Source organism: Bradyrhizobium sp. 44, assembly GCF_023073095.1.
In the GTDB taxonomy this organism is placed as follows: domain Bacteria; phylum Pseudomonadota; class Alphaproteobacteria; order Rhizobiales; family Xanthobacteraceae; genus Bradyrhizobium.
This window is the reverse complement of the sequence record NZ_JADPIY010000020.1, coordinates 282800-396619: the sequence shown is the minus strand read 5'-3', so window position 1 is coordinate 396619 and position 113820 is coordinate 282800. Positions and strand designations below refer to the sequence as shown.

109 protein-coding genes (2 of these 109 only partly in view) are annotated in these 113820 nt (G+C 64.5%); 40 read left to right on the top strand and 69 right to left on the bottom strand.

Translation table 11 applies throughout. From position 1 onward, the window contains the following. Together IVB41_RS24055 and IVB41_RS24050 are read left to right on the top strand one after the other, a co-directional pair. Positions 1 to 308 carry the 3' portion of a DUF2189 domain-containing protein gene (locus IVB41_RS24055; RefSeq protein WP_027567067.1) on the top strand. Its footprint begins 601 nt before the window's first position, so only the last 308 of its 909 coding nucleotides appear in the window; its start codon lies beyond the left edge, outside the window; the stop codon is at positions 306 to 308. A gap of 130 nt (positions 309 to 438) precedes the next feature. After that, a complete protein-coding gene (locus IVB41_RS24050) occupies positions 439 to 1263 on the top strand; it encodes a lytic murein transglycosylase (protein ID WP_247397691.1) in 825 nt (274 codons plus the stop codon). 67 nt (positions 1264 to 1330) lie between these two features. Here IVB41_RS24050 and IVB41_RS24045 read toward each other — a convergent pair whose 3' ends face one another. Further along, entirely contained in the window at positions 1331 to 1594 is a 264-nt protein-coding gene (locus IVB41_RS24045; protein WP_247435540.1) for a hypothetical protein, read from the bottom strand. Positions 1595 to 2288: 694 nt separating this feature from the next. Here IVB41_RS24045 and IVB41_RS24040 point away from each other — a divergent pair. The 6 genes from IVB41_RS24040 (at position 2289) to IVB41_RS24015 (ending at position 7456) form a co-directional block, all read left to right on the top strand. Beyond that, positions 2289 to 2441, top strand: a complete 153-nt coding sequence (locus tag IVB41_RS24040) for a DUF1127 domain-containing protein (protein ID WP_007590701.1) — start codon at positions 2289 to 2291, stop codon at positions 2439 to 2441. Between the two features lie 126 nt (positions 2442 to 2567). Beyond that, positions 2568 to 3995, top strand: coding sequence for a methylenetetrahydrofolate--tRNA-(uracil(54)-C(5))-methyltransferase (FADH(2)-oxidizing) TrmFO (gene trmFO / locus IVB41_RS24035; protein WP_247435537.1), 1428 nt, complete (start codon positions 2568 to 2570; stop codon positions 3993 to 3995). A gap of 7 nt (positions 3996 to 4002) precedes the next feature. After that, entirely contained in the window at positions 4003 to 5097 is a 1095-nt protein-coding gene (locus tag IVB41_RS24030; protein WP_027567071.1) for a serine/threonine protein kinase, read from the top strand. A 105-nt stretch (positions 5098 to 5202) separates the two neighbouring features. Next, on the top strand, positions 5203 to 5754 hold the full coding sequence (locus IVB41_RS24025) for a CAP domain-containing protein (RefSeq protein WP_035961291.1): 552 nt from the start codon (positions 5203 to 5205) through the stop codon (positions 5752 to 5754). A 92-nt stretch (positions 5755 to 5846) separates the two neighbouring features. Next, positions 5847 to 6260 carry a GFA family protein gene (locus IVB41_RS24020; protein WP_027567073.1) on the top strand — a complete coding sequence of 138 codons (414 nt, stop codon included), beginning with the start codon at positions 5847 to 5849 and terminating at the stop codon, positions 6258 to 6260. Between the two features lie 29 nt (positions 6261 to 6289). Further along, entirely contained in the window at positions 6290 to 7456 is a 1167-nt protein-coding gene (locus tag IVB41_RS24015) for an aminotransferase class V-fold PLP-dependent enzyme (protein ID WP_027567074.1), read from the top strand. Between the two features lie 30 nt (positions 7457 to 7486). On the opposite strand, the gene IVB41_RS24010 is transcribed toward IVB41_RS24015, so the two are convergent. From IVB41_RS24010 to yajC, 6 genes are read right to left on the bottom strand one after another with little or no spacing between them, the layout of a single operon-like run. Then, the gene (locus IVB41_RS24010) at positions 7487 to 8731 is read right to left on the bottom strand and encodes a threonine ammonia-lyase (protein ID WP_027567075.1); all 1245 of its coding nucleotides are present in this window, start codon (positions 8729 to 8731) and stop codon (positions 7487 to 7489) included. Between the two features lie 45 nt (positions 8732 to 8776). Then, complete coding sequence (locus IVB41_RS24005) at positions 8777 to 9640, bottom strand: phytoene/squalene synthase family protein (RefSeq protein WP_247435533.1); 864 nt, start codon at positions 9638 to 9640, stop codon at positions 8777 to 8779. Then, positions 9637 to 10020, bottom strand: coding sequence for an Mth938-like domain-containing protein (locus IVB41_RS24000; protein WP_007590678.1), 384 nt, complete (start codon positions 10018 to 10020; stop codon positions 9637 to 9639). Before IVB41_RS24000 ends, IVB41_RS24005 begins: the two co-directional genes overlap by 4 nt. A 60-nt stretch (positions 10021 to 10080) precedes the next feature. Further along, positions 10081 to 11100, bottom strand: coding sequence for a protein translocase subunit SecF (secF, locus tag IVB41_RS23995; protein WP_027567077.1), 1020 nt, complete (start codon positions 11098 to 11100; stop codon positions 10081 to 10083). A 10-nt stretch (positions 11101 to 11110) separates the two neighbouring features. Further along, positions 11111 to 12715: a protein translocase subunit SecD gene (gene secD, locus IVB41_RS23990; protein WP_247435530.1), complete on the bottom strand. Its 1605-nt coding sequence runs from the start codon at positions 12713 to 12715 to the stop codon at positions 11111 to 11113. Between the two features lie 47 nt (positions 12716 to 12762). After that, positions 12763 to 13143, bottom strand: coding sequence for a preprotein translocase subunit YajC (yajC, locus tag IVB41_RS23985; protein ID WP_247289738.1), 381 nt, complete (start codon positions 13141 to 13143; stop codon positions 12763 to 12765). A gap of 180 nt (positions 13144 to 13323) precedes the next feature. Here yajC and IVB41_RS23980 point away from each other — a divergent pair, with 180 nt between their 5' ends. Beyond that, entirely contained in the window at positions 13324 to 14364 is a 1041-nt protein-coding gene (locus IVB41_RS23980) for an ATP-binding protein (RefSeq protein WP_247435527.1), read from the top strand. A 162-nt stretch (positions 14365 to 14526) separates the two neighbouring features. Here the strand turns inward: IVB41_RS23980 and IVB41_RS23975 are convergent, their stop codons facing one another. Continuing rightward, positions 14527 to 15915: a LysM peptidoglycan-binding domain-containing M23 family metallopeptidase gene (locus IVB41_RS23975; protein ID WP_247435525.1), complete on the bottom strand. Its 1389-nt coding sequence runs from the start codon at positions 15913 to 15915 to the stop codon at positions 14527 to 14529. A gap of 109 nt (positions 15916 to 16024) precedes the next feature. Further along, positions 16025 to 16675: a protein-L-isoaspartate(D-aspartate) O-methyltransferase gene (locus IVB41_RS23970; RefSeq protein WP_247289723.1), complete on the bottom strand. Its 651-nt coding sequence runs from the start codon at positions 16673 to 16675 to the stop codon at positions 16025 to 16027. A gap of 225 nt (positions 16676 to 16900) precedes the next feature. Here IVB41_RS23970 and IVB41_RS23965 point away from each other — a divergent pair, with 225 nt between their 5' ends. Then, positions 16901 to 17272: a response regulator gene (locus IVB41_RS23965; protein ID WP_007590670.1), complete on the top strand. Its 372-nt coding sequence runs from the start codon at positions 16901 to 16903 to the stop codon at positions 17270 to 17272. Between the two features lie 24 nt (positions 17273 to 17296). On the opposite strand, the gene surE is transcribed toward IVB41_RS23965, so the two are convergent. From surE to IVB41_RS23905, 12 genes are all read right to left on the bottom strand, one after another. Then, positions 17297 to 18064: a 5'/3'-nucleotidase SurE gene (gene surE, locus IVB41_RS23960; protein WP_247435523.1), complete on the bottom strand. Its 768-nt coding sequence runs from the start codon at positions 18062 to 18064 to the stop codon at positions 17297 to 17299. A gap of 104 nt (positions 18065 to 18168) precedes the next feature. Beyond that, positions 18169 to 18531 (bottom strand): hypothetical protein, encoded by a 363-nt coding sequence (locus tag IVB41_RS23955; protein WP_247289719.1) that lies wholly within the window; start codon positions 18529 to 18531, stop codon positions 18169 to 18171. 93 nt (positions 18532 to 18624) lie between these two features. Then, entirely contained in the window at positions 18625 to 19956 is a 1332-nt protein-coding gene (serS, locus tag IVB41_RS23950; protein WP_027567084.1) for a serine--tRNA ligase, read from the bottom strand. A gap of 219 nt (positions 19957 to 20175) precedes the next feature. Then, positions 20176 to 20988 carry a twin-arginine translocase subunit TatC gene (tatC, locus tag IVB41_RS23945; RefSeq protein ID WP_247289717.1) on the bottom strand — a complete coding sequence of 271 codons (813 nt, stop codon included), beginning with the start codon at positions 20986 to 20988 and terminating at the stop codon, positions 20176 to 20178. After that, positions 20985 to 21554, bottom strand: a complete 570-nt coding sequence (gene tatB, locus IVB41_RS23940; RefSeq protein WP_027567086.1) for a Sec-independent protein translocase protein TatB — start codon at positions 21552 to 21554, stop codon at positions 20985 to 20987. The genes tatC and tatB overlap by 4 nt, the downstream gene beginning before the upstream one ends. A gap of 88 nt (positions 21555 to 21642) precedes the next feature. After that, on the bottom strand, positions 21643 to 21879 hold the full coding sequence (locus IVB41_RS23935) for a twin-arginine translocase TatA/TatE family subunit (RefSeq protein WP_007610722.1): 237 nt from the start codon (positions 21877 to 21879) through the stop codon (positions 21643 to 21645). 165 nt (positions 21880 to 22044) lie between these two features. Then, on the bottom strand, positions 22045 to 22797 hold the full coding sequence (gene scpB / locus IVB41_RS23930) for an SMC-Scp complex subunit ScpB (protein ID WP_027567087.1): 753 nt from the start codon (positions 22795 to 22797) through the stop codon (positions 22045 to 22047). Between the two features lie 21 nt (positions 22798 to 22818). Beyond that, positions 22819 to 23658 (bottom strand): ScpA family protein, encoded by an 840-nt coding sequence (locus IVB41_RS23925; RefSeq protein WP_007590654.1) that lies wholly within the window; start codon positions 23656 to 23658, stop codon positions 22819 to 22821. Continuing rightward, positions 23655 to 24683 (bottom strand): beta-N-acetylhexosaminidase, encoded by a 1029-nt coding sequence (gene nagZ, locus IVB41_RS23920; RefSeq protein WP_247289713.1) that lies wholly within the window; start codon positions 24681 to 24683, stop codon positions 23655 to 23657. Before nagZ ends, IVB41_RS23925 begins: the two co-directional genes overlap by 4 nt. Positions 24684 to 24728: 45 nt before the next feature. Next, positions 24729 to 26249: an SPOR domain-containing protein gene (locus IVB41_RS23915; protein WP_247435519.1), complete on the bottom strand. Its 1521-nt coding sequence runs from the start codon at positions 26247 to 26249 to the stop codon at positions 24729 to 24731. Positions 26250 to 26387: 138 nt separating this feature from the next. Further along, on the bottom strand, positions 26388 to 28178 hold the full coding sequence (gene argS / locus IVB41_RS23910; RefSeq protein WP_247435516.1) for an arginine--tRNA ligase: 1791 nt from the start codon (positions 28176 to 28178) through the stop codon (positions 26388 to 26390). A 9-nt stretch (positions 28179 to 28187) separates the two neighbouring features. Further along, positions 28188 to 29396: a deoxyguanosinetriphosphate triphosphohydrolase gene (locus IVB41_RS23905; RefSeq protein WP_247435514.1), complete on the bottom strand. Its 1209-nt coding sequence runs from the start codon at positions 29394 to 29396 to the stop codon at positions 28188 to 28190. A 134-nt stretch (positions 29397 to 29530) separates the two neighbouring features. On the opposite strand from IVB41_RS23905, the gene erpA reads away from it, so the two are divergent. Continuing rightward, positions 29531 to 29860 carry an iron-sulfur cluster insertion protein ErpA gene (gene erpA / locus IVB41_RS23900; protein ID WP_027567092.1) on the top strand — a complete coding sequence of 110 codons (330 nt, stop codon included), beginning with the start codon at positions 29531 to 29533 and terminating at the stop codon, positions 29858 to 29860. A gap of 9 nt (positions 29861 to 29869) precedes the next feature. Here erpA and IVB41_RS23895 read toward each other — a convergent pair whose 3' ends face one another. After that, positions 29870 to 32200 carry an ATP-binding protein gene (locus IVB41_RS23895; protein WP_247435513.1) on the bottom strand — a complete coding sequence of 777 codons (2331 nt, stop codon included), beginning with the start codon at positions 32198 to 32200 and terminating at the stop codon, positions 29870 to 29872. A gap of 132 nt (positions 32201 to 32332) precedes the next feature. Between IVB41_RS23895 and xth the strand changes: the two genes are divergently transcribed. Further along, positions 32333 to 33130, top strand: a complete 798-nt coding sequence (gene xth, locus IVB41_RS23890; protein ID WP_247289705.1) for an exodeoxyribonuclease III — start codon at positions 32333 to 32335, stop codon at positions 33128 to 33130. A gap of 15 nt (positions 33131 to 33145) precedes the next feature. Here the strand turns inward: xth and IVB41_RS23885 are convergent, their stop codons facing one another. The 6 genes from IVB41_RS23885 to IVB41_RS23860 form a co-directional block, all read right to left on the bottom strand. Continuing rightward, positions 33146 to 33970 (bottom strand): tetratricopeptide repeat protein, encoded by an 825-nt coding sequence (locus IVB41_RS23885; protein ID WP_027567095.1) that lies wholly within the window; start codon positions 33968 to 33970, stop codon positions 33146 to 33148. After that, a complete protein-coding gene (gene ilvD / locus IVB41_RS23880; protein ID WP_247289703.1) occupies positions 33957 to 35681 on the bottom strand; it encodes a dihydroxy-acid dehydratase in 1725 nt (574 codons plus the stop codon). The genes IVB41_RS23885 and ilvD overlap by 14 nt, the downstream gene beginning before the upstream one ends. Positions 35682 to 37111: 1430 nt before the next feature. Next, entirely contained in the window at positions 37112 to 37369 is a 258-nt protein-coding gene (locus IVB41_RS23875; protein WP_007590640.1) for a hypothetical protein, read from the bottom strand. 124 nt (positions 37370 to 37493) lie between these two features. Further along, entirely contained in the window at positions 37494 to 37685 is a 192-nt protein-coding gene (locus IVB41_RS23870; protein WP_247435510.1) for a hypothetical protein, read from the bottom strand. A gap of 170 nt (positions 37686 to 37855) precedes the next feature. Beyond that, positions 37856 to 38158 (bottom strand): hypothetical protein, encoded by a 303-nt coding sequence (locus IVB41_RS23865; RefSeq protein WP_247356404.1) that lies wholly within the window; start codon positions 38156 to 38158, stop codon positions 37856 to 37858. Continuing rightward, complete coding sequence (locus IVB41_RS23860; protein WP_247435509.1) at positions 38137 to 39873, bottom strand: adenylate/guanylate cyclase domain-containing protein; 1737 nt, start codon at positions 39871 to 39873, stop codon at positions 38137 to 38139. The genes IVB41_RS23865 and IVB41_RS23860 overlap by 22 nt, the downstream gene beginning before the upstream one ends. Positions 39874 to 40198: 325 nt before the next feature. On the opposite strand from IVB41_RS23860, the gene IVB41_RS23855 reads away from it, so the two are divergent. Next, a complete protein-coding gene (locus tag IVB41_RS23855; RefSeq protein ID WP_247435506.1) occupies positions 40199 to 42388 on the top strand; it encodes a lytic transglycosylase domain-containing protein in 2190 nt (729 codons plus the stop codon). 164 nt (positions 42389 to 42552) lie between these two features. On the opposite strand, the gene IVB41_RS23850 is transcribed toward IVB41_RS23855, so the two are convergent. From IVB41_RS23850 to eno, 16 genes are all read right to left on the bottom strand, one after another. Next, positions 42553 to 43521, bottom strand: coding sequence for a tripartite tricarboxylate transporter substrate binding protein BugD (locus IVB41_RS23850; RefSeq protein ID WP_027567100.1), 969 nt, complete (start codon positions 43519 to 43521; stop codon positions 42553 to 42555). 86 nt (positions 43522 to 43607) lie between these two features. Further along, positions 43608 to 44849: a threonine synthase gene (locus tag IVB41_RS23845; protein WP_247435502.1), complete on the bottom strand. Its 1242-nt coding sequence runs from the start codon at positions 44847 to 44849 to the stop codon at positions 43608 to 43610. Positions 44850 to 44995: 146 nt separating this feature from the next. Continuing rightward, positions 44996 to 46417: a dihydrolipoyl dehydrogenase gene (lpdA, locus tag IVB41_RS23840; protein ID WP_027567102.1), complete on the bottom strand. Its 1422-nt coding sequence runs from the start codon at positions 46415 to 46417 to the stop codon at positions 44996 to 44998. A gap of 17 nt (positions 46418 to 46434) precedes the next feature. Further along, complete coding sequence (locus tag IVB41_RS23835) at positions 46435 to 46662, bottom strand: hypothetical protein (protein ID WP_027567103.1); 228 nt, start codon at positions 46660 to 46662, stop codon at positions 46435 to 46437. Positions 46663 to 46683: 21 nt separating this feature from the next. Continuing rightward, positions 46684 to 48033 carry a pyruvate dehydrogenase complex dihydrolipoamide acetyltransferase gene (locus IVB41_RS23830; RefSeq protein WP_247435498.1) on the bottom strand — a complete coding sequence of 450 codons (1350 nt, stop codon included), beginning with the start codon at positions 48031 to 48033 and terminating at the stop codon, positions 46684 to 46686. A gap of 60 nt (positions 48034 to 48093) precedes the next feature. After that, a complete protein-coding gene (locus tag IVB41_RS23825) occupies positions 48094 to 48546 on the bottom strand; it encodes a nucleoside deaminase (protein WP_007590624.1) in 453 nt (150 codons plus the stop codon). A 2-nt stretch (positions 48547 to 48548) separates the two neighbouring features. Next, positions 48549 to 48851: a DUF5076 domain-containing protein gene (locus tag IVB41_RS23820; protein ID WP_007590623.1), complete on the bottom strand. Its 303-nt coding sequence runs from the start codon at positions 48849 to 48851 to the stop codon at positions 48549 to 48551. A 3-nt stretch (positions 48852 to 48854) separates the two neighbouring features. Further along, positions 48855 to 50237, bottom strand: a complete 1383-nt coding sequence (locus tag IVB41_RS23815; RefSeq protein ID WP_247435495.1) for a pyruvate dehydrogenase complex E1 component subunit beta — start codon at positions 50235 to 50237, stop codon at positions 48855 to 48857. Positions 50238 to 50266: 29 nt separating this feature from the next. Beyond that, positions 50267 to 51289, bottom strand: coding sequence for a pyruvate dehydrogenase (acetyl-transferring) E1 component subunit alpha (pdhA, locus tag IVB41_RS23810; RefSeq protein WP_247435492.1), 1023 nt, complete (start codon positions 51287 to 51289; stop codon positions 50267 to 50269). A gap of 374 nt (positions 51290 to 51663) precedes the next feature. Continuing rightward, a complete protein-coding gene (gene adh, locus IVB41_RS23805) occupies positions 51664 to 53181 on the bottom strand; it encodes an aldehyde dehydrogenase (RefSeq protein ID WP_247435490.1) in 1518 nt (505 codons plus the stop codon). Between the two features lie 280 nt (positions 53182 to 53461). Continuing rightward, on the bottom strand, positions 53462 to 54421 hold the full coding sequence (locus tag IVB41_RS23800) for a GAF domain-containing protein (RefSeq protein ID WP_247435487.1): 960 nt from the start codon (positions 54419 to 54421) through the stop codon (positions 53462 to 53464). Between the two features lie 166 nt (positions 54422 to 54587). Next, positions 54588 to 54905, bottom strand: a complete 318-nt coding sequence (locus tag IVB41_RS23795) for a septum formation initiator family protein (protein WP_007590617.1) — start codon at positions 54903 to 54905, stop codon at positions 54588 to 54590. 199 nt (positions 54906 to 55104) lie between these two features. Beyond that, positions 55105 to 55656 (bottom strand): NADPH-dependent FMN reductase, encoded by a 552-nt coding sequence (locus tag IVB41_RS23790; RefSeq protein WP_247435484.1) that lies wholly within the window; start codon positions 55654 to 55656, stop codon positions 55105 to 55107. Between the two features lie 176 nt (positions 55657 to 55832). Continuing rightward, entirely contained in the window at positions 55833 to 56831 is a 999-nt protein-coding gene (locus IVB41_RS23785) for an MBL fold metallo-hydrolase (RefSeq protein ID WP_247435481.1), read from the bottom strand. A gap of 121 nt (positions 56832 to 56952) precedes the next feature. Beyond that, positions 56953 to 58086 (bottom strand): zinc-binding dehydrogenase, encoded by a 1134-nt coding sequence (locus IVB41_RS23780; RefSeq protein ID WP_247435478.1) that lies wholly within the window; start codon positions 58084 to 58086, stop codon positions 56953 to 56955. Positions 58087 to 58120: 34 nt separating this feature from the next. Next, positions 58121 to 59404, bottom strand: a complete 1284-nt coding sequence (gene eno, locus IVB41_RS23775) for a phosphopyruvate hydratase (RefSeq protein WP_027567111.1) — start codon at positions 59402 to 59404, stop codon at positions 58121 to 58123. A 124-nt stretch (positions 59405 to 59528) separates the two neighbouring features. Between eno and queF the strand changes: the two genes are divergently transcribed. Further along, positions 59529 to 60017: a preQ(1) synthase gene (gene queF / locus IVB41_RS23770; protein WP_247289657.1), complete on the top strand. Its 489-nt coding sequence runs from the start codon at positions 59529 to 59531 to the stop codon at positions 60015 to 60017. Between the two features lie 21 nt (positions 60018 to 60038). Here the strand turns inward: queF and IVB41_RS23765 are convergent, their stop codons facing one another. The 3 genes from IVB41_RS23765 to IVB41_RS23755 form a co-directional block, all read right to left on the bottom strand. Continuing rightward, the gene (locus IVB41_RS23765; protein WP_247435475.1) at positions 60039 to 61244 is read right to left on the bottom strand and encodes an MFS transporter; all 1206 of its coding nucleotides are present in this window, start codon (positions 61242 to 61244) and stop codon (positions 60039 to 60041) included. Further along, a complete protein-coding gene (gene kdsA / locus IVB41_RS23760) occupies positions 61244 to 62107 on the bottom strand; it encodes a 3-deoxy-8-phosphooctulonate synthase (protein WP_247435472.1) in 864 nt (287 codons plus the stop codon). The genes IVB41_RS23765 and kdsA overlap by 1 nt, the downstream gene beginning before the upstream one ends. Before the next feature lie 125 nt (positions 62108 to 62232). After that, positions 62233 to 62559 carry an NIPSNAP family protein gene (locus tag IVB41_RS23755; RefSeq protein ID WP_007610789.1) on the bottom strand — a complete coding sequence of 109 codons (327 nt, stop codon included), beginning with the start codon at positions 62557 to 62559 and terminating at the stop codon, positions 62233 to 62235. 198 nt (positions 62560 to 62757) lie between these two features. Between IVB41_RS23755 and IVB41_RS23750 the strand changes: the two genes are divergently transcribed. From IVB41_RS23750 to IVB41_RS23740, 3 genes are all read left to right on the top strand, one after another. Continuing rightward, entirely contained in the window at positions 62758 to 63432 is a 675-nt protein-coding gene (locus IVB41_RS23750) for a response regulator transcription factor (protein ID WP_027567114.1), read from the top strand. After that, a complete protein-coding gene (locus IVB41_RS23745; RefSeq protein ID WP_247435469.1) occupies positions 63429 to 64805 on the top strand; it encodes a HAMP domain-containing sensor histidine kinase in 1377 nt (458 codons plus the stop codon). The genes IVB41_RS23750 and IVB41_RS23745 overlap by 4 nt, the downstream gene beginning before the upstream one ends. Positions 64806 to 64908: 103 nt before the next feature. After that, the gene (locus IVB41_RS23740) at positions 64909 to 65571 is read left to right on the top strand and encodes a class I SAM-dependent methyltransferase (protein WP_247356357.1); all 663 of its coding nucleotides are present in this window, start codon (positions 64909 to 64911) and stop codon (positions 65569 to 65571) included. Positions 65572 to 65576: 5 nt separating this feature from the next. On the opposite strand, the gene IVB41_RS23735 is transcribed toward IVB41_RS23740, so the two are convergent. The 3 genes from IVB41_RS23735 to tpiA form a co-directional block, all read right to left on the bottom strand. After that, a complete protein-coding gene (locus tag IVB41_RS23735) occupies positions 65577 to 67208 on the bottom strand; it encodes a CTP synthase (RefSeq protein ID WP_007590604.1) in 1632 nt (543 codons plus the stop codon). A gap of 166 nt (positions 67209 to 67374) precedes the next feature. Further along, the gene (gene secG / locus IVB41_RS23730; protein WP_007590603.1) at positions 67375 to 67761 is read right to left on the bottom strand and encodes a preprotein translocase subunit SecG; all 387 of its coding nucleotides are present in this window, start codon (positions 67759 to 67761) and stop codon (positions 67375 to 67377) included. A gap of 141 nt (positions 67762 to 67902) precedes the next feature. Continuing rightward, on the bottom strand, positions 67903 to 68658 hold the full coding sequence (gene tpiA, locus IVB41_RS23725) for a triose-phosphate isomerase (protein ID WP_247435464.1): 756 nt from the start codon (positions 68656 to 68658) through the stop codon (positions 67903 to 67905). A gap of 223 nt (positions 68659 to 68881) precedes the next feature. On the opposite strand from tpiA, the gene IVB41_RS23720 reads away from it, so the two are divergent. From IVB41_RS23720 to moaC, 4 genes are read left to right on the top strand one after another with little or no spacing between them, the layout of a single operon-like run. Continuing rightward, positions 68882 to 70780, top strand: coding sequence for a peptidylprolyl isomerase (locus tag IVB41_RS23720; RefSeq protein ID WP_247435461.1), 1899 nt, complete (start codon positions 68882 to 68884; stop codon positions 70778 to 70780). Between the two features lie 14 nt (positions 70781 to 70794). Then, a complete protein-coding gene (gene trpD / locus IVB41_RS23715; protein WP_247435457.1) occupies positions 70795 to 71808 on the top strand; it encodes an anthranilate phosphoribosyltransferase in 1014 nt (337 codons plus the stop codon). Positions 71809 to 71815: 7 nt separating this feature from the next. After that, complete coding sequence (gene trpC / locus IVB41_RS23710; protein WP_247435454.1) at positions 71816 to 72637, top strand: indole-3-glycerol phosphate synthase TrpC; 822 nt, start codon at positions 71816 to 71818, stop codon at positions 72635 to 72637. A 1-nt stretch (position 72638) separates the two neighbouring features. Next, positions 72639 to 73169, top strand: a complete 531-nt coding sequence (gene moaC / locus IVB41_RS23705; protein WP_027567121.1) for a cyclic pyranopterin monophosphate synthase MoaC — start codon at positions 72639 to 72641, stop codon at positions 73167 to 73169. Positions 73170 to 73178: 9 nt separating this feature from the next. On the opposite strand, the gene IVB41_RS23700 is transcribed toward moaC, so the two are convergent. After that, a complete protein-coding gene (locus IVB41_RS23700) occupies positions 73179 to 73343 on the bottom strand; it encodes a Flp family type IVb pilin (protein WP_027567122.1) in 165 nt (54 codons plus the stop codon). A 327-nt stretch (positions 73344 to 73670) separates the two neighbouring features. Here IVB41_RS23700 and IVB41_RS23695 point away from each other — a divergent pair, with 327 nt between their 5' ends. From IVB41_RS23695 to IVB41_RS23685, 3 genes are all read left to right on the top strand, one after another. Beyond that, positions 73671 to 76391 carry an EAL domain-containing protein gene (locus IVB41_RS23695; protein ID WP_247435450.1) on the top strand — a complete coding sequence of 907 codons (2721 nt, stop codon included), beginning with the start codon at positions 73671 to 73673 and terminating at the stop codon, positions 76389 to 76391. A 71-nt stretch (positions 76392 to 76462) separates the two neighbouring features. Further along, positions 76463 to 77071, top strand: coding sequence for a TetR/AcrR family transcriptional regulator (locus IVB41_RS23690; protein ID WP_407062500.1), 609 nt, complete (start codon positions 76463 to 76465; stop codon positions 77069 to 77071). Between the two features lie 71 nt (positions 77072 to 77142). Continuing rightward, positions 77143 to 78006, top strand: coding sequence for a DMT family transporter (locus IVB41_RS23685; protein WP_027567125.1), 864 nt, complete (start codon positions 77143 to 77145; stop codon positions 78004 to 78006). A 74-nt stretch (positions 78007 to 78080) separates the two neighbouring features. On the opposite strand, the gene IVB41_RS23680 is transcribed toward IVB41_RS23685, so the two are convergent. Beyond that, positions 78081 to 79418, bottom strand: coding sequence for a S41 family peptidase (locus IVB41_RS23680; protein ID WP_027567126.1), 1338 nt, complete (start codon positions 79416 to 79418; stop codon positions 78081 to 78083). A gap of 305 nt (positions 79419 to 79723) precedes the next feature. On the opposite strand from IVB41_RS23680, the gene IVB41_RS23675 reads away from it, so the two are divergent. From IVB41_RS23675 to IVB41_RS23650, 6 genes are all read left to right on the top strand, one after another. Then, complete coding sequence (locus tag IVB41_RS23675) at positions 79724 to 80857, top strand: alpha-hydroxy acid oxidase (protein ID WP_027567127.1); 1134 nt, start codon at positions 79724 to 79726, stop codon at positions 80855 to 80857. An 8-nt stretch (positions 80858 to 80865) separates the two neighbouring features. Further along, positions 80866 to 81498, top strand: coding sequence for an HAD family phosphatase (locus tag IVB41_RS23670; RefSeq protein ID WP_027567128.1), 633 nt, complete (start codon positions 80866 to 80868; stop codon positions 81496 to 81498). Between the two features lie 168 nt (positions 81499 to 81666). Further along, positions 81667 to 81858, top strand: a complete 192-nt coding sequence (locus IVB41_RS23665; protein WP_027567129.1) for a hypothetical protein — start codon at positions 81667 to 81669, stop codon at positions 81856 to 81858. Between the two features lie 219 nt (positions 81859 to 82077). Continuing rightward, a complete protein-coding gene (gene glp, locus IVB41_RS23660) occupies positions 82078 to 83289 on the top strand; it encodes a gephyrin-like molybdotransferase Glp (protein ID WP_027567130.1) in 1212 nt (403 codons plus the stop codon). Between the two features lie 176 nt (positions 83290 to 83465). Then, positions 83466 to 84167, top strand: coding sequence for a transcriptional repressor LexA (gene lexA / locus IVB41_RS23655; RefSeq protein ID WP_027567131.1), 702 nt, complete (start codon positions 83466 to 83468; stop codon positions 84165 to 84167). Between the two features lie 482 nt (positions 84168 to 84649). After that, the gene (locus tag IVB41_RS23650) at positions 84650 to 85084 is read left to right on the top strand and encodes a hypothetical protein (protein WP_247356343.1); all 435 of its coding nucleotides are present in this window, start codon (positions 84650 to 84652) and stop codon (positions 85082 to 85084) included. 131 nt (positions 85085 to 85215) lie between these two features. Here the strand turns inward: IVB41_RS23650 and IVB41_RS23645 are convergent, their stop codons facing one another. The 4 genes from IVB41_RS23645 to IVB41_RS23630 all read right to left on the bottom strand — a co-directional run bounded on the left by IVB41_RS23645 (position 85216) and on the right by IVB41_RS23630 (position 89992). Continuing rightward, positions 85216 to 87495: a ComEC/Rec2 family competence protein gene (locus IVB41_RS23645; RefSeq protein WP_247435444.1), complete on the bottom strand. Its 2280-nt coding sequence runs from the start codon at positions 87493 to 87495 to the stop codon at positions 85216 to 85218. Positions 87496 to 87590: 95 nt separating this feature from the next. Further along, complete coding sequence (locus IVB41_RS23640) at positions 87591 to 87824, bottom strand: DUF2171 domain-containing protein (RefSeq protein ID WP_007610829.1); 234 nt, start codon at positions 87822 to 87824, stop codon at positions 87591 to 87593. Positions 87825 to 87909: 85 nt separating this feature from the next. After that, positions 87910 to 88296: an SgcJ/EcaC family oxidoreductase gene (locus tag IVB41_RS23635; RefSeq protein ID WP_247435440.1), complete on the bottom strand. Its 387-nt coding sequence runs from the start codon at positions 88294 to 88296 to the stop codon at positions 87910 to 87912. A 19-nt stretch (positions 88297 to 88315) separates the two neighbouring features. Beyond that, positions 88316 to 89992, bottom strand: a complete 1677-nt coding sequence (locus tag IVB41_RS23630; protein ID WP_247435437.1) for a glutamine--tRNA ligase/YqeY domain fusion protein — start codon at positions 89990 to 89992, stop codon at positions 88316 to 88318. Between the two features lie 166 nt (positions 89993 to 90158). Here IVB41_RS23630 and gltX point away from each other — a divergent pair, with 166 nt between their 5' ends. The 9 genes from gltX (at position 90159) to IVB41_RS23585 (ending at position 100155) form a co-directional block, all read left to right on the top strand. Beyond that, on the top strand, positions 90159 to 91586 hold the full coding sequence (gene gltX, locus IVB41_RS23625) for a glutamate--tRNA ligase (RefSeq protein WP_247435433.1): 1428 nt from the start codon (positions 90159 to 90161) through the stop codon (positions 91584 to 91586). Positions 91587 to 91782: 196 nt separating this feature from the next. After that, positions 91783 to 93087, top strand: coding sequence for a citrate synthase (gene gltA, locus IVB41_RS23620; protein WP_027567137.1), 1305 nt, complete (start codon positions 91783 to 91785; stop codon positions 93085 to 93087). Between the two features lie 177 nt (positions 93088 to 93264). Next, positions 93265 to 94443 (top strand): ROK family transcriptional regulator, encoded by a 1179-nt coding sequence (locus IVB41_RS23615; RefSeq protein WP_247435749.1) that lies wholly within the window; start codon positions 93265 to 93267, stop codon positions 94441 to 94443. Positions 94444 to 94500: 57 nt separating this feature from the next. Then, on the top strand, positions 94501 to 95787 hold the full coding sequence (locus IVB41_RS23610; RefSeq protein ID WP_247397570.1) for an ABC transporter substrate-binding protein: 1287 nt from the start codon (positions 94501 to 94503) through the stop codon (positions 95785 to 95787). Further along, positions 95784 to 96707, top strand: coding sequence for a carbohydrate ABC transporter permease (locus IVB41_RS23605; protein ID WP_247435430.1), 924 nt, complete (start codon positions 95784 to 95786; stop codon positions 96705 to 96707). The genes IVB41_RS23610 and IVB41_RS23605 overlap by 4 nt, the downstream gene beginning before the upstream one ends. Next, positions 96700 to 97557: a carbohydrate ABC transporter permease gene (locus IVB41_RS23600; protein WP_027567141.1), complete on the top strand. Its 858-nt coding sequence runs from the start codon at positions 96700 to 96702 to the stop codon at positions 97555 to 97557. The genes IVB41_RS23605 and IVB41_RS23600 overlap by 8 nt, the downstream gene beginning before the upstream one ends. Before the next feature lie 10 nt (positions 97558 to 97567). Next, entirely contained in the window at positions 97568 to 98677 is a 1110-nt protein-coding gene (locus IVB41_RS23595) for an ABC transporter ATP-binding protein (RefSeq protein WP_247435427.1), read from the top strand. Next, a complete protein-coding gene (locus IVB41_RS23590; RefSeq protein WP_247435424.1) occupies positions 98674 to 99441 on the top strand; it encodes an SDR family NAD(P)-dependent oxidoreductase in 768 nt (255 codons plus the stop codon). The genes IVB41_RS23595 and IVB41_RS23590 overlap by 4 nt, the downstream gene beginning before the upstream one ends. Positions 99442 to 99624: 183 nt before the next feature. Next, positions 99625 to 100155 (top strand): DUF1003 domain-containing protein, encoded by a 531-nt coding sequence (locus tag IVB41_RS23585; RefSeq protein ID WP_027567144.1) that lies wholly within the window; start codon positions 99625 to 99627, stop codon positions 100153 to 100155. 185 nt (positions 100156 to 100340) lie between these two features. Here IVB41_RS23585 and lpxB read toward each other — a convergent pair whose 3' ends face one another. The 3 genes from lpxB to lpxA are packed head-to-tail and all read right to left on the bottom strand — an operon-like array spanning position 100341 to position 103190. Continuing rightward, positions 100341 to 101525, bottom strand: coding sequence for a lipid-A-disaccharide synthase (gene lpxB / locus IVB41_RS23580; RefSeq protein ID WP_247435421.1), 1185 nt, complete (start codon positions 101523 to 101525; stop codon positions 100341 to 100343). After that, a complete protein-coding gene (locus tag IVB41_RS23575; RefSeq protein WP_247435746.1) occupies positions 101522 to 102379 on the bottom strand; it encodes an LpxI family protein in 858 nt (285 codons plus the stop codon). Before IVB41_RS23575 ends, lpxB begins: the two co-directional genes overlap by 4 nt. Positions 102380 to 102398: 19 nt before the next feature. Continuing rightward, positions 102399 to 103190 (bottom strand): acyl-ACP--UDP-N-acetylglucosamine O-acyltransferase, encoded by a 792-nt coding sequence (lpxA, locus tag IVB41_RS23570; RefSeq protein ID WP_247435418.1) that lies wholly within the window; start codon positions 103188 to 103190, stop codon positions 102399 to 102401. Positions 103191 to 103365: 175 nt separating this feature from the next. Between lpxA and IVB41_RS23565 the strand changes: the two genes are divergently transcribed. Next, positions 103366 to 103710: a KTSC domain-containing protein gene (locus IVB41_RS23565; protein WP_247435415.1), complete on the top strand. Its 345-nt coding sequence runs from the start codon at positions 103366 to 103368 to the stop codon at positions 103708 to 103710. A 6-nt stretch (positions 103711 to 103716) separates the two neighbouring features. On the opposite strand, the gene fabZ is transcribed toward IVB41_RS23565, so the two are convergent. From fabZ to tsf, 10 genes are all read right to left on the bottom strand, one after another. Continuing rightward, positions 103717 to 104133, bottom strand: coding sequence for a 3-hydroxyacyl-ACP dehydratase FabZ (fabZ, locus tag IVB41_RS23560; RefSeq protein WP_051058562.1), 417 nt, complete (start codon positions 104131 to 104133; stop codon positions 103717 to 103719). Positions 104134 to 104174: 41 nt separating this feature from the next. Then, complete coding sequence (lpxD, locus tag IVB41_RS23555) at positions 104175 to 105242, bottom strand: UDP-3-O-(3-hydroxymyristoyl)glucosamine N-acyltransferase (RefSeq protein ID WP_247435412.1); 1068 nt, start codon at positions 105240 to 105242, stop codon at positions 104175 to 104177. A 124-nt stretch (positions 105243 to 105366) separates the two neighbouring features. Then, positions 105367 to 107904, bottom strand: a complete 2538-nt coding sequence (gene bamA / locus IVB41_RS23550) for an outer membrane protein assembly factor BamA (protein WP_027567150.1) — start codon at positions 107902 to 107904, stop codon at positions 105367 to 105369. Between the two features lie 187 nt (positions 107905 to 108091). Further along, positions 108092 to 109243, bottom strand: coding sequence for an RIP metalloprotease RseP (gene rseP / locus IVB41_RS23545; RefSeq protein WP_027567151.1), 1152 nt, complete (start codon positions 109241 to 109243; stop codon positions 108092 to 108094). Positions 109244 to 109287: 44 nt separating this feature from the next. Further along, the gene (gene dxr / locus IVB41_RS23540; RefSeq protein WP_247435409.1) at positions 109288 to 110511 is read right to left on the bottom strand and encodes a 1-deoxy-D-xylulose-5-phosphate reductoisomerase; all 1224 of its coding nucleotides are present in this window, start codon (positions 110509 to 110511) and stop codon (positions 109288 to 109290) included. A gap of 4 nt (positions 110512 to 110515) precedes the next feature. After that, on the bottom strand, positions 110516 to 111301 hold the full coding sequence (locus IVB41_RS23535) for a phosphatidate cytidylyltransferase (RefSeq protein WP_249802767.1): 786 nt from the start codon (positions 111299 to 111301) through the stop codon (positions 110516 to 110518). A gap of 53 nt (positions 111302 to 111354) precedes the next feature. Then, on the bottom strand, positions 111355 to 112113 hold the full coding sequence (locus IVB41_RS23530; RefSeq protein WP_247435403.1) for an isoprenyl transferase: 759 nt from the start codon (positions 112111 to 112113) through the stop codon (positions 111355 to 111357). A gap of 93 nt (positions 112114 to 112206) precedes the next feature. Next, positions 112207 to 112770, bottom strand: a complete 564-nt coding sequence (gene frr, locus IVB41_RS23525; RefSeq protein ID WP_027518196.1) for a ribosome recycling factor — start codon at positions 112768 to 112770, stop codon at positions 112207 to 112209. Between the two features lie 67 nt (positions 112771 to 112837). Continuing rightward, positions 112838 to 113554: a UMP kinase gene (pyrH, locus tag IVB41_RS23520; protein WP_018455040.1), complete on the bottom strand. Its 717-nt coding sequence runs from the start codon at positions 113552 to 113554 to the stop codon at positions 112838 to 112840. A 60-nt stretch (positions 113555 to 113614) separates the two neighbouring features. Then, a protein-coding gene (gene tsf / locus IVB41_RS23515; protein WP_027567156.1) for a translation elongation factor Ts crosses the window boundary here: on the bottom strand, positions 113615 to 113820 show its 3' end. Its footprint extends 718 nt past the window's final position; the window shows 206 of its 924 coding nt (coding positions 719-924); the start codon falls outside the window, past its right edge; it ends in the stop codon at positions 113615 to 113617.

Sequence of the window (113820 nt, the reverse complement as noted above, 5' to 3'; positions counted from 1 at the left end):
TCGACCGCCATGCCGGCGCGTTCGAGGCCATGGTGACGTCGCTGCGCGTCGTCGCGAAGAACCCGGTGCCGATGGCGGCCTGGGGCCTGATCGTGGCCGTCCTGCTGGCGCTGGGCACGATTCCGGCCTTCCTCGGCCTTGCCGTGGTCGTCCCCGTGCTCGGCCATGCGACCTGGCATCTCTACCGCAAGGTAATCGCCGCCGATCCGGGCGCGCGTCCGGTGCCGCCTCCGCCGCATCGTCCACGCAAGCCGGCCGCCGACTTCCCCGCCAACCTCTTCCCCTGGCGCAATCGGAACGACGCCTGACGATTTCGTGACGTGCGATCCTGCCCCGGAGCGGGCAGGATCGCGCACTGTCATACGCCTTGCTTTGGCCGCGGTTTCCATCGAGATTGCGCCCGCCGTTCAGATCACTTCACGGAATTTATTTGCTCGAATGACCCCGACGATTTCTCGTCTCGCCCTCGCAGCCTTAGCCATCACCGCATCCATCCTATCCGCTCAGCCAGCGCTCGCCGCGGTTGCCTGCGGTTCGGGCAATTTCGACGCGTGGCTTGCAGACTTCAAAACCGACGCCGCGACCAAAGGCGTCTCGCAACAGGCCATTTCCGCCGGGCTCGCCGGTGTGACGCTCGATCAGAGCGTGCTCAACCGCGACCGCTCGCAGAAGGTCTTCAGCCAGACCTTCGAGGAGTTTTCCGGCCGCATGGTGCCGCCGCGCCTGACGCGCGGCTCCAACATGATGAAGCAATACGGCTCGGTGCTGTCGCGCATTGAGCAGACCTACGGCGTGCCCGGCGAGGTGCTGGTCGCGATCTGGGGTCTCGAGACCGATTTCGGCGTCAATACCGGCAAGTTCGCGACCATCCGCTCGCTGGCGACGCTGGCCTATGACTGCCGCCGTGCCGAACAATTTCGCGCCGAGCTGTTGGATGCGCTCCGCATCGTCCAGCGCGGCGACCTTGCACCGGCCGACATGAAGGGTGCCTGGGCCGGCGAGCTTGGCCAGACCCAGTTCATGCCGTCGTCATGGATGAAATACGCCGTCGATTTCGACGGCAATGGCAAGCGCGATCTCCTGCACAACGCCCCCGACGTGCTCGCCTCCACCGCGAACTATCTTGCCGGTTATGGCTGGCAGAAGGGCAAGGATTGGCAGCCAGGCAGTCCGAACTTCGCGGTGCTGCAGCAGTGGAACAAGAGCGAGGTCTATTCGAAGACCATCGCTTATTTCGCCACGCAGCTCGCGCGCGCCCCTTAGCAGCCCCTCGTCAAAACGCGTAGGGCCGATCGCCTGACGACCGGCCCTCTCTGTGCGTTTTTTACCCCTATTTGCCCATGGTGGCGTGCATCGCCTTGTTCAGATGCGCGCCGCACGCACCCATTTTGCCGTTGAGCAGCGAGTCCTGCGCGGCCGCGATCTCCCTCTGCGCTACGAATTTGCCGTCACCATCGGCCATGTTCTCGATCGCGGTCTCGGTCTTCTCCAGATTGGTCGAACTGCAGCCGCCTGCGGCGTGCTTGGCGGCTTGGGCCGGCGCGACGGCGAACGCGACAGCGGCAATTGCGATAACCCCGAGTAACTTCGTCATGACGTTACCTTCCTTCTCTTATTCTTGGGCCAGAGCCAGCGACATTGCCGGAGTCTGCGACATCACCTCCTCCGCGCGCCGCAACTTGACGCAATGAATTCCCCGCGAGAATTGCGTGATGTTGCGTGCCACGCAGAGCCACATGCAAAATTTCTGATTTTCGTTACACGCTTGTAATCAACGGCACGCGTTCGGCTTGTGTGCACCGCGCGCGGGGGTTGGGGCTGACCAAGCGGAATGAACTCGTCCCTGCCTGGCCGCCGTTCGTCACGTCGATCCGCCGGCGTGGGGTGAATCGCCGGCCACAGTGGAAAGGTGTCCGCGCAGGCCGTCGAGATGAACTCAAGTTCACTTTTATACTTCACCGAGCATGCGATTCGCGCATGCGAAACTTGGGTATAGGAGCTATTAATCACCTTGCGACGACCGGAAAGCAGCCTATTTGACTTTTGAATGGAACCGGCTGAGCTAAGATTAAATCCGTGAATTAACGGGCAAATTTAACAACATGCCCCCTGTTTCGCCTACGCTTTGGGCGGGAGTGCTTTCGGGTTAATCGTCCGTTACCAGTGCCATGCATTGAGCGCTTAGCTGCATCGCAACAACGGAACTTTCGCACTGCACCACTCTCACCTATATTCATTTCAACGATGAGGCTCGGGCAAGAGCTGAATCGAACTACAGGAGACTACCAATGCTGCTCTCGCTCATCCGTATGATCCAGGCTTTCCGGGACTATCAGCGCAATGTTGCCGAGCTGTCCCAGCTCAGCGATCGCGAATTGGCCGACATCGGCCTCGATCGCTCGGACATTCCGCGCGTTGCCGCCGGTCAGTATCAGGGCTGATATCGTTCAGCCCTCAACCGGACGAACCGATAGCGCCCGCCTCGTGCGGGCGTTGTCGCATCCGGAGGCAGAAAACTCGATCTCGGCGATTCCACTGACCGCCGAAAAGCGCTACCTGTCCGCCCCATGACAGGACCCCAATCAAATACCGTGCACGTGATCGGCGCAGGCCTTGCCGGCTCCGAAGCCGCCTGGCAGGTGGCCAAATCCGGCGTGCCCGTGGTGCTGCACGAGATGCGGCCGACCCGCACGACCGAGGCACACCGCACCGACGGGCTTGCCGAGCTCGTCTGCTCGAATTCGTTCCGCTCGGATGATGCCGCCAACAACGCCGTCGGCCTGCTGCATGCCGAGATGCGCCGCCTCGACTCGCTGATCATGCGCGCAGCCGACGCCAACCAGGTGCCTGCCGGCGGCGCGCTGGCGGTGGACCGCGACGGCTTCTCCGCGGCCGTCACCAAAGCGCTTAACGACCATCCCCTGATCGAGATCGCGCGCGGCGAGGTTGCAGGCCTGCCGCCCGCCGAATGGAGTAACGTCATCGTTGCGACCGGCCCCCTCACTTCGGCGCCGCTGGCCGACGCGATCCGCGAGCTGACCGACGAGAACGCCCTCGCCTTCTTCGACGCGATCGCACCGATCGTGCACCGCGAATCCATCGACATGTCGGTGGCCTGGTTCCAGTCGCGCTACGACAAGGTCGGCCCCGGCGGCACCGGCGCCGACTACATCAACTGCCCGATGACAAAGGAGCAGTATGACGGCTTCGTCGCAGCGCTGGTCGCCGGCGAGAAGACCGAATTCAAGGAATGGGAGACCAACACGCCCTATTTCGACGGCTGTCTGCCGATCGAGGTCATGGCGGAACGCGGCCCCGAGACTCTTCGCCACGGGCCGATGAAGCCGGTCGGCCTCACCAATCCGCACGATCCCACCACTAAGGCCTACGCGATCGTACAACTGCGCCAGGACAACAAGCTCGGCACGCTCTACAACATCGTCGGCTTCCAGACGAAGCTGAAATACGGCGAGCAGCAACGCATCTTCCGCACCATTCCGGGGCTGGAGAACGCCGAATTTGCTCGCCTCGGCGGCCTGCATCGCAACACCTTTCTCAACTCGCCAAAGCTGCTCGACGGCCAATTGCGCCTGCGCGCGCAGCCGCGGCTGCGCTTTGCCGGCCAGATGACGGGCTGCGAGGGCTATGTGGAATCCGCCAGCGTCGGCCTGATTGCTGGCCTCTACGCGGCAGCGGACGTGCGCGGCGAGACGCTTGCGAGTCCGCCGGTCACGACGGCGCTCGGATCCCTGCTCGGCCACATCACCGGCGGCCATATCGAGACCGTCGAGCCCGGCACGCGCTCGTTCCAGCCAATGAACATCAATTTCGGCCTGTTCCCGCCGCTCGCCAGCGCACCGACGAAGAAGCCCGACGGAAGCCGACTGCGCGGCAACGAGAAGACGGTGGCCAAAAAGCAGGCGATGAGCGCGCTGGCGCTCGCCGATCTCGATCGCTGGATCGCTGATCACCTGCGCATTGCCGCTGCGGCGTGAGTTTTCGATGAACCTTCCCAAAGACGACGCCGCAACACTCTCGGCGCGCTGGACCGAGGGCGTGCTGCTCAAGCGCGACGTGTTCTCGACCGTCGAACGCGGCCGCTTCCGCGACGATGACGGCGAGGTCGACGCGGTGCTGCGCCGCCTCGACGAGGCGCCGTGGTGGTCATTCCTTTTGGCGCGCCATCTGTTCGCCCGTGAGACGCATGCGCTGGCACTCGCCAAGGGGCTCGATGTCGGCCCCGAGCTGCTGTGGGCCGGACGCCGCGCGCTGGTGCGCAGCTTCGTCGATGGTGTCGCGCTGCATTTGGCGAAACCGCATGGCGACCTCGCCTATTTTCGCTCGGCCAAGGCCGCGCTGCGACGGCTGCGCCGCGCCGGCATCTGCCACAACGATCTTGCCAAGGAACAGAACTGGCTGGTCGGCCGCGACGGTCGCGCCTATGTGACCGACTTCCAGCTCGCGGCCTGCTTCGACCGGCGCGGCCGGCTTTACCGCATCTTGGCCTATGAAGATCTCCGGCATCTGCTCAAGCACAAGCGCTCCTACGCGCCCGAGGCGCTGACGCCGCGCGAGCGGAAAATCCTGGCGAAGAAGTCGTTCGCCGCCAGCCTCTGGCTGGCTACCGGCAAGAAGGTTTATCGGGCAATCACGCGCGGCCTGTTCAACTTCACCGACCGTGAAGGCGGCGGCCGAAGGCTCGTCAACGACGCGCCGGTGTTGGCGGAATTGATCCGCAAGAACCCCGCCGTGCGCGACACCGCCATCGTGGCCTTTGCCGACCGCCGCTCCGGCGTCGGGCTCTATGCCTTCGTCGAAGCCGATCAGGCCGCGCTCGAAGGCCAATTGCGGAACGAGCTCAGCGCCGCCAAAGGGCCGAAGCCCCCGGAACACATCCAGGTCGTGCACGCGCTGCCACGCAACGCCGACGGCAAGCCGCGCACGGAGATTCTGCAACTGGTCGCCATGAACCAGCTCGACCTGATCGAGCCGATGATGAAGAACGACCAGGACCGCGCTTTCCTCAAGGACATCTTGGAGCAGCGCAAGAACCTGCGCGACCGCTTCAATTTCGAGGCCGACCTGCCTGCCGGCTAGTGTGGATCACGCCTTGAAGCGTCCACATTGGCGATAGAGAAGCGATCCGATAATTCGAACTTGGCGGCGGGGCTTGGCGGGGTCATGGGCACTCGGGGGACGATGATGCATCGTGTGGTTGGCGGCCTGATCGCCGGCCTTCTGCTGCTCGCCGCCGCGCCCGCAATGGCCGAGTCCCCGGCCGAGCTGATCTCCAGCTTCCGCCTCAAACATGGAGAGGTCCGCGTCGTCCGCGATTCGACCCTCGACCGCATCGCAATGGACCAGGCGCGCGCGATGGCGACGAAGGACGACCTCAGTCACGACGCCCTCGGCCCGTTCAACCGCCGGGTCGCACCGGCCGGCGCAGGCCGCGCCGCCGAGAACATCGCCTACGGCTACGACAATTTCGAGAAGACCCTGGGACAGTGGATCGACTCGTCGGGACACCGCAAAAATTTGCTGCTGCACAACGCTTCCCGCGTCGGGATCGCGAGCGCGAAAAACGCCAGCGGCAAACGCACCTATTGGGCGATGGTGATCGCCGGCGACTACGAGCCGAAGGGCAAAGGCAAGAAGGACAAGGAGCCCCTCGTTGCCGTGAAACGCGAAGCCGCTCCTGCGAGCAAGCCCAAATCCGGCGGCTGCCACATCAAGCTGCTCGGCCTCTGCATCTGAGGCGAGACGCCACGCCGGAAGCATTGTTGCGCGCGCTTCTCCGACCGGCCAATATGACCGCGCCGCTATCCTCAACCAACCTGAGGCGATCAATGGCCAAAAAATACACCGCTCAATGCGCCTGTGGCGCAATCAAGTTCGAATTCAGCACCGATCCGTCCTTCATCGCCAATTGTCATTGCAACGATTGCAAGCGCGCTTCCGGCGGCGAGATGGCGACCTTCTTCGCGGTGCCCGAGGACGATTTCACGCTTCTCTGCGGCAAGCCGAAGGCGTTTCACTACATCGCCAATTCCGGCAAAGGCCTGGATCGCAATTTCTGCCCGGAATGCGGTTCGCGGGTCTTTACCACTAACCTCGATAGCTTCCCCAAGACGTTCTTCGTCCAGTTGGGCAGCCTCGACCGGCCCGACCTCGTCGCACCGAAGCTCGAGATGTTCACCAAGCGTCGCATGTCGTGGAACACGCCGCTCAACCTGCCGCAGTTCGAGGAAATGCCGCACTGACGCGACGATAGTCCGAGCCGGAGATTGACTTGATCAACATCGAGCGAGTACGTGCCGACACGCCAGCCACTTCCAGACTTGCGTATCTGCACAACGCGGGGGCGGCTCTCATGCCTGTCGCTGTCGCCGAAGCCATGAAGCAGCATATCGATCTGGAGAGCGAGGTCGGAGGCTATGCCGCCGCCGACCGTGAGGCGCCCCGGCTTGAATCCGTCTACGGCTCAGTGGCGCGCCTGCTGAATGCCGCACCCGATGAGATCGCCCTCATGGAGAATGCGACGGTTGCTTGGCAGATGGCGTTCTACGCGCTTCCATTTCGTCAGGGCGACCGGATCCTGACCGCCGAGGCGGAGTACGCTGCCAACTATGTCGCCTTTCTCCAGGTCGCCAAGCGAACAGGCGTCGCGATCGACATCGTGCCGAGCGATGCTAGCGGCGAGCTCGACGTTGACGCGCTCGAAAGCATGATCGATGAGCGCGTGAAACTGATTGCGATCACATGGGTTCCGACCAATGGCGGGCTGGTCAATCCGGCTGCGGCCGTCGGCAAGATCGCGCGAGCGCGAGGCATTCCTTATCTGCTCGACGCCTGCCAGGCGGTCGGACAAATGGCGGTCGACGTCGAGGCCATCGGCTGTGACATGTTGTCGGCGACCGGTCGCAAATTCCTCCGCGGCCCGCGCGGCACCGGTTTTCTCTACGTCCGCCGGGCGATGCTGCAGCGGCTCGAACCGCCAATGATCGACCACTTCGCCGCACCCTGGGTGTCCCGGGACGCTTACCGGCTGCGTGACGATGCGCGCCGTTTCGAGACCTGGGAGAACAACTACGCAGCCCGGCTTGGGTTGGGCGCGGCTGTCGATTATGCCCTCGATATCGGCATAGGCCCCATCGAGCAGCGTTGCCGCATGCTGGCGGACCGCCTCCGGGGCGGCCTTGCGTCCATTCGCGGTATCAGAATTCGTGACCTCGGACGCGCTCCGGGAGCCATCGTCAGCTTCACGGTGGACGGGTACGAGGCTGAAGCGGTCGTCAGCAACGCGGCCGCAGCCGGCATCACGATCGGTGCCTCAGATCCGTCGAGCACGCGCATCGATGCCGAAATTCGCTCGCTGCCGCCGGTGGTGCGCGCCTCCCCGCATTACTACAATACGGAAGCCGAGATCGATCGGTTGATCGTCCATCTGGCGGTTTGACGCCGCGATAGCGGCGGGCGCGCGCACAGCTCAGGTACAGCGCGCACTCAATCCGGATGCCCCAAGCTTCGCCATGACCTCGTCGAGATGGGCGCTGTCGCGGGTCTCGATCACCAATTGCAGCAACGTTGCCTTGGCTGGAAGATCCGAGAAGGTGCGCTGGTGCGAGACCTCGATGATGTTGGCGCCGGCCTCGGCCAGCAGTGCCGCGACCGCAGCCAGTTGGCCAGGCCTGTCGGGGATGTCGAGCGACAGCTGGGTGAGCCGCCCCTCACGCGCCAACTCGCGGGTCAGGACTGATGCAATCAGCCGCGTGTCGATATTGCCGCCGCTCAGCACCAGCCCGACCTTCTGGCTGGCGAAACGGGACGGGTCGGACATCAGTGCGGCGAGACCGGCGGCGCCGGCGCCTTCGACAACCGTCTTCTCGATCGAGATCAGGGTTGCCACCGCGCGCTCGAGCTCGGCTTCGTTGACGAGCGCAATGTCGTCGACAAGGCGGCGGACGATTTCGGTCGTGAGCTTGCCGGGCGACTTCACCGCAATGCCTTCGGCGAGTGTGTCGCCACGCGCCGGCAGATTGCCGTTATGGATGGCATTGTACATCGAGGGGTAGAGCCAGGCCTCGACGCCGAGGATCCGCAGCGACGGCTTGATCGATTTCGCGGCAATGGCGATCCCGCTGATCAGGCCACCGCCGCCGATCGGGACGACCAGCGTATCGAGCTCCGGCACGGCCTTGAGTATTTCCAGCCCGACCGTGCCCTGCCCCGCGATGACAAGCGGATCGTCATAGGGATGGACGAAGATCATGCCGCAGGCTTCGCCGTGGCTGCGCGCATACGCGGCCGCCTCCTCGAGCGTGGCACCCGTCACCACCACCTCGGCGCCGTGATGCCTGGTGTTTTCGACCTTCACCATGGGTGTGCCGACCGGCATGACGATGGTGGCGGGAATGCCGAGCCGCTTGGCGTGATAGGCGACGCCTTGCGCGTGATTACCCGCCGACATCGCGACGACGCCTCGCGCGCGCTCCTCCGGCGTCAGCGCCGTGAGGCGGTTGAGCGCGCCGCGCTCCTTGAACGAGGAGGTGAACTGGAGGTTCTCGAATTTCAGCCAGATGTCGCAGCCGCAGATATTGCTCAGCGTGCGGCTGTAGCTACAGGGCGTCTCGACGACGGCGCAGCGGATCGTCTCGGCAGCGGCATGGATATCGCTCAGCGAGATCGGAAGGCCGCTGAGATCAGTGGCGATGCTTTGGGACAACTCAGCCATGGGACAGCATAGGGCATTTGGCAGTTTGAGGCGATAAGCCAACCGCTATTTGGTAAATTCCCGGGCACGCGAGGCCCGCCACAGCGTCCACAGCGTGCGCAGCCGCGGCGATTGCTCCGGCGTGAACGGATTACGCCCGGGCTGCGACAAGCGCTTGAGGTCGGCCCGTACCTGGCTCAGCGGAAGGAACGCTGGACGCACGGATGCCGGCACCTCCACCAGCAGCGACAAGGCCGTCGTCAAATGTTGCCGCGCCTCGCCCGAGAGTTGGTCCAGCGCGGCGCGCAAGTTTGGCGTCTCCTTGCCGGCGAACACGTCTTCCACGTCGCAATCGTGGCTCGCCAGCACCTGCTGCGGCAGGAACAATTGCCGGCGCGCCGCATCGCGCGGCAGATTGGCGATGACCTGTACGATGCCCTGCGCCAGCCCGGCATGGCGGGCGAGATGCTCGGCCGCCTCCGACGGTGGTCCCATGATCCGGGCGGCGAGATCGAACAGCGCCGATGAGGTCGCCGCGAGGTAGCCTTCCAGCGCCGCCATTGTTGGCATTGGGTCGTTGTAGAGATCGAATTGATGCTCGTCGGCGAGCAGCGACAGCGGCTCGACCGGCAGGTCGAAATCACGGATTGCGCGGAGAAGCTCCGCCGCTACCGGATTGCCCTCGGCGCTGCCATGCACCTGGCCCGACAGCATGTCGGTCCACCATTGCAGGCGGATTTCACCGGGCAAGGGCTGGCTCACCTGGTCGCGGACGCGGACGATCTCGACATTGAAGGCATAGAGCGCCAGCAGCGCGCGACGCTCGGCAGCGGGCGCGAACAGGGTCGCGGCATAGCGCGGAAAGTCGTGGCTGCGTACGAGGTCAGCGCAGAACGCGGCAGAATCCGGCGCCGGCGCGGAGCCACTCATGGCACGGCGATCAGCGCGGCCGCGACGCGCCGCCGTTCGCCGATCATGATGTTGTAGGTGCGCACGGCGGGACCGGTCTGCATCGTGTCCAGAACCACCCGCGCCGCTTTGAGCGCCTGGCGCAGTTCCGCTGGCGGCAGCCAGACCCCGGTTCCGGTGCCGATCAGGAGCGTGTCGATGCTGTTAGCGGACTTGAAGACTCGATCCAGCGAATAGCGGTCGATCTTCGCGGGGTCCGTTATGTCCCAGGCCCAGATCGCGTCGGGCAGGCAAAGCAGCGATCCCCGATGCGACATGCCGGCAAAGGCAAAGCCGCCCTTGCCATAGGCTTCGATCGGCGCCGAGCGGGGGAAATGCGGTGCGTTGGGATCGCCGGCCATGAGCTTCGTCCGAATGAGCTTACTGCCCTCGCAAACTCCTGCGAGGGCATGCGGTTCGGATCATGCCTTGCTTTTCTTCGCCGGCGTAGCCTTATCGACCGCATCTTCGCGATGCTCGCCGACGCCGAGATAGATCAGGATCGGGGCTGCAATGAAGATCGAGGTATAGGTGCCGACCAGCACCACGCCGAACATCATGACCGCGGTGAAGCTGTGGATGGCATGACCGCCGAACAGCAGCAGCGCCAGCAGCGCCAGCGTCACGGTGAAATGGGTGATGATCGAGCGCGACAGCGTCGAGTTGATCGATTCGTTGAGAAGCTGCGGCATCGGCATCTTCTTGTAGCGCCGCAGCATTTCACGGATGCGGTCGTAGATGACGACGGTGTCGTTGAGCGAATAGCCCAAAATGGTCAGAAGCGCCGCGATGCTGGTCAGGTCGAAATCGACTTGGCTGATCGACATGAAGCCGATCGTCAGCACGATGTCGTGCACGTTGGCGATCATGGCCCCAAGCGCGAACTGCCACTCGAAGCGGAACCAGAGGTAGACCAGGATCGAGACGATCGCCAGCATCAGGCCGAGCATGCCGTAGGCGAGCAATTCGCCCGATACGCGCGGTCCCACCACCTCGACGCGGCGATAGTCGACGGAATCGCCAAGCGCGGTGCGGACCTTCTGCACGGCCTCCTGCTGTGCGGCGTCGCCGCCCGGCTGCTCCGCCACGCGGATCAGGACGTCCGCGGGGCCGCCGAATTGCTGCAACTGGACTTCGCCGAGACGCAGGCCATCCAACGTCGTACGCATCGCCGCAATATCGGCGGTGCCAGACTTGGCCTGCACCTCCAGCAGCGTGCCGCCGCGGAAGTCGATGCCGAAATTCAGTCCATGGGTGAAGAACAGCGTGATCGCGACGATCGACAGCGCCGCCGAGATCGGGAAACTGATCCGGCGAAACCGCGTGAAGTCGAAATGAGTATCGTCGGGGACGATGCGCAGCGACGGCAGCCAGCCGAATGCCGCAACCACGGTGAGGATGGCAATGAGGACGCCGAGCCCGATGAGAACGGTGTGATTCACGATCAGGCTCCTAGATCGGCACGCTCTGCGGCCGCTTCCACCGCACCCACCAGGCCACGATCAGCCGGGTCAGGGTGAAGGCGGTGAACACCGTGGTGATGATGCCGATTCCGAGCGTCACGGCGAAGCCGCGCACCGGACCGGTGCCGATGTAGAACAGCACCGCGGCGGCAATGAAAGTGGTGATGTTGGAATCGAGGATGGTCGCAAGCGCCCGCTTGAAGCCGGCGTCGATCGCCGAGATCGCGTTGCGGCCGCCACGCAATTCCTCGCGGATGCGCTCGTAGATCAGCACGTTGGAATCGACCGCGATGCCGACGGTGAGCACGATGCCGGCGATGCCGGGCAGCGTCAGCGTGGCGTTGAGCAGCGACAACAGGCCGAAGATCATGGCCACATTGATGGCCACCGCGATGTTGGCGAACACGCCGAACAGCCGGTAGGTCAAGAGCATGAAGATGATCACCAGGATCGAGCCGACATAGGCGGCGAGCTCGCCCTTCTCGATCGAGTCCTGGCCGAGGCCCGGACCGACGGTGCGCTCCTCGACCACCGTGAGCGGTGCCGGCAGCGCGCCGGCGCGCAGCAGGATCGCGAGATCGTTGGCCGATTGCACGGTGAAACTGCCGGAGATCTGGCCCTGTCCGCCAGTGATCGGTTCGCGGATCACGGGAGCCGAGATGACCTTGTTGTCGAGCACGATCGCAAAAGGCAGCCCGACGTTCTCTTGGGTGGCCTGCGAGAACTTGCGCGCTCCTGACGTATTGAACTTGAAGCTGACGACGGGTTCGCTCGTGCGCTGGTCGAAGCTCGCTTGGGCATCGGTCAGATCGCCGCCGGCGACCAGCACCTGCTTCTTGACCACATAGGGTGTGGGCGGCGGCGACGCGCTCATCAGAAGCTCGGATTCCGGCGGCAAACGTCCCTGCTGCGCCTGATCGGGCGGCACAGACATATCGACCATGCGGAATTCCATCTTCGCGGTCTTGCCCAACAATTCCTTCAGACGGGTCGGGTCCTGGAGGCCGGGGACCTGCACCAGGATGCGGTCGTTGCCCTGGCGCTGGATGACGGGCTCGACGGTGCCGAGCTCGTTGACGCGGCGTTCGACGATCTGGATCGACTGCTCGATGGTCTTGCGCATGCGGTCGAGCATCGCGGCCTGCGGGATGGTGAGGCGGATCACCCCACCGCCGGCGTCAGTGACATCCAGGTCGCGCTGACCGCTGGAGCCCACCAGTCCGCCCAGCGGCTGGGACAGCTCGCGCAGCTTGGCGAGCGCAGGCTGCAGGTCGGATTCCTTGGTGATCCGCACCTCGGCCGCGTCGTTGCGCACGGTGACGCCGCCGGTGAAGCCGATCTTGGCATCGCGCAGCGTCCGGCGAACATCGTCGCGGACCTGGTCGAGCCTCTCTTTCTTCACATAGTTGCCGTCGACCTCGAGCAGCAGATAGGAGCCGCCTTGAAGATCGAGGCCGAGCACGAGCCGACGCTGCGCCCAGGCGGGCCAGGTCTTAACCTGCGCTTCCGGAAAGAAGTTCGGGACCGCGCAGAGGCACACGATCAGCGCCGTCAGGATAATCCCGAGCGCCTTCCACCGCGTGAAATACAACATCGACTGGACCTGTCAGATCAGGGGATTTCAGAGACTCGCGGAAGCGCTCACTTAGCCGCGGCGTCGTCCTTGGCGCTATCCTTGGCGCTTTCCTTGGTGCTTTCCTTGGCCGGCTCGCCCTTGGCGCGCACGCCGGAGACCATCGAGCGCATCTGCCGCACGCGCACACCATCGGCGATCTCGAACTCGATCTGGTCGTCGTCGACGACCTTGGTGACCTTGCCGACGAGGCCGCCCGAGGTCACGACGGTGTCGCCGCGGCGGATGTTCTTCACGAGGTCGGCGTGGTCACGGACCTTCTTCTGCTGCGGACGCAGAATCAGGAAGTACATGATCACGAAGATCAGGGCGAACGGCAGCAGCGACATCAACATGCCGCTGGTGTCGCCGGCGCCCGCAGCCTGGGCATACGCAGGGGTAATCAGCATTCGGACGATCCTCGTGAGAACGGGGGAAAACCGGTCAGGCCCAAATGGCGACCGGTTCGGTCAAATTCGCGCGGACTATAGCGGCCATTGCCCCAATTGCAACGCCGCCAGACCGCCCTTTTAGCCACCTTGCGGCGCGCGCTCAGGCCCGATAAGGCTGCATTCTCAGGAACTTCGGACATGCCCCAAAAACCAAGCAAAAGCCCGGCCGGCAAAGGCCCCCGTACCCCTGCCACGAAGCCAGCCCGCGTCGCGGCAAAACGTCCCAAGGCCGCCCTCAAAGCGGCTTCCAAGACGACTTCCAAGGCGACTTCCAAGGCGACTTCCAAGACAACTTCGAAGGCCGGCCAAAGCGTCTCCCAGGAGCGCATGGTTCGCGCGCTGGAGACGATCGCGGCGCACCTCTCCGCTCAAGGCAAGCCCGCCGTCGAACGCGAGTCGTTCAAGCAGGCGGATGCTTTCGTCTGGCATCCGGACGGCCGCCTTGCGGCGGTGCCGCGGGTCAGCCGCGTCGAACTGTTCCTGCTCAAGGGCGTCGACCGGATGCGCGACATCCTGATGGAGAACACCGAGCGCTTCGCCAACGGATTGCCCGCCAACAACGCATTGCTCTGGGGCGCGCGCGGCATGGGCAAGTCGTCGCTCGTGAAGGCGGCGCATGCCAGCATCAACGCGGAGCGCAAACCGGCCGACAGACTGAAGCTGATCGAGATTCATCGCGAGGACATCGAGAGCCTGCCGGCACTGATGGAGCAGCTTCGCGCCTCGTCCTTCCGCTTCATCGTGTTCTGCGACGACCTCTCCTTCGACGGCAATGATGCGTCCTACAAATCGCTCAAGGCGGTGCTCGAAGGTGGCATCGAGGGTCGGCCGGAGAACGTCATCCTCTACGCCACCTCCAACCGCCGCCATCTGCTGGCGCGCGAGATGATCGAGAACGAGCGCTCGACCGCGATCAATCCCGGCGAAGCCGTCGAGGAGAAGGTCTCGCTGTCGGATCGCTTTGGTCTCTGGCTCGGCTTCCACCGCTGCAGCCAGGACGAATATCTCGCCATGGTGCGGGGCTATTGCAGCCATTTCGGCGTCGAGGTCGACGACGACGCGCTGGAGCGCGAGGCCCTTGAATGGTCGACGACGCGCGGCTCACGCTCGGGCCGCGTCGCCTGGCAGTTCGTGCAGGAGCTTGCGGGACGGCTTGGCGTGAAGCTGACGGCGACGTAGCAAGCTGCCGCCACTTCTCTGATCTGTCATTCCCCGCGCAGGCGGGGAATCCAGTATTCCGGAGACGGTTTTGATCGGTCGAGACGCTGCGGCGTACTGGGTCGCCCGGTCGAGCCGGGCGACGACACCGCGTTTGTGGCGATGGCGCGCCCTATTTCAAGCTCACGCCCCGTTCAGGAATTGAAGCGGGTCAACCGGGCTCGATCCCTTACGGATCTCGAAGTGGAGCTGCGGCGACGCCACCTCCCCGGATTGACCCGACTTGGCAATGACCTGGCCGCGCTTGATGGTATCGCCGCGCTTCACCATCAGCTCACTCGCATGGGCATATGCGGTGACGTAGCCGTTGGAGTGCCGAACCAGGACGAGATTGCCATAACCTTTCAGCTCATTGCCGGAATAGGCAACGACACCGTCTTCAGCCGCCTTGACCGGCGTACCCTCGGGCACCGCGAGATTGATGCCGTCGTTGGACTTGCCATTGGTCTTGGCGCCGTAGCTCGTGACCACCTTGCCGCGCACCGGCCAGCGGAAAGTCGGCAGTGCGCTGGTGGTCTCCGCAGCTTTCGCCGGAGCCTCCGCGGCCTTGTCTTCGACATTCGCCGTGGCCTGGGCCAGGCGCGCGCTCTGCACCGGCGCGGCGACGGCCGCCATCTTGGTGGCGGGCGCAGGGGCGGCCGCAACGGGCTGCAGCGTCCCCACAACGGGAGCGGCTCCGACCGGAGCCGCGGCAAGCGGTGCCGCGACAGCTGCGGTCTTGGCGCCGGGCACGGCCAGCCTGGCGCCGAGCTTGAGTTTTGCAGAGGGATCGAGGCCGTTGGCGCGGGCCAGTTCGGCCGCCGAGATATGGTTCTTGCGGGCAATGCTGGCGAGCGTGTCGCCGTGGTTCACGAAGTGCGTGCTCGACGGCGCGGCAACGGCCGCAACCGGCCTCGCAGCAGGCGCCAGCGCGGGGGCAGCGGCAACGGGAGCCATGAGCGGCGCGGGCGCAGCGGCCGTAGCCTGGTGCGGAATGATCAGTTGCTGGCCGGGCGAGAGCGCGCGCGGCCCCTTATAGCCGTTGGCGGCAAGAATCGCCTGTGGCGTGACGCGATAGCGTTTGGCAAGCAGGTCGAGCGTATCGCTGGTGCCGACGATGATCTTGGTTCCACCGACCTGGGCGGCTGCAACCGAGCGCGGCGGCACGGTGGCCGTGGTCTCCAGATGCGGCTGCGCCGGGGGTGCGTAGGACCCGACACCCCGGCCGCCTCCGGACACGCCGCCTGCCGCAACGGGGTAGGATTGCGGCGCGGACACCGCCGGCGGCAAAGGCTGCGACTGATAATAACCGGACTGCGTCTGCGGCCGCGAATATTGCGGCAACTCACGCTGCGGCGGCGGTGCCTGCTGCACCGAACCGGTCGATTCCTGCGCAAAGGGATTGGAGAAGTTCGACTGGGACATGCGCGACGACATGTCGGCGCTGCACCCTGCGAAGCTGAAGGAGATCAGCGCCAGCACCGCGACCTGCGGCACACGGCGCGAGTAAAGCAACTCGGCGGCAACGGACATGGTTACTCACTCGTACGCAACAGAACTGGTGTTTTAAGTAAACACGCGCCGAGTAAATAACGGCTTAACCCTCCCAATAAGATGTTGGCAGCACAGCCAATCCGGAATTCTACAGCTCCCGCGCCACACCGGGCAGCGCCGGCACGAACCGGACCTCGACGAGTTCCTTGCGCTCGATCCCGGCTTCGGTCCGGCTCAGGCGGATCAGCGTCTGCACCCCCTGATGCGGGCCGACGGGCGCGATCAGGATGCCGCCCACCTCCAGCCGCTCGACCAGGTTGTCCGGGAGCTGCTCCATCGCGGCCGTGACGATGATGCGGTCGAACGGGCCGATATTGGGGGGCAGATTGAGTCCGTCCCCCAGCATCACCTCGACGTTGTGATAGTTGAGCTTTTCAAGCCTGATACGTGCGGCATCCGCAAGCTTGCGGTAACGCTCGACCGTCAGCACCTGGCCGGCGAGCCGCGACAGCACCGCCGCCTGGTAGCCAGAGCCGGCGCCGATCTCGAGCACGCGGTGCTTCTTCTGAAGCTGGAGCTGCTCGGTCATGTAGGCGACGACGAAGGGCTGGCTGATGGTCTGCCCGCAGGCGATCGGGAGCGCGCTGTCGCGATATGCGCCGTCGCGATCGGCGTCGTCGACGAATTGATCGCGCGGCACCTCCTCCATGGTCCGCAGGACCGCCTGGTCGCTGATACCCCGACGCCTCAGCGTGAGCTGAAACATCATCTTTTCCGGCGGGTGCTGATGGGGGGTCATTGCCTGCTTGTGCTGTCTTTGCGGTCCGGGACGCCAACCTGGGGCGCGAGATTCTTGTTCCGGCTCAGGGAACCCATGATAGGCTTAGGATGGCGTAGTTGACCACAAATTGGCTTGCAACGGGCGAGCCGCGATGGCCATTTTCAGGCATCCGTTCGTCGAAACGCGCATTGCGTCGATTCATGTTATCTGCGAACGTTTTTGGCGATGGGCAAGGACTCGACCATGACTGCGACGGGGCTTACCGGCCGCTCTGTATTCCTCGTGGAAGACGAGGTGATGATCAGGATGATGGTCGCCGACATGCTCGAAGAGCTTGGCTACAAGATCGCAGCCGAGGCTGGCGACATCACCGAAGCCATGCGGCTTGCCCAGGCAACCGAGTTCGACATCGCCATTCTCGACGTCAACGTGAACGGCAAGGTCATCTCGCCGGTCGCCGATGTCATCAAGGCGAAGGGCTGCCCGTTCATCTTCGCCACCGGATACGGCTCCTCCGGCCTGCCCGAGCAGTACCGTGATCGGCCGGCGCTTCAGAAGCCGTTTCAGCTCGACGCCCTCGGCAAGACCATCGAAGCCGCTCTTCGCGGCGGCTAGACCAGGTCCCGTGCCAGGTCGGACTTACTTCAGCGTCGTACTCAGCGCCTCGGAAAACGCCTCGTTGGTCCGGTCGAGCCTGAGCGGCGTGACGGAGACGTAGCGTTCGCGCAGCGCCGCAAGATCGGTGCCGTCGGCCGGCGTATCCATCATCGCGGTACGCTCGAAGCCAATCCAGAAATACGGATTGCCACGGCCGTCCTTGCGCTCATCGATCTTGAGGAAGCCGAGATTGCGCTTGCCCTGCCGCGTCACGCGAATGCCAAGCACATCTTCCGGCGCGCAGGCCGGGAAGTTGACGTTGATGACGGTGTCCTTCGGGATGCCGGCCGCGATCACCTTGCGCAGGATGTCGGGCCCGAATTTGCGCGCAGTGTCCCACAGCGGCTGGTCGCGAGTCTCGACGCTGAACTCCTGCGACAGGGCGAAAGATGGTAATCCCAGGATGGTTCCCTCCAGCGCGCCGGCGATGGTGCCGGAATAGACCACGTCTTCGGCAACGTTGCGGCCCTTGTTGACGCCGGACAGCACGACATCGGGCAGCTTGGCGCCGAGGATGTGGCGCGCGCCCATGATGACGCAGTCGGTCGGCGTGCCGCGCACCGCAAAGTGCCGGGGTCCGACCTCGCGCAGGCGCAGAGGATCGTTCAGCGACAACGAATGCGACACGCCGGACTGGTCGAGCTCAGGCGCGACCACCCAGACGTCATCGGACAATGCGCGCGCGATCTCCTCCAGAACCTTGAGGCCGGGGGCGTGGATGCCGTCGTCATTGGTGCAGAGAATGCGCATGCGAAAGGTCGATTCCTGAAGCGGGGTCTGAGCCGTCTTATCCGGCCGGGGCCGATCAGGCAAACCGGCCGAATGGGGCCGGCAGCCGGTTGCCGGCGGGCCGGCTATCGGCGAACGCGCCATTGCGGCAGAAAGCGCGCCAGCCGGCCCTCGGCATGCAATTTCATCGCCGGCACGACCGGGGTCACGATCGGCACCTCGATCACGCCGAGCGCCTCCAGCTGTGCAACGAACGGGTCCGCTACCGGCGTCTGCGGAAAGCGTTCGCGCGCCAGCGTCAGTGCCTGGTCGAAATCCGCGGCATTCACACCGGGCTTCGCCCGCCGGCTCTGGACCAGATCGTCGTCCCAGAGCCGCTTGGTCTCAATGTCGAGCACACCACGCAGCCGCTGATCGACGGCCTGGATGCCGGCACCCGTCACCGCCCATTGTCTGCCGACCCAGAAGATATCGCGGTGCAAGGCCATGAACGATGGGTTCGCGTTGTCGGGTGGCCGGCAGGATAACCGGCCGCCCGATCTTCGCAACCAAACGTTTCTCCGTTCAGATGGGCAGCACGCCTAGTCGCGTGCGACCACCTTCAGCCCGCCCATATAGGGCTGGAGCACGCTGGGGACCGCGATAGAGCCGTCCTCCTGCTGATAGGTCTCCATCACGGCGATCAGCGCGCGGCCGAGCGCTGTGCCGGAGCCGTTGAGCGTGTGCACGAACCGCGGCTTGCCATCGGGGCCGCGCGAGCGCGCGTCCATCCGGCGGGCCTGGAAATCGCCGCACACCGAGCAGCTCGAGATCTCGCGGAATGCCCCGCCGTCGCCCTGGCCCGGCATCCAGACCTCGATGTCATAGGTTTTTTGCGACGAGAAACCCATATCCCCGGTGCACAGCGTCATCACACGGTAATGCAGGTCGAGCCGCCGCAGCACTTCCTCGGCACAGGCGAGCATGCGCTCGTGCTCGTCCTTGCTCGTCTCCGGCGTCGTGATCGAGACCAGTTCGACCTTGGTGAACTGGTGCTGCCGGATCATGCCGCGGGTGTCGCGCCCAGCGGCGCCCGCCTCCGCGCGAAAGCACGGCGTCAGCGCGGTCAGTCGCATCGGCAGCTGCTTTTCGTCAAGGATGGATTCGCGGACGAGATTGGTGAGCGCCACCTCCGCGGTCGGAATGATCCCGAGACGCTCGGTGCGGAGCCGCTCATGGTCGGGCTCGGCGAGCAATTCGCCCTTGATCGCCCAGAACTGGTCGTCCTCGAATTTCGGCAATTGTCCGGTGCCGAACATGATCTCGTTGCGCACGAGCAGCGGCGGATTGATCTCGGTATAGCCGTGCTCGTCGACGTGTAGATTCAGCATGAACTGACCGAGCGCGCGCTCGAGCCGCGCCAGTCCCTTCTTCAGCACGACGAAGCGCGCGCCGGAGAGCTTCGCCGCGATCTCGAAATCCATGTCACCGAGCGCGGCGCCGAGATCGTCATGGGGTTTTGGCGCGAACGTGTAGTTGCGCCTGTTGCCGAAGACATGGCGCTGCACATTGCCGTGCTCGTCGACACCATCGGGCACCTCGCCGAGCGGCAGATTCGGGATCGCCGCGAGCTCCTTGGCGAGCTCCTCGTCGGCAGCCTTCGCGGTCGCCTCGAGCTCCGGCATCGTGGTCTTGAGCTCGGTAACTTCCGCCATCAACTTCGCCGCGCGCGCCTCGTCCTTCGCCTTCTTGGCATCGCCGATTTCCTTGGAGGCCGCATTGCGCCGCGCCTGCGCCTGCTCGGAAGCCAGGATCGCCGCACGCCGGGTCTCGTCGATCGCGAGCAGCGACGCCGACAGTGGCTTCAGGCCGCGTCGTGCAAGGCCGGCGTCGAAGGCTTGCGGGTTGTCGCGGATCGATTTGATGTCGTGCATGGCCGAGGTCCTGGGGCTTGTTGCAACCCTGCAAATCCTGGATTTGCATTTATGCAAATGGCTGCTTCCCCTAGCACGGCTGTCATCGCCCGCGAAAGCGGGTGATCCAGTATTCCAGAGACGTCCGTGATTCCCCCGATGGGCGGCGGCGTACTGGATTCCCCGCTCCAGTGCGCAATTGCGCACAAGGCGGGGAATGACAGCGGAGATCGGGGCGCCTTACTCCGCCGGGTCGGCCGGCGTCGATACGTCAGTGCCGGTGGTGGCCTTTGAAGCGGCCGCCTTCTTCTCCACAATTCCCACCGCGATGATCGAGCCCTCGTAGAGCGCGAGCAAGGGGATCGCGAGCGAGCACTGGCTGAGCACGTCGGGCGGGGTCAGAACGGCCGCGATGACGAAGGCAACGACGATGAAATAGCGGCGCTTCTCGCGCAGCATCTTTGACGTGACGATACCGATGCGCCCGAGCAGCGTCAGGATCACCGGAAGCTGGAAGGCGATGCCGAAGGCGAAGATCAGCGACATCATCAGCGACAGATATTCGCCGACCTTGGGCAGGAGCTGGATCTGCGCGGTCTCGTCGCTGCCGGCCTGCTGCATGCCGAGCGAGAAGCGGACCAGCATCGGCAGCACGACGAAATAGACCAGTGCGGCACCCAACACGAAGAAGAACGGGGTCGCGACCAGATACGGCAGAAAGGCCTGCTTCTCGTGCTTGTAGAGGCCCGGAGCGACGAACTTGTAGATCTGCGTCGCGACGATCGGGAACGAGATGAAGCCGGCGCCGAACAGCGCAAGCTTGAGCTGGGTGATGAAATATTCCAGCAGCGCGGTGTAGATGAATTTCGAGTTCTCGGGACCCGCGACCCACACGAATGGCCAGACCAGCACATTGTAGATCTGCTTGGCGAAGAAGAAGCAGAAGATGAAGGCAATGCCGAAGCCGAGCAGCGCTTTGATCAGCCGCGAACGCAGCTCGATCAAATGGTCCATCAGGGGAGCTTTGCTGGCCTCGATATCAGCGGCGCTCATGACGCTTTGGCGTCCTTGATCGCCTCGGCCGGCGCAGTGTCCTGCGTGACCGAATCTTGCGTGATCGAGCCTTGCGTGACCGAACCTTGAGCGACCTGCGCCTGCTCGACCTCACGGGTGATGGCGAGCGGCTCGTTCACGGCCGCATGTGCCTCGGCTTCCACGAAGGTTTCGGGCGTCGGCGCTTCCGGCGTGGTGGGCGTCGTCACCGCTTCGCTTGAAGTCGCCGGCGGTTCGGCGCCGGTCGAGGCCGAGGTCTCGGCCGGCTTGTCCAGCGCATCGACGCGGAGCGCGTCGCTGACGTCTTTCTGAAGCGAGGTCATCAGATTGTTGCCGGCGAAACCGGAAGCCGCTTCCTTGACCTCGTCGAAGCTCTTCTTGAGGTCGGCCATTTCGGCCTCGCGCATCGCTTCCTGGAATTGGCCCTGGAATTCGGCGGCCATCTTCCGCGCCTTGCCCATCCACTGCCCGACCATGCGCAGCACGCCCGGCAGCTCTTTCGGGCCGATGGCGATCAGGGCCACGACCCCGATCAGGACCAGTTCACTCCACCCGATATCGAACATGAGGTCTTCCGTTCACGCCAGTCGCAGCCGGCCCAATCCCTCGCGCGCAGGATCGGGTCCGCTACCCGCGTCTCGCGTGCTCTCTGGCTTAGACGGCCTTGCTGCCGACGTCGGACCGTGCCGCGGTTGGCGCGGCATTGTTGTGCTCGATGGACTTGGCCGGCTCGGGCTTGTCGGCGACCTTATCGTCGTCCTGCATGCCCTTCTTGAACGCCTTGATGCCCTGCGCCACGTCGCCCATCAGATCCGAAATCTTGCCGCGACCGAACAGCAGCAGGACCACTGCGATCACCAGGACCCAGTGCCAAATGCTGAGTGAACCCATCCTGCAACCCTCCAAACGCGCATGGCCGGGGACCGGCCGATCTTCACCGAAACCTAGGCTTGGCAGGTGTCAAAAACAAGGACCAAGACAGCGCCAATTCGCTGTTGGCGCTACGTAATTTTGCTAGTGTTAACTGGTCGCAGGGGGCACTAAAAGACCCAGACGTCAGTCCTCGCTGCCGCCCTCGCCACCCTCATGGCCGCCTTCCGGCGGCGTCTCGGGCTCGACAGCAGGCGCCAGCGCGAGATCAAGGTCCTCGCCCGGCTCCAGCGGATCCTCGTCCTCACGCAAAGTCGGGTCATCCGACGGCGTCGGCACGCTGAATCCGGTCGGCAGGCGCGAATCCAGCAGGCCCGTGCCCTTCAGCTCCTCCAGACCCGGCAGATCGCCGAGCTGTTCCAGAGTGAACTGCGACAGGAAGTCCTCGGTGGTTCCGAAGGTCAAGGGACGGCCCGGCGTCTTGCGACGACCACGCGGCTTGATCCAGCCGGTTTCCAGCAGCACGTCCAGCGTGCCCTTCGAGGTGACGACGCCACGGATCTCCTCGATCTCCGCGCGCGTCACCGGCTGGTGATAGGCGATGATCGCCAGCACTTCGATCGCGGCGCGCGACAGGCGGCGGGTCTCGGTGCTCTCGCGGGTCATCAGCCAGGCGAGATCGCCCGCCGTGCGGAAGGTCCATTTGTTGGCGACCCGCACGAGATTCACGCCGCGCAGGGAATAGTCGGCCTGCAACTGCTCGAGCGCAGCCTTCACGTCCACACCCTCGGGCATGCGCTTGGCCAGCGTCGCGGTGTCCAGCGGTTCATTCGAAGCGAACAGCAGCGCTTCCAGCAGCCGCAATTCTTCGGGACGTGCCTGGGACTCGTTCTCCATCGGCTCGGCCTCTTCTACCCGCACTTCAGCCAGGCTTGCCATGGCAGATTCTCCTTGTTGCACTTAAGCGACCGGCGCATCGGGCGCAGGAGCTGCGTCCATGACCGGCTTGGGGCGCCCCTTCCGGAAATAGATGGGCGCAAACGCCTCTTTCTGATTCAGCTCGAGCTGACCTTCGCGCACCAGCTCGAGCGCAGCCGCGAAACTCGAGGCGAGCACCGTCGCGCGCTGCGTCGGATCGGCGACGTGCTGCAGCAGAAAATCGTCGAGAACGCCCCAATCGTCCTGCTCGCTGATGCTGCCGACCAGCCGCTCCAGCGTGGCGCGCGCCTCGGCGAGCGACCACACCGTGCGCTTGGCCAGATGCACGCTCGCCAGCACGCGCGACTGGCGCTGCGCGGCATAGGCGGTGAGCAGGTCATAGAGCGTTGCGGTGTATTTCGGATGCTTGATCTCGGCGATCTGCTCGGGCTCGCCGCGCGGGAAGATGTCGCGCAGCAATTGCTGCCGGTTCATCAGCCGGTTGGCGGCTTCACGAATGGCCTCCAGCCTGCGCAGGCGGTTGGCGAGCGCCGTCGCCATCTGCTCCGCGCTAGGGCCTTCCGCACTCGGCGGCTCCGGCAGCAGCAGGCGCGATTTCAGGAAGGCGAGCCAAGCCGCCATCACGAGATAATCGGCGGCAAGCTCGAGGCGGATCTTTCGCGCGGCTTCGATGAAGTGGAGATACTGGTCGGCGAGTGCCAGGATCGAAATCTTGGCGAGATCGACCTTCTGCTGCCGCGCCAGTGCGAGCAACAGGTCGAGCGGACCCTCGTAGCCCTCGACGTCCACCACCAACGCCGGCTCACCCTCGGCGAGCTCTGCGGGCCGCCCGGTTTCAAACGATAGGATTTCTGCGGTCATGCCGATGCCGTGTTTGCCCGTGCGATCAATGCGTCCAGTTCGGCGCGTGCGGCCGCGCGATCGAACGGCTGAGGTCCCTTGCGCGCCGCGAGCGCGGCGTTCGCCCGCTCCAGCGCCCTGCCCGCCAGTTCGGGTGTCTGGCCGGCGACCTCACGCATCTCCTCGATGTTGCCGTTGCAATGCAGGGCCATGTCGCAACCGGCCGCAAAAATCGCGCGGGTCCGCTCGGCGATATTGCCCGACAGCGCATTCATCGACACGTCATCACTCATTAACAAACCCTGGAACCCGATTGTGCCGCGAATCACCTCAGCGATCATTGTCGCAGATGTCGTCGCCGGATGGGCGGGGTCGACCGCGCTAAACACAACATGTGCAGTCATGGCCATCGGCAAATCCGCCAAAGGCTTGAACGCCGCGAAGTCGGTGCGATCCAGTTCGTCTCGCGACGTGTCGACCGTCGGCAGATTGAAATGGGTATCGGCCGTAGCTCGGCCATGGCCGGGGATGTGCTTGAGCACCGGCAACACGCCGCCCTCTTCCAGGCCCTCGGTGACCGCGCGGGCGATCGCGGCGACCTTGCCCGGTTCGGTGCCGTAAGCCCTGTTCCCGATGACGGCGTTGGCGCCAGCCACCGGCACGTCGGCCAGCGGCAAGCAATCCACGGTAATGCCGAGATCCGCGAGATCGGCCGCGATCAGCCGGGCGCTGAGGCGCGCCGCCTTCAGCCCGAGCGTCGAATCAGTATCGTAGAGGCCTGCGAAAATAGCGCCCGGCGGATAGACCGGCCAATGCGGCGGCCCTAGGCGCTGCACCCGGCCGCCCTCCTGGTCGATCAGGACAGGGGCATCAGGAGAGCCCGCAACCGCCCGCAATTCCGCAACGAGTGCAGCAACTTGAGCCGGCGTCTCGACGTTGCGCTTGAAGAGGATGAAACCCCATGGGCGTTCGCTGCGGATAAACTCCCGCTCAGCGGCGGTTAGTTCCGTTCCGGAAACGCCGGTAATGAAGGCCCGCGTGCTCATACGGCCGATTAACCCCGACCCGCGAGAGGGTCAAGGAAACGGCCGTTAATTCCTCTGGACGAAGCAGGCAGACAGGCCCGCGGATTTCAAACTGTTGCAGGCCTGGTTCGCCTCTTCGAGCGAGCCGTAGGGCCCAGCGAAGGCGCGGTAGACGATTCCCTTGCCCTTGTCGGTCAGGTCGACCCGCTTGACCACCGGTGCGCGGGAGCCGAGCACGCTGCCGTACTTGCCCTGAAGCACCCGGTAGGAGGCGTGAGCGCTATCCTCGGTCTGCTGCGAGGAGACCTGCACGACGTAACCGCCGCCACCGCTGGTCGCGGGTGCAATTTGCGTCGGATTGGTCGCAGCCATCCGCTGCGGCGACTCCGCAGCCGGCGCCGATTGCGGCGCCAGCGAGAGCGGCTGATTGGCACTGGCATTGGCCGAGGTCGGCGGCGTGCGTGGCGGAGCCGGTGCCGCAACGGGCTTCGGGAGAGTTGCCGGCTTCGCGGCCGTGGCCGCTTGCGACGCGGTGGCGTCGGTCTGATCGCCCTTCACGGCCACGGTCCTGATCGCGCGCGGCGAATTGTTCGGCACCGTGCCGTTGCTCGGATTCGGTCCCGCACTCGACAACGGAATGCTGGACGGCGAGACGCTTGCGACCGGCGGCGGGTTCGCGTTCTGGTTCAGCGGCGGGAACACGACGCGGGGACCTCCCGCCTTGGCGTTGACGTCGACAGGCGCCTCCTCGCGCGGCACGATCTTCTCGGCGCCATCTCCGGTGACCATGCGGTCCGGCACCTTGGCTGAGGAATCCGACGGAGCCGGCACGATTTTGGTCGGCGTGTTGTCGGCCTTGATGATCGGCGGCTCGCCGCTGCGGGGCGAGCCCACATAAGTCTTGTAGGCGAACGCAGCGCCGGTCCCGACCACGGCAAGAGCCAGGATCGCCGCGACCGTCATCATGCCGCCGCGCTGCTTCTTCGGCTCGTCCAGATCGGCCTCGGGATAGTCGCTCTGGAACGCGTAAGGATCGTCGGGATAGGCGGGATCGCGCTGGTAGTCCTGCTCGCCCGCCTCCAGCCGTCCGTAGAGCGCATCGTCGTAGCGCGCCGGATCGGGCTGCTGATAGGCTTGCTCTTGGTAAGCCTGATCGTGCTGCTGGTAGGCCTGATCCGGATAGGCCTGCTGCTGACGAAAATCAGGTTCGGGCTCGGGCGCAGTCGGCTGGGCTGAATAACGATGCAGTGGATGAACCGGGTTTACGGAAGCGGGATAGGCAGGCTCAGCTGGCGCCGTCTGCGGCTGCACATTGGCGCGCCGCATCCATGAGGGCGGTCCGGGCGGCGGCGGGGCCTGCTCGGCATAGTCCTGCTGGTCATCGTCCTGGCGATAGTCGTCGTCCTGATAGCTCCGAGCAGGCGCAGGCGCTGCTGGCGGGTGCGCACCCGGCCGCCCTTGCGCTGCGAACGGATCGGTCTGCCCGATCAGGCGGGCAAGTTCGGCCAAGGGATCGCCGCTCCCATGCTGATCGCCACCGCGATAGTCATCGGAAGGAAACGGTCTGTCCTGATATCGTTCGGCCATCTGATGATGCGTCCCTTCGGGAAAGCCGCGCGCCCCTCGACCAAGGCACGGCTTTCGACCCACAAGGCTTTCAACCAAGTCTAAGCGATCCGGCTTCTGCCGGTTACCCCCGAAATCCCTTAAGTAGTTCGCCCCAAACTACCGCATCTCGTCCGGAGCATGGACGCCGAGGATGGCGAGGCCCGATGCCAGGACAGAGACGACGCCCTGGACCATGGCCAGCCGCGCCTTCGTTAGATCTGCATCATTATTGATAATGAAGCGTAAATAGGGCAAATCGCGCCCCTTCGTCCAAAGTGCGTGAAATTCACTCGCTAAGTCATAGAGATAGAAGGCAATTCGGTGCGGCTCGTGGGCGCTTGCAGCCGCTTCCAGCAGGCGCGGAAAAATTGCGAGCCGCTTAAGAAGGTCGAGCTCAGCCGGGTCCGACAGCCGTTCCACCGCCGACTCACCGAGCCAGGCGACGCGCTTTTCCGTTTCCTCCGGGAGTTCCGGGAACACGTCGGCCCGAGCATTGCGGAAGATCGAATGGCCGCGGGCGTGGCCATACTGCACATAGAACACCGGGTTGTCGCGCGACTGTTCCATGACCTTGGCGAGGTCGAAGTCGAGCACCGCGTCGTTCTTGCGGTAGAGCATCATGAAGCGGACGGCGTCCTGACCGACTTCATCCACCACCTCACGCAAGGTGACGAAGTCCCCGCTCCGCTTGGACATTTTTACCGGCTCGCCGTTACGCAGCAACTTCACGAGCTGGACGATCTTGACGTCGAGCGCCCCCTTGCCGGAGGTCGTCGCCTTCACCGCCGCCTGCATGCGCTTGATATAACCGCCATGGTCGGCGCCCCAGACGTCGATCATCTCCGCAAAGCCGCGGTCGAACTTGTTCTTGTGGTAGGCGATGTCGGCGGCGAAGTAGGTGTAGGAATTGTCGGACTTGATCAGCGGGCGATCGACGTCGTCGCCATATGTGGTCGCCTTGAACAGCAACTGCTCGCGATCTTCCCAATCCTCGGCCGGGGCTCCCTTCGGCGGCGGCAGACGCCCCTGGTAGATGTCGCCCTTGGCGCGCAGGAAATCGATGGTCTCGGCGACCTTGTTGTTGCCGGCGTCCTGCAGCGAGCGCTCCGAGAAGAACACGTCGTGGCGGATGTTGAGCGCGGCGAGATCGTCCTTGATCTCGTCCATCATCATCGCGATCGCCTTGGCGCGTACCGCCGGCAGCCACGCGCCCTCGCTCATGGCGAGGAGCTTGTCGCCGTGCTCTTTGGCCAGCGCCTGCCCGACGGGCTTCAGATAGTCGCCGGGATACAGACCTTCCGGGATCGCGCCGATGTCCTCGCCGAGCGCCTCGCGATACCTGAGGAACGCGGAGCGTGCGAGCACGTCGACCTGGGCGCCGGCATCGTTAATGTAATATTCGCGCGTGACGTCACGGCCTGCGAACTCGAGCAGGCTCGCCAGCGCGTCGCCGAACACGGCGCCGCGGCAATGGCCGACATGCATCGGTCCGGTCGGGTTGGCGGAGACATATTCGACGTTGACCTTGGAGCCGCCGCGGACGCGGCCGTAATCGGCGCCCTCGCGCAGCACGGTCCGCAGTGCCTCGGCCCATGCGGCCGGCTTCAGCGTCAGGTTGATGAAGCCGGGACCGGCGACGTCGACCTTCGTGATCAGCGGGTCCGCGCGCAGCCGTTCGGCGATCTGCTCGGCGAGGTCGCGCGGCTTCGCCTTTGCCTCTTTCGCAAGCACCATGGCCGCGTTGGTCGCCATGTCGCCATGGGAGGCATCGCGCGGCGGCTCGACCACCACGCGCGAGAAATCGATGCCCTCAGGCCAGTTGGATTCCGCCGCGAGCGCGCGGCAGACGGCGTGCACGCGCGCGAGCACGTCGGCGAACAGGTGCAGTGCTGAGGATGTGTCGGGCATGGGCGCCGCCTAACGCAAATCCGGGGTCGAGTCAAAGAGCCGCTGGTGCTCGGTCAGGGCGAAACGATCGGTCATTCCGGCAATGAAATTCCCGATCCGGCGGGCCCGGTCGTCCTCATTGTCCACCTCCGCCCCCACCAGCCATTCCGGCGGCAGCTCGCCGGGCGATGTGAGGTATTTTGCGAACAGGTCGAACAGGATCTGTTCCGCCTCGCCCATCACCCGCATGACCCGCTTGTGGCGGTACATGTGCTGATAGAGAAAGCGCTTGATGGCGGCCTCCTCCTCGGCGACGGCGGCGGGGAACGCGATCAATGCCCGGCTCTGCTGGCGTACGTTTTGGGCGGATTGCGGTTTCACGGTCGCAAGGTTTGTCTGCGCCTCGGCGAACACGGCACCGATCAAGTGTGAGATCAGCTCGCGCACCAGCTCGGCGCCGCGCCTGACGTCTTCGAGAGCGGGGTAATGCGCAGAAGTCTCGGCGATGATCTCCGCGGTCAGCGGCATCACCTTGAGGTCGTCGAGGTGAAACAGACCCGCGCGCAGGCCATCGTCGATATCGTGGGCATCATAGGCGATGTCGTCGGCGATCGCGGCGACCTGTGCCTCCAGCGAGGCGAAACTCCACAATTCGAGATCGTAGGTCTTGATGTAGTCGGCGATGCCGACGGGAATGCCGTGCTCGCGATAACGCCCGACCGGCGCACCGCTGCGATCGGTCAGCGGGCCGTTGTGCTTGACGATGCCCTCCAGCGCTTCCCACGTCAGGTTGAGCCCGTCGAATTCGGGATAGCGGTGTTCCAGCGCCGCAACGACGCGGAGCGTCTGGGCGTTATGGTCGAAGCCGCCAAAATCCTTCAGGCAGGCGTCCAGCGCCCGTTCGCCGGCGTGCCCGAACGGCGGATGGCCGAGGTCGTGGGCGAGCGCGAGGGTTTCCGTGAGGTCCTCGTCCAGCCCGAGCTGCCGCGCCAGCGCCCGGGCGATCTGCGCCACCTCCAGCGAATGGGTCAGCCGGGTACGGTAGTGGTCGCCCTCGTGGAACACGAACACCTGGGTCTTGTACTTCAGCCGGCGGAACGCGGTGGAATGGATCACCCGGTCGCAATCCCGCCGGAACGGGCTGCGGGTCCGGCTCGGCGGTTCCGCGACCAACCGGCCGCGACTGCGCTCCGGATCGCAGGCATAGGGCGCATGGGGGGCAGCCATTCCGACGGACACGGCGAATTTAGTCCCTATCCATTTGATTCTGCGTATGGTGGCACTTAACTATGCCGGACGCGGGATACCAACTGAATTGGGCAAGCGACCTTCAGGTGACTTGGTATGACCGCGGGGACTATCGGAGACGAACGATGACGACTGACGTGACCATCAGTGACAAGGCCGCACGCCGGATTGGGGAGATCCTCAAGGGCGAAGGGTTTGGCGCGATGCTGCGGATCTCGGTCGAAGGCGGCGGCTGCTCCGGCTTCCAGTACAAGTTCGACATTGACCGTGCCCGCACCGACGACGACCTCGTGATCGAGCAGGACAATGCGGTGGTGCTGGTCGATTCCGCCTCGCAGCCATTCCTGGCGGGGTCGCAGGTCGATTTCGTCGACGATCTGATCGGCGCCTCGTTCCGGGTCAACAATCCCAACGCCACGGCGTCCTGCGGCTGCGGGACCAGCTTCTCGATCTGACGGCGCCGGCTAAGCGCCGGTGAGCTGCCTTTCCTCGTCCGTCCAGTCCGCCTCGACCGGCATCTGCTCGGGCTGAAGCGGTGCGTCCTCCGACACCCATTGGCCGTCCAGCGCACGCAGCAGCGCCGTGACCAGCGCAGGCTTGCGCAGCGGTTTGGCGAGGAAGTCGGACATCCCCGCCTCGCGGCAGACCTTGACGTCCTCGGGGAAGGCGTTGGCGGTCAGCGCGATGATCGGCAAGGCCGCGAAGCGTCCGCCTAGCGCACGGATCGCCCGGGTCGCGGCAAGGCCGTCCATCTCGGGCATGCGCACGTCCATCAGCACGATATCGTAATCGCCTTCGGACACGGCCGCGACGGCCTCGACACCGTCGGCCACGACGCGCAACTCGACATCGAAGGCACCGAGCATCTTGCTCACGACCATGCGGTTGACGGCGTCGTCCTCGGCGACCAGCACCTTCAGCGGTCGATCGAAGCCCGCGATGCGCGCCTTGAGATCGTCGGCTTCCTCGCGGCCTGCGTCGTGATCGGACGTTTGCACCTGGCTCCACGGCAGCACCAACGTGAAGCGGAAGGTCGAGCCTTCGTCCGGCGTCGAGGTGACGCCGATGGTGCCGCCCATCTGCTCGATGATGCGTCGGGAGATTGCAAGCCCAAGCCCGGTGCCGCCGAAGCGGCGGCTGATCGAGGCGTCAGCCTGGGCGAAGTCGGAGAAGAGCTGGCCGAGCTTCCCGGGGGCGATGCCGATGCCGCTGTCGGTCACGCTCCATTCGACGGTGGTGAGCAGATCGCGGCGGGCCTGACAGACGGCCGTGATCGTCACTTCGCCCTCGTCGGTGAACTTCACCGCGTTGGAAGCGAGATTGAGCAGCACCTGGCGGATACGCGCGACATCGCCGCGCAGCGTCGGCGGCAGGTTGGGATCGAGCTCGACCTTGACCGCGAGCCCCTTGCTCTTGGCGCTCGCGCGCACGACGGTCGCCACCGCTTCGACCAGCGCCTGCGGCGCGAAGTCGATCACCTCGAACGCGAAGCGTCCGGCCTCGAGCTTGGAGAGGTCCAGGATGTCGTTGAGGATGCGCTGGAGGTTGTCGCCGGACTCGCGGATCGTGGTGACGGCTTCGTGCTGCTCCGGATCGAGTTTTGTCTCCAGCAGCATGCTGGCAAGCCCCAGCACGCCGTTCATCGGCGTGCGGATCTCGTGGCTCATCACTGCGAGGAAATCCGATTTGGCGCGGCTCTCGGCCTCAGCCTTTTCCGCGCGCCAGCGCTCGGTCACGTCACGGCCGAAGCCGCGATAGCCGAGGAATTGACCGTCGCGGTCGTAGGCCGGCTTCGCAGTGAGCGACCACAGCCGCGCCTCGCCGCCTGCGACCACCTTGAGGTTCATCTCGTGCAGCGGTTCGGCGTGCTCCATCAGGCCGACGACGTTGTAGGCCGCGCTCTTGTCTTCGGGGCACAGCATGTCGAGCACGTCGGCGAAATGCGCGCCCTTCAGCAGCGGCAGCGGCAGCTGTGCGACGGCGGCGAAGCGCTCGGGCACGTCGACCAGATGCCCCTCGGCGTCGGTCTGCCACAGCCAGTCGCTGGCATTCTCCTGAAAATCCTTCAGCAGCAGCGAGATGATCTCGGTCTGCCGCTCAAGCTCGAGCTGGGCCTTGAGATTGCCGAGGAACAGATTGCCTTGCGAGACGATGTTGCGCGCCATGAAGAACGCGAACAGCAGCAGGAACACCGCGGTTACGAGATACGGCCCGGTGCCGCACAACAGCAGCGCCGCGACGCAGGCGATCGTCGTCGTCGCGAGATAGACAAGGCCCGCGCGCGGGAAGGTCGAGAGCGTGAAGGCACCGCCGGACATCATACCGACCATCAGGCAGGCGAGAATGAGCTGGCTGGTCGGCTCGATGCGGCTGAAAAGCGCGACCGGCAGCGTGCCCCAGATTGCGGCGAGGAAAAACGCCTGCCGCAACATCTGCCGCGCGGCGCGGGGCGAGGCTTCCTGTGGCGGGCTCTGGTGGGAGCGCCGCCACGCGCGCACCGCGAGCGAGGCGGCGGTGGCGAGGGTCATGCCCCAGATCGCGAGAAAGTCGTTCCAGCCGCTGCCCCAGAACAGGACCAGCACGACCGCGACGTTGAGCATGGTGACGGCCATCGTCACCGGGATCAGCCGTATCACCGCGTCGATCTGCTTGGCGCGGATGCGGCTCAGTTCGCGCTCGCTGAGACCGGCGGTCAGGCCGTCCTCGATCTCGTAGCCGCCGAGCCAGTACAGGAACGCGCCGATCAAGCCGTCGCGGGGCTCGGTTCGCATCATGGATTTGTCCGGCCGTCCCATCGAAAAACCTTTTCACGATCAATGGCCCAGGCCCGACTTAAGCCGGGTTAATTTTGTGGGAGATTTCGCAGCATCCTTGACGGGCGCGTTTGCATTTTGTTCTAACCATGGCCCCTGCCCGGAGCCGCCAAGATGCCCATCAGAATAGCCACCTGGAACGTGAACTCGGTCCGGCAGCGGATCGATCTCCTCCTGACCTGGCTGAAGGAGTGCCAGCCGGACATCGTCTGCCTCCAGGAGATCAAATGCGTCGACGAGGCGTTCCCGCGGCTGGAGATCGAGGCGCTCGGCTACAACGTGGTCACCCACGGGCAGAAGACGTTTAACGGTGTCGCCCTGCTCTCGAAGCTCCGGTTCGACGAGACCAAGTCGGGGCTGGCCGGCGACGACGAGGACGCCCATGCCCGCTTCCTCGAAGGCGTGGTGACGCTCAAGTCCGGCGTGCTGCGCATCGCCTGCCTCTATCTGCCCAATGGCAACCCCGTCGGGACCGAGAAATATCCCTACAAGCTCAAATGGATGTCGCGGCTTCTTGAGTATTCGAAGGAGCGCCTCAAGACCGAGGAGCCGCTGATCCTCGCAGGCGACTTCAACGTTATCCCGCATGCCCGGGACGTCCATAATCCCGCCGCCTGGACCGAGGACGCCCTGTTCAAGCCCGAGACGCGGGAGAGTTTTCAGTCCCTGCTCGGCCTCGGCCTGACCGATGCGCTTCGGGCCGTCACCGACGAACCCGGGCTCTACACGTTCTGGGATTACCAGGCCGGTGCCTGGCAGAAGAACCATGGCCTGCGGATCGACCATCTGCTGCTGTCGCCACAGGCCAGCGACCGGCTCGCCAATGTCGGCATCGACAGCTATGTGCGCAGCTGGGAGAAGCCGTCGGACCACGTGCCGGTGTGGGCGGATCTCGATCTCGAGGCGGCGTGAGGCCGCCTCAACCACTTACTCCCGGCGGCCCTGCACCCATTGCTCCAGCATCTGCAGGCACATGGCGCGATCGTCGTCGGAGGCCTTTGCGAAGGCGCGGTTGTAGTTTTCCTTGATCCAGGTCTCGTCGCTGCCTGCGCTGTCGCGCGCCAGCGTCAGCCACATCAGGCCGCGCGCAGCCTGCCGCGGCAGGCGGTCGCCGTTGAACAGCATCTGGCCGAGCAGCGCCTGGGCCTCGTGCTGGCCCTTCTGCGCGGCGAGCCCAAGCCAGCGCGCGCCGTAGCGAAAATCCTCGCGCGAAGCGTCCGGCGTCTTCAGGTACAGGCGGGCGAGATCGTATTGCGCATCCGCATTGCCGAAATAGGACGCGGCATAGGAGAACATCTCCCGCGCCCGCTCCTGGTCCGGCTTGACCTTCGAATTCGGGATGCCGCTGAGATAATAGCGGCCGAGCGCCACAAAGGCGTTGGCGACGATCTGCGCCTGCGGCGCCGACGGGCTATCCTCGGCATGCGCGTTGGCGATGCGGGTGAAATACTCGAACGCACGCACATCGTCCTGGGCGACGCCGTCGCCATTGGCATACATGCGGCCGAGCTTCCACTGCGCGATGGGGTGGCCACCCTCCGCGGCATATTGCAAGGCGCTGAGCGACGTTTCTTGGGTCACGACCGCTGGCGGCACATTACGCACCTTGCCTGCTGCACCCGGCAAGCTCGTGACCACCGGGATGGTCGCATCCTTCGGGCTGACGGGGGCGCCGTCAAAGGCGAGCGCCGGCGCGGCCAGCGCAGTAGCCCCCAACACAAACGCAACGATGGTACGCCTAGATGTCCGCATAGCACTGTTTCTCGTGCGCGCCGCCCGGGTGGGTCACTGCCCCACCGACCGCTGGTCCAACCTGCTGAGCATATTTCCAGAGCGCGCCCGTCGTGTGGTTAGTCGCGCGAGCGGTCCATTTGGTCTTGCGTTGGGCAAGCTCCTGGTCGCTCAATTTTACGTTAAGGGTACCGGCGACCGCGTCGATCTCGATGATATCGCCGTCCTCGAGCAGCCCAATCGGGCCGCCGATGGCGGCTTCCGGCCCGACGTGGCCGATGCAGAAGCCGCGGGTGGCGCCGGAGAAGCGGCCGTCCGTGATGAGCGCGATCTTGCCACCCATGCCCTGGCCGGTCAGCGCCGCGGTGGTCTGGAGCATTTCCCGCATCCCGGGACCGCCCTTGGGCCCCTCGTAGCGGATCACGATGACTTCGCCTTCGCGGTAGGTGCGCTTCTGCACGGCCTCGAAAGCATCCTCCTCACGGTCGAAGCACCTGGCCGGACCGGTGAACCTGAGGTTGGACATTCCCGCGACTTTCACGATCGCACCTTCTGGCGCCAGATTGCCCTTCAGACCGACCACACCGCCGGTGACGGTGATGGGCTTGTCTGCCGGGTGCACCACGTCCTGGTGCGGATTCCACTTCACGCTTTTGAGGTTTTCGGCGATCGTTCGACCGGTGACGGTCATGCAGTCACCGTGGAGAAATCCGTTGTCGAGCAGCGTCTTCATCAGAAGCGGTATGCCACCTACTTCAAACATGTCTTTGGCGACATAACGGCCGCCCGGCTTCAAATCCGCGACGTACGGTGTCTTTTTGAAGATTTCGGCGACGTCGAACAGATCGAACTTGATGCCGCACTCGTGCGCGATTGCCGGCAGGTGCAGTGCAGCATTGGTCGAGCCACCGGACGCGGCGACCACGGCGGCGGCATTCTCCAGCGCCTTGAGAGTGACGATGTCGCGCGGCCGGATGTTTTGGGCGATCAGCTCCATGACCTGCTCGCCCGCGGTCATGCAGAAGGCGTCGCGAATTTCATAGGGAGCCGGAGCACCGGCCGAGTACGGCAGCGCCAGGCCGATCGCCTCGGAGACCGTCGCCATCGTGTTGGCTGTGAACTGGGCGCCGCAGGCACCCGCCGAAGGGCACGCCACGCGCTCGATCTCGTCGAGGTCCTCGTCCGACATCGCACCGACCGAGTGCTTGCCGACGGCTTCGAACATGTCCTGCACGGTGACCTGCTGGCCCCGGAAATTGCCGGGCAGGATCGAGCCGCCATAGATGAAGATCGAGGGCACGTTGAGGCGGACCATCGCCATCATCATGCCCGGCAGCGACTTGTCGCAGCCGGCCAGGCCAACGAGGGCGTCATAGGCGTGGCCGCGGATCGTCAGCTCGACGGAATCGGCGATGCATTCGCGCGACGGCAGCGAGGAGCGCATGCCGTCATGGCCCATGGCGATGCCGTCGGTCACGGTGATGGTGCAGAATTCCCGCGGCGTGCCGCCGGCGGATGCGACACCCTTCTTCACCGCCTGCGCCTGGCGCATCAGGGAGATGTTGCATGGCGCAGCCTCGTTCCAGCACGAGGCGACGCCGACGAAGGGCTGGTGAATCTGATCGGTGGTCAGACCCATGGCGTAGAGGTAGGACCGATGGGGCGCGCGCGCAGGGCCTTCCGTCACGTGACGGCTCGGCAGCCTCTGCTTGATGTTGCTCTTCGCGTCCATCGCCAACCAGTTTCCCCGGCCAACCCTTTCAGACCCGAAAAATCAGAGCCAAGATTTTAATCGACCTTTTGAATCGACCTTGGGGATTTCCCGTCGCCTTCCAGGACCACCGCTGCCGCTAAAACATTCGAGTGATTTTATTCATGTTCAGGTGTGGCCAAAAAGCGGCGTCGATGCGAACGGACAGAGATGATGGTTAAATCGGTGGCGGGTGTTGCATGGACGGCACAATCGTGGCCTGGAGGACACGGGCGGGCGTACCAAGATACCCCCGCTGGGAGGACGATCCACAACTTGAGATTTAGCGGCTCGCAGCTATGCCCAGTTTCGGCCCGACGCCAAGGCGCAGCCAGGATGAGTCGCACTCTTACATTCCATCGCGTGTCCGAGACACGCTGCAAAGGCGCTGCGCAGCGTCCGGGGTATGTGGAGGAGAGTAAGGCCCACACTCTCTCCACATCGTCATTGCGAGCGCAGCGACTTGTCCGCGAAGCTTTAGCGAAGGCGGAAGGAGAATCCCTTCGCGGCGGCAGACTGGATTGCTTCGCTGCGCTCGCAATGACGGAGCATGAGGCGGCAGCGGCACTCTTCCAGCTCGCATTCAGATTGCAGACACGCCTTCGCATCCTCGCGGCGCGTTTCGCCCGAGCTTTGCTTCGTCACTCCACCCTCAAATCCAAGAGGGCGCAGGGAAGGCCGGGTGCCGGCTGGCACCCGCGGTCCACTGCGCGAAAAGCACACGCAGGAAGAACCGCACAGCAGCATACAGGTGTAGCCAATCACTCGGCCTTCCCTGCGCGATGGTTGGACGGCTTATGCCGTGCTCTCCCGGGAGCCGAGTTCCTTTTGGCCTCCCTCACCCCAACGAAATTCACCGGCACCGCGCCGGTTGACGCGCATGCCGCATTCGCCAGGGCTTGACCGTAGCAACGACGGCCAGGACCACACGGTTTTGCCGTACGCACGGCTCGCCATTTCGCCACCGGTTTCGACGACGTTGTGCACGTTGCCGCCGACCTGATGACGAGACGAAGCCTAGCAGCGCCGCTCGTCGGAACGAAGCCTCGGGCTCACGGAGAGCAATCCGCCCTGCCCTTGGCCTCTCGTACCCAAACGCTGCCGCGTCCACCGCAAGCCCGGCTCGCACATGACGATCACAAGATCGCCCCTCAAGGATGAGCCGGGATGGGCGACACATACGCCAAAACCGAATTTCGGTAAAGTAGAATATTTTGGACGCGCCGGCTTGACACGGACGTGTCGAGAATTGGTCAGATGTTTTGCCCGACGGACAACCGCGACAGCTTCGCGGCGCCTGGCCGTTCGGCTTTGTCGAGACGGTCTGGACGGCGGTCGCCTTGCGGCGCTGGGTCCGTCATCGCCATGACTAGACCTCAGCGCCTCACCTTCTTGTTCCTTAAACGGGCGGGCTACGCTCGCCCTCTTGCGCGCTGGGCCTGAGCCCAGGCCGCGGTGACGTCGCGCGGCGGGACATCGACGCGCCGGATCGGCGTCAACTCGCCGGAGGCTGAGATGATCGCAGTCTCCTCGCGGCGGCAGCGCGGGCACACGAAGCGGACCTCATTTGGCGAAGCCGACCAGCTCGAACGTTTCACATTGGCCGCCATCGGCCAGGCCGCGCAATGCGAGCATGACACCAGGAACCGACCGGGATCGAGCATACCCATTCCAAAGGACTCCGCGTCCTGCCATCCCTTCAATGATTAACCCATGTGAATCGTTCCGGTGCCAAAACACCGTCAAGACACCGTCAAGACACCCTCGCGGCCCCAAACCAGGAGGCTGATCGGCTCAGTGGGCGCCCTTGAGCGTGCATGACGTGCTGCAGGTGACCGTGTTGCCGTGGTCGCACGCCTTGCAGGCGGCAACGCACTGGGCCATGTCGCGGGGATTGAAGGAGGTGTAGTTCCGCATCGCGCAGACCGGGGTCGAGCCGGTGATGTCCTGCTCCTGGTTGCAGGCGGCCGTCATGAGTCCAAACATGATGACTGCAGGAGGCGCATGGGATCGCCCTGTGAGGCACGACAAAACAATCTCGCGAGGCGCGCTGCACCGCAGCGAGCCCCGGCGATTTCCACAGCGGAAAATCGCCGCAGGCGTCCCCGCATCTGCACTGAGGATGCGCGCCAAGTGTTAAGAACGGATTGCCGGCGTCAGGCCGCAGCCTTGCTCGCGATTGCCTGCCGCATGTCCACAGCCAATTGGCGGTACTGCTCCGAAAGCTTCAGATAAAACTCGCGTTTGGTGCTGTCGGTGGCGAGCCGGGCAATCAGCTCGCATTCGGCGGTGAGCGTCTCGAAGCGTTCGAGCCTGTTCTCAAGTTCTGTCATCGGCGTGTCCCCGTCAAACGCCTCAAGGACACCAAACCTAAGCCCGGGAAATAGGTCACGGCGAACATCGTTATCGAGTAGAATCAATTTTTCCGCGCGGCCGGCTATTTCTGCTCCAACCGCCATGCGCCGTCCCAGCCCTCGTCCGGCGGATTGGCCTCGAACCGCGTGATACGGGTAAGCATTGCCCGCGACGGGCCGTCGCCGGGAACGGCTTCAAGTGCCGCGTTGAAGGCGGTACGGGCCTCGTCGAAGCGGCGGACGCGATAGGCGGCGAGGCCACCGGCGTAGTGCGAACGCAGGCTCTCATGCGCGGCAGTGAGCGCGCCTCCCCGGCCCATCACCTCGAAAATAGTTTGCGGCACGCTCTGGCCGGCGACCGCAAGACGATCGACTTCGCGCAATTCGAGGTGCGAGCCGATCGCATCCGCCGTCGCCTGCGAGATCAGAATACGGGTACCATAGGTCTTGTTGACGGCTTCGAGCCGCGAGGCAAGGTTCACGGCGTCGCCCATCACCGTGAAGCTCATCATCAGCTCGGAGCCGATGCTGCCGGTCAGGACCTCGCCGGTGGCGATGCCGATCCGCAAGTCGCACGGCACCGGCATGGCGCGGATGCCGAGGAGATCCGGGAGCTGCTTCTGGAGCGCGGGCACCTGGTCGGCCATGTCGAGCGCGGCGAAGCAGGCAAGCTGAGCCTGCTCCTCCTCCTCGATGAAGGGCGGGCCCCAATAGGACATGATGGCATCACCAATATATTTGTCGATGATGCCGCGGTTGCTCCTGATCGGACCGGACATAACGGTGAAATAGTGGTTCATCACCCTGACGAGACCGCGCGGGGTCATGCCCTCGCTCATCGAGGTGAAGCCGCTCATGTCGCAGAACATGATGGTCATCACCCGGCGCTGGCCGTCGATGGCGACCTCCGGCCGGTCTATCAGGCCCTGAACCACCTTGGGATCGATATAGCGGCCGAAGGTCTCGCGGATGCGCTCGTTCTGGCGCAACTGCTCGACCATGCGGTTGAAGGCGGCAGCGAGCTCCCCGATCTCGTCCTGGGTCGAGACGGTGATGGTCTTGTCGAAATGGCCTGCCTCGACCTCGCGGGTGCCTGCCAGCAGCAGCCGGACCGGTCGCGTGATCCCGGTGGAGACCATGATTGCAAAGGCAAGTCCGACGATCGCCGCGAGGATGGTCACGATGCCCGAGACGATGATCGCCTGGCGCTGATGGCGGATGACCTGCGCGGTGCTCACGAACACCTGCGAGAGCATCTCGGCGCGGATCGCATCGATCCGCTGGGTGAAGAGATCGCGGAGCGCGTCCACATGGACGAGCACGTCGCTCGTGGCCGCAAAGTCCTTGGCATCGAGCAGCCGGAGCAGCTTGGCGTCCTCCTCGTCGAGTTCGCGGCGAAGCTCCTTGACTGCATTCTCGATGCGCGTCTCGATCCTGGCGAGTGCCGCGTTGTCCGACGGTGTGCTCTCATCGTCGATGATCGCGTTGATCAGCTTTCGCGCGGCTTCGGCCTCCTGCTCGACCTGGGCGTCCGTTTCCCTGAAGATCTTCAGCCGCGCCGCAAAGCCCTCCTCGTCCGGCGGCGTTTGCATTTTGGCGATCACCATGCGCCGCATCGCCAGCGCCCGCTCCAGCGAACGCACATTGGACCGCGCCAGGTGGCCGTAAGCCGGAATATACCGCGCGGTCAGCTCATCCAGGAGATGGCCGACGCGGCTCGACATCACCATCGACAGGATCGCGGTGACGACCATCAGGATGATGAGGCCGAGCGCAATCCCGACGATCTTGCGCCGGATCGACTGGTTGAAAATCGGCATGGGCGCGGGACAATGGGCTGAAGAGAAAAGGCCTTGGAACCCAATACATCGGATTTGCCGCCGGGAATACGCGCAATTTGGCCGCTTGTGGCGTCCTGAACCGCCGCAATCGTCGCGCGAGCCCTGTTCGTTAATGAAAGGTTAAGAGACCCGCTCGACCCGGCGTTGTACAGGTTCCCTCGCTCCATCCGTATTTCGCCGCATTGTTGGAACAGCTTGAGGATGCGAAACGACGTCGTGTCACCATTTTTGACGCCGTTTTGATTCTCGAGCCGCATCTCGTCGCGGACTTTGGTTTGTACTGGTTTCGCAGGGGGACCACGGAATGAACCAGTGCCTACGCTCGCTCGCGTGTGTCGTTGCCGTGGCCGCTTTGGCCTTCATCCCTACAGAGCTGGCAGCGAAGAGCAGTCACAAATCGTCCGCGCCGAAGAAGACGCATGAGGCGAAAGCCGGCAAGCAGCGCCACGCCTCCGCCGGCAAGGCGCGGCACGGCAAGCATGCCGAGGCCAAGCGCAAGTCGAAGAAGCAGGAGGAGGCCCCTTCAGACAAGCCGGCAGCCCCGCCGCTGACCGGCGATCTCGCCGCGTTGAAGGATGCCATCGATCTCGCACGGAAGGGCAAGACCGAGGACGCGGGCGCGGCGCGCGACCGCATTGCCGACCCGGCGGGGCAGAAGCTCGCCGACTGGTTCATGCTGCGCCATTCCGAAAGCACGGCGAATTTCAAGCGCTACGCCGCCTTCCTCGCCGCCAATCCGGACTGGCCGAGCAGCGCGCTGCTCCGCCGCCGTGCCGAGGCGCGGCTGTGGCAGGAGAAGGCCGACGCGGCGACCGTGCACAAATTCACGATGGACCGGCCGACCAGCGCCAAGGGCAAGTTCGCACTCGCCCGCGTGCTGATGACCGAGGGCGACAGCGACAGGGCCGCGCGTCTGGTGCGCAATGCCTGGCGCATGGACGAATTGTCCGAACGCAGCGAGGAAGATTCCTACGAAGCGTTTCGCGATCTCCTGACCAGTGAGGATCATCGTGCCCGCATGGACAAGCGCCTCGGCGCCAAGGACTATGCGGGGGCGCGGCGCGCAGCCAAGCGGCTCGGCGAGGATGCGCTCGCGATCGTCAAGGCCTGCGCCGCGGTCACCGGCAAGGCCAGCAAGGCCAAGGATTACCTCGATGACGTCTCAGCCGAGGCGCGCCGTGACCTCGGCTATGTGCTGTGCCGCGCGCAATGGCATCTCCAGAATGACCGCATCGACGACGCGGCCGAGGTGATCCTGGCCGCCGCGCCCGATACGATGGCGGCGCAAGACACCGACGCCTGGTGGCGCGAGCGCCGCCTGCTCGCGCGAAAGCTGCTCGACCAGGGCAAGTTCAAAACCGCCTATGACGTAGTGCGCTCGGCGGCCGTGCCCGCGATGGAAGTCTATCGCGTCGACTATCACTTCATGTGCGGCTGGATCGCGCTGCGCTATCTCGACGATCCCAAGGCGGCGATGACGCACTTCGCCGCGATTGACGAAGGCTCCGCCAACCCGATCGCGCTGTCGCGCGCGCATTATTGGCGCGGCCGCGCGGCCGAGGCGATGAACGCAAGCGCCGATGCGCGCCTGAGCTATCAGGCAGCGGCGCGCTATCCGACCGCCTATTACGGCCAGCTCGCCCGCGCCAGGCTCGGCCTCGACCGCATCGAGCTGCGCGCGCCCGCGCTCGTGCTGGCGGCAGTCGACGCGCCGCCCGCGGACGAGCGCGTGCGCGCCGCCGACATGCTCTACGGCGTCGGTGAGCGCGACATGGTGTTTTACTACGCCGAGGATTTCGCCAAGGAGAGCACCGACGTGGCGGCACTCGAAGCGCTCGGCGAGCTCGCCGGCCGGCGCAACGATGCGCGCGTGATGCTGGAGGTCGGCAAGTCGGCGCTGGCGCGCGGGCTCGCGCTCGATCACTACGCCTTCCCGACCATCGGCATCCCTGAACATAAGCAGGTCGCGCCTGCGATCGAACCCAGCGTGATCTATTCGGTGGCACGCACCGAAAGCTCGTTCGACCAGCGCGACAAATCGGCCGCCAACGCAGTCGGGCTGATGCAGGTGACGCCGGAAGCGGGCCGCGACACCGCAAAGCGCTTCGGCCTGACCTACGACTGGGATAAGATGGTCTCCGATCCCGTCTACAACACGCAGATGGGCGCGGCCGAGCTCAGCGCGCTGATGTCGGAATACCGCGGCAACCAGATCATGACCTTCGCCGGCTACAATGCCGGCCGGGGCCGCGTGCGCGAATGGGTGCAGGCGCGCGGCGACCCCAGGGATCCCAAGGTCGATCCGGTCGACTGGGTCGAGCGCATCCCGCTGTCGGAGACGCGCAACTACGTCCAGCGCGTGATCGAGAACGTGCTGGTCTACCGCGCCCGGTTCGAAGGCAGCAGCATGATCGCCGGCAAGAGTGATCAGCGCGTGGTGACGAAGGACGCGGCGGCCGTAGCGACGCCGTTGGGGTCTACGGGGACGGAGTGATATCCGCCAACACCGGCTCTATCCCCTCATCCTGAGGAGCCTGCGAAGCAGGCGTCTCGAAGGGTGAAGGGCCCAGCTGCGCCCGCGGCCATCCTTCGAGACGGCCGCCTTGCGGCCTCCTCAGGATGAGGTCGGAGGGTGTGGCGCACAAGCGCCGCGCCGCCTCAATCCACCTTGATGTTCGCCGCCTTGATCATCGGCCACCACTTCGCGATCTCCGCCTTCTGGCGCGAGCCAAGCGCTTCGGGCGTGAGCTGATCCTGCGGCGTCATCTCCAGCCCCTGGCTTTCGAGTTGCTTCTTCACGCCGGGATCGTTGAGCGCTTCCACAGCTGCGGCGTTGAGCTTGGCAACGATCTGCTTCGGCGTACCCTTGGGCACCCACATCCCGGACCACAGCGTCATGTTGAAACCCTTCAGGCCCGCCTCCTCCGCCGTCGGGATGTCGGGCGCCGAGGACAGGCGCTTGTCGTCGGTGATGGCGTAGGCGCGAATGGTGCCGGCGCGGACCTGATTGATGGAGTTCGAGGTCTGGTCGACGATAACGTCGATCTGGCCGGCGATCAGATCGTTCAGGGCGGGCGCGGTGCCGCGATACGGCACGTATTGCAGCTTGATGCCGGAGACGCTCTCGAAATAGACGCCGGCGATGTGGCTGCCCGAGCCCGCGCCCGCGGTGCCGGCGGTCGGCGGCGACGGCCGCGACTTCAGCCAGTCCAGCAGCTCCTTCAGCGAGGTTGCGGGCACCGCGTTCTTGCTGACGACGATCATCGGATTGCTCGGCAGCAGCACCACCGGCTCCAGGTCCGCGACCAGATCGTAATTGAGCTTGTAGACGGCGCCGTTGGCAACGTGGGTGCCGAGATGGCCGAATGATATCGTGTAGCCGTCGGGGGCCGAATGCACGGCACGGCCGACGCCGATCGAGCCGCCCGCGCCAGTGACGTTCTCGATCACCAGCGGTTGCCCAAGCGATGTCCGCATCCGCTCGGCGAGCACACGCGCCATCGCATCCGACGGCCCGCCCGCCGCGAAGGGGACGATGATGGTGATGGGACGTGAAGGATAGTCGTCGGCGCGCGCGGCGCCTGCAACAGCGAGAATAGCAATCAGCGCAGCCCATGCGGCCTTCATTGTCTTCTCCCAACGATGTCATTGTTGTTTTTGTCTCTTCCCGCGTACGGGAAGAGGGATCGTTCGTGAAGAGACGAAATGCCGCGCTAGAACTGCGAATAGTCGATCGGCTTGTGGCGATCGAGCGTGCGGTTGACCGGCGGCAGCGGGTATTTCAGGCCGGTGGCGCAATTGAACAGCATCACGCGGTCACCCTTCGAGACGCGTCCGTCGGCGAGGCTGTCCTTGTAGGCGGCGTAGGTCGCAGCGCCTTCGGGGCACAGCAGCAGCCCCTCCTCGCGCGCGACCTCGTTCAGCGCCGACGAGATCTTGTCGTCGTCGACCGCGATGGCAAAGCCCTTGCTCTCGCGGACCGCGCGCAGGATAAGAAAGTCGCCGATCGCCTGCGGCACGCGAATGCCCGAAGCGATGGTGTGAGCGTCCTCCCACCGCGTGGCATGCTCGGTGCCGGCTTCGTACGCACGCACCATGGGCGCGCAGCCGGAGGCCTGCACCGCAACCATGCGCGGGCGCTTCGAGCCAATGAAGCCGATCTTCTCCAGCTCGTCGAAGGCCTTCCACATGCCGATCAGGCCGGTGCCGCCGCCGGTGGGATAGAAGATCACGTCGGGCACGTCCCAGCCGAGCTGCTCGGCGAGTTCGAGCCCCATCGTCTTCTTGCCTTCGATGCGGTACGGCTCCTTCAAGGTCGAGGTGTCGAACCAGCCGACTTTCGCCTTGCCCTCGCCGACGATCTTGCCGCAATCGTCGATATAGCCGTTGACGCGGTAGACGGTCGCGCCCTGAAGCTCGATCTCGCTGACGTTCACCTCGGGCGTATCGGCCGGACAGAAGATCGTGGTCTTGATGCCGCAGGAGGTGGCATATGCCGCGAGCGCCGCGCCGGCATTGCCGTTGGTGGGCATCGCCATGTGCTTGATGCCGAGCGCCTTGCCCATCGACACCGCCATGACGAGGCCGCGCGCCTTGAACGAGCCGGTCGGCAAGCGCCCCTCGTCCTTGACGATGATCTCGCCGCCGCCGAGCTTTGCGCCGAGCTTGGGCAGCCGGATCAGCGGCGTCGTGACCTCGCCGAGCGAGACGATGTCCTTGCATTTTCGCACCGGCAAGAGCTCGCGATAGCGCCACATGTCGGCGGGGCGCTGGCTAAGCGCATCCTTGGTCAGCGCTTTCTTCACGCCGGCAAGGTCGTAGCGCACCAGCAAAGGCTTGCCGGCCTTGGAGAGGTTATGGACCTGGTCGGCGGCGTAATGGTCGCCCTCCATCGCGCATTCGAGATAGGTGACGAAGGTCGGGCGTTCGATGGTGAGGTTGTCGTTGTCGTGCATGGGGTGGTTTCCTTCTTGTTTTGCAAACAGATCCCTCCGCTCGTCAATTGCGAGCGCAGCGAAGCAATCCAGAATCTTTCCGCGGAGGCAGTCTGGATGGCTTCGCTTCGCTCGCAATGACGGTGGCGGGCGGCGATGCGCGCTCGTCAAATATTCAGCACCCGTCCATACGCATCCAGCACGGCTTCCTTCATCATCTCCGACAGCGTCGGATGCGGGAATACCGTGTGCATCAGCTCCTCTTCCGTCGTCTCCAGGTTCATGGCGACGACGTAGCCCTGGATCAACTCGGTGACCTCTGCGCCGATCATGTGGGCGCCGAGCAGCTGGCCCGTCTTTTTGTCGAAGATCACCTTGACCAACCCCTGGTCCTCGCCGAGGGCGATGGCCTTGCCGTTGCCGACGAAGGGGAAGCGGCCGACGCGGATCTCACGGCCGTTCTCCTTGGCCTTGGCTTCGGTGAGGCCGACGGAGGCGACCTGCGGATTGCAATAGGTGCAGCCCGGGATCAGGTTCTTGTCCATGGCGTGCGGATGCAGGCCCTTGATCGCCTCGACGCAGATCACGCCTTCGTGCTCGGCCTTGTGAGCCAACATCGGCGGGCCGGCGACGTCGCCGATGGCGTAGATGCCGGGGATGTTGGTCTTGCCGTAGCCGTCGATCACGATGACGCCGCGATCGGTTTTGACGCCGAGCTTTTCGAGACCGAGATTCTCGATGTTGCCGACGACGCCGACGGCCGAGATCACGCGCTCGAACTCGGTCGTCACAGGCTTGCCCTTGCCGTCGTCAATGGTAGCAACGACGCTATCGGCCTTCTTCTCGAGCTTGGTCACCTTGGTCGAGGACAGGATCTTGATGCCCTGCTTCTCAAAACGCTTGCGGGCCAGGCCTGCAATCTCGGCGTCCTCAACCGGCAGGATCTGCGGCAGCACTTCGACCACGGTAACGTCAGAACCCATGGTGTGGAAGAAAGACGCGAACTCGATGCCGATCGCGCCGGAGCCGACCACCAGCAGCGATTTCGGCATCCGCTCCGGCACCATCGCTTCGAAATAAGTCCAGATCAGCTTCTTGTCAGGCTCGAGGCCCGGCAGCACGCGCGGCCGCGCGCCGGTCGCGACGATGATGTGCTTGGCCTGATATGTCCCCTCGCCCAGCGTGCCCTTTGGCCCCTCGACGTCGGACTTCTTCACGGTGACTTTGCCGGGCGCATCGATCGAGGCCGCGCCCCAGATCACGCTGACCTTGTTCTTCTTCATCAGGAAGCCGACGCCGTCGTTCAGTCGCTTCGAGACGCCGCGCGAGCGCTGCACCACCGCCTTCGGATCGAACGAGACGTTGTCCGCTGACAGGCCGTAATCCTTGGCGTGCTGCATGTAGTGGTAGATCTCGGCCGAGCGCAGCAGCGCTTTGGTCGGGATGCAGCCCCAGTTCAGGCAGATGCCGCCGAGATAGGATTTCTCGACGATCGCGACCTTGAAGCCGAGCTGGGCGGCGCGAATCGCGGTGACATAGCCGCCCGGACCGGAGCCAATGATGATGATGTCGAAGGATGTGTCGGCCATGGCGGCTCCCATTCAACTCAAGAGGCGCCGCGGACGCGGCGCCTGGAAATGATAACCCGGACCAGCCATTCGAGCAGGATCGCGCCGGCCATGATAGCCAGTGCGATCAGAACGACGGCCTGGCCGATGCTCCGTGCCAGCTGCTCGCCGGCAAAGAACGCGGAATGCAGAATATCGAGCCCGACAGGATTGAGTGCAACCACAGCCGAGAGCAACAAGGAGATCCAGGGCCAGCGCGTTCGCATTCACCCCCGCACCTCCCTGGGCTACACCATCATCATGACGGGATTTTCGATCAGCTGCTTGAAGGCGCCGATCAGCTCCGCGCCGAGCGCGCCGTCGATGGCACGGTGATCGCAGGACAGGGTCACGCTCATCATGTTCGCGATCTCGATCTTGCCGCCGCGGACGACTGGCCGCTCCTCGCTGGTGCCGACTGCGAGGATCGTCGCGTGCGGCGGATTGATCACGGCGGTGAAGTGGCTGATGCCGAACATGCCGAGGTTGGAAACGGCCGTGGTGCCGCCCTGGTATTCTTCCGGCTTCAGCTTGCGCGAGCGGGCGCGTGTCGCAAAATCCTTCATCTCGTTGGAGATGGTCGACAGCGTCTTGGTCTCCGCCTTGCGGATGATCGGCGTGATCAGGCCGCCGGGCATCGCCACCGCAACGCCGACGTCGGAATGGTGGTGCTTGACCATGCCGCTTTCAGTCCAGCTCACATTACAATTTGGGATCTTCTGCAGCGCCACCGCCATCGCCTTGATGACGAAGTCGTTGACCGAGATCTTGTAGAGCGGCTTCTTCTCCTTGTCCTTCGGCGCGGCGGCGTTGATCTCCTCGCGCGCGGCGAGCAGCTTGCCGATGTCGCAGTCGATGGTGAGGTAGAAGTGCGGGACGTTCTGGATCGACGCGGTCAGACGCTGCGCAATCGTGCGCCGCATGCCGTCATGCGGGACGACCTCGTAGGAGCCCGGCTCGAACAGCGACAGGATCTGCTTGTCCGACATGGTCGGCGCGATCGAGGGCGCGCCTGACGGCGTCGCCGCGGGAGCCTTGAGGCCCTTGCCGGACCTGGCCTGCTCGACGTCGCGGGCCACCACGCGGCCATGCGGGCCGGTGCCAGTCACCATCGACACGTCGAGGCCGGATTCCTTGGCGAGACGACGCGCCAGCGGCGAGGAGAACACGCGGCCGCCATGTCCGTTGCTCTGCACGGCCGGTGCTGCGGCCTGCGGTGCAGGTGCTGCGGCGGGCGCCGGGGCGGCCTTGGGCGCAGCAGCCGCAGGAGCCGCTGCGGCAGCGGGAGCTTCAGCAGCTTTCGGAGGTGCGGTGGAAGCACTGGGCTTGGCGGCACCTGCCGCCTTCACGTCCTCGCCCTCGCCGGCCAGCACCGCGATCACGTCATTGACCGGGACGTCCTGCGTGCCCTCGGGCACGAGGATCTTGGCGATCGTCCCCTCGTCGATGGCCTCGACCTCCATGGTCGCCTTGTCGGTCTCGATCTCGGCGATGACATCGCCGGATTTGACCTTGTCGCCTTCCTTCTTCAGCCACTTGGCGAGGTTGCCCTTCTCCATCGTCGGCGAAAGAGCGGGCATCAGGATGTTGATGGGCATGCTGACCTCAAGAAGAACTTTGCAAAATTCCGTCTCCGGACCGAAGACGGACAGACCAGGTTAGTTGCCGATGTCGCCCTGCCACAGGCGCTCATTGGCAGGAATAGAACGCCAATTTTTCATCATGGTGATGGAGCGGTCGTCGGCAAGGTCGATCCACGGGATGCCGAACTTGTCGAGAATGTCCTTGGAGCCCTCGAAGGTGACGGACTCTCCGATCACCACGAGCTTGACCTTGAACAGCGCGAGCGCACCGGCACACATCGCGCATGGCGACAGCGTGGTGTACATGACGGTATCGTGGAACGAAATCGCACCCGCCTCGCGCAGGCAACTCATCTCGCCGTGCAGGATCGGGTTGTTCTCCTGCACGCGATTGTTGTGGCCGCGGGCGATCACCTTGTTGTCGCGGGTCAGCACGGCGCCGATCGGCAGGCCGCCTTGCGCGATTGAGGCTTCCGCCTCGCGGATCGCCTCCAGCATGAAATCGAAATGATAGGATTCGATCGCCACGGTCAGTGCCCCTTCCCGCGCGGCGTCGTGGTGCCGGTGTCGGTAGGACGCTCGATCTCGGCCTGGAACATCTCGATGATCCGGTTCAGCGCGTCCTCCTCGGTGTATTCGCTCTCGCGCGCATAGGCGCGCGCGGCGTGACGGGCGAGATCGACGAGCAGCAGGCCCCACATGTCGGGCTCGTCGAAGGCCCGCTGGAACGCCATCGACAGCCCGCCGTCCAGCACGAACACGCGCAGGATCTCGACCGCATCATCGCGGACGAGGACGTCGGGTGGCAATGGCTGCTCCTTCGGGCCCGCCATGGTCTACCTGTAGCAGACGGCTTTGGCGGCCTCGACCACTTCGGCCGCCGAAGGCAGCGCGAGCTTCTCCAGGTTCGCGGCATAGGGCATCGGCACGTCCTTGCCGGAGACCCGGACGACCGGCGCATCCAGATAGTCGAAGGCATTCTCCATGATCCGCGCGGCGATCTCGGCGCCGACACCGCTCTGGGCCCAGCCCTCTTCCACCGTGACGGCACGTCCCGTCTTCTTGACCGAGTTGACGATGGTCTCGGTGTCCATCGGACGCAGCGTGCGCAGATCGATCACCTCGGCCTCGATGCCGTCCTTGGCGAGCTCGTCGGCGGCCTTCAGCGCGTAGCTCATGCCGTTCGACCAGGAGATGATGGTGACATGGCTGCCGGAGCGCACGATGCGCGCCTTGCCGATCGGAATCACGAAATCGTCGAGCTTCGGCACCTCGCCGGTGTGACCGTAGAGCATCTCGTTCTCGAGGAAGATCACCGGATTGGGATCGCGGATCGCAGCCTTGAGCAGGCCCTTGTAATCAGCGGCCGAGAACGGCGCGACGACCTTGAGGCCCGGGACGTTCGAATACCAGGACGAATAATCCTGGCTGTGCTGGGCGGCCACGCGGGAAGCGGCGCCGTTGGGCCCGCGGAACACGATCGAGCAGCCCATCTGACCGCCGGACATGTAGAGCGTCTTGGCCGCGGAGTTGATGATCTGGTCGATCGCCTGCATGGCGAAGTTGAAGGTCATGAACTCGACGATCGGCTTCAACCCGCTCATCGCGGCGCCGACCCCGATGCCGGCAAAGCCGTGCTCGGTGATCGGCGTGTCGATGACGCGCTTGGCGCCGAATTCCTGAAGCAGTCCTTGCGTCACCTTGTAGGCGCCTTGGTATTCCGCGACCTCTTCGCCCATCACGAAGACGTCGGCGTCGCGGCGCATCTCTTCGGCCATGGCATCGCGCAGGGCTTCGCGGATGGTCTGCGTCACCATCTCGGTGCCGGCGGGCACTTCCGGGTCGGGCTCTGCGACGGCTTGCGGCGCCGGCGCGGCTTTGGGAGCTGGCGCTTCGGCTTTTGCCGCGGCGGGGGCCACGGATTCTGCAGCCTTCTGCTGCTGCGCAGGCGCCTTGGCGAGATCGGCGGCACTCTCGCCATCGGCCAGAATCGTCGCGATCGGCGTGTTCACCGCGACGTCGGCGGTGCCCTCGGGGATCAGGATCTTGCCGAGCGTACCTTCATCGGTCGCCTCGACCTCCATGGTCGCCTTGTCGGTCTCGATCTCGGCTATGACGTCGCCGGACTTGATCGTCTCACCCTCTTTTTTCAGCCATTTGGAGAGGTTGCCCTTCTCCATCGTGGGCGACAACGCGGGCATCAGCACTTGAATTGGCATATCGACTCCAAAAGAAAGCTTGCGCGCGTTCAGCGGTAAATATCGGTCCAGAGCTCGGCGGCATCCGGCTCGGGATCATGCTGGGCGAAATCGGCGGACGCGTTGACGATGTCGCGCACCTCGGCGTCGATCGCCTTCAGATCCTGCTCGCTGACCTTGGCGGCCAACAGGCGATTGCGCACCTGCTCGATCGGATCCTGGTCGTGGCGGACTTTTTCGACCTCCTCGCGCGTTCTGTACTTTGCGGGATCCGACATCGAGTGGCCGCGATAACGGTAGGTCTGCATCTCCAGGATGAAGGGGCCCTTGCCGGCGCGGCACCACGCCGCCGCCTCGTCGCCGGCAGCCTTCACGGCACGGACGTCCATGCCGTCGACCTGCTGGCCGGGAATGTTGAAGGAGGCGCCGCGCTTGGAGAAATCCTGCTGCGCCGAGGCGCGCGAGACCGAAGTGCCCATGGCGTAGCGGTTGTTCTCGATGACGTAGATCACCGGCAGCTTCCAGAGCTCCGCCATGTTGAAGCTCTCATAGACCTGGCCCTGGTTGGCCGCGCCGTCGCCGAAATAGGTGACGCTGACATTGTCGTTGTCGCGATAGTGATTGGCGAAAGCGAGCCCGGTGCCGAGCGAGACCTGGGCGCCGACGATGCCGTGGCCGCCGTAAAAGTGCTTCTCCTTGCTGAACATGTGCATGGAGCCGCCCTTGCCCTTGGAATAGCCGCCGCGACGGCCCGTGAGCTCCGCCATGACGCCGTTGGCCTCCATGCCGGTGGCGAGCATATGGCCGTGATCGCGATAGCCGGTGATGACCTGATCGCCCGGCTTCAGGGCCATCTGCATCCCGACCACTACGGCCTCCTGGCCGATATAAAGGTGGCAGAAGCCGCCGATCGCGCCCATGCCGTAAAGCTGGCCGGCCTTTTCCTCGAACCGCCGGATCAGGAGCATGTCGCGGAGCGCCTTGAACTCCTGCTCCCTGGTGAATTCCGGGGGCGAACCGCCGTCGGTCTTGTCCTGTGCAGTGCTTGCGGCGGCTTTCTTGGGTGCGGCCATGGGAATTCCGGGTCAGAGAAAACTTCAGCCCTGTCTAACCCAACTCAAACGCCCTTGGAAAGCACCGCGGCGGCATGGCACGACTTTCATTATGCCGCACTGCAACGCGATCGTAATATTGGAAAATCTTTGGCGCGGATCAGGCAACAAATTTAATCACTGACGCCGTCCGACACAGATTCGTGGCCGCATCAAGAACTGCGAGCCACCATTGTCCTGCCTGCCGAAACCAAGCGCATGAGTCTGGCGCCGAAGCTTCCACAGCGTCATGGCCGGGCTTGTCCCGGCCATCCACGTCTGGCCCAACGGCACGAAGGACGTGGATGCCCGGGACAAGCCCGGGCACGACGACCTCCTGAGTGCCACATCCCCGATCAGAAGAAGCCGAGCTTCTTGGGGCTGTAGCTGACCAGCAGGTTCTTGGTCTGCTGGTAGTGATCGAGCATCATCTTGTGGGTCTCGCGCCCGACGCCCGACTGCTTGTAGCCGCCGAAGGCCGCATGCGCGGGATAGGCATGGTAGCAGTTGGTCCAGACCCGGCCGGCCTGGATCGCCCGGCCGAAGCGATAGCAGCGGTTTGCGTCGCGGCTCCAGACGCCGGCCCCGAGGCCATAGAGCGTGTCGTTGGCGATCTCGAGCGCCTCTTCGTCGCTCTTGAAGGTCGTGACCGAAACGACCGGGCCGAAGATCTCCTCCTGAAAGACGCGCATCTTGTTGTGGCCCTCGAACACGGTCGGCTGGACGTAGAAGCCGCCGGCGAGATCGCCGCCGAGCTCCGCGCGGCCGCCGCCGGCCAGCACCTTTGCTCCCTCCTGCTTGCCGATGTCGATGTAGGAGAGGATTTTTGCGAGCTGCTCGCCCGATGCCTGCGCGCCGATCATGGTGTCGGCCGCGCGCGGGTCGCCCTGCTTGATCGCGGCGACGCGCTTCAGCGCACGCTCCATGAAGCGGTCATAGATGTCGGCATGGACCAGCGCTCGGCTCGGACAGGTGCAGACCTCGCCCTGGTTCAGCGCGAACATGACGAACCCTTCGATCGCCTTGTCGAAGAAATCGTCGTCTTCGGCGGTGACGTCGCTGAAGAAGATGTTGGGCGACTTGCCGCCGAGCTCGAGCGTGACGGGAATGAGGTTCTGGCTGGCATATTGCATGATCAGCCGGCCCGTCGTGGTCTCGCCGGTGAAGGCGATCTTGGCGATGCGCGGGCTGGACGCGAGCGGCTTGCCGGCTTCCAGACCAAAGCCGTTGACGATGTTGAGGACGCCGGGCGGCAGAATGTCGCCGATGATCTCGGCCCAGACCATGATCGAGGCCGGGGTCTGCTCGGCCGGCTTGAGCACAACGCAATTGCCGGCGGCGAGCGCGGGCGCGAGCTTCCAGCAGGCCATCAGCAGCGGGAAGTTCCAGGGAATGATCTGGCCGACCACACCGAGCGGTTCGTGGAAATGGTAGGCGACGGTGTCGTGATCGATCTCGCCGATCGAGCCTTCCTGGGCGCGGATGGCGCCGGCGAAATAGCGGAAATGATCGATGGCGAGCGGGAGGTCGGCGGCGCGGGTCTCGCGGATCGGCTTGCCGTTGTCCCAGGTCTCGGCGATGGCGAGACGCTCGAGATTGTCTTCCATGCGGTCGGCGATCCGGTTCAGCATCGCAGCGCGCTCGGCGACGCTGGTGCGGCCCCAGGCGGCCTTGGCGGCATGCGCTGCGTCGAGCGCTGCCTCGACGTCCTGCGCGTCGGAGCGCGCGATCTTGCAGACGATCTGGCCCGTCACCGGCGAGGCGTTGTCGAAATACTTGCCGGAGATCGGCGCGACGAATTTACCGCCGATGAAATTGTCATAACGTTCGGCGAAGGGACTTTTGGTGACGCTGAGGAATTCTACCTTGTTCATTGATCACTCCCGATGTTTGCTGTTTGCGCAATTCGTCGCGTGGTCGCGACTTGCGCCGACGATGTCGCGGGAGGCGTCTTCTGTCAGCCCTGATAGGAGCGATCACGGAGTCGACCTGTCGCAGTTCTGCGACAGGTGGCGAGGCTGCACCACAGACGCGCGCCTCATCCTGAGGAGCGCGCCTCCGCGCGCGTCTCGAAGGATGGCCACGGGCACAGAGGTGGCCTGCATGGTTCGAGACGGCGCTTACGCGCCTCCTCACCATGAGGAGACAGATTTCTCAGTGATTCAGGGAAAACCGCTTGAGCTTTCTGTGCAGCGTAGCGCGGCTGACGCCGAGGGCTTTGGCGGCCGCCGAGACATTGCCGCCCGCGCGCAAGAGCGCCCGCTGCAACACTGCGCGCTGACCGCCGGCAAGATGGTCGCGCGCGGTGTCGCCGCCGAGGAGATCGGCGGCAGGCATCGGCTGCAATGCCCGGCCTGGCGCAATCCCGAGTCCCGCTCGGGCGGACCGGGTCGCGCCGATCACGAGATCGTCCGCATCGACTGCAACGAGGCCGCCGCACTGGCCGTCCGCAGCTTGCGTCAGCACGATGCGGGCATAGGCGAAGGCCCTGCGAAACAGATCGGCCTCGATACGCTTGGCCGCCTCACCAGCCGCGAGCGCGATCAGACTGGAAAACACGTCGGTACGGTCGGCGCGGCAGGAGGAGACGTCGAGCACGCCCGCGAACGCAGCCTCATGGTCGTAGATCGGAACGGCGGTGCAGCTGAGAAGGGTGTTGCGGGTGAAGAAATGCTGATCGCGGTCGATCGTCAGCGGCCGCTGCTCGACGAGGCAGGTGCCGATGCCGTTGGTGCCCTCATGCTCCTCGCTCCAGAGCGCGCCGGTCCAGAGGCCCCAGGACTGAAATGTCGCGTCGTCCGCAGGAGTGCCGCGGCGATCGACCGGCACACCCTCACCGTCGGCGAGCAGCACGCAGCAGCCGCTGGCGCCGACCGCCTGGTAGAGCCGGTCCATCGCACCTCGCGCAGCGGCGAGCAACGGCGCGACGCGCTCGCGCGCGCGGTGCAGCTCGGCTTCGCTCAGCCGGTTCGGCGCGCTGCGGCCGGCGGGATCGAGACGATGCAATCGGGACGAACGGCGCCACGAGGCCACGAGCGACGAGCGTGCCGCCTGGCCTGACGTAATGGCGGCCTCGACACGGGCCGCGTGATGCCGGGGGGATTGCCCATTCATCACTGTTTCCTCCGGGTGGCAATCTAGACGGCGCCGGCACGGCCCGGTTGATCTGCGTCAACCCTGGCCGTGGTGATAGAAGCCATGAGCCCGTCGCGGCGCTGCCGTCAAGGCAGCAATCCGGTTCCAGCCCTCCAACTTCGGCCTTCAACTTCAGGAAGAGTTGTCAGTTCGCCGGGATCGTCCGGACGAGATCGCGCGGATTGACGTAGTCGAGCTGGAAGCGCGCCCGCTCGTCCAGCATGTCGGGGTCGATCTTCGCGGAGCGCAGCAGCGAAACGCGCTGCTCGCTCCTGGCGCGCTCGCGCTTGAGCTGGGCCAGCTCGCTGGTCAGCGCCACGATCTCCTGGTCGAGCTCCTGGCGGGCATTGAGGCCGTATTTGCCGGTATAGGCGTTGACGCCGAAATAGCCGACGATGGCGGCCGCCATCGCATAGAGGGCGAGACCGGTCAGGATCGATTTCAGGCGCGCGCGGGAGACCATCCTGGGAAGATGGGACAGGTTGGTTAAGGGCGCGCTAATTTCGGGCGACTGACGCAGGCGGACCCCTCATGGTGAGGAGGCGCAAAGCGCCGTCTCGAACCATGAAGGCCCGGCAATTTCCCGGAGCCATCCTTCGAGACGAACGCTTCGCGTTCTCCTCAGGATGAGGGCCTACGCTGTGGCTGCGGGCGATTTAGCCTCAGCCGTGGTGCTTCGCCACGTGCACCGCAAACGCGTCGATATAGGCCTGGAGCACCGGCTTCAGGGACTCCTTGGTCAGGTTGCCGTCGGCATCGAAAGCGTCGCCGACGCCGTTCAGATAGGCCTCGGGCTGCTGCATGATCGGGCCGGAAATGCCCGGCAGGATGTTCTGCAGCGTCTTGGCCGCGCTGACGCCGCCGAGCGGGCCCGGCGAGTTCGAGATGATGCCGACCGGCTTGCCGTTGAACGAGCTCTTGCCATAGGGCCGCGAGGCGACGTCGATGGCGTTCTTCAGCACGCCGGGGATCGCGCGATTGTATTCCGGCGTGACGAAGATGACGCCGTCCGACTTCTGGATCTTTTCGCGAAAAGACAGCCAATCGGCCGGCGGCGCGCCCTCGAGGTCCTGGTTGAAGAACGAGATGCCGGCCGGCGTGATGACCTCGAGCTTGAGCGAAGCCGGCGCGAGCTTGGCGAGCGCATGAGCGATCTTCAGCGAGAAGCTGTCCTTGCGCAGGCTGCCGGCGATCGTGACGATATTGTAGGCCATGGAGTGTCCTCGAAATCTTCAGCGGGAGTGCCGGGGCGGCACTTAAGCGGTCCCGAGCGATGGATGCAAGTGCATGGACCGGTCGGATTTGGAAACGCTGGGTTTCTGAACGGTTGCCCAAACAATCAGGCCGCCAAGTGGCGGCCTGACTCCTCGGCACAAATCTGCAAATCGGCTCAGATCGTCGGATTCCACGCCGACGGGATCAGGCGATATTTGGCGCCGTCCTTCTCGACATGGCCGACCGAGGGGAAGGTGAAGTGGAAGCCGATCACGGTCGCCTTTTCGGCTGCCGCCATGTCGTAGAATTTGTGGCGGGTCTCCTGCGCCAGCGCAGCATCGGTGTCGAACATCACATGCCAGTCCGGATTGCGCAGGAAGAACTCTGGGATGTTGGTGACGTCGGACTGGATCAGCACCTTGGCATCGCCCGAGGCGACCGCGAACGAGGTGTGCCCGGGGGTGTGGCCGGGCGTCGCGATCGACGTGATGCCCGGCGCGACCTCCTTGCCCCACTCGTATTTCGTCACCTTGGATTCGAGGCCGGCAAAGGTCTTCTTCACGTTGGCGAAGTAGTTCTTCATCATCGCGTTGGACTCGGCCTTGGCGGCGTTGTCCTCGCTGGTCCAGAACTCCCAGTCCTTGCCCGGCACCATGATCTCCGCATTGGGGAAGGCAAGCGCGCCGTCGGCGAGACGAATGCCGTTGGTGTGATCCGGATGCAGATGCGAGAGCAGCACCACGTCGATGCTCTTGGGGTCGACGCCAGCGGCTTGGAGGTTTTGCAGCGTGCGGCCGACGGCGCCCTTGCTGGACTCCAGATTGGCGACACCGTTGCCGGTATCGATCAGCACGAGCTTGGAGCCGGTGTTGATGAGCTGCGGGTTGAACGGCACCGTGACCATGCCCTTCGGCATGTAGGCCGCCTCGCCCGCGGCCAGCGCTTCCTCCCTCGGCGCGTTGACGACGAACTTGTCCGGCATCGGGAAAGTGCGCGCGCCGTCATTGATCGAGGTGCACTCGTAGCTGCCGACCTTATAGCGGTAGAAGCCCGGCGCCTGCGTGCCGGCTTGCGGCACCGCGGCGTTTGCGGCGGTCGATCCAAGCTTGGTTACGGCTGCCGCACCGAGGGCGGCGGCGCCTGTGAGCAAATGGCGGCGATTGAGATCGGTCATGGAGAGGTCCCCTTCTGAGCGCGCCTTGCGGATTTTTCCGCTTTCAATGGCGGCGGAATAATCCCCCGCTTCGCTCAGAAGGCAAGACCTTCTTTGGGTGACGTGCAGTCGCACGCCGCGATTATTTATTTGGGTTGATGAGGAATTTTTCGCCGGTGGCGCGTTTGGCGTAGACCGCGATGTTGGCGGGATCGAGCGCCTCTGGAAGTGACACCACCTTGGTGTAGTGGCTGGCAAACGTGGTCTTCAGTTCGTCGACCACGCGCTGGCGCAGCCTGGCCCCGTCCGCCTGGCCGATCTTCATCAGAAACGGAAACAGCAGCCAGCCGCCGACGCTCCAGGCCATGCCGAAGCCGCGCGGCAGCTCGATCGGGCGGACATCGAGTGCGCCGTAGACGTAGACCTGCTTGTGCACGTTGGAGCCGTAGCGGCTGTATTCCTTCGCGGTCTTGTTGATCGCGACTTCCATACAGTTGAGGATGTCGCCCGCGAGCTTGCCGCCGCCGATGGCATCGAAGGCGATGGTGGCGCCGGTCTCGACCAGCGCATTGGTGAGATCGCCGAGGAAGCTCGGCGCGGTGGAATCGACGACGTATTTGGCGCCGATCTTGTGCAGTATGTCGGCCTGCTCCTTGCTGCGGACGATGTTGACCAGCGGGATGCCGTCCTTGATGCAGATCTTGTTCAGCATCTGGCCGAGATTGGAGGCGGCCGCAGTGTGCACCAGCGCCTTGTGACCCTCGCGCCGCATGGTCTCGGTCATGCCGAGCGCGGTCAGCGGATTGACGAAGCAGGAGGCACCTTCGGCCGGCGTGGTGCCGTCCGGCAGCGGCAGGCACTCGCGCACTTTCAACGTGCGATACTGCGTATACATCGCGCCGCCGATCATGGCGACGGTCTTGCCCATCAGGGCCTTGGCGGCATCCGACGAGCCGGTCCTGATCACGACTCCCGCACCTTCGTTACCAACCGGCATGGACTCGTCGAGCCGGCCTGCCATCGCCCGCATCGCGCCTTCCGGCACCTTCGCGGTGATGACGGGAGCGCCCTTGTCGCCCGAAGCCTTTGCCGTGCTCATGTCGGCCGCGCCGATCAGGAGCCCGAGGTCGGACGGGTTGATCGGCGCCGCCTCAACGCGGACGACGACCTCGTCCGCGGCGGGTTCGGGGGTCGGCACGTCGAGCAGCGAGATTTCGAGCTCGCCGCTCTTCTTGATCAGCGAACGCAGTTGCAGGCCGTTTTTGCCGTCGCTCATGTCGATCCTCCCCTGTTTTTGTCCGACCGCTGGCTTATGCCAGAGCCTTCAGTGCCGCCTTGCCGCCGTAGAGCGCCTGCTTGCCGAGCTGCTGCTCGATGCGCAGGAGCTGGTTGTATTTGGCGGTGCGATCGGAGCGTGCAAGGGAGCCGGTCTTGATCTGTCCGCAATTGGTGGCGACCGCGAGGTCGGCGATGGTGGAATCCTCGGTCTCGCCGGAGCGGTGCGACATCACCGAGGTGTAGCCGGCCTTGTGCGCCATCTCGACGGCGGCGAGCGTCTCGGTCAGCGTGCCGATCTGGTTGACCTTGATCAGGATCGAGTTGGCCCGTCCGGCCTTGATGCCTTCGGCAAGGCGCTTGACGTTGGTGACGAAGAGATCGTCGCCGACGAGCTGGCACTTCTTGCCGACGAGGTCGGTCAGCTCTTTCCAGCCGTCCATGTCGTCTTCCGACATGCCGTCCTCGATGGTCACGATCGGATAGCGCGAGACGAGGTCGGCAAGGTACTTGGCCTGCTCGGAGATCGAGCGGGTCTTGCCCTCGCCTTCGTAGACGTATTTGCCGTCCTTGAAGAACTCGGTCGAGGCGCAGTCGAGCCCAATGACGATGTCGGAGCCCGCCTTGTAACCGGCCTTGCCGATCGCGTTCATGACGAATTCGAGCGCGGCGTCCGCCGACGGCAGGTTCGGGGCAAAGCCGCCCTCGTCGCCGACATTGGTGTTGTGGCCGGCCTTCTTCAGCTCCGACTTCAGGGTGTGGAAGACCTCGGCGCCGTAGCGCAGGCCCTCGGCAAAGGAAGACGCGCCAACCGGCAGGATCATGAATTCCTGGAAGTCGATCGGGTTGTCGGCGTGCATGCCGCCATTGATGATGTTCATCATCGGCACCGGCAAGAGACGCGCCGAGGTGCCGCCGACGTAACGGTACAGCGGCATGTCGAGCGAGTTCGCAGCCGCCTTGGCGCAGGCGAGCGAGACGCCGAGAATGGCGTTGGCTCCCAGCCGGCTCTTGTTCGGCGTGCCGTCGAGGTCGATCATGATCTGGTCGAGCTGGGCCTGCTGCTCGACATCGAGGCCGTTCAGCGCCTCGAAGATCTCGCCGTTGACGGCGCCGACCGCCTTGGTGACGCCCTTGCCGAGATAGCGGGCCTTGTCGCCGTCGCGCAGTTCCACCGCCTCGTGGGCGCCGGTGGAGGCGCCGGACGGCACGGCAGCACGGCCAAGCGCGCCATCTTCCAGCACGACGTCGACCTCGACGGTGGGATTGCCCCGGCTATCCAGGATTTCGCGTCCGATGATGTCGATGATGGCGGTCATGAGGGCCTCTTTTCGGGGGACTAAGCAGTCAGTTGGGGTGCTTCTACCGCAATGCATCGAAGCGGAAAAGGCCGGGTGACGGCCGCACGATGATTGGCTAAGAGGGCGCCACGGAGGCGGCCTGATGTCGAAAAAGCCCAGCAAATCGAACAACTCAAGCTCGGATTCAGCTGCCCTGCAGCTTGGCCGCGCCGTGGAATGGCCGGATGCGCCCGAAAAAGCCAAGCTCGACCGCGTGCCCAATCCGCAAGGCGGCACCGATTATCTGGTACGCTTCACCGTGCCGGAATTCACCTCGCTCTGCCCGGTCACGGGACAGCCGGATTTCGCACATCTGATGATCGACTACGCCCCCGGCCAATGGTTGCTGGAGTCGAAGTCGCTCAAACTCTACATCGCGAGCTTCCGCAATCACGGCGCCTTCCACGAGGACTGCACCGTCATGATCGGCAAGCGCATCGCGAGCGAGATCAAGCCGAAGTTCCTGCGCATCGGCGGCTACTGGTATCCGCGCGGCGGCATCCCGATCGACGTGTTCTGGCAGACCGGCCGTGCGCCGAAGGGATTGTGGGTGCCCGAGCAGGGCGTCGCGCCTTATCGCGGGCGGGGCTGAGCTCTCTCTCGTGTCCAGGCCTCAGCGCGCGTCGGATGGCGCGCGCTGCTTGAGCAACCGGGCGCACACGAAACCGAGCGCGACCATGATCGCGGCGCTCGCGAACAGGGTCGGCATCTTGCCGCCATGCTGCAGGCCAAGGCCGTAGGCGAGCGGCCCGACCGTCTGCCCCATGAAGAAGAAGAACGAATGCAGCGACAGCGCGGTCGCGCGTGCCTCGACCGAGAGCTCGCTGGCAAACATCTGAAGGCAGCCATGGGCGATGTAGAAACCCCAGCCCATCACGATGAGATTGAGTGCCTGCACTTCCCAGCGCAGGCCGAAGGCGACGACAACGAGCTGGGAGGCCACCAGCGTCATCCCCGCGATCATCATTCGCTTCATGCCCAGCCATGGCAGCAGGCGCGACACCGTCAGGGTGTAGAACAAGCCGCCGACCGCAAAGCCCGCGATGACGAGACCCGCGATCGAGAGCGAGGTCTGCCCGAGTTCGAACAGGAACGAGGCGATGTAGGGAAACAGGCCGAGCACGCAGCAGCCTTCGATGAACACCGCCGCATAACAGACATAGGCGTTCGGGTTGGTGAAGATAGTGCGATAGCCCGCCTTCAGCGCCGACAGGCTCGTCTTCGGCGGATGCTTGACCTTGGCGCCACGAAAACCGGCGGCGACCGCGATCGATGCAACGATCACGAGCACGCCGAGCACCGCCAGCACGCCGCGCCAGCCGAGGAAATCGCCGATCAGGCCGGAGGCCGAGGCTCCGAGGAGATTGCCTGTCATCGCGCCGGCAAGCGTGCGGCTGATCGCGACCTGGCGTTTCTCCGGACCGACGAGATCGCTGGTCAGGCTGAGCGCCACCGGAAACACGCCGCCGGAGCCGATGCCGGCGAGGATACGGGTCGCGAACAGGACCGAGAACGAGGTCGAGAGCGAGCCCAGGATGTTGGCAAGGCCGAGCAGCGCAAGGCAGCCGATCATCAGCCGCGTCTTGCCGAACAGATCGGCGGCGGCGCCGACGATCGGCTGGATGATCGAGAAGGTGAAGGCGAACACCGCGGCAAAACCGGCAGCGGTCGCGATGCTGACGCCAAAGTCCTCGGCGACGTGCGGCAGCACCGGATCGAGCGCGCGCGCGGAGAGCGCTGCGGCAAAGCTTGCACCGGAGATGACGTAGAGCGCGGCCGGCAGGCCGTGATCGTGCGGCCGCGCTGCGCCTTCCTGCATCAGCGCGGATCGGCTTTGGTAGAATCTTTGGCGAGCGCGTCGAATGCCATCAGCTTTCGGATCAGCGCCTCGAACTCGCGCAGCGGCACCATGTTGGGTCCGTCGGACGGCGCGTTATCAGGGTCGGGATGGGTCTCGATGAAGACACCGGCAACACCGACGGCAACGGCTGCGCGTGCGAGCACCGGCACGAATTCGCGCTCGCCCCCGGAAGACGTCCCCTTCCCGCCCGGCTGTTGCACCGAATGCGTCGCGTCGAAGATCACGGGGGCGCCGGTGGTCCGCGCCAGGATCGGCAAGGCGCGCATGTCGGAGACCAGCGTGTTGTAGCCGAAGGACGCGCCACGCTCGGTGACGAGCACATTAGGATTGTTCGCGCTCGTGATCTTGGAGACTACGTTGGCCATGTCCCAGGGCGCGAGAAACTGACCCTTCTTGACGTTGACGACCTTGCCGGTCGCGGCGGCCGCCAGCAGCAGATCGGTCTGGCGACACAGGAAGGCCGGGATCTGCAGGATGTCCACCGCCTGCGCCACATCGGCGCACTGCGCGGCGTCATGCACGTCGGTCAGAACCGGCAGGCCGAGCGACGATCGGATTTCGGCGAAGATCGGCAGCGACTGCGCAAGCCCGAGGCCACGCGCAGCCGACGCGCTGGTACGGTTGGCCTTGTCGAACGAGGTCTTGTAGACGAGGCCGATCTGCAGCCGCGCGGCGATCTCCTTCAGTGCGGAGGCCACCTCCAGCGCATGCTGGCGGCTTTCGAGCTGACACGGCCCGGCAATAATCGAGATCGGCAGATCATTGCCGAATTTGACCTTGCCAATGGTGACGACCGGCGCCGCTGACGTCGAAGAGCTCAAGGCAAATCCCTCGTTGCGGCGCGACCATAGCCGCGATGAAGGGCGGATCAACCCCATTCGGCCTGGGCTCCCAGAATATCAGGGTTGCGCCCAGGCCCCCCGCGACGGCCTCGCGCCGGCAGCCTCTACTTCACCGCCGAGAAGGCGGTCGGCGCCAGAATCTGGCTGACGATGTTGCCGACGATCTGGCCGTCCGCCTCGCTCTCGGCGCGCCCTTTCATCCAGTCCGGATCGGTCATGAAGGCGGCCCACTTCTTCTCGCGCTCGGCGAGCGACTCCCAGGCCAGAAAATAGGTCAGCTCCTGGTTGGATTCACCGATCAGCGTCGTAAAAAACCCGGCCTGCTTGATGCCGTGCTTTTCCCACACCTTCAGCGTGACGGTCTCGAACCGCTTGAGCAGTGCCGGCAGGCGGCCGGGCACGCAGCGATAGATGCGCATTTCGTAGATCATTCTTGTTCCTCCCTGATCAGGTCCGGCGGTTATATCGGCTGGCCCTGACGGTGTCTTGAGGCCCGCTCGGCCGCCCCCTGTGGCGTTCCGCGCATGGCTAAGGTCCGCTCAAAGCCGCTTCATGGAGAGCCGGTTCCCGCAATGCTGCCGCAATGGTACGCCCGCTAGATTGGCGCGATTGAGGTTGAGGTGCGGATCATGCGGATTTTGCTCGTCGAGGACGAGGCCGAAATGGCCGACGCGCTGGCGTCGGCGCTGAAGCGCTACGACATGGTCGTGGACCACGCCCCCACGCTCGCCGAGGCGGAAGAGGCCATTTCTGCCGACGTCCACGCCGCCGTCCTGCTCGATCGCCAGCTTCCCGATGGCGACGGTCTCACCCTGATCCCGAAACTCAGGGCGCGCGCCGACGGCGTACCGATCATCGTGTTGACGGCGCGCGGCGAACTCGCCGACCGGGTCGCCGGGCTCGACTGCGGAGCGGATGATTATCTGTCAAAGCCGTTCGCGGTGGAGGAATTGCTGGCGCGGCTGCGCGCCGTGCTGCGCCGGCCCGCCGGGCTGCATCCCGACATCATGCACGCCGGCCGCCTCGCCTTCGATTTCGGCCATCGCGAGGCAAGCATCGACGGGGCTCCGCTCGAGCTACCGCGGCGCGAGCTCCTCGTGCTGGAGGCACTGGTCCGCCGCATGGGCCGGACCGTGCTGCGCTCCGCGCTGGAAGAAGCCGTCTACAGTTTCGACGACGAGATCCAGTCGAATGCGCTCGATACGCATGTGTCGCGCTTGCGCCGCAAACTCTCGGAAGCCGATGCGCACGTGGAGATCCATGGCATCCGCGGCGTCGGCTATCTCTTGAAGAAGCTACCATGAGCAAGCACCACGATCCCTATTGCCTGCGCTCGCGGCTGAGCTGGCGCCTGCTGTCGCTCCAGGCGGTGCTGCTCACGGCGCTCGTTGCCGTCATCGTCGGGGCGTTGAGCGTGTCGGGGTTCGTGATCGCCGGGCGCGACGAAGATCGCGTGATCGATATCGTCCAGCGAGCGCTCGGACGCGACGCGCAAGGCGACCTGGTCCTGCGGTCGACGACCGAGCTGAAACAATTGCGCAGCGAGACCCCCGATCTCTGGTTCCTGGTCCGCGGCAGGCAGGGACATTCGCTCAGCGAAGGCGCCGTGCCGGCCGAATTCGCCGCCATCGGCAGCGGCCTCGACCAGATCAGCCAGGCCCGGCTCGGCTGGCAGCTGTTCGAGGACGATCCGCGCAAGCCCCCGGCGCGGCTGAAGCGGGTCGACACGGACGCCGGCAATGTGCAAATCATTACGGCGACGCAAGGCAAGCTCACCGGCGCCAAGGCGTTGTTCATGACATCGCTGGCATTGCTGGGCATCGCCCTGCCCGGCCTGCTCCTCATGGGAACGGCGACGTTCATCGCCACGCCGATGATCGTGCGGCGCGCCTTCGAGGCGCTCGATGCGACGGCGGACCAGGCGCGGCGTATCGACATCCATCAACGCGGCGCGCGGCTGTCGCTGGACCGGATTCCGCTGGAGGTCGTGCCGCTCGTGACCGCGGTCAATGACGCGCTGGCGCGGCTAGACCAGGGCTATGCCCGCCACAAGCGCTTCGTCGCAGATGCCGCACACGAGTTGCGCACGCCGATCGCAATCCTGAACACGCGGCTGGAGTCGCTTCCAGCGGGGCCGGACAAGACCCGGCTGCTGGAGGATTCCGCGCGGCTGGCGACACTTGCCGAGCAATTGCTGGACATTCAGCGGCTCGATCGCTGCGGTCATCCCTTCACGCGCGTCGACCTCGTCGCAATCGCGCAAAGCGCGGCCGCAGATCTCGCGCCGCTGGCCATTGCCGCCGGCTACGAGCTGGCGCTCGACGCCCCCTCCACGCCGGTCGAAACGATCGGCGATGCGGCGGCGCTGGAGCGCGCGCTGACCAACCTCGTGCAGAATGCGATCCAGCACGGCCCTCGCCGCGGCACCATCGGCATTCGTATCAGCAGGCCCGCGAGCATCGAGGTCACGGACGAAGGCGCCGGCATTCCGGCCGATCAGCGCGAACAAATATTCGAGCCGTTCTACCGGCTGACACCGCTCGATCGCGGTGCCGGTCTCGGCCTCAACATGGTGCGCGAGATCGTGCTCCTGCATGGTGGCCACATCTCGGTCGCGGACGCAGCGATCGGCGGCGCGTGCTTCAGGATTTCACTGCCGCCCGTCCGGGAGAATTGACGCAATCGGCATACAGCCCGCAATGCTGTCGCAATGCACTCAAGCGATTGTTCGGCCGCCTCACCTCTGACCTGCGAGGTGCAACCAAGATGCCGGAGTGCGCATGCCCAACGATTTCCTCTCGTTCTTCCTGTCATGGATGTCAGCCCCGCGCCGCGTCGGCGCGATCGCGCCGTCAGGCGCGGCGCTGGCCGATCTCATCACCCGCGAGATCACCGCATCGACCGGCCCTGTTCTCGAACTCGGCCCCGGCACCGGCGCGTTCACTTACAAGCTGCTCAAACGCGGCGTGCGCCAGCAGGACCTCACGCTGATCGAATACGGCTCCGACTTCATGAAGGTGCTCCAGATGCGTTTTCCCAACGCGCGCGTCTTGTGGATGGATGCGGGGCGGCTGGCAACGGAGCGCCTCTATGACGGCGCGCCCGTCGGCGCCGTCGTGAGCGGTCTGCCCCTGCTCAACATGTCGACGCGCAAGGTCGTCTCGATCGTCGGTGGCGCGTTCAGTCATGTCCGACCCGGCGGCGCCTTCTACCAGTTCACCTACGGCATGAGTTGCCCGATCGCGCGGCCCGTGCTCGACCGGCTGGGCTTGCGCGCAAAGCTGGTGGATCGTGCCCTGCTCAACGTGCCGCCGGCCGCCGTCTACAAGCTGACGCGACGGCCGCAGATGAAGCTCGTCACGGGATCGCTTGCGCCTGCTACGTCAACGCCGGTCTCGCCGGAGCCGATGCATCTCGCACGTGACTGCACCGCCACGCCCTGAGCCGATTACACCAGGCGGCTCTGCACCATCGCCGCGCGAATGAACGACGCGAACAGCGGATGCGGCTCGAAGGGGCGCGACTTCAGTTCGGGATGGAACTGGACGCCGATGAACCAGGGGTGATCCTCGTACTCGACGATCTCCGGCAGCACGCCGTCGGGCGACAGGCCCGAGAATTTCAGCCCGTGCTGCTCGAGGCGATCCTTGTAGGCGGTGTTGACCTCGTAGCGATGGCGGTGGCGCTCGGAAATCTCGGTCGCGCCGCCATAAACCTCCGAGACGCGGCTGCCGCGATTGAGCGCCGCGGGATAGGCACCCAAGCGCATCGTGCCGCCGAGATCGCCGGCGTTGGTGCGCTTCTCGAGCTCGTTGCCGCGTAGCCATTCCGTCATCAAGCCCACCAGGGGCTCCTTGGTCGGGCCGAACTCGGTGGAGTTGGCCTCCTCGATCCCGACGAGATTCCGAGCAGCCTCGATCACCGCCATCTGCATGCCGAAGCAGATGCCGAAATACGGCACGTCGCGCTCGCGCGCGAACTGCGCCGCGCGGATCTTGCCCTCGGCGCCGCGCTGGCCGAAGCCACCGGGCACCAGAATGCCGTTGACGTGCTCGAGGAATGGCGCGGGATCTTCCTTCTCGAAGATCTCGCTTTCGATCCAGTCGAGATTGACCTTCACCTTGTTGGCGATGCCGCCATGCGAGAGCGCCTCGATTAGCGACTTATACGCATCCTTCATGCCGGTATATTTGCCGACGATGGCGATGGTGACGTTGCCCTCGGGATTGCGGATGCGCTCGTTGATCTGCTGCCAGCTCCGCAGCTCCGGCGGAATCCGCGAGCCGATGCCGAAGGCGGCAAGCACTTCGTCGTCGAGGCCTGCGGCATGGTAAGCCTGAGGGACAGCGTAGATGCTGTCGGCGTCGCGCGCCTCGATGACGGCGCTCTCGCGCACGTTACAGAACAGCCCGAGCTTGCGCCGTTCCTCCTTGGGGATTTCGCGATCGGTACGGCAAAGCAGGATGTCCGGCTGGATGCCGATCGAGCGCAGCTCCTTGACGGAGTGCTGCGTCGGCTTTGTCTTCAGCTCACCGGCGCTCGGGATGTACGGCAGCAGCGTCAGATGAATGTAGATGGCGTGATCGCGCGGCAGCTCGTTCTTGAGCTGGCGGATCGCCTCGAAGAACGGCAGGCCTTCGATGTCGCCGACAGTGCCGCCGATCTCGACCAGCACGAAGTCGTAATCGTCGTTGCCGTCGAGGACGAAATCCTTGATGGCATTGGTGACATGCGGAACCACCTGGATGGTGGCGCCGAGATAATCGCCGCGCCGCTCCTTGGAGATGATGTCCTGGTAGATGCGCCCGGTCGTGATGTTGTCGGCCTTGGTCGCCGGCCGCCCCGTGAAGCGCTCATAGTGACCGAGATCGAGGTCGGTCTCCGCGCCGTCATCGGTCACGAATACTTCGCCGTGCTGATACGGCGACATCGTTCCGGGATCGAGATTGAGATAGGGGTCGAGCTTGCGGAGGCGGACCTTGTAGCCCCGGGCTTGCAACAGGGCACCGAGTGCCGCTGAAGCCAGACCCTTGCCGAGCGAAGAAACCACGCCGCCGGTGATGAATATGTACCGCGCCATGGGGCTTAACCTCTAATCCCTCGAATTCGATTCGCCAAAGCGATTCGTATTCCGCCCCAAACATTTTGCGGGGCTGTGGGTGAGCCAGAACTAAGAGTGGTGACAGAGCCTTGATGGGGATTGTTGATGCAGGACGGTAGAAGCCGCCCTGCATGGCCCCCCTGCTTTATTGCGAACGAGGTACCTGCGGGCCGCTCGGTGCCGGCGCCTGCTGCTGCTCGTCGGCCTTCTTCAGCGAATCCAGGATGCCGCCCGAGGTCGGCGGCGCGATCGGCCCGCCACCGGCCGGCTGGGTCTGCGACGCCGGTGCGCCGATGATCGACGACGGCTTGCGGTCGTAGCCGGCATACCAGGACAGGAACAGGCTGGTGAGGAAGAAGCCGACGGCCAGGATCGCGGTGGTCCGCGTCAGAAGGTTCGCCGTGCCACGGCTCGACATGAAACCTGCGCCACCTCCCATGCCCAGGCCGCCGCCTTCCGACTTCTGGAGCAGGACGGCGCCGATCATGACGGTGACGATCATGAGGTGAATGACGATGACAACGGTCTGCATAGTGTCCTTCCGTCACAAGCCGACAGCGCCGAGACGGCGGCCAATCGTGCTTCGCGGGGTTTTCCTGAAGTTGCGCGGTGTTACACGATCAGACGGGTCATTGCCACCCCCGATCGGCCGGGTCCTAAGGTTTGAAGTTAGCTAGGAACAGCCCTGCGCAATCGCAAGGAAATCGACCGCCTTCAGGCTGGCCCCGCCGACCAGCGCGCCATTGACGTTCTTCACGGCCATCAGCTCGGCCGCGTTCGAGGGCTTGACCGAGCCGCCATAGAGGATGCGCATCCCGGCGCCGTCGGCCTTGAACCTGGAGGTCAGAAATTCCCGGATAAAGCCATGAATCTGCTCGACATCCCCGGACGTCGGGGTCAGGCCGGTGCCGATTGCCCAGACCGGCTCATAGGCCACGACCAGATTTGCGGCAGTGGAGCCGTCCGGCAGCGAGCCCTTGAGCTGGCCGCGCAGGATATCCAGGGTATGGCCCGCATCGCGCTGCGCTTGCGTCTCGCCGATGCAGACAATCGCCGTCACCCCGGCGCGCCCGGCGGCCTCGGCCTTCTGCCGGATCAGAGCATCGCCCTCGCCATGGTCGGCGCGGCGCTCGGAATGACCGACGATGATCGCGGTCGCACCCGAATCCGCCAGCATTTCGGCGGCAATATCGCCGGTATGGGCGCCGGAGGCCTTTGGGTGGCAATCCTGGGCCCCCACCGCGACCTTCTTGCCGCGCGCCTTCTCGGCAAAGGCTGCGATCAGTGTCGCTGGCGGGCAAACCAGCAAATCGGCTTTGCCGGCCACCTCTGCCGCACCATTGAGCATGGCGTCGAATTCGGCAGTCGAGGCCTTCAGGCCGTTCATTTTCCAGTTGCCGGCGATCAGGGGGCGGATGGCATCGGTCATGTCAAATTCCAGCAAAATTTGGTTTGTGCATGCGCTAGCAGAGGTCCCGTGGCAGTTCCAGTGACCAGGGGCTTTTAACCGCAGGCATCGAAAGCCTGTCGGACCCAAGGTTGCGGGGGGAAAGCCACCACTTTATGATGATTGATCAATTTGGTGACGCGCTTTTGCGGAATCTGCATTAAGACGCGCTCCCGTTCCCCTCCTGCCAAACAAGTTGGACCAAATGCTTCGAGGAATGCGCAAGGCCTCATCAAACTGGCTCGGCAAGACCATTATGGCCGTTGTGATGGGCGTGCTGATCATCAGCTTCGGCGTTTGGGGCATTGCCGACATCTTCAAGGGCTTCGGGCAATCCACCGTGGCCAAGGTCGGCGGCACCGAGATTTCGTTGAACGAGTTCCGTCAGATTTACACCGATCGCCTCCAGCAGATCAGCCGCCAGTTCGGCCGGCCGCTGTCGCCTGAACAGGCGCGCGCCTTCGGTCTCGACCGTCAGGTGCTGCAGCAGACGATCGCGGAAGCCGCCCTCGACGAAGAGGCGCGCCGGCTCGGGCTCGGCCAGTCTGACGAGCAGATCCGCCAGCTCATCATGAACGACCCGAACTTCAAGGGCGTCGGCGGCAACTTCGATTCGAACCGCTTTCAGTCCGTGATCCGCAACTTCGGCTATACCGAGCAGCGCTACGTTTCGGAGCAGCGCAAGGTCTCGTTGCGTCGGCAGATCACCGGCACGATCGGTGCTGGCCTCGAGCCGCCGAAGGCGATGCTCGACGTGCTGACGCGCTTCCAGAACGAGCAGCGCGCCATTGAATTCGTCAGACTCGACGCGGCCCAGGCCGGCACCGTCGACGCGCCATCGCCCGAGGCGCTCGCCGCCTATTTCGAGGATCACAAGGTCCAGTTCCGCGCGCCCGAATATCGCAAGATCGCGTTCGTCGTGGTCTCGCCGGAGGAGATCGGCAAGTGGAGCGAGGTGTCGGACGAGGATGCCAAGAAAGCGTTCGACCAGCGCAAGGACCGGCTCGGCACGCCGGAGAAGCGCCAGATCCAGCAGATCGTATTTCCCAACGCCGCCGAGGCGCAGGCCGCACGCGAGCGGCTCACCAGCGGGACGTCGTTCGAGGACCTCGGCAAGGAGCGCGGACTGAGCGCGTCCGACGTCGATCTCGGGCTCGTGACCAAATCCTCGCTCGATCCCACAGTTGGAGACGCCGTCTTCGCGCTTCCCGCCGGTGAAATCAGCCAGCCGATCCAGGGCCGTCTCGGCACGTCGATCGTCAAGGTCGACAAGATCGAGCCGGGCGCTGAGGCGAATTATGCGAGCGTTGCCGCCGACATCAAGCGCGAGATCGCCACCGAGCGTGCGCGGGTCAAGGTCGCCGATCTCCGCGACAAGATGGAAGACGAGCGCGGCGGCGGTGCCAGCGTGATCGACGCGGCGCAGAAGCTCGGCCTCACCGCCGTGACCATCGACGCCGTCGACCGTTCCGGCCGCGCCCCGAGCGGCCAGCCGATCTCCGGCATTCCGCAGGGCCTCGACGTGGTGTCGCAGGCCTTCAACACCGATGTGGGCGTCGACAACGACTCGATCTCTTTCAAGGGCGGCTATGTCTGGTACGACGTGCTTGCCATCACGCCCTCGCGCGACCGCAATCTCGACGAGGTCCGCGACCAGGTCGAGGCGCGCTGGCGCCAGGACCAGATCGCGACCAAGCTGAAGGCCAAGGCGACCGAGATGGTGCAGAAGCTCGAATCCGGCGGCAAGCTCGCCGACGAAGCAGCCGCGATCGGCGCCAAGGTCGAGACCGCCACCGGCTTCAAGCGCGACGACTCGCCCGCCAGCGTGCCCGCAACCGTGGTGTCGGCCGCCTTCCGTGTCGCCAAGGACGGCGTCGGGCAGACGGCAGTGACCGGCGGCACCGAGGTGATCGTGTTCCGCGTCACCGAGATCGTCGATCCCACGGTCGATGCCGCTTCCGAGGCGGTCAAGAAGCTGAAGGACAGTCTCGACCGCGCGCAGACCGAGGAGCAGGTCGCTTCCTACGTCAACAAGCTCGAAACCGACATCGGGACCACCATTAATCAGGCCGCCTTCGCGCAGGTGACCGGCGCGAACCAGTGAGTTGAAAGCACGCGATGGACGACCTGAAATCGATCATTGGAAAAGTGGCGACCGGCGCCAGCCTGTCGCGTGACGAAGCGGCTTCCGCCTTCGACGCCGTGATGTCCGGCGAGGCTACGCCCTCGCAAATGGGCGGCCTGCTGATGGCGCTGCGGGTGCGCGGCGAGACCGTGGACGAGATCACCGGCGCGGTCGCGGCAATGCGCTCCAAGATGCTCACGGTCGATGCGCCCGCGGACGCCGTCGACATTGTCGGCACCGGCGGCGACGGCTCCGGCTCGGTCAATGTCTCGACCTGCGCCTCCTTCATCGTTTCGGGCGCCGGTCTGCCGGTGGCCAAGCACGGCAACCGCGCACTGTCGTCGCGCTCCGGCGCCGCCGACGTGCTGGCTTCGCTCGGGGTGAAGATCGATCTGAGGCCGGAGCAGGTCGGCCGCTGCATACGCGAATGCGGCATCGGCTTCATGTTCGCCCCCGCCCATCATCCCGCCATGAAGAACGTCGGCCCGACCCGGGTGGAGCTTGCGACACGCACGATCTTCAACCTGCTCGGCCCGTTGTCCAATCCGGCGGGCGTGAAGCGACAGATGGTCGGCGTGTTCTCCCGGCAATGGGTGCAGCCGCTGGCGCAAGTGCTCAAGAACCTCGGCTCTGAATCCGCCTGGGTCGTGCACGGTTCCGATGGCCTCGACGAAATCACCCTCACCGGGCCGACCTTCGTCTCCGCGCTCCACAACGGCGAGATCCGGAATTTCGAGGTGACGCCGGAGGACGCGGGCCTGCCGCGCTGCGAGGCCGGTGCACTCAAAGGCGGCGACGCCGACGCGAACGCTATCGCCTTGCAGAGCGTGCTCGACGGCAAGCCGAGCCCCTACCGTGACGTCGCGCTGATCAACGCCGCTGCCGCATTGGTCGTGGCGGGGCGTGCCAAGGACCTCAAGGAAGGCGTCGTGATCGGCGCAAAATCACTCGACAGCGGCGCGGCGAGCGCGCGGCTGAAACATTTGATCGCGGTCTCGAACGGCTGAGCCTGACATGTCGGACATCTTGACCAAGATCGCAGCCTACAAGCGCGAGGAAATCGCGGCGGCCAAACGCGCGCAGCCGCTGTCGGCTGTGGAAGCGAAGGCCAAGGCGCAAGCAGCACCGCGCGGCTTCCTGCGCGCCATCAAGGCCAAGCACACCAATGGCGACTACGCGCTGATCGCGGAGGTCAAGAAGGCCTCGCCGTCAAAGGGCCTGATCCGCGCCGATTTCGATCCGCCGCTGCTTGCGAGGGCCTATGAGGCCGGGGGTGCTGCCTGCCTGTCGGTGCTGACGGACACGCCCTCGTTCCAGGGCCATCTCGACTTCATGGTGGCGGCACGCGCGGCAACGTCACTGCCGGTGCTGCGCAAGGATTTCATGTTCGACACTTACCAGGTGGCGGAGGCCCGCGCGCATGGCGCCGACTGCATCCTGATCATCATGGCGGCGCTCGATGATGCCACGGCAAAAGAGCTCGAGGACGCCGCCATCGCCCATGGCATGGACGTGCTGATCGAGATCCACGACCGCGCCGAGCTTGATCGCGCACTGAAGCTGCGTTCGTCGATGATCGGCGTCAACAATCGCAATTTACGCACCTTCGAAACCACGCTTGCGACCAGCGAAACATTGGCGCCGCTGATTCCGCAGGACCGGCTGATGGTCGGCGAGAGCGGCATCTTTACGCCCGCCGATCTCGCCCGGCTCGAGCGCGTCGGCATGTCGACCTTCCTGGTCGGCGAGAGCCTGATGCGGCAAGCCGACGTAACCGCTGCGACCCGTACGCTGCTGGCGCGCGAGACGACGGCGCGCGCGACGGGCACGCGCTGACATGGCCCGCAAGCCGAGCGCGACGAAACCAGCCAAGTCCAAGTCCAAGTCCAAGACCGGCCCTGCCCTCACCCATATCGGCGCCTCCGGCGAGGCGCGGATGGTTGACGTATCGGATAAGCCCGCGAGCGAGCGGCTCGCGGTCGCGGAAGGACGCGTTGTCATGACCAGGGCGACGCTTGACCTGATCGTGTCCGGCAACGCCAAGAAGGGCGACGTGCTCGGCACCGCCCGCATCGCGGGCATCATGGCTGCCAAGCGCACCGCGGAGCTGATCCCGCTCTGCCATCCCCTCGCGCTGTCGAAGGTAACGGTCGAGATCGAGCCCAACGCGAAGCTGCCGGGCTGCCTCGTCCGCGCCAGCGTGAAGGTCACGGGCCCGACCGGCGTCGAGATGGAAGCGCTCACCGCCGTCTCGGTCGCCTGTCTCACCATCTACGACATGATCAAGGCGGTGGAACGCGGCGTGCGCATCGAAGGCATCCACCTGGTCGAGAAGCTCGGCGGCAAGTCCGGCCATTACCGCGTCTGATTGCCGCTGCTACTTCAGCGACGCGCTGATCGACCCGAATTTTGAATTGAGCTTGCTGCCCAGGCCGTTCACCACGGCGATGATCGCAAGCGCGATGCCGGCGGCGATCAGGCCATACTCGATCGCGGTTGCGCCGGTTTCGTCGGCGAGAAAATCCTTCAAAGCATTCTTCATGATCGTATCCCTCTGCGTCGTTGCGAAGACGTTCGTCGTTGCGAAGACGTTCGCAATTCGTGTGCCAATACGGACGTGAGGATCGCCAGCACCTTAGATGGTTAAGCTTCGATTGATCATCGCGATGATCGGCAGAAATTGTTCGGCCGCGGAAGCTGTCGGCAATTCCTGCAGGCCGCGCGTCCCGCATATTGATTGCTTTTGTGAGCGTCCGTTCACGGCGCATTAACCCAGCTTGCTAACTTCGCCTCCACTCCGTTCCCGTAAACCAACGGATGTTTCCGGGGCCAAGAATTGACCCTGACGTGCGCACGACAACGATCGATCATGATGACGGGATTCGGCAGTCGCCTTTTTGACCAGGCCTTCGTGCGCAGCGGACCGATCCGCTGGCTGGTGGTGGGCGGCACGCTGCTGATCGCTGCGATCGCCGTCGGCGCGACGCTGATGGCGCAGAATTTCCGCGAACGTGCGCTGCGCAGCTCCGGCCGCGAGCTGGAAAACACCGTGCTGATGCTGGCCCATCATTTCGACCAGCAATTGCAGGATTTCGCGGTCATCCAGAAGGATTTCGTCGACTACGTCCGCGCGAGCGGCATTACCAGTGCGGCGGACTATCGCAAGCGCCTCGCCGGCCAGGACCTCCATCGGATGCTGCGTTCGAAGATCGACGCACTGCCCTACATAGGCGGCCTCAATATTATCGATGCCGAAGGCAATTTGATCAATTCGTCGACGGCATGGCCGGCTCCGAACGTGAACGTTGCCGATCGCGCCTATTTCCAGACCTTCCGGTACAATCCCGACGCTCCCGACGTCCTGATCGAGCCACTTTACAGTCGCATCTCCGGCGCCTGGACCATCCTGATCGTGCGCAAGATCGTCGGACCGAACGGCGAATTCATGGGTGCGGTCGGACGCGGCATCGAGCCGGCAAATTTCGAAAAATTCTTCGAGTCAGCCGTTCTCGGCGAAAGCACGACGATCTCGATGCTGCACCGGGACGGCACGATGCTCGCCCGTTATCCCCATTCCAATGAATTGATGGGACGGAATTTCAAGAACGGTCCGTTCGCGCATCAAAGGGTTTTCGGGCTCGACCATTTTACCGGCCGCTTCATGAGCCCCGTCGACGGCGAGGACCGGCTGATTTCCTCACACGCCCTGCCTCACTTCCCGATCCTGATGATGGCCACCACGACGCGCGCGACGGCCCTGACCGACTGGCGCGAGCAGATCGGCATCCTGATCTCGGTCGCGGCCTCTTCCGCGCTGGCCATCGCGGGCGTGTTGATCGCGATCGTTCGCAAGCTCCTGGAGCAGCATCGTCTTTCGCGGGAACGGCTGACGCTGGAAAAGCAGCGTCTCGACCGCGCTGTCAACAATATGACCCAGGGCCTGCTGCTGTTCGACGCCTCGCAGCAGCTCGTGATCTGCAATCAGCGCTACATCGAGATGTACGGGCTGTCGGCCGAAATCGTGAGACCCGGCTGCAGCTTCCACGACATCATTGCGCACCGCAAAGCCACCGGCTCGTTCACCGGCGATGTGGACCAATATGTCGCACGGGTCCTGCGCGACGTCCACGTGCGCAATTCCATGGTGGTCGAGACCTCCGACGGTCGCTCGATCCAGATCGTGAACGAACCGCTCACGGATGGCGGCTGGGTGGCGACGCATGAGGACATCACGGAGCGCCGGCGTATCGAGGAGCGCATCACCCATCTCGCTCATTACGACGCGCTGACCGACCTGCCCAACCGCACCATGTTCCACGAGCATCTGCGTCAGGAACTCGATCTCGTCGCCGGGGGCGAACAACTCGCTGTGCACTACATCGACATCGACGAGTTCAAGGGCGTCAACGACGCGCTCGGGCATCTCGTCGGCGACGAGCTCCTGAAGTCAATTGCGCAGAGCCTCCAGCGGTGTGCGGGTCCGGCCGACTTCGTGGCGCGGCTCGGCGGCGACGAATTTGCCATCGTCCAGAGCGCGGTGACATCGCTGGACCAGGTCAACGAGCTCGTCGCGCGGGTGTTCGAGGCCATCCGCGCGCCGTTCGACTGCATGGGCCATCATCTTGCCACCGACGCCAGCATCGGCATCGCACTGGCGCCGGAACATGGAACGGCGCTGGACCAGATCCTGAAGAACGCGGATATGGCGATGTACGCCGCCAAAGCCGCAGGGCGCCGCACCTATCGCTATTTCGAGCCGGAGATGGACGCCAAGATCCACGAGCGGCGGCAGCTCGAGATCGACCTGCGCCAAGCCATCGCCCAAGGCGGGCTCGAGGTGTATTACCAGCCCTGCCTCAGCCTGAAGGACGACCGCATCACCGGTTGCGAGGCGCTGGTGCGCTGGCGCCATCCCGAGCGCGGCATGGTCTCGCCGGCCGAGTTCATCCCGATCGCCGAGGACACCGGCCTGATCAACGAGATCGGCGAATGGGTGCTGGCGACCGCGTGCCGGGACGCGGCGAACTGGCCCGACGACATCCACCTCGCCGTCAACGTCTCGCCGGTGCAATTCAAGAGCGGCACGCTGGCGCTGAAGATCATGGCCGCGCTTGCCGCCTCCAATTTGCCGGCGAGCCGGCTCGAGCTCGAGATCACCGAGGCCGTGCTGATCCGCGACGACGACACCGCGCTTGCGATCCTGCATCAACTCCGCGCCATCGGCGTCCGCATCGCGCTCGACGATTTCGGCACCGGCTACTCCTCGCTGAGCTATCTGCACCGCTTCCCGTTCGACAAGATCAAGATCGACCGCTGCTTCGTCAGCGACATCGCCGGCCCCGACGGCTCCGCCAGCATCGTGCAGGCGGTCGTCAATCTCGCCGCCGCCCGCCGCATGACCACCACGGCCGAGGGCGTCGAGACCGAGGAGCAGCAGCGTCTGCTGCGTGCACTCGGCTGCTCCGAGATGCAGGGCTATCTGTTCAGCGCCGCAAAACCCGCCGACAAGGTGCTGGAGCTGTTCGCAGTTCATCGCAGTCGTCTCGCCCAGCGCGGCGGCAACGAAGGCCGCCGCCGCGAGGCGGGCTAGAAACATCGACGTACAGCCAAACGGCGCGAGCGACCGCTTGAATTGAAGACCGTTTGGTCTATATATCGGCAATGCGCCGCCAAAACCCAGTGCCCTCGCCCCGTGGCCGTCCCCGAAGTTTCGACACGGACGCCGCTGTCGAACGCGCGATGGGGGTGTTCTGGTCACGCGGCTATCACGCCACGGCGCTACCGGACCTGCTTCGTGCGACGAAGCTCTCGCGTGGCAGCCTTTACGCCGCTTTCGGAGACAAGCACTCGCTGTTCCTGCGTGCGCTTGATCGCTACGTCGCCGAGGCCCTGACACGGATGGACGTCGAATTCGACAAAGAGCCGGTCGATGGACTGCGGGCCTACCTCGCCGGCTACGTTGACCGAACGAGCGGGGCCAATGGTCGGCGCGGATGCCTGCTGGTGGCCACAGCCATGGAACTGGCTGGCCGTGACGCTGAAGTCGATCGCCGCATCGCGAGCTTTTTCAAAGCCATGGAGGCCAGGGTGGCTGATGCCCTGTCCCGTGCCAAGGCGGCGGGCAAATTGGCCGATGGCGTCGAGCCTTCCAGTGCCGCCAAAATTCTCCTCTGTTTCGTCGAGGGGCTGCGCGTGGTCGGCAAAACGGCACCGACGCGGATCACGTCGCAAGCCGCCGTTGACGCGCTTCTCGACCGTTTCATCAGGTAGACACGTTTGGACGCCCCTGCTGCTGGCACGCCAATATATATGGACTGATCGGTCTTTAAAGAAAGAATGCCATGTCCGCCATCCAGATCGTCTGCGCTGTGGCCGTCCCCCTGCTCTGGGGTTATCAGTTCGTGGCCATCAAAGTCGGCGTTACGGAATTTCCGCCTCTGTTCTTCCTCGCGCTGCGCTTCCTGGCCATCGCAATGCTGCTCGTTCCGTTCGTCAAACGTCCCACGCGTCCACAGTTCGGCCCGATCGCGGCTATTTCGCTTTTCCTCGGTGGGCTGAACTTCGGGCTGTTCTATGTTGGCCTTGGGCTCGGCTCGGGAAGCATGTCGGCCGTCGCCTATCAACTCGCCACGCCGTTCACCGTGCTGTTGGCGTGGCCACTGCTCGCGGAGAAGCCGTCTCTCACCACGTCCGCCGGAGTGGCGCTTGCATTCGTCGGCGTGGTCGTGTTGGCAGCAGGGCCCGGCCTCTCCGCAAACGCGCTTCCACTGCTGTTCGTGGTCGGGGCGGCCTTCGCTTTCGCGGTGTCCAACGTGTTGACGAAGCGCTACGGCCCTTTTGATCCCCTGATGTTGATGGGATGGTCCTCGCTGCTCACCGTGCCGCAGGTCATGTTGATGTCGCTGCTCCTTGAACATGGACAACTCGCGAGCCTCGTCACGGCAGATGGACGTGGTTGGCTGGCGCTCGCCTACACGATTTTCATCGGAGGAATTGTTGGGTTTGGCCTATGGTTTTGGCTGATCGGGCGTTGCTCGATGGGCCGCGTCGCACCTTTCGGTCTGCTGCTTCCGGTGTTCGCCTTGATGTCGAGTGTGTTGTTCCTGGGCGAACACATGACTTCAAAATTGATGATCGGCGGGCTGCTCGCGATCTCCGGCGTCGCCTTGACACAGTTGAGACCGAGCGCCTTGAACCCCAGCTGAGACGCGTCCAAGACGAATTCGCCCGGGAGCGGCCATCCACTCCCGGGCGATCGATGTCTGGAACTGGCGAGAGCCTAGTTCGGCACCGCAGCCTTCGGCCCGGGCTTGGCGGCGACCGCATTCGCGGTTTGGCCGTGCAGGAAGTCGTAGGCCGTATGCAGGGCCTTGTCGTCTTTCGCCTCCGGCGGGACATAGGACTGCGATCCGGTCTGCTCGGTGCCATCGGCCGCCTGGAGATGGCCGCGCATCTGGGACTCCGCCATGGTGTCCATCCGGCCCTTCAGCTCGGGCGGCACGTCCTGGAGGATCTCGATGTCGGGCGCGATGCCCTGGGCCTGGATCGAGCGGCCCGAGGGCGTGTAGTAGCGCGCCGTGGTCAGCGCCAGCGCGCCGTTGCCGGCGCCGAGCGGGATGATGGTCTGCACCGAGCCCTTGCCGAACGAGCGCGTGCCGATGATGGTCGCGCGCTTGTGATCGTGCAATGCGCCGGCCACGATCTCGGAGGCCGAAGCCGAGCCGCCGTTGACCAGAACCACCAGCGGTTTGCCCTTGGTGAGGTCGCCGCCATGCGCGGTGAAGCGCTGGGTCTCCTCGGCATTGCGGCCGCGGGTCGAGACGACCTCGCCACGCTGCAGGAACGCGCTCGACACCGACACGGCCTGGTCGAGCAGTCCGCCCGGATTGTTGCGCAGGTCCATCACGTAGCCGACCAGCTTCTCCGGCGGAACGTCCTTGGCGATCGATGCGATCGCCTTCTTCAGGCCGTCGGTGGTCTGCTCGTTGAACGAGGTGACGCGGATATAGCCGATGTCGCCGTTCTCGACGTGGAAGCGCACGGGGCGCACATGGATGATCTCGCGCTTGATCGCGACGTCGAGCGGGGCGTCGGCCCCCTTGCGCACGATCGTGAGCTTGGTCTGGGTCTCGACCGGCCCCTTCATCTTGTTGACGGCCTGCTCGAGCGTCATGCCCTGCACGGCATCGCCGTCGATCTTGCTGATGAGGTCGCCCGACATGATGCCGGCCTTGGAGGCCGGCGTGTCGTCGATCGGCGAGACGACCTTGACCAGCCCCTCCTCCATCGTGACCTCGATGCCGAGCCCGCCGAACTCGCCGGAGGTGGTCTCCTGCATCTCGGTCCAGGCCTTGTCGTTCATGTAGCGCGAGTGCGGATCGAGCGAGGTCACCATGCCGGTGATCGCACCTTCGATCAGCTTGGCATTGTCAGGCTTCTCGACATAGCTCGCCTTCACCCGCTCGAACACTTCGCCGAACAGATTGAGCTTGGAATAGGCGTCATCCGCGCTCGCTGCCGCCCGTGCCGCCCACACGCCGCCGTGCGGACTGGCTACCAGAAGGGTCAGACACGCTCCGGTGAGCGCGCCCATTGGAAACAGCAGGGTTTTCCGCATGGATAGACTGGCCTTTTTGCTTCGCGGTTCGGTGGGGCTGGGGAGCCGCCATGCAAATGGCGATCCAGCCTGCTTCTCACAATACCATTCTGGTTTCTTCAAGGCCGGGATGCCACGCCGGCGGGTACACCGTAAAAATCCCTTCGTCGGGGCCTAAACTTTTGGCAACGTTGCAGGACCCGGTTCGTGCGCAGCGGGGACGGCCGGCCGGCCCACGCCTTGCAGCCATGCCATTTTAGGATGGTTTTGGCGACCTGGACGGGTTAGGCGATGAGGTAAGGCTTCAAATTCTCGGGAGGATAACAATGAACGAAGCACCCCGCATCCAGCCGGACAGGAACGTCGAGCTCGGCGCCAGCACCGAGCCGTTCCAGAATCTGCACGAATTCATCCGGAAAGCGCGTTCCAACCTCAACCAGAATGCCTGGGATTATATCGTCGGCGCGGCCGAAACCGAGACCACGATGCGTCGCAACCGCATGGCGCTGGACGAGATCGCCTTCCGCCCGCGTGTGCTGCGCGATGTCCGCAAGGTCACCGGCTCGGTCGAGCAGTTCGGCCGCAAGATGCGCCTGCCGGTGGTGCTCGCCCCCGTCGGCGCGCTCGAGATCTTCGATCCGGATGGCGCCGCGAGCGTGGCACGCGCCTGCGGCACTTTCGGTGCGGCGCACATGCTCAGTTCAGTGTCCGAGCCCGGCCTCGAGAAGACCGCCGAAGGTGCGCCCGACGCGCTGCGGCTCTACCAGCTCTATGTGCGCGGCGACGACGCCTTCGTCGCCGACGTCGTCAGCCGGGCTGAGAAGAACGCCTATGCCGCCTTCTGCCTGACCGTCGATACCGCTCATTACAGCCGTCGCGAACGTGACATCGCCAAGCGCTACGTTCGCGAGAGTCGCCTGCGCGCCACCGGCGGCGATTACCAGAAAGGTCTGGAGTGGCGGACCGTGAAGATGATCAAGGACAAGTTCAAGATCCCGCTGATCCTCAAGGGCATCGCGACGGCAGAGGACGCGCTGATCGCGATCGATCACGGCGTCGAATGGATCTACGTCTCCAACCATGGCGGCCGTCAGCTCGATCACGGTCGCGGCGCCATGCACGTGCTGCCCGAGATCGTTGACGCCGTGAACGGCCGCGCAAAGATCATGGTCGATGGCGGTGTCTGTCGCGGCACCGACATCGTCAAGGCGATCGCAGCGGGCGCCGACCTCGTCGGCATCGGCCGGCTGCAATGCTGGGCGCTGGCGGCGGCCGGCGAAGCCGGCGTGGCGCGCATGCTGGAGCTGCTCGAGGACGAAGTGCTGCGCTGCCTCGGCCTCTTGGGTGCGACCTCGTTCGCCGAGGTCAACAAATCCTGCCTGCACCACGCGACCGCAACCAACGCGCCGAGCGTGTTCAGCGCGTTTCCACTGTTCGACCACGAGCCATATCGATACTGAGTGAAAGGATGCAGGTGACATCGCTCTCTCCCGGCAGCGCGGATGCGCTTCTGTTCGATCTCGGCCGCGTGGTGCTCGATATTGATTTCTCCAAGGCGATCGCCTGTTGGGCGGGACATGCCGGCTGCAAGCCTGAAGCCATCGTCGCGCGCTATGTGCGGGACAGCGAAGCCTATCGGTTGCACGAGATGGGCAAGATCAGCGATGAGGACTATTTCGCCTCACTGCGAGCCTCGCTTGGAATCGGCATTTCGGATGCGCAGTTCCTGGAAGGCTGGAACGCGATCTTCGCCGGCGAAATGCCTGACATCGCCGAGCTGCTGCCGCGGGCAGCGAAGCAGATGCCGCTGTACGCTTTCTCCAACACCAACCGGCCACACGTGGACCATTTCTCAAGGGAATATGCCGACCTCCTCGGCCATTTCCGCGAGCTGTATTTGTCGTCCAGCATCGGCCTGCGCAAACCGGATGCCGAGGCCTTCGACCACGTCGTCGCGGCGATCGGCGTGCCCGCCGGGCGTATCGTGTTCTTCGACGATCTTGCTGAAAACATCGAGGGAGCGCGGGCGCGCGGCTTGACGGCCGTGCATGTGACTTCGCCGCGTGATGTGGGGAACGCATTGAAAGCATTGGGCATCTGACGACGATCTGCCGCCGCGAGACCCCCGGAGATGCGGCCCAACGCGACTAATTTTGAAGAAGTTTAGGAACCCGATCACTTTGTGCATTTTTATACAGAGTTCCCGGAACGGAATACCGTCTTCCGGACTCTAGAGTCCGTTGGGACTTCTACAGACGGATGCATCATCGTGTTGGGCAAAACCTACCTCACCAAGCAGGCCTCTCTTCTTCTTGAATTCGCCAGGACAACTTCAGATTCGGATCTTTCCGCCAAGCTTGTGAGCAAGGCCGCCGACCTGAAATCCCAGGCCGATCCGCTGCCCGACAAGGATCAGGGACCCAAGGCGCCCGACGTAACTCACGGGCAGCCAGGGAGCTGATCGATGCAGGCCGGGGCGCTCGTCGTTCTCGTCTTGCCATGACCATTGTCCTGCCGATCTGGCACGTTCTTCGGATCATGCCGCAACGCGCTTGATCCTGCCTTCCGGAACAATGCGGTGGGATGACTGCACCCGCTCGGCTGTTTTGCCTCTGCGCCCGCGCTCGGCTAGAAGACGTGCGGAACATTCGCCCGAACGTGCCGAGCAGGAGTTTTCGCCGTGGCCTTGATGCCGGTTTCCGACGCGCTTGCCGCGGTGCTGGCGGGTGCAGAGCCGCTGCCGGAGGAAATGATCTCCCTCGACCAGGCCTACCATCGCGTGCTCGCGCGTGACGTCGCGGCGCGGCGCACGCAGCCGCCGCAGGCGATGTCGGCGATGGACGGCTACGCGGTGCGAGCGGCCGATGCCGCGACGATCGATTCGGAGCTCACCATCATCGGCGAAGTCGCGGCGGGCCGACCGTTCGCGGGGATGGTCGGCGCCGGCGAGGCCGTGCGGATCTTCACGGGCGGCGTCGTTCCCGGTGGCGCGGACGCCGTCGTGATCCAGGAGGACACCGTCGCCGCCGGCAAGCGTGTCACGATCAAGGAAGCCGCGATCGCCGGTCGGCACATCCGCCCCGCCGGCGTCGATTTCCGCGAGGGCGACGTGCTCCTGCGCAAGGGAAGCCGTCTCACCGAGCGCGACCTCGCGCTCGCCGCCGGGATGAATCATCCGCACCTTGCCGTTTACGGGCGTCCGAAGGTCGCGATTCTCGCCACCGGCGACGAGTTGGTGATGCCGGGCAGCACGCCCGGCCACGGCCAGATCGTCTATTCCAACGGCTACGCCCTGCACGCGCTCGCCCGCAGCGAAGGCGCCGAGACCATCGACCTCGGTATTGCCGCCGACACGCTGGAGGCCACCACCGCCGGCATCCGCCGCGCCCGTGAGAGCGGCGCCGACATCCTGATCACGACCGGAGGCGCATCGGTCGGCGACCACGATCTGGTCCAGCAGGCACTGCGGGACGAAGGCATCGCGATGGCGTTCTGGAAGATCGCGATGCGGCCAGGCAAGCCGATGATGCACGGGCGGCTCGGCGCAATGGGCGTGATCGGTCTGCCGGGCAATCCCGTGTCGTCCTACGTGTGCGCTTTCCTGTTCATGGTGCCGCTGATTCGTGCCCTGTCGGGCCGTTCAGTGCTTCACCATCGCCGTGAGCGCGCCGTGCTCGGCCGCGATGTCAGCGCCAACGACCAGCGCGAGGACTATCTGCGCGCGCATCTGGAGGAGCGTGACGATGGCACACGCGTCGTTCTTCCCGTCAATCATCAGGACTCTTCGCTGCTTGCGAATCTCGCTGCAGCACAGGTACTTCTCGTGCGCGCACCGTTCGCGCCGAAGGCCGAAGCCGGCACGGCTTGCGAAGTGTTGCGGCTCCCTGTCTGAGCGCCCCGGCAATGCGCGTTCCGCCAACTTTGCTCTGTTCACGGTAAATTAAGCAGTTGCGGAACATGTATCGAACATATAGTGTCCGTTCATGATTTGTTTCGAGCATGTAGCGGCATATTGCCGAATTCAGCGTCTCGGAATCGGACGACATCAACCGGGGGACTTTGGTCGAGATGTTAACGCGCAAACAATACGAGCTTCTGCGGTTCATCAGTGAACGTCTGAAGGAAAGCGGCGTACCGCCCTCCTTCGACGAGATGAAGGATGCGCTCGACCTGCGCTCGAAGTCGGGCATCCATCGCCTGATCACGGCGCTCGAGGAGCGTGGCTTCATCCGACGCCTGCCCAACCGCGCTCGTGCGATTGAAGTCATCAAGCTGCCGGAGCTCCAGGCAGCCGCCGGCAGCCGCCGCGGCTTCACGCCGAGCGTCATCGAGGGCAATCTCGGCAAGGTGCGTGCGAGCTCCAGCCTGCCCGCGGACGACGGCGAACGTCCCGTCGCGGTGCCGGTGATGGGCCGCATCGCGGCCGGCACGCCGATCGAGGCGTTGCAGACCCGCAGCCATACTATCAGCGTACCGCCTGACATGCTCGGCTCGGGCGAGCATTACGCGCTCGAAGTGCGCGGTGATTCCATGGTCGAGGCCGGCATCCTTGACGGCGACATGGCGCTGATTCAGCGCAACGAGAGCGCCGATACCGGCGACATCGTGGTGGCGCTGATCGACGACGAGGAAGCGACGCTGAAGCGCTTCCGCCGTCGCGGCGCCTCGATCGCGCTCGAGCCCGCCAACGCGGCCTATGAGGTCCGCATCCTGCCGCCCAACCGGGTGAAGATTCAGGGCAAGCTGATCGGGCTTTACCGGAAGTACTGATACCGGGAGTGCTTGATACCGGGAGTGCTAGGCGCCTCGCGCGCTTCCGATCGGCATTGCCGGTCAGAGATTGGAGCGGATCATCGTCCGCTCCGGCTGGATAGTCTTTCTGGTTCTGCACAGTCTATCCGGCCCCTCCTCCGGCGCTGGCTCCTCGCGATGCCCACGAAGCAGCACCGCTGCGCGGCCCAAGTGTTCGAGGAAATGGCGGCCAGCGATCGTCCGCAACGTGCGGAATGCGATCGAGCAACCGTTGCAGCCAAGTCGGCAATATCCGGGCCGGCAACATTCGGACACGCGCCTCCCGAATGCATCGCAGCAGGCTTTGTTCCTATTGAATGCGGGAAAGATAATGTGATCGCGGCTTGCGGAAACCAGCCGCAGATTTGCCCACAACCAAGCAGAGCGTTCGTGCTTCCACTCTGATAGAGGCCTGCGCCTCGAAGAGACGCGGGTTGCTATCCCAGCATGAGGAGCACCCGATGTGTGACTACAGCTTGCATGCCGTCGCGTCGCGCCCCGCCGAAGTCGGCGAGACGATCGTCACGACAAGCTTCCGCGGCACCTCGACGCGAGGCTTCGCCTCGGCAGCCGATCCGTCTGTTGCCGTCTGCCTGCTGCCGGGAACGGAGCTCGCCTTCGCCGACGACGTTCGCTACGACAATCGCTGGATTTGGACGCGCACCATCAATTCCCGCGTGGGCAAGTTCGGCAAGATCGACCCGCACGTTCCCGACCGCCATCATGACGCGATCGAATTCCCGGACGGCAAATATGTGCTGGTGACGCAGCTCGTCGAAGGCCAGCGCGCGACCGTGCTGCAACTGCCTGTGACCCAGCCGGTGACGGAGCGCGAGCACAAGGCGCAGGTCATCGCCGACAGGCAGCCGACCGTCACGCGCCTGCCGATCGGCTGACGCAGCCGCCTACGGGGTCGGAGGTCAGGATTGAATTGCCATCGCCGGCCGTGGCCGGCGAGATGGCGTGGTTTGCGCCCAGCGAATCCGAGCAGATGCACCAATCCACTGCATTGCTCCGCACCGTCAGATCAATCGTCGGCCTGCAAGTCGGTCTCCGCCGGCGTTGCGTCCTTGATGCGGGGCGCGATCGCCTTGGGCGCAAGGCTGCCGTCGAAATCACCCTCGCCTGCGCCGGCTGGCAACCAGGGGCGGCTCGCGCCTCTCGCCCTCACCGCCTGAACCGCAAAGCCGTCACCACGCCGCATTAGCGCCAGCGCGCTCTGGCTGGCGAGCCGCTGCCGATCGACCACCATCGCCGCGCAATCGGGCGGCGCGGGACGTGCCGTCACCACCAGCGCGGCCCGACTGCAATCGTCCGCGAGAGCGTCGACGCGTAGCGCCAGCGCGACCAGCCTCCCGTCGGCCAGTGGCGTCACGCAGCCGGATTCGTCACAGGACACGCCGTCGGCCAGAGAGGCTCGGCCGGCATCGCGCGGATCTGCGTCGGCAGCGAGCCATTCCTTGAGCAAAAAGCTGTCCTTGCTCGTCCTGATCAGGTGCAGATATCCGTCCCTGCCCCGCACCGCGACGCTGGCGCCATCCCCGGCAATCAGGATGTCGGGCTGCCGCGCCGACAGTCCCCAGAGGATCGCTGCCAGCAGGACCAGGGCGCCGGACCAGCGTAGCGGCGTGCGCAACAAGCCTAGCACAATGATTCCCAGGCTCGCCGCGATCAGCGGCGTGATCCCGAACGCCGGGATGCGGCCGACCGCGCCCGGCAATGCCGCGACCCAGCGCGAGACCGCGACCATCCACTCGATGCCGATCCCCATCAGCCACCAGAACACGCTGTCCAGCCCGAACGGCGCAGCAAGCAGCCCCAACAATCCCGCCGGCATCACCAGCGCCGAGACCACCGGCATCGCGCCGAGATTGGCAAGCACGCCAAACGGCGTGACACGGTGGAAATGGAAAGCGGCGTAGGGCGTGGTCGCAAGTCCCGCAATCAGCGAGGCCATGAACAGCATCGCGATCTCGCGGCCACCCCACATCGCAATGCGCGCGGTCGCCGAATGGTCCGGCGAGGCAAACAAATTGGGCATGCCGATCTGCACCAAGGCGACGAGCCCGAGCGTTGCCGCAAACGACATCTGAAAACTCGGATGCACCAGTGCTTCCGGCGCGACCGCCAGCACGATCAGCGCGGCGACAGCAAGCGTGCGAAAGGTGATGGCGCGGCGATCGACCATCACCGCGATCAGCACTACCGCCGTCATGAAGAACGATCTTTGCGTTGCGACCTCCGCGCCCGACAGCAGCAGGTAGAACGCAGCAGCGACCAGCGCGGCGGCCGCCGACCATTTCTTGATGGCGAAGCCGGCCGCAAGTCCCGGGATCAGAGCGAGCAGCGCCCGCACCGCGAAGAACACGACACCGGCAACGACGGCCATGTGATAACCGGAAATCGAGAGCACGTGGCCGAGACCGGAGATGAACATCGCATCGTTGACGGGCGTGGTGATCGCATCGCGCCGCCCGGTAAGCAGCGCGGTCGCGATCGCCCGGTTGTCGCCGTCGAGCGTCGCCCGGATGCGGGCATCGATCGCATCGCGCAGGCCTTGCATGAAGGCCGCATAACGCAGCCGCAAGCCGGCCGTCTCAGGCGGCGGCGCCACCGTGATCGCGCCCATCGCGAAGCCGGAGGCGCCGATGCCCTGGAAGAACATGTCACGCGAAAAATCGTAGCTGCCGGGCCGCACCGGCGCGAGCGGCGGCATCAGCCGTGCCTTCAGCTGAACGAAGCTACCGACCTCCGGCGCGGTGCCTTTGCGGACCGACAGGCGCACGCGCTCAAGCCTGACGTCGCTGCGTTGCGCCTCCATCGCAGTGACGCGCAGCACGAAACGATCGGTACGCTCGCGGATGTCGCGAGCCTCGACAAAGCCCGACAACGACACCGAATAGAGCGCCTTTGCCAGTACCGGGTGGGCGATGCGCACCGTCTTCCAGGTCGCGACGGCAAAGCCGGCCGCGACCGCCGCGATCATGATGGCTGGGGCGAACAGCCGGCTCCGCCGCAACAGAGCCGCGCCAAGCAGGAGTGCAATGGCGGTCGTGGCAACGACCCACAGTACTGGCTCGTGATCGGCAGAGAAATAAAGCGCGATGCCACAGCCAAACGCGACGGGCACCCACGGCAACAGCCGCCCGGCGCCAGCCTCGGCGCGCAGCCACGCCTGCAAGGTCTCGGCCAGCGATGTCCAGAGGTCGAGACCTGCAGGCGCAAGGCCGCCCGCAGACGATGTGCGGCCCGCGGGCCACGTCCCCGCGATCCCCTGCGACCGTACCGGCCGGCCCGGCTCCGCCATTCCCTGCACTCGATGATACGCAACGAAGTCAGAAGCTACCGGAACGTGCAGGCGGGTGGATAGCGGTACGGATCAGGAACGGAAGGGCGCGACCGCTACTTTTCCTCTTCCATCGTCACGGCGACATCGGCCTTGGCCGACAGCCGGACCTTGTTGCCCTCGATATCGGCGACGAGGCCCTTGTCGATGAAGTGATGATGCCCCTTGTGGCTGCCCTCGCCGCTGTCCTTCTTGGTCAGCTTGATGCGATTGCCTTCGACCTTGTCGACGGTGCCGATGTGGACGCCGTCGGCGCCGATGACTTCCATATGCTCTGCGATGTTCTGCATGGTGGGTTCCTTATTGGGCCCACCCCAACGCGCGAGGTGCATGTTCGTTCTCTCACGAGGATGACGAAGCCGTGTGCTCCACCGGTCAGATCAGCGGCGCCTGCGACGAAGCATGGTGATTGACGATCTTCCAGTCGCCGTCCTCGCGCATGATGACCCAGCTCATCTTGACCGAGAAATCGGGGCGTTCGCCGGCGAGATCGAACGAGATGCGCGCGGCCATATTGATCAGATCAGGACCTGCCTGCGCCGCCTTCACCTCGGAAAATAACGCGCTCGGCTTGCGCCAGCGTGGCAGGCCGTTGAAATAGTCTGCGACGCCGTCCCTGCCCCGGTAGAGGTTTGGGTTGGAGCCGAAGAAGAACGCATTCCTCGCATAGAGCGATGAGAGCGCGGCCGCATCGAGCGTGGCGAAGCCGGCGCGCCATTTCGCGATGATGGCGGAAACGATGGCGTCGGCTTCGTTGCTCATTGTGGTCTCGCAGCTCTTTTCAGCCTTTGGCAACTTCCTTCGCGAACGTGTCGCGCAGGCCGATGGTCCTGGAAAATACCGGTCTGTCGGGCGTCGAGTCCTTGTCGCGCACGAAATAGCCCTGGCGCTCGAACTGCATCGGCTCGGTCGAATTGCTTTCCGCGACTGATGCTTCGATCCGGGCGTCAGCCAAAATCTCGAGCGACTGCGGATTGAGGTCGGCAGCGAAGTTCGAGGCGTCCGGGCTCGGATTGGCAAACAGCTGGTTGTAGATGCGGATTTCCGCGGGCACGGATGTTGCCGCCGACAGCCAGTGCATGGTGGCCTTGACCTTGCGGCCATCGGGCGCGTTACCGCCCTTGGTCGCGGGATCGTAGGTGCAGCGCAGCTCCACCACCTCGCCGGCATCGTTCTTGATGACGCCGGTGCACTTGACGAAATAGGCGTAGCGCAGCCGCACCTCGTTGCCCGGCGACAGACGGAAGAACTTTTTCGGCGGGTTCTCCATGAAGTCGTCCTGCTCGATATAGAGCTCGCGGCCGAACGTGATCTTCCGGGTGCCGGCAGAGGGATCGTCAGGATGGTTGATCGCCTCGAGCTCCTCGGTCTGCCCTTCCGGATAGTTCTCGATCACGACCTTGAGCGGCTTCAGCACCGCCATCCGCCGCTGCGACGTGCGGTTGAGCTCCTCACGGATGCAGAACTCGAGCATACCGACGTCGACAACGCTGTTGGCCTTCGCCACGCCGATGCGCTTGACGAATTCGCGAAGGGCGGCCGGCGGCACGCCGCGGCGGCGCATCCCCGCCATGGTCGGCATGCGCGGATCGTCCCAGCCCGCGACATGGCCCTCGCGGACGAGCTGGGTCAGCACGCGCTTGGACAGCAGGGTGTAGGTCAGGTTCAGCCGCGCGAATTCGTACTGGTGCGGCTTCGAGGGCACCGGCAGCTTCTCGATGAACCAGTCATAGAGCGGCCGATGGTCCTCAAACTCCAGCGTGCAGATCGAGTGCGTGATGCCTTCGATCGCGTCCGACTGGCCGTGGGCATAGTCGTAGCTCGGATAGATGCTCCACTTGGTCCCGGTGCGCGGATGGTGCGCATGCAGGATTCGGTACAGCACGGGGTCGCGTAGATTGATGTTGCCCGCACCCATGTCGATCTTGGCCCGCAGCACGCGCGCGCCGTTCGGGAATTCGCCCGCCTTCATGCGACGGAACAGGTCGAGGTTTTCGTCCACGGTGCGATCGCGGAACGGCGAGTTCTTGCCGGGCTCGGTCAGCGTGCCGCGCGCAAGACGGATCTCCTCCTGGGTCTGGTCGTCGACATAGGCGAGCCCGTCTCGGATCAGCTGCTCCGCCCATTCATAGAGGCGGTCGAAATAGTCCGAAGCGAAGAACAGGTTCTTGCCCCAGTCGAAGCCGAGCCAGCGCACGTCGGCCTGGATGGAATCGATATATTCCTGCTCTTCCTTGACCGGATTGGTGTCGTCGAAGCGCAGATGGCAGCGGCCCGGAAACTCCTGGGCGATGCCGAAATTGAGCGCGATCGACTTGGCGTGGCCGATATGGAGATAGCCGTTCGGCTCCGGCGGGAACCGGGTCACGATCTCCCGGTATTTGGCCTGATCGAGGTCGGCCTGGATGATGTCACGAATGAAATCGCGCCCAACCTCAGTCGCCACCGGTTCTGTCATTACGAAAATCCTGTAGGGAAATCAGCGGCCCTTCTGCCAAATTCCCTTGGCTGAGCCAAGGGCTTAAGCAAGGTCTCAAGCAACCCTTGGCGGTCCGCTGCCGGGCTTTAGTTATGCTCCGGTCCTGTTATATACCACCGCCTCCAATGCATAGGCCCTGCCAAGAATGACCTCTCCCGTCGTCACCCGCTTCGCTCCCTCGCCGACCGGCTTCCTCCATATCGGGGGCGCGCGCACGGCGCTGTTCAACTGGCTCTATGCGAAGAAGCACGGCGGCAAGATGCTGCTCCGGATCGAGGACACCGACCGGGAGCGCTCCACGGAGGCGGCGATCGGCGCCATCCTTGACGGCCTGAAATGGCTGGAGCTCGGCTGGGACGGCGATGTCATCTATCAGTTCAGCCGCGCCGCTCGCCACCGCGAGGTCGCCGAGCAGCTGCTCGCCGAGGGCAAGGCCTATCGCTGCTACGCCACCGCCGAGGAGCTCACCGCGATGCGCGAGAAGGCGCGCGCGGAAGGCCGCACCCGCCTCTATGACGGCCTGTGGCGCGACAGCGATCCGGCGACGGCCCCGACCGACGTGAAGCCCACCATCCGGCTCCGTGCGCCTCAGACAGGCGAGACCGTGATCGAAGACCAGGTCCAGGGCCGCGTGGTCTGGCAGAACGAAAATCTCGACGACCTCGTCCTGCTGCGCGGCGATGGCAACCCGACCTACATGCTCGCGGTGGTGGTCGACGACCACGATATGGGTGTCACCCATGTCATCCGCGGCGATGACCATTTGATCAACGCGGCCCGCCAAAAGCAGATCTACGACGCGATGGGCTGGACGCTGCCGAGCATGTCCCACATCCCCCTGATCCACGGCCCGGACGGTTCGAAGCTCTCCAAGAGGCACGGCGCGCTTGGCGTCGACGCCTACCGCGCCATGGGGTACCTCCCGTCCGCGCTCCGCAACTATCTCGTCCGGCTCGGCTGGAGCCATGGCGACCAGGAAATCTTCTCGACCGAGGAGATGATCGCGGCGTTCGACCTCGCCAGCGTCGGCCGCGCAGCAGCGCGCTTCGATTTCGCCAAGCTGGAAAACCTCAACGGCCACTACATCCGCAATGCCGACGATCAATCACTCGTGAAGATGTTCGAGGACGTGCTCGACCACGTCGTGCCCAGCCGCGACGAGCTTAAGGCCAAGTTAAACGACACCACGCGCGCGCAGCTGCTGAAGGCCATGCCGGCCCTGAAGGAGCGCGCCAAGACGCTGATCGAGCTGATCGACGGCGCCTATTTCATCTTCGCGGACCGGCCGCTGGAGCTTGATCCGAAGGCGGCAGCGCTGCTGACGCCTGAGAACCGCAAGCTGATCGGCCAGCTTCATTCCGCGCTGGAGAAAGTCGAGATGTGGAGCGCGGCCAATGCAGAAGCCGCGCTGCGCGCCTTTGCCGAGGAAAATAGTCTCAAGCTCGGCGCGGTCGCCCAGCCGCTGCGGGCGGCGCTGACGGGACGGACGACGTCGCCCGGCATATTCGAGGTTTTGGACGTCCTGGGACGCCAGGAAAGCCTGGGCCGGCTTAAAGATCAGGCCACGGAATAGGCCTAGGACCGCGCTAAGGACCCGGGCCCAAGGACCAGGCTACGACGTAAGTCGACCATGCGTGGCGCCATCTTGCAGCGCACACAGCAATAATATACCCATCTCAGCCGTACCTTCTGGAACATCCGGCCTGCCCCGCGATATCTCATCGGGGCCTCCGGGTCCGGCCCGTTTCACCATACATCGGGGACCTCTGATGGACGCAAAACCAAGCAATAAGACCGCCACACTGACGGTCGGAAACAAGAATTTCGATCTTCCGATCCACAGCGGCAGCGTCGGGCCCGACGTCATCGATATCGGCAAGCTCTACGGCCAATCCGGCCTGTTCACCTACGACCCGGGCTTCACCTCGACCGCGAGCTGCCAGTCCAAGATCACCTATATCGACGGTGACGCGGGCGTGCTGGAATACCGCGGCTATCCGATCGAGCAGCTCGCCGAGAATGGCGACTTCCTCGAGACCTGCTATCTGCTGCTGTTCGGGGAGCTTCCGACCGCCGCGCAGAAGAAGGATTTCGACGACCGCGTGATCCATCACACGATGGTGCACGAGCAGATGGCCCGCTTCTTCCAGGGCTTCCGCCGCGACGCCCATCCGATGGCGATCATGGTGGCGGCTGTCGGCGCGCTCGCCGCGTTCTATCACGACTCAACCGACATCAACGATCCGAAGCAGCGCATGATTGCCTCCATGCGCATGATCGCCAAGATCCCGACGCTGGCTGCGATGGCCTACAAGTACACGGTCGGCCAGCCCTTCGTGTATCCGAAGAACTCGCTGAAGTTCGCCGAGAACTTCCTGCATATGTGCTTCGCCGTGCCGTGCGAGGACTACAAGATCAACCCGGTGCTTGCGGATGCACTGGACAAGATCTTCATCCTGCACGCCGACCACGAGCAGAACGCCTCGACCTCGACGGTGCGTATCGCCGGCTCCTCCGGCGCCAACCCGTTCGCCTGCATCGCCGCCGGCATCGCCTGCCTGTGGGGCCCGGCGCATGGCGGCGCCAACGAAGCAGCGCTGGCGATGCTCGCCGAGATCGGCTCGGTCGACAAGATCCCCGAGTTCATCGCCAAGGTGAAGGACAAGAACTCTGAAGTCCGCCTGATGGGCTTCGGTCACCGCGTCTACAAGAACTACGATCCGCGCGCCAAGATCATGCAGAAGATGTGTCACGCCGTGCTCAAGGAGACCGGCCATGGCGACGATCCGATGCTGAAGGTGGCGCTCGAGCTCGAGAAGATCGCGCTCAGCGACCAGTACTTCATCGACCGCAAGCTCTACCCGAACGTCGACTTCTATTCGGGCATCACGCTGAAGGCGATGGGCTTCCCGGTCTCGATGTTCACCGTGCTGTTCGCGGTCGCCCGCACCGTCGGCTGGATCAGCCAGTGGAGCGAGATGATCGAGGATCCGCAGCAGAAGATCGGCCGTCCGCGCCAGCTCTACACCGGCGTCACCCGCCGCGACTACGTCGCGATCAAGGACCGGAAGTAAGTCGAGCCATCACGGCTTTCGAAGCGGCGCCATCTCCGGATGGCGCCGCTTTTTGTTTTGCGCCGATACAATCTTGCTGCCGCGCACAACAACAAGTCGGCGCAATGCCTCGGCCGGCGCTTGACCTCGAAACGCTTCGCGCGCAAATTCTTACTCTAAGTAAGAATGACGACAGGGATGGAAATGCCGGAGCAGCCGAGAAGTCGGCGGCAGACGCGTGCTGCCATTTTGACTCATCTGCTTCAGTCAGGCGGGTCGTTTCGGCCGCCGCTGGCCAAGGCCGTGCGCCTGTCGGAAGCGAGCCTGTCGCGCATCCTGTTCGACCTGAAGGCCGAAGGCCTGATCGAGGAAGTGCGGCGCCCTGCCCCTTACGTCGGTGGCCCGACGGGCCTCGTGTCGCTCGATGGCGAGGTGGCGCTCGCGGCGTTTGAGCTGACCACCCAGCGGCTCAGCGCCGGCGTCGGGGGCCTGTCGGGCGAACTGCACCACACCTGGCATGTGCCGCTACCGAAGACGCCGACCGTCGCGACCGTCGGCCGGGCGTTTCGCGAGGCGATGACATTGCTGCACGACTGGACGCGGGGCCGACGCATCCCCCTCGCGCAGATCGGCGTCTCCATTCCGGGTCTCGGCCGGCTGGGCGCGTCAGGCAATCCGATCATCCCCTGCGACGTCGGGCGCATCGGTGAGATGTTCGGCGAGAATTTTGCCGGCGTGCCGGTCGAGTTCACCAATTCGGTCGTCGCGCACGCCATCTTTCACCGTTGCCGCACGGAGAACTATCCATTCAGCGGGGCGCATCTCTTCGTCTTTGTCGGTCAGGGCGTCGCGGGCACCTGGATGGATGATCCGATCGAGGACGATGCTCTCCAGCCGGTCGAGCTCGGCCACATGGTGTTCGGAGCCGACGGACCAATTTGCCGCTGTGGTCATCATGGCTGCGTCGAGGCCTATACGTCGCTTCCGGCCCTGGCCGAGCTTCTTGGCGTCGCGGAAGCCGAATTGCTTCAGCTCGGCAGCGAATGGGTGACCGCGATGCCGCTCTCATCGCGCGTGCAACAGGAATTGCGCCGGCGGCTATTCCGGCTTGGCCTTGCGATCGGCAATACGCTGAACGTGAAGCCCCGCAAGGGCGTCGCGATCAGCGGCTGGCCGTCGCTTCTCGCCGAGGACGATCGCAACGCGCTCGTCGAGGGGATCGACGCCTGTCTGTTGGGCGGCCGCAAGCACGCGCAAGTGTCGCTCGCTTTCGTGCCGCCGTCGAATGGCAACGATCCGCGGGCGGCGCTGGCGTTCGCGGCTTTCTGCCTCGCTTGCCGCGGCGGCATGCCGGCCGCATCGAGCGAGGCCGCCTGAGATACCTGATGCCGCGCGGCGCTCGCGCGAAAGAGTTCACACCGGGAGGAACTTGCCATGCCGATCACGACAACAAGGCGCCAACTGCTCGCCGGATCTGCGGCCGCGCTCGCGCTGCCGGCATTTGCCCGCGCGCAAGGCGCGATCAAGCCGCGTCTGACTGCGATCTCGCAATGGTCCGCAGGCAGCGACGGGGCGGCCATCACGGCGCTTGGCAAGAAGTTCGAGGAGAAAGGCGGAGTTTGGCAGCACTCGCCCGTCCCCGGCTTCACCACCGAGATGATGAACAAGCTGCGTGCCCAGATCATGGCCGGCGATCCACCGGCCTGCTCGCAGCTCAAAGGTCCCGAGATCGCCGCCTGGTCCAAGATTGCCCCGACCGTCGATCTCGACGCCGTCGTCGCTGCCGCCGGCTACGAGAAGGTTGTCGCTCCGGACCTTGCGAAATTGCACAAGCCGGGGGGAAAGTGGATTGCGCTGCCGTTGCAGATCTACAGCACCAACATGCTGTTTCTCTCCAAACGCGCGATGGACAAGGCCAAGGCCGACAAGATTCCCGTCACATGGGCTGAGTTCAACGACCTCGCCGAGAAGATGAAAGCAGGCGGAGTCCCCTATCCCATCGCCAACGGTGGCACCCGCGCAGACGACGGCCAAAAATTCGAGGCCGCTTTGGCGGGCATCAGTCCCACTGCCTACCGCGCAGCCATCATGAACCTCGACAAGAAAGCCCTGGAGGGCCCCGAGATAAAGGCGGCCTTCGTACAGGTGCGCAAGATTGCCGACTGGATGGACCCCAACGTCGGCGCCCAGCACTTTTCGACCAACCTGAAGCGCTTCGTCGACGGCGACATGGGCATGATGATCATGGGCGGGTGGGCGCAGGGCGTCTTGCGCAACGCCGGCTTCAAGTTCGAGGACTTCATCATCGCCCCGGGGCCGAGCGACAATAGCAAGCCGGTCTTCCTGTTGAATGCCGATGCCTTCATATTCTGGCAGCGCAAGGAGCCCGATTTGCAAGCCGGCCAGACGCTGATGGCCCAGCTCGTCATGGATCCAGCGATCCAGACCATGTATTCGCAGATCACGGGATCGATACCCGTGCGCACCGATGTCGATCTGTCGGGCGAAGGCTGGTCGGACGGTCAACGGCGGACCGCAGCAGCCCTGAAAGACGCGATCGCCAGCAATCAGGCCGTCCTCAGCCTTGCGCACAACATGGCACAGGAAAACGGCATGACCGCAGCGATCATCGACGTGATCACGGAGTACGTGAAGAACAAGACAATCAAACCGGAGCAAGCGGCCATACGCCTCGCCGACGCCGTCGAGAGCTCACGTTGACGATCGCCGTCTCGACAACACCGGGCCGGCCGGCGGCCGCTGACTGGGTACGCCGGCTGCCCGAATATTTGACGATCTGGGTGCCGCTGCTGTTGTCCGCCGCGCATCTCATTGCGTTTACGCTGTGGACGATCTGGATATCGTTCACGCCGTCCACTCTGGTCCCGGTCTCGGGCTGGGTCGGTTTGCGCAACTATTCTTCGGTTGCAGCATCGCGGAACTGGCAGATTGCCTTGGACAATCTGCTGCTGTTTGGCGGCGCCTTCGTGTTGCTGAGCCTGGCGACCGGCCTCATCCTTGCGATCCTGCTCGATCAGCGCATTCGCGGCGAGAACCTGCTGCGGTCTATCTTTCTCTATCCTCTGGCGGTGTCATTCGTGGTCACCGGCACGGTCTGGAGTTGGCTGCTCAATCCTGGCCTCGGAATCCAGAAGCTGGTCCGCGACCTCGGCTGGACCTCCTTCCGGTTCGACTGGCTGATCGACCGCGATATGGCTATTTGGACCATCGTTATCGCTGCGATCTGGCAATCCTCCGGTTTCGCCATGGCGCTGTTCCTGGCCGGCCTCCGCTCCGTCGACGCCGACCTGATCAAGGCCGCGCAGATCGACGGCGCCGGACCGATCCGAATGTACCGGCGGGTCATCCTGCCGACCCTTTGGCCGATCACCATCACCGTCATCGTCATCCAGCTGCAGTTCGCGATTTCGACCTTCGACCTCGTCCGCGCGCTCACCAACGGCGGACCCGGGATCGCGACCCAGCTGCCGGCCCTCGTCGTCTACGACCTGATGTTCCAGCGCAGCCTGCTCGGACGGGGAGCGGCGGCGGCAGTGCTCATGTTGCTCATTCTTCTCGCGGTTTTACTGCCCTATGCAGCGTGGCGCTATGTCCAGCGGCGGCGGGCGATCCATGCGTGAGCGAACCATCGCGCCAGGCCGGATCCTGATCTATCTCGTCGTCTCGCTGGTCGCTGCAGCGTGGCTCGCGCCATTGGCTGTTGTCGTCCTGAATTCGCTCCGTACCAACGAGGAGATCGCGCAGGCCTCTATGATCGGCTGGCCGAAGCAATGGGCATGGAGCAACTACGCCGCGGCCTGGAGCGGTTTCTGCGTCGCCGAGACCTGCGCCGGCATCCGGCCGTACATGCTGAACTCCGCGCTGGTCACGATCCCCGCGACGATTTTCTCGACCCTGCTTGGTGCTGTCGCCGGTTACGCCATATCGCTCTGGCGCTTTCGCGGCGATAGCTGGATCTACGGCATCGTGACTCTTGGGCTCTTCCTTCCCCAGCAGATGCGCTTGCTTCCCTGGACCATCGTGTTGCGCGATACGGGCCTGATGAATACGCTGACTGGCCTGGTCGTGATCCATACGATCCAGGGGCTCTCCTTTACCGTCTTGTTCTGCCGAAACTACTACACTGCCATCCCGCAGGATTTGATAAGAGCTGCGCGCATCGATGGCGCCGGGTTCTTTCGTATTTTCTGGCGCATCATCCTGCCACTCTCGCCGCCTATTCTGGTCGTCACCGTGATCTGGCAGTTCACGCATATCTGGAACGAGTTTCTCTACGGCGTGACATTCACGACCGGTCAGCAGCAGCCGGTCACCGCCGCGCTGATCGCGCTATCCGCCGCGGTCGCCGACATCCCGCAGCATGGCGTGCAAAGCGCGGCGGTGATGATCGCCGCCCTGCCGACCCTGCTGATCTATCTGATCGGCGGCAAGTATTTCGTGCGCGGCCTCACCGCCGGGGCCGTGAAATGATCGGAATGTCATGGCAGCTCTAAGCATTCGCTCCCTGTCCAAGCGCTACGCCAATCTGGAGGTGCTGAAGGGCATCGATCTCGACATCGAGAGCGGTGAATTCACCGTGCTCGTCGGTCCATCCGGCTGCGGCAAGTCCACGCTGCTCAACATCATCGCCGGGCTCGACCTCCCGAGCGCAGGCACCGTGGAAATCGGCGGACGTATCGTCAACGACATTCCGCCGAAGGACCGCGACATCGCCATGGTGTTCCAGTCCTACGCGCTCTATCCGTCGATGACGGTGCGCCAGAACATCACCTTCGGCATGGAATGCCGCCACGTACCGAAGGCGGAGCAGGAGAAGGCGCTGGCGAACGTGGCCCGGCTGCTCCAGATCGAGCCGCTGCTCGGCCGCAAGCCCTCGCAGCTCTCCGGCGGCCAGCGCCAGCGTGTGGCGATGGGCCGGGCGCTGGTACGCGATCCCCTGCTCTTCCTGTTCGACGAGCCGCTCTCCAATCTCGATGCCAAGCTGCGCGTCGAGATGCGGATGGAAATCAAGCGGCTGCATCAGCGCATCGGGGCCACCATCGTCTATGTCACCCACGACCAGATCGAGGCGATGACGATGGCGACGCGCATCGCCGTGATGCATCGGGGCGTGGTGCAGCAGTTTGCCGATCCTGACACCGTGTATCGCTATCCCGCGAATCTGTTCGTGGCGCGTTTCATGGGCTCGCCGCCGATGAACACGATGCCGGCACGGCTCGACGCCGACGCCGGCGGGCCGGTGGTCGTGATCGGCGCGGGACGACCGGACGAGGTCCGCCTCCGCCTTGGCCAATACGACGCGGCGGCCCCTTTCGTCGGCCGTGACGTGGTGGTCGGGATCAGGCCGGAATGCATCGCCGAGGGGAGCCGCGTGTTCTCCGCCGATCGGCCCGTCGTCGTCAACGCGCCGGTGGAGATGGTCGAGCCGACGGGGGCCGAAACGATCGTGCTGCTGCGGCTTGGCGGCGAACCTGCGCTGGCGCGCATCACGCCGGATATCCGCCCCACACCGGGCGCCGCCGCCCCGTTCGCGCTCGACACGCGCCGCATCTGCCTGTTCGACCCTGAGACGGAGCGACTGATCGCATGACAAGAACGAGCTATGCCGGCCTTAGGGATCGCGTGGTATTGATCACCGGTGGCGCCAGCGGCATCGGTGCCGCCTTCGTGCGGGCGTTCGCAGCCCAGGAGGCTCGCGTCGCGTTCCTGGATCTCGATGAAGCAGCCGGCCGGGAGCTGGTCGCGGAAGTCAAGGCCGCGACCGGAGCCGGACCCCTGTTCATGCCGTGCGATCTCCTCGACATCGACGCCTTGCGCGGCGCCATGGCGCAGGTGCACGGATCGCTGGGCGACGCCGCGGTTCTCGTCAACAACGCCGCCAATGATCAGCGTCAGGTGCTGGCCGAGGTAACCCCGGCCGAGTTCGACTGGATGATCGGTGTCAACCTCAAGCACGTCTTCTTTGCCGCGCAAGCCGTGGTGCCGCAGATGCAGGCGCGCGGCGGCGGTTCGATCATCAACATGTCGTCGATTGCCTGGATGCGCGGCGCGCCGGGGCTGCCGGTCTACGCCGCGGCGAAGGCCGCGATCGTCGGCTTCACCAACTCGCTCGCCCGGTCGGTCGGTCCCGACCGCATCCGCGTCAACGCGATCGCGCCGGGGATGGTGATCACGGAGCGTCAGCGCCGGCTGTGGTACCCGGACGACCAGGTGATCGCCGAGTTGCGCACGCGTCAGGCCATTCCCGACGCGGTGACGCCCGACGACATCGCGAACATGGCGCTGTTCCTCGCCTCCGATGAGAGCCGGCGCATCACGCGCCAATGTTTTCAGGTCGACGCTGGTCTCGGCTAGACCGTGAACCGAGCCGCTGTCGTAGAGGTCCGCTCCGTCTCCGACAGCAGCCGCGTGAGCGCACCTCACCTTGGGTCCGAGTTGGGCTAATAAGCGACATCGGCACGGAATGGCCCTAGTATGACCGTGGAGCGGCGAGCACTAAAAAGCGCTTACTCGCCCAGATGTTTACTGGGGACGCAAATGAACAGCGAGCAAAGCCACAAAATACACCTAAGTCTCGAGGATCAGCAGCGATTGCAAGAACTTCGGGCGCAAAAGCCGGCACGCAACACACCCAAACCTGCCCTAGCTCCGGGAGCGATCCTGGCTGACCGGGTGGCCGAAACGGTTGGCTCCTGGCGTTTCATTATCATCCAGAGCGTACTACTTGGCATCTGGATCGTTCTGAACATGATGGCATTCATCAATCATTGGGACCCCTATCCCTTCATCTTGCTGAACTTAGTTCTTTCCTTCCAAGCAGCCTACGCAGCGCCCATCATCATGATGAGCCAGAACCGTCAATCCGAGATTGATCGCAAGCACGCAGAACACGACTACCGAATAAATGTGAAGGCTGAACTCGAAATCGAATTGCTGCACAACAAGATTGACGCCTTGCGTGAGCAGGAAATCTTACAGCTACTCAATATCATTCAACGTTTGTCTGCGCACCTTGCGCCCGAGCTTGTCGCGGCTATCGAGGCCGAAGCGGTGCCGCATAAGGCCTAGGTGACCTTCCTTGTCGCTGGACCGTCAAGCGAGTCGCTGCCTCTAGGGATCGAGTGCTACGCGGGTCTTCCACAGTCGCGGACGGCTCCTACTCAATGACTGCTTTGAGTCACAAGCCGCCGATCGCGCTCTAGGTGGGAGACTTCCACTTTGCGCTGGCAAGCCGACGTTTGTGAGTACGCGTCCTAGCTAGCCTGCCTGCCCTTGCGCATCGTCGCCAGCACGATGTCGGCTGCGAGCACGCTCGGCGACTTGTTGCCGGTCGACATGATCGTATCGAGCTGGGCGAACGCTTCCACCTGCTGCCGGCGCAGCGGTGAATCGGCCAGAAGCTCCGTGAGCGCGGGCGCCAGCTTCTCTGGCGTGCAGTCTTCCTGCAGGAACTCCGGGATGACATCCTTGCCGATCACGAGATTGGCGAGGATCACCGAGGAGACGCGGATCGCGCGGCGCAGGATGAAGGCTTCGATCGCGCCGACGCGATAGGCCGTCACCATCGGAATGCCCGATAGCGCGAGCTCCAGCGTCACAGTGCCGGATTTTGCCAATGCCGCGCGCGCGATGCGGAAGGCGGCGCGCTTCTCGTTCTCGCCGACCACAATTTGAGGCTTGACCGGCCAGTTCGCGATGCCTCCACGAATGGTGGCTTCGAGATGCGGCATGGTTGGCAGCATCAGTTCGAACGCGCGGCCGTCCGTCCGCAATCGGCCGAGCGTCGCCCCGAACACGTCGAGATGGTGCCTGATCTCGCTGCGGCGGCTGCCGGGCAATACCAGCAACACCGGCGGCTCGCCGTCGCGGCGCGCCTGCTCCTCCGCGTTCGGCCGCAGCGAGGGCAATTGCTCGATCAGCGGATGGCCGACATAGCTGCATGGCGGTCCGCCGAGCTTGCGATATTCCCCCGGCTCGAACGGCAACAGGCCGAGCACATGGTCGACATAACCGAGCATGGTCCGCGCCCGTCCCGGTCGCCAGGCCCAGAGCTGTGGCGAGACGTAGTCGACGATCGGAATCGCCGGATTGCGCGCCCGCACGCGGCGGGCGACACGGTGGGTGAAGTCGGGACTGTCGATGATGACGAGCGCGTCCGGCGCGGCTTCGGTCACGGCCTCTGCGGTCTCGCGGATCAGCCGCAGGATCTTCGGCAATTGCTGCACGACCGCGGCAAAGCCGACGATCGAGAGCTCCTCGATCGGAAACAGCGTCTCGAGCCCCTGGCGGGCCATGGTGTGGCCGCCGACGCCCACGAACTGCACGCCGTCGCCGAGCCGCTGGCGCAGCACCTTCATCAAGGCGCTGCCGAGCCGGTCGCCGGATTCCTCCGTGGCGATCAGGAATATCTTGCGCTTGGGATCGCGACCTTGCATCACGCCGGCAGGCCGATGACGAAGAGATATTTGGCGTCGGCGAGTGCGATCATCGCCTGCGGCTCGGCGGCGATGGTGTTCCCGCCGACGACGGCAATGCCGGCCAGCCCTGCGGCGGCGACGCCCTCGAGGGTGCGCGGGCCGATCGTCGGCAGGTCGAAGCGCAAATCCTGCCCGCTCTTTGGGACCTTCACCAGCACGCCCCGCCCGGAGGCGGCGCGGATGCGGCCCTCTTCGCGCAGCCGTGCCACGCGCGCGAGCAGCGCATCGGTGCCCTCGATATCCTCGACCGCCACCACATGACCATCGATCACGACCGCGGCCTGGCCGATGTCGAACGGACCGAGCGCGGTCAGCACCGCGCGTCCGCGCTCGATGTCGGTCTTGCCGGTGTCGCTCGGCCAGGCGCGGCTGATGCAGCCCTCGGGCATCAAGAGGTCGGGCGCGACATCCTTGATGCCCACCATCCTAAAGCCGCCCTGCTCGAGAATGCGCCCGACGCCGGACAACAAATGATCGTCGCCGCCGCGGAAGGCGCGGATGACATTGCCAAGCAGCCGGAGCGTCGTGAAGTCGACCCGGACCTCCGAGAGCGAAGGCCGTACCAGCGTGCCGATGAAGATCAGGTCGCGGCAGCCCTCCTCGCGAAACAGCCGCATGGCGCGGCCGAGCTGGCCGACCGAGATCCATCGATGACGGAATTTTTCCACCCGTGCCGGATCGCAGGCCCCCCGAAGGGGAAACAGCACTGGTGTGATGCCGCGGGCAGCGAGCGAGTCGGCAACCGCGAACGGCATCGCGCCGCCGCCAGCGACCACGCCGACCGGCGATGAAATCTCCGAAGCCGCCGATGTCATGCCCGGGGCCATCGCATCATCACTTCGCGATGGCGGGAAGACAGAGCGGGCGCTTGCCCTTGCCGATGAAGTCGAGGATTTCGCCGATCGCCGGATCGTCACCGGCGAGCGGCCGCGCCGCCTCCAGGCGTTCGGCAAAGGTAGCGGGGCCATGGAAGAGCTTCTGGTAGAACGCGCGCACGGTCGCAAGCCGCTGCTTGGTGAACTTGCGCCGCTTCATGCCGATCAGGTTGAGGCCTTCGAGCACGGCATACTGGCCGTTGACGAGGCCGAACGGAATGACATCGTCGCGCACGCCGCACACCCCGCCGACCATAACCTGCGGGCCGATGCGGGTGAACTGGTGCACCGCGGACAGACCGCCGATGAAGACGAAATCGCCGATCTCGCAGTGACCGCCGAGCGTGGCCGAGGTCGCGAAGATCACGTCGTTGCCGACATGGCAGTCGTGGCCGACATGGCTGCAATTCATGAAATAGTTGCGGTCGCCGACCTCTGTGACGCCGCCGCTTGCGACCGTGCCGGCGTTCATGGTCACGGACTCGCGGATCGTGCAGCCCGAACCGATCTTGAGCTTCGTCAATTCGCCACGATAGCTGAGTGATTGCGGCGGCGTACCGAGCGAAGCGAACGGATAGATGGTGCAATCGTCACCGATCGTGGTCTGCGCGGTAATATGCACATGTCCGATCAGCTTGCAGTTGCTGCCGATCACGACATGCGCACCGATGATGCAATAGGGTCCGATCTCGGTGCCCTCGCCGATCACGGCGCCGTCCGCGATCCGTGCGGTGGGATCAATCTTACTCATCAAGCAATCTGACTCATCAAGAAGGTCTGATTAGGTGTTGAAGTCGCTCGGTTTTCCGCTGGTTAGCGCGACTATGCCCGATCTGTCCAGTGACGTATGATCTCTCCCTGTTTCAAGTGCCGGATGAGGCAGCCTTCCCGGCGCATCAATAAGTTCACGCGGAGCTTCAGGTATCGTGGTCAGGGCCTTGGCACTTCTCCTCGCGCAGCTCGCCGCCGCGCCGATCGTATCCGAGACGATCGAGACCGGCGAACACCGCCTCGTCGATCTCAAGACATTCGAATGCCGCGACATCACCCGCAGCACGGTGCTCCAGCGGGTCTGTTACGACCGTGCGCAGCAGGCTCTCATCGTGGCTATGGACGGCGCTTACGACCGCTACTGCGGCGTGCCGGTTGAGATGGTCGAGCGCCTGCTGGGCGCACCATCCATGGGCCAGTTCTTCAAGCAGAACATCAAGCGCGGGGTCAGCGGCAGCCGGTACGCGTGTCCTGCACGCGAGCGTATCCAGAGAAGTTGATCCCGCTCAGTCGGTCAGCATGGCACCGACATCGGCCTCCGCAACCACCTGGCCGTTAACCTTGGCGTCGCCGTGAAACCACCACATGGCCTTGCGGCGGCCGATCGAGCGCATGTGGTATTCGATGGTATCGCCGGGCAGCACCGGCTTGCGGAACTTGCACTTGTCGATGGTCAGGAAATACACCGCGCGCGGCTTGTCGGTGCCCTCGACCGATTTGATGCCGATCACACCGGCAGTCTGCGCCATCGCTTCGATCATCATGACGCCCGGATAGACCGGGCGATCGGGAAAGTGGCCCTGGAACGGCGGCTCGTTGAAGGTGACGTTCTTGATGCCGATGCCGCTGTAATCGGTGCGGATGTTGATCACGCGATCGATCAGCAGCATCGGAAAACGGTGCGGGAGCGTTTGCAGGATCATGTTGATGTCCACAAGCTCGAACCTGACCGGTGCTTCGTCCGTCACTCCCGTTCCTCCTGCTTCGGATCGGCCTTGCTGTCGCGCGCCAGGCGCTCGACCGCCAATATTTCCTTGAACCACTGCCTGGTCGGCTTGGCAAAAAAACCACCCCAGCGTCCGTTGGGAGGAACGTCGTCCTTGACGCCGCTCATGGCAGTCACCTGAGCTCCATCCCCGATCTTGACGTGATTGTTGATGCCCACCTTCGCTCCCAGCGCCACGTTGTCGCCGAGGGTGAGGCTGCCGGCAAGACCGATCTGGGCTGCCAGCAGGCAGTGCCGGCCAATGGTCACATTGTGGCCGATCTGGACCTGATTGTCGATTTTGGTCCCCTCCCCGATCACAGTGTCGCGCAAGGACCCGCGATCAATGGTGGTGCCGGCGCCGACCTCCACGTTGTTCTGGATCAGCACGCGGCCGGTCTGAGGCACCTTCAGGTGGCCCTCGGGGCCGAAGAAGATGAAGCCGTAGCCGTCCTGGCCGATCGAGCAGCCTGGGTGGATCAGCACGTCGTTGCCGATCAGCGCGCACTGGATGGCGGTGCGTGCCCCGACATTGCAGTCCCGGCCGATCTTGACGCCCGGGCCGATCACAGCCCCCACGCCGACCACCGTGCCGCTGCCGATCTCCACGTCAGGGCCGATCACGGCCAGGGGATCGACGATCACGCCGTCCTCGAGCCTCGCCGTGGGATCGATGATGGCCGACGGCGCGATACCGTCGTTGCCGGTCCAGGATTGCGGCCGGAGCGCGTCGTGATGCCACTCCCGCGCGATCCTGACGAAGGCGCGGAACGGCTGCGGCGCCCGCAGCACGGCTACATGCGCGGGCACCCGGGCCTCAAAGCGTGGGCTCACCAGGCAAGCACCGGCCTTGGTCGCCTTGAGCTCATCGCCATATTTGAGATTGTCGAAGAACGTCAGGTGCATCGGGCCGGCTTCGTCGAGCGAAGCAAGACCCCTGATGATTTGGGCGCCCCTTGCGGGATCGACCAGCTCCGCCTTGGTCAGCGTGGCTATGTCAGCCAGCGCTGAGGCGGGCGGCTGTATGAAGAAGGTCGGCTGCGCCATTCCACCCCGTCGCGGTCCGGCTTCGGCATGAAGCGGCCAAGCCGCATCATGCCTGATCTCCTGGATTGGCACGATCCCTTTCGGAAACCGGCTCCGTAGTCCGGATCGTGCCGTGCTGTTCGAATTAGAACGAGGTGCCGCCGCCGAACCGGAATTCCTGCGTACGGTCGTTCTTGCCCTTGGTCAGCGGCACGGCGTAGTCGAAGCGCAGCGGACCGAACGGCGAGGCCCAGATCAAGCCTACACCGACCGACGACCGGACGGCATTGCCGTTGTCATACACCAAGCCGGTGCAGGTTCCAGCCGAGGCTGGATTGACGGTCGACGGCGTGCAGCTCGAATTCTTAGTCGTGGTCAGCTCGTTGGTCACAGACCACGTCGTCGGGCCCTGATAGTCGAACAGACCGCCGGCGTCGGCGTAGACGGCGCCCTTCAGACCCACTTCCTTCGGCAGGAACCAGAACGGCATCTGCAATTCGAGCGAAGCGCCCCAATATTTGGTGCCGCCAAGCGCGTCCTGCGTGCCGAAGGGGTTCAAATCGCGCGGGCCGATGCCGTTCGGAGCAAAGCCGCGGACCAGATTCGGGCCCATCTGGAAATGATCCAGCATGCGCAGATCCTGGTTGCCGATCTTGTTCAGCATGCCGCCCTGGATGCGAGCGAGGCCGACGATATCGGACACCAGCGGAGTGTAGTACTTCGCGTCCACCACAGTCTTCAGGTAGGAGACGTCGCCGCCGACACCGGCGAAGTCCTGCCGGAAATCGACCAGGAGACCGTCGGTGGGGTTCTTGTTGTTGTCGAGCGTGTTGTAGGTCAGCGTGTAGCCGAGCGCCGAGGTCAGCGTCTTGCCGTTGGCAAGCTCCTTGCGGACCGGCAGCGAAGCCTCGCCGTCGCTGTAGCAGCCGAGGCCGTTGGTCGAGGCATCCAGAGGAATGCCGCTCGCCGCCGAGAAAGCCGGGCTTGGATTGAATGCCGCCGACCCAACTACGTTATTACAGTTCGCCAGGTAGGACGGCAGCGTGATTTCCTGCCTGTAGATCGAGTAGCGCACCTGCAGCGACAGATCTTCACGCAGGGAGAAGCCGAGGCGCGGCGAGAAGCCGAGCGTCTTGGTGCCGTAGGAGATGTAGCTGTTGGACCTCTGCTCGCGCTGATAGAGGTCGAGACCCAACGCGACCCGGTAGTCGAGCAGATAGGGTTCGACGAACGACAGCGAATAACCGCGGGCATACTGGCCGTAAGTCACCGCCGCCTTGGCGAACAGGCCGCGGCCGAGCAAATTGCGTTCGGAGACCGAGACTTCGGCCAGCGCGCCGTCGGTGGTGGAATAACCACCCGAGACCGAGAAGTCGCCGGTCGATTTCTCTTCCATGTCCACGAGCAGGATCACGCGGTCGCTCGACGAACCGGGCTCCGTCGTGATCTTCACGCTCTTGAAATAGTCGAGGTTCTTCAAGCGGCGCTCGGCACGGTCGACCAGCGCGCGGTTGTAGGCATCGCCCTCGGAGACGTCGAACTCGCGACGGATCACGTAGTCGCGCGTGCGGGTGTTGCCGCGCAGGTTGATGCGTTCGATATAGGTGCGCGGACCCTCGTCGATGTTGAACACGACCGACACGGTGTGCGCCTCGAAGTTGCGGTCGCCGCCCGGACGGACCACGGCGAAGGCATAACCGCGCCGCGAGGCTTCGATCTGCATCTCCTCGACCGATTTCTCGACCGATTCGACGTTGTAGAGCGAACCGACATTGACGCGCGAATAGTTGCGCATCGGGGTGGGATCGAAGTTCGGAATGCTGGAGCGGAAGTCGATCGAGCCGACCCGGTATTGCGAGCCTTCCTCGATCTTGAAGGTAACGTTGAAGCCCTTCTTCTCCGGATCGTATTCGGTGAGCGCGGCCACGACCTGGACGTCGGCGAAACCGTTCTTGAGATAGAAGCGGCGGATCAGGTCGCGGTCGGCCTCGACCCGATCGGGATCGTAGATGTCGCTGCTGGCGAGGAAGCTCAGCAGGTTCGATTCGTGCGTCTTGATGACGTCGCGCAGGCGGTAGGACGAGTACGCGTTGTTGCCGACGAACTCGATCGACTTGACGCCGGTCTTGGCGCCCTCCTCGACCGTGAAGATGAGATCGACGCGGTTGTTCGGCTGCTCGATGACTTCAGGCGTGACGCGGACGTCGTAGCGGCCGGAACGGCGATAGATTTCGGCGATTCGCAGCGTGTCGGACTGCACCATGGCGCGGGAGAAGGTGCCGCGCGCCTTGGACTGGACTTCACCGGTGAGCTGCTCGTCCTTGATCTTCTTGTTGCCCTCGAAGGCAATGCGGCCGATCACCGGGTTTTCCACCACGGAGACGACGATCTGGCCACCGGCACCGCGGTTGATCCTGACGTCCTGGAACAGGCCGGTCTCGATCAGCGCCTTGAGGCCGTCGTCGATGGCACCCTGATCCAGGCGACCGCCGGGACCCGGCTTGAAGTAGGAGCGGATCGTCTCCACCTCGACCCGGCGATTTCCCTCGACGGAAATCGACTGCACGGTCTGAGCAAGCGCAGACGAAGACACAAAGGCAGCCCCAACCGGGGCAAGCACCGGCGCGCCGAACATGATCAGGGTTGCGAGCAAGCCCCCCCGGAGTCGCAGTCCAAACTTCATTGCGCAACGCGCCCTTATCATTCCGTACCAGACCCAACCCCAACGCCGGTCTGGAGATTCCCCAAGTTCAAGCCGCTTGTAGACAATTTCACCGACGCCGCAAACGGTCGAGCGCGCCGTAATTTCATTTTCATTCCAAGACGTTGCCCAAGAGCAACGCCCGGGCAACGCCACAAAAAAGCCCCTATCAGGATGCGGCCATCCGCAGGATGTCGTTATAGGTCGCAAACACCATCAACATCAGCACCAAGCCCAGCCCGATTCGGAACCCCATCTCCTGAGTCCGCTCTGACAGGGGCCGACCACGGGCAACCTCCGCCGCATAGAACATAAGGTGACCGCCATCGAGCAGCGGGATCGGGAACAGATTCAGCAGGCCGATCGACACCGATAGCACCGCGCAGAGGTTGATCACGAACTGGAACCCGGCGCTGGCCGCCTGCCCCGACATCTTGGCAATGCCGAGCACGCCGCTGACCTCGTTCGGATTGCCGTTCCCGACGAACAACGAGCCCAGGAACTTGAAGGTACTGGTGATGATGAACCAGACCTGCTCCACGCCGATCTTGAGCGCTTCGCCGACGCCGACGGGCGACGTCGAGGCTTCACCGGCCTGGGACTTGTGTTCGACGCCGAGCACGCCGAGACGGTGGCTGTTGCCGAAGGGATCCTTGCGCTCGAGCAGCGCCGGCGTCGCGGTCAGCGACACGATGGCACCGTCGCGCTTAACCTGGAAGGCAAGCGGCGAACCAGCATTCATTGCAACCATGCGCTGCATGTCGGCAAAGCTTTCAATCGGCTTGCCGTCGATCTGGACGACGACGTCGCCGATCTTGAAGCCGGCTGCCGCCGCAGCGCCGTCGGCGACGACACCGTCGACGCGCGCGATCGTGCTCGGCTTGCCGTAATACAGCGCCATGCCGGCGAAGATCAGCGCGCCCAGGATGAAATTGGCGATCGGTCCGGCGGCAACGATGGCGGCGCGCGGGCCGACCTTCTTGTGATGGAAGCTGCCGGCGCGCTCCTCGGCCGTCATGGCCGCAAGCTTCTCGGATGACGGGGTCGAAGCCTCGCTTTCGTCGCCGAAGAACTTGACGTAGCCGCCGAGCGGGATCGCCGAGATCTTCCAGCGGGTGCCATGGCGGTCGTTGAAGCCGACCAGCTCAGGTCCGAAACCGAGCGAAAAAGTTAACACGCGAACGCCCGCCCAGCGCGCGACCAGGAAATGGCCGAGCTCATGGAAGAACACGACGATGGTCAGGACGAACAGGAAGGGAACCGCGTAGCCGAGGAGCCCATGGCTCAACGTGTTGAAACTATGGACGAAAAAGTCGATCATCGAATTCCCTCATCCAGCGCCGCAAGGCCCTGGCCCCGAACCATCTAGGATGCCTTTAAGGCAATTTGAGGCAATAGGGCGGCAGCCCTATTTCGCGCAACATGGTCAACAGCGATTGCATCGTCCGCTGATGTCAGCGGGGCCTGGTTCCCGCCACGAACCCAGTCGTCCAGCGTCGCCTCCACCAGCCGGGCAATCGCGCCGAACCGGATCTTGCCCGCGATGAAGGCGGCGACCGCGACCTCATTGGCGGCGTTGTAGACGGTGGTCGCCCCCTTCCCGGTCCGGAGCGAATCGAAGGCCAGGCGCAGCCCGGGGAAGCGCTCGAAATCCGGCGCCTCGAAGGTCAATTGGCCGATCTTGGCCAGATCGAGCTTGGCGGCGGGACCCTTGATGCGGTCGGGCCAGCCGAGGCAATGCGCGATCGGCGTGCGCATGTCGGGTGAGCCGAGCTGGGCCATGACTGAGCGGTCGGAGAACTCGACCATGCCGTGGATGATCGACTGCGGATGAACGAGGACGTCGATCTCGTCCGGCGAGAGCGCGAACAGATAGGAGGCCTCGATCACCTCGAGCCCCTTGTTCATCATCGAGGCGGAATCGATCGTGATCTTCTGGCCCATGCTCCAGTTCGGATGCTTCAGGGCTTGCGCGAGTGTCGCCTGCTCGATGTCGGCAGGCTTCCAGGTCCGGAACGGACCGCCGGAGGCCGTGATGATGACACGGACGAGCTCGTCACGATTGCCCGAGGCGAGCGCCTGGAACAGCGCGTTATGCTCGGAATCCGCGGGCAGGATACAGGCGCCCGCTTTCGCCGCGCGCTGCATGAAGAAATCGCCGGCGCAGACGAGACATTCCTTGTTGGCGAGCGCGACATGCGCGCCGCGATCGACCGCCGCCAGTGCCGGCTTCAGCCCGGCCGCGCCACTCACGGCGGCCATCACCCAATCGGCCGGACGCGCGCCGGCCTCGATCACCGCGCTTTCGCCGGCGCCGCATTCGGTGCCGGTGCCCGCGAGCGCAGCCTTGAGCTCGGCAAATTTTGAGGTATCGGCGATCGCGACGAAGCGCGCGGAAAACTCCTTCGCGAGCTTTGCCAGCGCCTCGACATTGCTGTTCGCCGTCAGCGCCTCGACACGGTAGCGCTCGGGAGAGGCGCGCAGCAGATCCATCGTGCTGTCGCCGATCGAGCCGGTGGCGCCGAGAACCGTGACGCTGCGGACGGTCGACGCCGCAGCCTTGTTGTTACGCAATGGAACCGCGCTCATATCTTCACCAAACCATAAGACCGCTTCCGGCGCTATGCACACCATGGCGGAGGAAGCCGATAATCCATGCCACCAGGATGGCAGCGACAAAACCGTCCAGACGGTCCAATAGCCCGCCGTGGCCGGGAATTAAGTGACTGGAATCCTTGACATCGAAGCGCCGCTTGACCGCGGATTCGAACAAATCGCCGCAGGCCGACACGACCGAGAGGACCGCGGCGACGAGCAGCAATGGAGCCATCTTTCCGATCCCGCAAGCGGCAAAGCCGGCCGCGACCAAAAGGCTCGCGGCAAAGCCGCCGAGCGCCCCTGCCCAGGTCTTCTTCGGGCTGACGCGCGGCCACAGCTTCGGTCCGCCGATGCCGCGGCCGGCGAAATAGCCGCCGATATCGGTCGCCCACACCACGAGCAGCACGAACATCAGCGCGGCGAAGCCGTTCACGAGATCCTTCCGCAGCAGGATCGAGGCGAGTAGCGCCGCCGACGCATAGGCGAATCCGGAGGCCGCCCAGACGAACTTGCCCCGCGCGATCACCGTCACGATCGCGCCCCCAATCAGGCCGGTGATGATGGCAGTCTTGAGCGCGCCGAAGGCAACGCACAAGCCCATCGTGGCGATGACGATCGTCCCCGCCCCGGTCAGCGCGGTCGAGCCTGCGCCCACCACCGTCAGCCATTCCGCGAACAGTCCGATCGACACCAGGGTGACGAGCAGCGCCCACAGCCAGCCGCCGGCATAAGCGAGCGCAATGGCGAGCGGCGCCAGCACTAGCGCCGCGAGGATTCGCATCACGAGATTGCTCGGGGTAGGCTGAGAGCCGGCCGGTGCGGAGTCGGGGTCGCTCACGAGGCGGTTTTCGCGACCAGGCCGCCGAAACGGCGCTCGCGCCTGGCAAATTCGGCGATTGCGCCTTCCAGCGCCGCCTTGTCGAAATCCGGCCAGTGAATCGGCACGAAGACAAGCTCGCTATAGGCGGCCTGCCACATCAGGAAGTTGGACAGGCGCTGCTCGCCACTTGTGCGGATGATGAGATCGGGATCGGGAATGTCGGGTGCGTCGAGATGCGCCCCTAGGGTCTCGGCATCGATCGTATCAGGATTGCGCTGGCCCTCGACGACTTCGCGCGCGAGCTTCTGCGCCGCCTTCGCGATCTCCTGGCGGGAGCCGTAATTGAAGGCGACGACGAGCGTGAGCCGCGTATTGTCGCGCGTCAGTTCCTCCGCCTCGTTGAGAAGTGCGCAGATGTCGCCCTCCAGCCCGTCCCGCTCGCCGATGATGCGTACCTTGACGCCGTCGCGATGCAGGCTCGCCAGATCGTTGCGGATGAAGCGGCGCAAGAGGCCGAACAGATCGCCGATCTCGCTCGCCGGACGCGACCAGTTTTCCGAGCTGAAGGAGAAGATGGTGAGATAGCGGATGCCAAGTTCATGCGACGCGCGAACGACGCGGCGCAGGGCGTCGACGCCGCGGCGATGGCCTTCCGCCCGTGGCAAGCCGCGCGCGGCCGCCCAACGTCCGTTGCCATCCATGATGATGGCGACATGCGCAGGCGCATCGGACCGATCGGGTCCTTCCGTTGCGGGCGCGGCGGCGTTGGACATGAGGCTGCCTTAAAGCATGATCCGGAAGAGTGCGAAGCGGCCTTCCGAAAAGATCATGCGCGAACAATAACCTAAAGCGCGATCCAGCGCGCTTTAAACGGTGAGGATTTCTTTTTCCTTGGCGGCCAGCAACTGATCGATCTCGGAGATCGTGCCGTCGGTCGCCTTCTGCACGTCGTCGGCGTGGCGCTTCTGATCATCCTCGGACATCTCGTGATTCTTCTCGAGCTTCTTGAGGACGTCGAGACCGTCGCGGCGGACGTGGCGCGCGGCGACCTTGGCGGCTTCCGCGTATTTGTGCGCGACCTTGACGAGCTCCTTGCGACGCTCCTCGTTGAGCTCCGGGATGCGCAGGCGCAGCACCTGGCCTTCGGTCGCCGGCGACAGGCCGAGATTGGAATCGACGATCGCCTTCTCCACCGCCTTGACCATCGACTTGTCCCAGACCTGCACCGAGATCAGGCGCGGCTCCGGCACGCTGACGGTGGCGAGCTGGTTCAGCGGCATGTGGCTGCCATAGGCGTCGACCTGCACCGGATCGAGCATCGAGGCTGAGGCGCGACCGGTACGCAGGCCGCCAAGTTCGTGCTTGAGCGACTGGATCGCGCCCTGCATGCGGCGTTTGACTTCGTTGAGATCGAAATTATCCGTGGCCATCACGTTTCTCCTTCAAAATCCCGGCGACCTCTCCGCACCCTTCCCTCGAGGGCGCAACGACAAGCCGTCAGCCGGCGACAATGGTTCCGTGGCCGCCGCCACGCAGTACAGCGCCGATCGAACCCGGCTCCGCGATCGAGAACACAATGATAGGCAGCGACGTCTCGCGGGCAAGCGCGAAGGCGGTCGCATCCATCACCTTGTAGCCGCCCTCGATCGCCTGCGAATGGGTCAGACGGTCGAATCGCGTCGCCGTCGGGTCTTTCTTCGGGTCGGCCGAGTAGACACCGTCGACATTGGTCGCCTTCAGCACCGCCTGGGCGCCGATCTCGGCTGCGCGCAGCACCGCGGTCGTGTCGGTGGTGAAGAACGGATTACCGGTTCCGCCGCCGAGCAGTACGATCCGACCCTCGGCGAGGTATTTGTGTGCCGCGGTGCGGGTGAACAGCTCGGAAATCTCGGGCATGACGAAGGCCGACAGCGTGCGCGCAGGCGTACCCTTGCGCTCGATCGTGGCTTCGAGCGCGAGGCAGTTCATCATCGTGGCGAGCATGCCCATGGTGTCGCCGGTCGGGCGCGACACGCCGCGCGAGGAGACTTCGACGCCGCGAAAGAGATTGCCGCCGCCGATCACGACGGCGACTTCGGTGCCGAGATGGCGGGCCGCGATCAGATCGTCGGCGACCCGGTCGATGGTCGGCTGATCAATGCCAAAACCCTGCGGTCCCGCGAGATATTCGCCGGACAGCTTGATCACGACGCGACGATAGACCGGATCAGTCATGAGCACTTTCCTTGTCCGGGCGCCGCTTCCGGCGGCACGCCGGAAGGAACGTTCCGGCGCTTACTTCTTTCCGCTGGCGGCCGCGACCTCGGCCGCGAAGTCGCTTTCCTGCTTCTCGATTCCCTCACCGAGAGCATAGCGCACAAAGCCCGCGATCTTCACCGCGCCGCCGACCTTGCCTTCGGCTTCCTTCACCGCCTGCGCCACCGACTTGCCGGTATCGTGGATGAAGGCCTGCTCGAGCAGGCAGACTTCCTTGTAATAGG

Coding starts and splice junctions, on each gene's coding strand:
- IVB41_RS24050 (WP_247397691.1), top strand. CDS start 439: ATGACCCCGACGATTTCTCGTCTCGCCCTCGCAGCCTTAGCCATCACC.
- IVB41_RS24045 (WP_247435540.1), bottom strand. CDS start 1,594: ATGACGAAGTTACTCGGGGTTATCGCAATTGCCGCTGTCGCGTTCGCC.
- IVB41_RS24040 (WP_007590701.1), top strand. CDS start 2,289: ATGCTGCTCTCGCTCATCCGTATGATCCAGGCTTTCCGGGACTATCAG.
- trmFO (WP_247435537.1), top strand. CDS start 2,568: ATGACAGGACCCCAATCAAATACCGTGCACGTGATCGGCGCAGGCCTT.
- IVB41_RS24030 (WP_027567071.1), top strand. CDS start 4,003: ATGAACCTTCCCAAAGACGACGCCGCAACACTCTCGGCGCGCTGGACC.
- IVB41_RS24025 (WP_035961291.1), top strand. CDS start 5,203: ATGCATCGTGTGGTTGGCGGCCTGATCGCCGGCCTTCTGCTGCTCGCC.
- IVB41_RS24020 (WP_027567073.1), top strand. CDS start 5,847: ATGGCCAAAAAATACACCGCTCAATGCGCCTGTGGCGCAATCAAGTTC.
- IVB41_RS24010 (WP_027567075.1), bottom strand. CDS start 8,731: ATGGCTGAGTTGTCCCAAAGCATCGCCACTGATCTCAGCGGCCTTCCG.
- IVB41_RS24005 (WP_247435533.1), bottom strand. CDS start 9,640: ATGAGTGGCTCCGCGCCGGCGCCGGATTCTGCCGCGTTCTGCGCTGAC.
- IVB41_RS24000 (WP_007590678.1), bottom strand. CDS start 10,020: ATGGCCGGCGATCCCAACGCACCGCATTTCCCCCGCTCGGCGCCGATC.
- secD (WP_247435530.1), bottom strand. CDS start 12,715: ATGTTGTATTTCACGCGGTGGAAGGCGCTCGGGATTATCCTGACGGCG.
- yajC (WP_247289738.1), bottom strand. CDS start 13,143: ATGCTGATTACCCCTGCGTATGCCCAGGCTGCGGGCGCCGGCGACACC.
- IVB41_RS23980 (WP_247435527.1), top strand. CDS start 13,324: ATGCCCCAAAAACCAAGCAAAAGCCCGGCCGGCAAAGGCCCCCGTACC.
- IVB41_RS23975 (WP_247435525.1), bottom strand. CDS start 15,915: ATGTCCGTTGCCGCCGAGTTGCTTTACTCGCGCCGTGTGCCGCAGGTC.
- IVB41_RS23970 (WP_247289723.1), bottom strand. CDS start 16,675: ATGACCCCCCATCAGCACCCGCCGGAAAAGATGATGTTTCAGCTCACG.
- IVB41_RS23965 (WP_007590670.1), top strand. CDS start 16,901: ATGACTGCGACGGGGCTTACCGGCCGCTCTGTATTCCTCGTGGAAGAC.
- surE (WP_247435523.1), bottom strand. CDS start 18,064: ATGCGCATTCTCTGCACCAATGACGACGGCATCCACGCCCCCGGCCTC.
- IVB41_RS23955 (WP_247289719.1), bottom strand. CDS start 18,531: ATGGCCTTGCACCGCGATATCTTCTGGGTCGGCAGACAATGGGCGGTG.
- serS (WP_027567084.1), bottom strand. CDS start 19,956: ATGCACGACATCAAATCGATCCGCGACAACCCGCAAGCCTTCGACGCC.
- tatC (WP_247289717.1), bottom strand. CDS start 20,988: ATGAGCGCCGCTGATATCGAGGCCAGCAAAGCTCCCCTGATGGACCAT.
- tatB (WP_027567086.1), bottom strand. CDS start 21,554: ATGTTCGATATCGGGTGGAGTGAACTGGTCCTGATCGGGGTCGTGGCC.
- IVB41_RS23935 (WP_007610722.1), bottom strand. CDS start 21,879: ATGGGTTCACTCAGCATTTGGCACTGGGTCCTGGTGATCGCAGTGGTC.
- scpB (WP_027567087.1), bottom strand. CDS start 22,797: ATGGCAAGCCTGGCTGAAGTGCGGGTAGAAGAGGCCGAGCCGATGGAG.
- IVB41_RS23925 (WP_007590654.1), bottom strand. CDS start 23,658: ATGACCGCAGAAATCCTATCGTTTGAAACCGGGCGGCCCGCAGAGCTC.
- nagZ (WP_247289713.1), bottom strand. CDS start 24,683: ATGAGCACGCGGGCCTTCATTACCGGCGTTTCCGGAACGGAACTAACC.
- IVB41_RS23915 (WP_247435519.1), bottom strand. CDS start 26,249: ATGGCCGAACGATATCAGGACAGACCGTTTCCTTCCGATGACTATCGC.
- argS (WP_247435516.1), bottom strand. CDS start 28,178: ATGCCCGACACATCCTCAGCACTGCACCTGTTCGCCGACGTGCTCGCG.
- erpA (WP_027567092.1), top strand. CDS start 29,531: ATGACGACTGACGTGACCATCAGTGACAAGGCCGCACGCCGGATTGGG.
- IVB41_RS23895 (WP_247435513.1), bottom strand. CDS start 32,200: ATGGGACGGCCGGACAAATCCATGATGCGAACCGAGCCCCGCGACGGC.
- xth (WP_247289705.1), top strand. CDS start 32,333: ATGCCCATCAGAATAGCCACCTGGAACGTGAACTCGGTCCGGCAGCGG.
- IVB41_RS23885 (WP_027567095.1), bottom strand. CDS start 33,970: ATGCGGACATCTAGGCGTACCATCGTTGCGTTTGTGTTGGGGGCTACT.
- ilvD (WP_247289703.1), bottom strand. CDS start 35,681: ATGGACGCGAAGAGCAACATCAAGCAGAGGCTGCCGAGCCGTCACGTG.
- IVB41_RS23875 (WP_007590640.1), bottom strand. CDS start 37,369: ATGGGTATGCTCGATCCCGGTCGGTTCCTGGTGTCATGCTCGCATTGC.
- IVB41_RS23870 (WP_247435510.1), bottom strand. CDS start 37,685: ATGTTTGGACTCATGACGGCCGCCTGCAACCAGGAGCAGGACATCACC.
- IVB41_RS23865 (WP_247356404.1), bottom strand. CDS start 38,158: ATGGCGGTTGGAGCAGAAATAGCCGGCCGCGCGGAAAAATTGATTCTA.
- IVB41_RS23860 (WP_247435509.1), bottom strand. CDS start 39,873: ATGCCGATTTTCAACCAGTCGATCCGGCGCAAGATCGTCGGGATTGCG.
- IVB41_RS23855 (WP_247435506.1), top strand. CDS start 40,199: ATGAACCAGTGCCTACGCTCGCTCGCGTGTGTCGTTGCCGTGGCCGCT.
- IVB41_RS23850 (WP_027567100.1), bottom strand. CDS start 43,521: ATGAAGGCCGCATGGGCTGCGCTGATTGCTATTCTCGCTGTTGCAGGC.
- IVB41_RS23845 (WP_247435502.1), bottom strand. CDS start 44,849: ATGCACGACAACGACAACCTCACCATCGAACGCCCGACCTTCGTCACC.
- lpdA (WP_027567102.1), bottom strand. CDS start 46,417: ATGGCCGACACATCCTTCGACATCATCATCATTGGCTCCGGTCCGGGC.
- IVB41_RS23835 (WP_027567103.1), bottom strand. CDS start 46,662: ATGCGAACGCGCTGGCCCTGGATCTCCTTGTTGCTCTCGGCTGTGGTT.
- IVB41_RS23830 (WP_247435498.1), bottom strand. CDS start 48,033: ATGCCCATCAACATCCTGATGCCCGCTCTTTCGCCGACGATGGAGAAG.
- IVB41_RS23820 (WP_007590623.1), bottom strand. CDS start 48,851: ATGGCGGGCCCGAAGGAGCAGCCATTGCCACCCGACGTCCTCGTCCGC.
- IVB41_RS23815 (WP_247435495.1), bottom strand. CDS start 50,237: ATGCCAATTCAAGTGCTGATGCCCGCGTTGTCGCCCACGATGGAGAAG.
- pdhA (WP_247435492.1), bottom strand. CDS start 51,289: ATGGCCGCACCCAAGAAAGCCGCCGCAAGCACTGCACAGGACAAGACC.
- adh (WP_247435490.1), bottom strand. CDS start 53,181: ATGAACAAGGTAGAATTCCTCAGCGTCACCAAAAGTCCCTTCGCCGAA.
- IVB41_RS23800 (WP_247435487.1), bottom strand. CDS start 54,421: ATGAATGGGCAATCCCCCCGGCATCACGCGGCCCGTGTCGAGGCCGCC.
- IVB41_RS23795 (WP_007590617.1), bottom strand. CDS start 54,905: ATGGTCTCCCGCGCGCGCCTGAAATCGATCCTGACCGGTCTCGCCCTC.
- IVB41_RS23790 (WP_247435484.1), bottom strand. CDS start 55,656: ATGGCCTACAATATCGTCACGATCGCCGGCAGCCTGCGCAAGGACAGC.
- IVB41_RS23785 (WP_247435481.1), bottom strand. CDS start 56,831: ATGACCGATCTCAATCGCCGCCATTTGCTCACAGGCGCCGCCGCCCTC.
- IVB41_RS23780 (WP_247435478.1), bottom strand. CDS start 58,086: ATGAGCGACGGCAAAAACGGCCTGCAACTGCGTTCGCTGATCAAGAAG.
- eno (WP_027567111.1), bottom strand. CDS start 59,404: ATGACCGCCATCATCGACATCATCGGACGCGAAATCCTGGATAGCCGG.
- queF (WP_247289657.1), top strand. CDS start 59,529: ATGTCGAAAAAGCCCAGCAAATCGAACAACTCAAGCTCGGATTCAGCT.
- IVB41_RS23765 (WP_247435475.1), bottom strand. CDS start 61,244: ATGCAGGAAGGCGCAGCGCGGCCGCACGATCACGGCCTGCCGGCCGCG.
- IVB41_RS23755 (WP_007610789.1), bottom strand. CDS start 62,559: ATGATCTACGAAATGCGCATCTATCGCTGCGTGCCCGGCCGCCTGCCG.
- IVB41_RS23750 (WP_027567114.1), top strand. CDS start 62,758: ATGCGGATTTTGCTCGTCGAGGACGAGGCCGAAATGGCCGACGCGCTG.
- IVB41_RS23745 (WP_247435469.1), top strand. CDS start 63,429: ATGAGCAAGCACCACGATCCCTATTGCCTGCGCTCGCGGCTGAGCTGG.
- IVB41_RS23740 (WP_247356357.1), top strand. CDS start 64,909: ATGCCCAACGATTTCCTCTCGTTCTTCCTGTCATGGATGTCAGCCCCG.
- IVB41_RS23735 (WP_007590604.1), bottom strand. CDS start 67,208: ATGGCGCGGTACATATTCATCACCGGCGGCGTGGTTTCTTCGCTCGGC.
- secG (WP_007590603.1), bottom strand. CDS start 67,761: ATGCAGACCGTTGTCATCGTCATTCACCTCATGATCGTCACCGTCATG.
- tpiA (WP_247435464.1), bottom strand. CDS start 68,658: ATGACCGATGCCATCCGCCCCCTGATCGCCGGCAACTGGAAAATGAAC.
- IVB41_RS23720 (WP_247435461.1), top strand. CDS start 68,882: ATGCTTCGAGGAATGCGCAAGGCCTCATCAAACTGGCTCGGCAAGACC.
- trpD (WP_247435457.1), top strand. CDS start 70,795: ATGGACGACCTGAAATCGATCATTGGAAAAGTGGCGACCGGCGCCAGC.
- trpC (WP_247435454.1), top strand. CDS start 71,816: ATGTCGGACATCTTGACCAAGATCGCAGCCTACAAGCGCGAGGAAATC.
- moaC (WP_027567121.1), top strand. CDS start 72,639: ATGGCCCGCAAGCCGAGCGCGACGAAACCAGCCAAGTCCAAGTCCAAG.
- IVB41_RS23700 (WP_027567122.1), bottom strand. CDS start 73,343: ATGAAGAATGCTTTGAAGGATTTTCTCGCCGACGAAACCGGCGCAACC.
- IVB41_RS23695 (WP_247435450.1), top strand. CDS start 73,671: ATGATGACGGGATTCGGCAGTCGCCTTTTTGACCAGGCCTTCGTGCGC.
- IVB41_RS23690 (WP_407062500.1), top strand. CDS start 76,463: ATGCGCCGCCAAAACCCAGTGCCCTCGCCCCGTGGCCGTCCCCGAAGT.
- IVB41_RS23685 (WP_027567125.1), top strand. CDS start 77,143: ATGTCCGCCATCCAGATCGTCTGCGCTGTGGCCGTCCCCCTGCTCTGG.
- IVB41_RS23680 (WP_027567126.1), bottom strand. CDS start 79,418: ATGCGGAAAACCCTGCTGTTTCCAATGGGCGCGCTCACCGGAGCGTGT.
- IVB41_RS23675 (WP_027567127.1), top strand. CDS start 79,724: ATGAACGAAGCACCCCGCATCCAGCCGGACAGGAACGTCGAGCTCGGC.
- IVB41_RS23670 (WP_027567128.1), top strand. CDS start 80,866: ATGCAGGTGACATCGCTCTCTCCCGGCAGCGCGGATGCGCTTCTGTTC.
- lexA (WP_027567131.1), top strand. CDS start 83,466: ATGTTAACGCGCAAACAATACGAGCTTCTGCGGTTCATCAGTGAACGT.
- IVB41_RS23650 (WP_247356343.1), top strand. CDS start 84,650: ATGTGTGACTACAGCTTGCATGCCGTCGCGTCGCGCCCCGCCGAAGTC.
- IVB41_RS23645 (WP_247435444.1), bottom strand. CDS start 87,495: ATGGCGGAGCCGGGCCGGCCGGTACGGTCGCAGGGGATCGCGGGGACG.
- IVB41_RS23640 (WP_007610829.1), bottom strand. CDS start 87,824: ATGCAGAACATCGCAGAGCATATGGAAGTCATCGGCGCCGACGGCGTC.
- IVB41_RS23635 (WP_247435440.1), bottom strand. CDS start 88,296: ATGAGCAACGAAGCCGACGCCATCGTTTCCGCCATCATCGCGAAATGG.
- IVB41_RS23630 (WP_247435437.1), bottom strand. CDS start 89,992: ATGACAGAACCGGTGGCGACTGAGGTTGGGCGCGATTTCATTCGTGAC.
- gltX (WP_247435433.1), top strand. CDS start 90,159: ATGACCTCTCCCGTCGTCACCCGCTTCGCTCCCTCGCCGACCGGCTTC.
- gltA (WP_027567137.1), top strand. CDS start 91,783: ATGGACGCAAAACCAAGCAATAAGACCGCCACACTGACGGTCGGAAAC.
- IVB41_RS23615 (WP_247435749.1), top strand. CDS start 93,265: ATGGAAATGCCGGAGCAGCCGAGAAGTCGGCGGCAGACGCGTGCTGCC.
- IVB41_RS23610 (WP_247397570.1), top strand. CDS start 94,501: ATGCCGATCACGACAACAAGGCGCCAACTGCTCGCCGGATCTGCGGCC.
- IVB41_RS23600 (WP_027567141.1), top strand. CDS start 96,700: ATGCGTGAGCGAACCATCGCGCCAGGCCGGATCCTGATCTATCTCGTC.
- IVB41_RS23595 (WP_247435427.1), top strand. CDS start 97,568: ATGGCAGCTCTAAGCATTCGCTCCCTGTCCAAGCGCTACGCCAATCTG.
- IVB41_RS23590 (WP_247435424.1), top strand. CDS start 98,674: ATGACAAGAACGAGCTATGCCGGCCTTAGGGATCGCGTGGTATTGATC.
- IVB41_RS23585 (WP_027567144.1), top strand. CDS start 99,625: ATGAACAGCGAGCAAAGCCACAAAATACACCTAAGTCTCGAGGATCAG.
- IVB41_RS23575 (WP_247435746.1), bottom strand. CDS start 102,379: ATGACATCGGCGGCTTCGGAGATTTCATCGCCGGTCGGCGTGGTCGCT.
- lpxA (WP_247435418.1), bottom strand. CDS start 103,190: ATGAGTAAGATTGATCCCACCGCACGGATCGCGGACGGCGCCGTGATC.
- fabZ (WP_051058562.1), bottom strand. CDS start 104,133: ATGATCCTGCAAACGCTCCCGCACCGTTTTCCGATGCTGCTGATCGAT.
- lpxD (WP_247435412.1), bottom strand. CDS start 105,242: ATGGCGCAGCCGACCTTCTTCATACAGCCGCCCGCCTCAGCGCTGGCT.
- bamA (WP_027567150.1), bottom strand. CDS start 107,904: ATGAAGTTTGGACTGCGACTCCGGGGGGGCTTGCTCGCAACCCTGATC.
- rseP (WP_027567151.1), bottom strand. CDS start 109,243: ATGATCGACTTTTTCGTCCATAGTTTCAACACGTTGAGCCATGGGCTC.
- dxr (WP_247435409.1), bottom strand. CDS start 110,511: ATGAGCGCGGTTCCATTGCGTAACAACAAGGCTGCGGCGTCGACCGTC.
- IVB41_RS23535 (WP_249802767.1), bottom strand. CDS start 111,301: ATGCGAATCCTCGCGGCGCTAGTGCTGGCGCCGCTCGCCATTGCGCTC.
- IVB41_RS23530 (WP_247435403.1), bottom strand. CDS start 112,113: ATGTCCAACGCCGCCGCGCCCGCAACGGAAGGACCCGATCGGTCCGAT.
- frr (WP_027518196.1), bottom strand. CDS start 112,770: ATGGCCACGGATAATTTCGATCTCAACGAAGTCAAACGCCGCATGCAG.
- pyrH (WP_018455040.1), bottom strand. CDS start 113,554: ATGACTGATCCGGTCTATCGTCGCGTCGTGATCAAGCTGTCCGGCGAA.